Here is a 115,343-nt window from a genome sequence, read left to right as displayed (position 1 = left end):
ATAATTCCTCTTGAGATTCAAATTGACTAACGATAGAGAAAAACACGTTTTGATGATCTGTCGGAAAGAAGATTAAACTAGAAATAGCTAAATAATGATCTTCTTTCGATGTTCCATCCGGCAAGATGAAACAATACATATGTACACCTACGGGCACCGGCTTTTCACCTTCGCGTCTTAATCGAATCGTTTCTTTCGTCAAAATATGTGTTACAGTCATATAATGATCGTCCACATCTATTACTTCACCAACAAACACACGTGGTTCATTCCACTGTTTGATGGCGTTCAACGTAGAGGGTCTTACGATCTTCTTCCGTTGTTTTTCTAAATAGCCTGCCCAAATCTCCGGTTTATGATGGAAGAAAAATTCATCAAGTACAATTGCTTCGATCATTTCTTCGTCCAAGTATTGTTTTAGTGGTTCGTTCCACGTTTTCACAAGTTCCGCAAAAGCTGGTACATCTTTTCTTTCTGGATATTCATCATAAAATGTTTGTAAAATACGCTCTATTTCTTCTGTTTGTACTTCTTCTATTGTAATGGTCTCTTTTGACTCACAACATTTTTTATATTTTTTCCCGCTGCCGCATGGGCATGGATCATTACGTCCTACCATAAAAACACGTCCTTCAATATAATCAATTACGCCTCGGTGTAATTGCTTCCAGATTTTGATTTGCGTCTATTAACTCCCTTCAAAATCTGTGACATCCGCCAGAGGCTTAAATTGAATCAGCAGAAAGCTTGGTACTGCTGATTCAATTTAATAATTGCCGAAGTATTAGTTTATCATGTTTTGCCTAAAATATTAAGGTATGAACGACTTGGGACATACTTCCAAGGAAGGTGCTCCTGCTTAAGTTAATTTCTATTTTACGGATATTACAACTAAACTCATATTTCTTACAACTAAAACAATCATATTTACAACTAAATGCTCCAAAATCCCAACTAAACCACTCATTATTCCAACTAACGAAAAAAAGTGCTCTTGAGTCAATGACTTTAAGAGCACTTTTCAAAGATTATTGCGCAATATACCCATCAGATTAAATGGAAGTCCATCCACCATCTACTTTTAAAGTTTCGCCTGTTACAAAGTTAGCTAGATTGGAAGCTAGATATAGAACTGCTCCAGAAACATCTTGCGGTTTGGAAAGTCCTTCTAATAGAATACGACTTTCCACGTCCTTTTTAAAAGCTTCGTCTTCAAACATTTTTTCCGTAAACTCAGTTTCCACAAATGTCGGAGCCACAGCGTTCACTTTAATACCTAACTTCGCCCATTCAACAGCTAAAGCTTTCGTCATTTGCACGAGCCCACCTTTACTTGAACAATATGCCGCTCGTTTATAGTAGCCAACAAACGCCATTTGGGAAGCTATATTAATAATTTTCCCACTTTTTTGTTCAAGCATATATTTTGCGGCTGCTTGACTAGCAAAAAATGCCGATTTTAAATTTAAATCGAGCACTGTATCCCAATCTGTCTCCGTTACTTCCATTGCGGGCTTTGCAATATTCACTCCGGCGTTATTCACTAGTACATCTACCGTTCCAAATTTGGTAGCCGCTTGATCGATTAAATCCTTCACAACCGCAATATCACTCATATCTCCTTGCACAGCAATACATTTGTCATTAAATGCATGCAACTCACTGAGTGTCTCCTGCAAAGCTATGTCACTTCGTCCGGAAATTACAACATTAGCGTTCAGTTTAGCAAAAGTAATTGCAATATCTTTTCCTATTCCTTTACTTCCACCGGTAACAATTACTGTTTTATTTGCTAGTTCTGAGAAAAAAGGCTGCATTATTTCCCCTCGTTTCTTTTCAAATCATTTTTTAAGAAATGAATAAGCGTTTGCTCACGCTCTGCATTTTTCTGCTCCGAGAAATCGGCATCCCACGTATAAAAACCTTCTCCGTTTTTATCCCCAAACTTATTCTCTTCTACGAGTTTAGTAAGTACAGAACCTGATTTCTGATCCGTACTTAAATCTTCAAATAAATAATTCGAAATCGCTGAAAATACATCTAACCCGCCCATATCGGCAGTCATCAATGGTCCAGTTACTGGTAACCGGCGTCCTATGCTGTATGTTACTGCCGCGTCAATATCTTCTTTCGTTGCCACGCCTGCATCAAGTAACGATTGTGCTTCCCGGAACAATGCATATTGTAAGCGGTTACCAATGAATCCTGGAATCTCTTTGTTTAGTAATATTGGTTGTTTATTCATATCTTTCATTACTTGCATTGCACGTTCTACCGTTTGATTATCCGTTTGTTCCCCTTTTACAATTTCTACTAAAGGGATTAAATGTCCTGGATTCCAAAAATGGGTTACGACAAATCGATTTGGATATTGCATTTCTTCTGCCAGTAAGCTAGGTTTAAAACCTGATGTATTACTAGCAATGACAACTTCTTCGCTTACCAAACTTTCAATTTTTCTATACATTTCTTTTTTCATGTCTAACACTTCTGGAATTACTTCAATAATAAAGGTAGATTGTGCGATTGTTTCTTCTAACGATGTGGACAACTCAATTTTCTCTCGAATTTGTTTAGCAGTTTCTTCATCGAATACATCATTATCTGTCATTACTGTTAACTTACTTCGTAAACCTCTGTCCGCGTTTTCCAAATCTTTTTCATTAATACCATACACTTTTACAGATATCCCTGCCCAAGCTGCGGATAATGCTATCGAATGCCCCATAGTTCCACAACCAATAATTGATACGTTTTCCATATAATCCACGTCCCCTTCATGTTTTTATGTCTAACGATATATAACCCAACAAACTTATGATTGAACAGTTTGTTGGGCATATTTGTACTTCTAATTTTTAAATTCCCAAACCAAGTGAGAATAATATAATAGCTAAAACAACACCTAATCCCGCTACGACTACCGTTACTGCACCTAACGCAGGATATGCATCTTTGTGCGTTTCACCACAAATCGAACGAATGGTAGTTACAACATATCCACCTTGCGGCAAGTGATCTAGTGATCCTGACGAAATTGCCACTGTTCGGTGCAACGCTTCCGCATTAACACCTAAGTCTAAATAATGTGGTGCTAAAAGTGGTAATGCAATTGCTTGTCCACCTGAAGATGATCCAGTTATACCTGCAATAGCTCCTACTGCCACTGCTCCACCAATTAGCGGACTTCCAGGAATTCCAGTCACGAAGTCAACAGCCGTTGTAAATGCAGGTGTTGCTTTTACTACTCCACCAAATCCAACAACCGCAGCCGTATTTGTAATAGCAACAACCGCTCCCATTGCCCCTTCTCCAAATGCTTTTCCAATGTCCTGGAAGTACTTTCTGTTAATCAGATAAGTTGCGATAACACCGCCAGTCAAAGCGATGATTAAAGCAGAAGTTCCAAGTGAGTTATGGAAGAAAAATGAAATTGCTAAAACGACTAATAGTGGAACCATACTTAACAGTGGATCAGGTAGTTCAGTACGAGCTTCTGTAGTAGGATCTGTATCTCTGCCTACAAATCTCTCTCCTTTTGAAACTGCTTTTAAAATCATTTTTTTCAGCCACCAATAACCAAAGACCATCATAAATACTGCAACGATAATACTTACTTCCCATCCAGCATATGGAGTAGTCCCTAAAAATTCAATCGGAATCCAGTTTTGTATTTCTGGTGACCCCGCTGAAGTCATTGTGAAAGTTGTAGAACCGAAAGCAAGCGCCGCTGGTATAAAGCGTCTCGGTAGATCTGCTTGTCTAAACAAACTTATAGCCATTGGATAAACAGAGAATGCTACAACGAACAAGCTTACCCCACCGTAAGTTAATACAGCACAGGCAATAACAACCGCTAATACCGCACGTTTCATACCAATTTTACTAACAATCCATCTAGAAACACTGTCAGCTGCTCCGCTATCTTCCATTACTTTACCGAAAATCGCACCAGCTATGAACATTAGATACCATGAGCCTATAAAACCAGTAAACCCTGACATATAATTCGTTAAAAAGTTTGCTGCACCCTCTTCCGCAAGCTGCGGAAAAATTGGCAAGCCATTTAATATCGCTACTAACAATGCCATTAGCGGGGCTGCAATAAGAAGGTTCATGCCCTTCATCGTCAAATAAATCAGTAGCGCTAAGCCACCAAATAAACCAATCATCCCTAACATAATTTTCCCCCCAACAACCCTCTATTTTAATTATTTATTTCCGTATCTTCTTACGCGAAGTAATGCTTGTTCAGCATGTCCAGCGAAATTTTCTAATTGGCAAAGTCGAGCTGCATACTCCCCAATATAAGCACTAGCTTCAGGAGTTACTTTTTGATATGTAACTGTTTTGATGAATTTACCAACCCATAGTCCACCAGTGTAACGAGCTGCACCTTTTGTTGGTAATGTGTGGTTCGTTCCAATTACTTTATCACCGTAAGCTACATTTGTTTCAGGTCCTAAGAATAGGCAACCATAGTTCGTCATATTTTCAAGGAAGTAATTTGGATCTTCCGTTAAAATTTCTACGTGTTCAAAAGCAAGACGATCTGCTTCAATTCGTGCTTCTTCTATAGAATCTACTAATAGAATCTGACCGTAATCTTCCCAAGAAACGCGAGCAACATCTGCAGTTGGTAGTGTTTTTAGTTGACGTTCAATTTCTTTCACTGTTTCTTCTGCTAGTTTCTCAGATGTTGTAATAAGTGCGCCAGGTGAAGTTGGTCCATGTTCTCCTTGACCAAGAATATCCGTTGCAACCATTTCTGCATCTGCAGTATGATCTGCTACAACTAATGTTTCTGTAGGACCAGCAAATAAATCAATACCAACACGACCGTATAACTGACGCTTCGCTTCTGCAACAAATGCATTCCCAGGTCCAACGATCATATCTACTGATTGAATTGTTTCAGTACCAATCGCCATAGCAGCCATCGCTTGAATTCCGCCTAATAGATAAATTTCATCTGCTCCGGCTAAAGACATAGCAGCGATAGTTGCGTGTGGAATTTCTCCGTTAATCGGAGGAGTACAAGCGATTACACGCTTAACACCTGCAACTTTAGCAGTTAGAACACTCATATGTGCAGAAGCTACCATTGGATAACGACCGCCCGGAATATAACAACCGACACTGTTTACTGGAATATTTTTATGTCCTAAAATAACACCCGGAATATTTTCAACTTCCACGTCATGCATAGAAGCAAGTTGAGCTTCTGCAAATTCACGAATATTTTTTTGAGCAAATTTAATATCTGCAATTACTTCCGCAGGAACATTAGAGACAATTTCACTAATTTGAGATTCAGTTAATCTGAACGATTCAGGTGACCATTTGTCGAATTTATCAGATAATTCACGAACTGCTTGGTCTCCTCTTTCTTCTACATCTTTCAATGCTTCGGATACTATTTGAGAAACTTTTAAATCGTTTGCACTTACTTCTTCCTGAGATTTACCGGCTTTTAATATTTTCACCATTTTATATTCCTCCCTTTATATGTAAACGTATACATTAATATCTTTGCATACGTATGCAAAATATTCCCCTCACGAGTAGATTATTCTAAAAATAAGCGCAAGTCAATAAGAATTATGTAGTTTTTCGCACAATTAGTGCTCCATTAACTTCGACATTTTCCGTGTATCCAGAGAATTCAACAATTTCAGCCATTAAGTAATTTACTGTTTGTCCGACCATTTTTGTAATTGGTTGCTCCCAGGTAGTGAGATTATATGTTGGCCATGAAGCCATATCGATATTATCGAACCCTACCACTTTCGTTTCGGTTGGGATAACAATAGAATTTTCTCGTAATGCATCTACTACACCTAGTGCCATAATATCATTTGCAACAAAAAATCCAGCAGGTATTTTCCTTTGTGCAATAATTTTTTGCGCCATTTTATAGCCCCCTTCATATGTGTAATCAGAAGTATACTTTTTATATGGAACATTATTTTTTTCAAGTATAGAGGTGAACCCTATTTCTCTCTCTTTACTTGTCGATGTATTTTCATTTCCCGAAATATATACTAAATCGGAGCAACCTTGTTCTATTAAATACTCCGCGATTTTCCCACTAGCATTCAAGTTATTACAACAAACAGAGTAAAATTGCTCATTGTCAATTTTACGATTAAAAAGAACAAGTGGAATTCGATTCTTCTTAAAATCTTCCGTAACATTCAACGACAACGATGCATCCGTAATTATTACTCCAGCTACATTATAGTTCAGCAAAATTTCGATATCTTCTTTTTGTATTTCATCATTGTTTGTATATACAAACAAAATGCTATAACCTAACTCTTTAAAGGAAGTTGTAAATTGTTTTAATACTTGTGGATAGAAAGGGTTTTGAATTCCTTTCATCACCAATCCTATAATTTTTGTGCGGTTCGTAATGAGGCTTCGTGCAAATTCATTCGGTCTATACCCCAATTCCTTCGCTGCGGCTAATACTTTTTCACGGGTTTTCTTAGAAACCGATGCCCCTTTAAAATAAACCCTCGATACAGACGATTGTGAAACGCCCGCAAGCTTCGCAACATCTTTTGCTGTAACATAATACTTCAAAACGCCCACTACCTTTTCCAAATATAATAATGTTTAGACTATACTATGTATCCTTGATTCTGAAAACACATTATTTTTAAAATTTTCAGAATGAAAAAAGTTTTACTAAAACATGTAATATATGTTCTATCTACTGTATTTATCTAGCACATTGCAATACTATTTAAGATAGCAATATTTCCCGTTAGTAATCAATTTTCTATACAAGTAATAGATTTAAATACCTAAAATCAATAATGTTGGACAGATTCAAAGTTACTAATAAATGGAGAGGATTGAAGAAATGGAACGCAATTATAATGCTAACTTTTTACACCAATCTTTATTTGAATATAATCCCGATATTGTATATTTTAGTAATACGTCGGGGACTTTAGAAAAAATGAATGAAGTATTTTTTCAAAAACTTGGATTTACTTATAGTTACGAAATAAACACAATTGATTCCTTACTTCCTTCAAATTTCATCCAGATGTACAAAGAAGCATTCTATAAAGTACTCTCCGGTACTCCACAAAATTTTAATATAAAATTTATACATAAAATGGGGCATATAATGGACATCAATTTAACTATGATGCCTGCTTATTTAGATGGGCTTATACACGGTGCCTTCGGAATTGCAAAAGATATAACGGATCATATGGAAGCAGTAAAGTTGAATACCTATTTAGCAAATTATGATTCATTAACTGGATTACCAAATAGGCGGCTATTTCAAGAAAAGCTCGAACAAGCAATAATCGTCGGGAATACATTAAATCAAAAAGTAGCCGTTATGTATTTAGACTTAGATCGGTTCAAATATATTAACGACACACTTGGTCATACGCTCGGGGATCAATTACTTATTCAAATTGCAAATAGACTAAACTATTGTCTAGTTGAGAACGCTGTTATAGCTCGACTTGGAGGAGACGAATTCGGTGTTCTATTAACGAATTTTTATACCCAACAAGCAAAAGAGCGTTCGAAAAGTATAATTGAATCTTTGGATGAACCATTTCTTGTAGAAAATTATAATCTTTTCGTTACAACGAGTATTGGAATTAGTATATATCCACATGACGGAGAAGACTCACTTACATTAATGAAAAATGCCGATTCAGCTTTATATAAAGCCAAAGAATTAGGAAAAAACAATTTTCAAGTATTTTCATCTTCTTTAAATGCCCAAACGTATAAGATTTTTTCTTTAGAGTCCAGTCTTCGTAAAGCAATTGAACTGGGCCAATTTGAATTGTACTATCAGCCAAAAATTTGCCCAAGCACCTATGAAATTGTTGGTGCAGAGGCACTCATTCGTTGGAATCATCCAGAATGGGGACTTGTGTCTCCAGATGAATTTATTCCATTAGCTGAGGAAACGGGACTTCATATTGAAATTGGAGCCTGGGTTAAACGGACTGCCTGTACTCAAAATAAATCATGGCAAGAAGCTGGCTTACCAAAAGTTCCAGTTTCTATTAATCTATCAGCAAATCGTTTTTTAGAAAAAAGTTTAATTACTAATGTAATTGAAATATTAGAAGAGACAAAATTAGAATCCCAATACTTAGAAATAGAGATTACCGAATCATCTCTATTAGAAAATGAAAAAGTTGTTTTTTCTGTTCTAGAAGAACTGAAGAGTTTAGGTATCAAAGTTTCATTAGATGATTTTGGTACAGGTTACTCTTCTCTTTCCTCCCTAAAACGCTTCAAAGGACTAATTGAAGTTCTGAAAATTGACCGGACATTTATTAATGATTTAACTCCAAAGGATACAGCTGATTCAAACTTTATCACAAAGATGATCATTCAATTATCACAGCAATTAAATATGAAAGTCGTTGCAGAAGGTGTAGAAACTGTAGAACAACTTAAAGTCTTAAGCAATTATAACTGCGATCTTATTCAAGGTTATTTATTTTCTAAACCGGTATCGGCAACAGAATTTGAAAAACTATTGCGTAAAGGTATATTGATGCCTGAAGAAATGAATAGCATAGAACATAAATTTACAGATTACGACAAAAATCTCCGAATTATATTAGAGAATCCTTTAAAAACGACGATGACTTTAACGCAAATTCGCGGTAATAAAGTGGAGCTAGGTACAATGGATGTTCTAATAGAAGAAATTCAAACGAAAAGATTGCAATTTTTATCGAATATAAAATTAGCAGTCAATAATGAGATTATTTTAGAGTTAAAAACAGAGATTCTAAGTCAATTAGTAAATTTTGTTGGGACAATTATTTCTATAAAAGAACCTAAACCTAACGTGTTTCAATATGTTTTGGAATATAAGATGGAGAAAAGTGAGTTAGCAAACATCACTACTGCTCTAGATAAATTTGGTGCTGCTCTTCATGAACCATCACTCGTATCGAAATCTAGTTTTATTCAAGCGGATCGATATGCATTTTTTAATAAAGTTTGAATTAATGAAGCCATCCTTTTAGGATGGCTTTGGCTATTATTCATTTGAAGTAAACCATTCAATTACTCTTTATTGTTTCTAAAAATTATTACTCTCTCTGTTCCTAAACTATTCTTCATGCTTTCTAAAAAACAAGGAACCCCCTACTAAAAACACACCACTAAATAGAAAAATTCCTATCATTCCTACAGAACCACCAATCACCCCAAAAAAAGTTGGAGCAATTAACTGAGAAAAACGATTTGTAGCAATTCGAAGTCCTAATACCTCCCCTGTTCGATTAGGAGGAGACGCATTATATGTAGTCGTCATGGAAATAGGTTGTCCACAGCCTAATCCAAGCCCCATCACAATTGCAAATACAGCAATCAGATACGCTGAATGACTGAATGGCAATAAGAGAAATGCTATTCCAGCGACTAAAATTGACATGAACAATACGGTATCCCGCTTGTAAGTTTCTAATAGTTTTGGCAATATAAAGCGGACAAACATGGTAGCAAGTCCTTGTAATGCGATAATCCAGCCTATTGTAGAAGTCGATAAATGCATCTGCTTTCCTAGCAATGGGAAATATGCGACAAAAATATCTTTCGAGTATAGTACAAGTGCACTTGAAAACAATGCTTTCCTTACAAGCTTATTTTCAAATAGCTTGAACGAATCAACTAATTTAGTCGGTGGTCTACTAACTTTCTCTGCTGCCTTCGGAATTCGGAATGAAAAAACTATAGAAATAACGCCAATAACTATACAAAAAACGTAAACTACTTGAAACGATACATGTTCGGATAAATAACCGCCAACTAAAGGACCAATAACAGCCCCTAAAGCTACACACAGACTAAACATACTAAAGAAATAGTCTCGATTTTTAGGGTTAGATTGGTGACCTAACTGGTTTTGCAAAGCAATAGGTATACATATATTGGCAAGACCTAATAGCAATTGACTTGCAAATAATGCCCATATCGCCGAGTAAAGAGTAGGAATAATCATTCCAGCAATGGAAACTACAAAACCAAAAATGATTGGCATTCTATTTCCAAATTTATCAATTACTTTCCCTGCATGAATAGAAAAGATCAGTGGTAAAAATGCGAACGATGATGTTAAGATACCAATCATAAAAATAGACGCTCCAAATTCATCGGCTGATAGCGTAATAACTGGTCTTGTTGCATTAATGATTGTCTGAAATAAAAAAATTAGTAAAAGAATTCCCCTTAAGTTCATATGTACCCCTACCCGTGTTCTTTTTTAACATATCACACTCGTAACAAATCATATTATACCAATATATGAATTAGAAGTTGTTATATTTTTGAAATCTTCTGTTTCGTCTACTGATCACTTATATTTGTAAATTATTCAATTAATACTGTTTTTTCAGTCTATTCAGTTGATTGTTATCCTCATTATGTTCTATCATATAAAGAACAAAGATTTAATGAAAAGAGGATATCTAAAGATGACAATCCTAATGGTAGACGATAATTCAGTAAATTTATTTGTAATTGAAAGCATCCTAAAAAAAGCAGGTTATGAGAATTGTCATCCATTAAATTCTGCTGAAGAACTATTCCAGTACTTACGAATGGATGAAATAGAAGCACCGGTCCCAATGGTTGACCTTATCTTATTAGACATTATGATGCCAAAAATCGATGGAATTGAAGCTTGTCGACGTATTCAGCAAGATGATAGATTAAAAGAGATACCTATTATTTTTTTGACTGCTTTAAATGACTCTAAAAATCTAGTAGAAGCATTTGATGTTGGAGGAACTGATTATGTTACTAAACCAATTGACAAATTAGAGTTTTTGGCAAGAATTCGACTTGCTTTAAGATTGAAATATGAAAAAGATAGAAATAAAGAGCAGGAAACGAAGATGCAGGATGATTTATTACTTGCCATGCAAGTGCAAGGCAGTTTATTAAATGACTCCATTATTGATAAGCATTTAAGTATTCAAGTATCTCATCGTCCTTCTGATAACCTTTCGGGAGATATGTACCACTGGCATAAATTCAGTGATCATCGATATGGTATTATCCTCTTTGACATGATGGGACACGGTATTAGTGCTTCACTTGTGAGCATGTTCATTTCCTCCGTTTTAAGGGATGTAATAAAGAACTTAGAAGATCCAATACTCGTTATTAAAGAACTAAATCGTTACATGACCTCTTTGCATGATAAAAATAATTTAAATTATTATTTCACTGCAATCTACCTAATCATTGATACGGAGAAACAAGAAATAGAATATGTAAATGCGGGACATCCCCCAGGGTTCTTACGAATTGATGGAACACTTCTTACACTGGAAAGAGGGGCTTGTGCAGTCGGAATGTTTGATGATATACACGTAAAGAAATCGAACATTTCATATAAACAGGATATCCAACTTTTACTCTACACAGACGGAATACTGGAGTCAGAGGCCGTTGATGAAATGGAGACTATTGATAAATTACAATTGGTTACTATGCAAGAATGGAAAGAAACAGATTGTCTATTCCAGACGATTCTCAGCGATATTAACCAGTCCAAACAAAAAGATGATATATGCTTGTTGATGATAAAAACGAAATGAGAAAAGTGCAAGTATCCTCTAAGTACAAACTGTTTTGTATCGTTTTCAGAGGTCTTTGGACAGACTAATTACTATATCATTACTGATTAGTTTTTAAAAGAGGCCAGTAATCTTATTGCGTTTGTTTTTCTGTCCGTCGCCCTACTTCGACAATACGAATAAGGTTATAATCTTTTTCGATAATAAGTAAGTAGATGCTTTCCAACCTTTTAAAAAGAGGACAGTCTAGGAACGCGACATGGTCATGGTGCTTCTCCGCAAAATAAAAGAACATTTTGCAACAACACCCGTTGCAGGCCACCGAAGACGTATTTCGTCGGTTGCTCTACTGCTCCTCTATACAATAGCTGCTAATGATTTTTGGGTCTTATTCTCTTTTACAAGCAGAAGTAAATTATAGAAATGCTCTTATTAAAGATTCTCGCTAACAACAGGTCCATCCCCTCTAACTTACCTTGTGTACAATCCACTCCATTTTCCTATCGTTGAAAGTACCAGTGACTTTATGCACTTAAACAAGAATGCTTCATTATTTTTTATTTGTCTTTTCTCTTATGATCGATTTGAAATCATTTTATTGATTGCAGTGGAAGGCGGCGACTCCTGCGGGATGAGTGAGACAGATGAGACATCACATCGTACGCGAAAGCGGCGGTGATGGCTCATCGCTCACCCCGCGGAAAGCGTCCGCCTGTAACGGAAATCAGCGGTACCCTTTAATAGAACCTACTCTTCAAATACCAGAAACACTATTTTTTACTTACTTGTCATTTATTTTATGATTGATTTGAAATCATTTAATTGATAGCAGAGGAAGGAGGCGACTCTGGTGGGATGAGTGAAGATGAGACCTTACAATTTCTTATTCTTTGAAAAAGCAGCTTCTCCCAAAAACAAATTGGGTAGAAGCTGCTCTTATTTTTTTCGATATATCGGCTCATCTGTCGAAATCTCCTCATAAGCAGCTGCATATTGGCTGATTCTCAACGATTCCTTATTCCCTAGACCAAGAAAACCGTCTTGAGATAAACTTTGGATAAATAACTCATGCACTTTGTTTTGAAGCGATGGATTGAAATATATTAATACATTCCTGCAGAAAATCACATGAAATTCATTAAACGATTGATCCGTCACTAAGTTATGCTGTGCAAAGATAACATTCTTCAAAAGTTGCTCAGAAAAAAACACATTTTGAGAATTTGTTTTATAATACATAGAAAACTCTTTCGTCCCACCTGCTTTAAGATAATTCTTTGTATAGCTTTGCATTTTATTCAACGGGACAATTCCTCGCCTTGCCTGTTCGATAGCTATTTTACTCATATCAGTTGCGTAAATCGTTGTTTTGTCCAGCAATCCCTCTTCTTCCAGTAGAATTGCCATCGAAAGTACTTCTTCCCCGGTTGCACAGCCGGCATGCCAAATTCTAATATCTTTATATTTACGGAGGATAGGAATGATATTCATTCTAAATTCTTTAAAAAAGGAAGGATCTCGGAACATTTCTGTTACAGGTACGGAAAACCCTTCGATAATTTTTTCTAGAAAACCGGGTTCATGAATCGCCCTTTCTATGAGAGAAGTTATATTTGGAGCATTCTCTATAGAACGTCTATTTTCAATCCTCCGTATAATCGAAGCACGTACATACTGTTTAAAATCATAGCCTGTTATACGGTGTATCGTTTCCAATAGCAAGTCCACTTCAAGTTCTTTTTTATAATTTTCATCGTGACTATACATTATAAATCATCCATTTCTGTTAATTAGAAACCCATACACGCAGGACCGATAAGAGTTGTTCTAAATCCAGGGGTTTACTTACATAATCAGAAGCCCCTTTCTCTAAACATTTCTTGCGATCCCGCTCCATTGCTTTTGCAGTAAGGGCAATGATAGGTAAATCCGCTAGCTCGTCATTTGAACGGATTTTTTGCATTGTTTCATATCCATCCATATTCGGCATCATAATATCCATAAGAATAATATCAAACAACAAAGGCTGTACTTCTAAAATATCCAGACATTCTAGCCCATTGTTTACGGAAGTGACAATCATTCCTTCTTGCTTCAAAGCAGCTTCTAAAGCAAAAATATTACGCAAATCATCATCTACGATTAATACATTCTTTCCCTGTAGAACATTTTGCTTTTCTACTTGAATTAAATTCATTTTTGCTGCTTCTAAAGGCAAACCTCCATCATCTATTGCAGATGCTGCAACTTCCTCTAGTGAAGTTATAACTGTATTCTCTACGTTCATCTTTTCTGAAAAACTTGGAAGGTACAATGTAAAAGTACTGCCGACTCCCTCTTCGCTCCCTAGAGTAATATAACCACCTAAAAGTTTTGCATATTCTTGGCAAATTGAAAGACCAAGACCAGTTCCTCCATATTTCCTCATTGTCGCACCATCCGCTTGTTGGAATGCTTTAAAAATCAATTGATGCTTCTCAGGCGGAATACCAATTCCTGTATCCTTTATGGAAAATGAAATCCAATAGTCTTCCTCTTTGTCAGCAAATATAGGCTCCAAGTTCTTATTTTGAACTTTTTTAATCTCTATTAGAACACTACCTTTTTCGGTGTACTTGAATGCATTAGAAAGTAGATTCTTTAAGATTTGAAGCATTCTTTTTTCATCTGTACAAAATAGATTTTGGATATTTGGATCTTTTACAATATTAAACAAAAGACCTTTTTGTTCTGCAACATGATTAAAGTTCATTTCTAAATAATTCGGCAGGTCATCGATATTCATTTCGCTATATTCAATTTCCATTTTTCCTGCCTCTACTTTTGACAAATCAAGAATATCATCGATTAATGATAAGAGGTCTTTTCCAGATGTATGGATAACTTTAGCGAATTTCTCTTCCTCTTCTCGCGATTGCTCTTGTGCATTTTCAGCAATCAGTTCGGAAAGGATTAATATACTATTCAAAGGAGTTCGAAGCTCATGTGACACATTTGCGAGGAATTCGGATTTATATTTAGAACTTAAAATTAGCTGTTCGGCTTGTTGTTCCAATTCCACTTTCGCCTGATTCAAAGCCACTGATTTTTGTTCTGCCTCTTTTGAACGTTCTTCTAGCTTTTCATTAATTGTTTGCAATTCTTCCGATTGCATTTGCAGCTCTTCTGATTGTGTTTGTAAATCATCTGACTGAACACGTAATTCCTCTGTCATAGCCTGAGATTCAGTAAGTAAACGCTCTATTTCCTCTCGATCCTTTGCACTATTTAATGTAATACCAAAGTTTTCTATAACATCTACTATGAATTGTTGATCGGATTTAGAAAAATTCGTCAGACTAAGTATTTCAATTACAGCAATTACTTCACCATCGTAAAGAACCGGTGCAATAATCATTCCTTTTGGACGAATCGTCCCTAATGCAGAAGGAATTAGTTGGAATTCGTCCAAATCATGCAGAATATGCATACGTTTTTTTAGTGCATACTCTCCGATTAAGCCTTGTCCTAATTCGAAATGATTTCTTCCTACTGTATCAAATCCATCTGCGAATGTTGCACTTTTCACAAAACGTTGCCTATTACTTCGAAAATCTCTTACATAAATAGCCCCATATGATGTATTTGCCTCTTCCGAAATTGTGGAGATAAGTACTTTACATAAGTCAGCTATAGACGTAATACCTTGGTAGGAATTAAATGTATTGCTAATGCGTCTTTGATGCATTTCTCTTTGCTCTAAATTTGTCAGCAACTCATTTGTGGCGTTGCCTAGTTCTCTAATCTCATCTTGTGTTCTTAGTTTAATTCTCCTCGACAAGTCCAGACCATTTGTGTTTGTGAAAGTAGCAATATCTTTTATCGACTCTATTACTTCGTTAATAGTTTTGACAATTGAACGAGATACCATCGTAGACATAGCTAAAGCCACTATAAACACGATTATGCCTAACGTGATTAAACCTTGAATTAACGAGTCAATATTTTGGTTTAATGCATCCGATCTTTTCTGTCTTAACTCATGTTCAACTTCTCGAAAGTTATCAAACTGGCTACGAACCAAATCTACCGTTGCCCCACCCTGATCACCTGCTAAATAATTTGACGTGTTCCCATTACTTTCTTGTTTCTTTTGGTTAATCATCGGTTCTCCCACAGTGTCAATCCATTTGTTGATATTATCTTTAATAACCAATAGTTTTGCTTGTTGCACTGGGTCATTCACTAAACTATATAATTTATCAAACTTATTTCGCCATTCTGTATTTCCTTTGTTATACGGCTGTAGATAACTTTCCTCTCCCGTAATTATATAACCTCTTTGTCCCCTCACCATATCAAGAACATATTTTTCAACTTGATGGGACAAATTCGTTACTTCAAAATCATGGATTATTATATAATCTTTATCAGCTTGTACGGAAGAAAATTGATTATTTACGAGGAAGAATGCAAAAATAACCATTATTAAAACCAATAAGTAGCCGGACATGATTTTTGCTCGAATACCGATTTTCATATTTTTTCTCATGGAATAAAGAGCCTACTTTCTATTAATAATGTATAGATATACCGCTACTAAAGTACATTATACAATAATATCAACGTATATTTTCAATAATTCGAAATCATTCGACACACCTCGACATTAGTAATCCATTTTCGCCCTCACATTTTTCCTTTTATATGGTCATTCGCCCATAATATAACACTAGAAGAAATATTTAAAATAGCATATTCTTAATAAGGCTTATATAAAGAATCTTTATTTGAGACTAATTATTTTGCAGGAGAATAGAAATGAAAAAATTATTATCTATTGTATTAGCAACTGGTATGGCAGGAGCTAGTGTATTCACCCCTTATACAAACGCGGAGGCGGCATCCATCACTAAAGCTGAATCTTTAGTAAAAGCAGCAGAACAACATGCTGGAGCTTTAAAATGGCAAATATCTGTTGAACTTACGAAAGAAATTAAGTATCCAGATATGAATATTTTCAACTTAACAAAAAACGCTTACTTAAATGCGAAAAAAGAGCTTGCAAGTGTAAGAGCGAAAGATAAAGTTAAGTTGGAAAAACGTTTAGAAGATAACGCTGGTATTCACTATACTCGCGCAATGGGATACATTGATGCCATCACTTCTGGAAAGAAGATTGTAGATAAAGCAGAAGCATTTAATAAACTATATGCGGCTAATCCAACATCTGACGTAACAGAAAAAAGTTACCATGAATTATCAAGCGAAATTCGTAAACAAGCAATCTTACTTTACCGTGTTTACGGAAAATCGACTCGTGATGCAATCTTAACTAAATACAAAACTCCTGGTGAAAAAGCACTTGAATCTTCTAAATATGTAGTTACTGCAAAAATGGAGCTAGATAAATTAGATGATTTGATTACTAAAAAAGCTGATCAAAAAACAGTAGAAGCACAAGTTTCTACATTCCTTGATGCGTTAGATGCAATTGAGGAAGAGTCAATCATTGTTGACCTTTATGATGCTTACTATGACAGCATTAGAGAAGATGAAAACTTCGTAGCGCAAGAAAAAGAAATTATGGAGTTCTTTGAGAAATCAGTTGAATATGCAAATGCAGAAGATATTGATAAAACACTTGCTTTATACAGTAAAGAATACCCTGGCTATGCAGATCTGAAAGAAACATTAAGTGCAATTTTTGAAGAACATGACATAAAACACGAAACTTTAGGATTAGAAGTTATTTCTATTTTAGATGGTACTGCGTTAGTTACGCATGATCAAACGCTAACTTTTAATGAAAATGATTCGATTGAACATTCTATTACTTACGTTTTAGCGAAAGATGAAGCTGGCGACTGGAAATACCTTGAAGAACTAGCTGAATTAGACGTAGAAGACGTGGAATAATAGATTAATAACTGTAGTTACATGTAGAAATACAAGTGGCTACAGTTTTTATATTAAAAAGAAATAATCATTCCACCTTTTCCTGCATAAGTTCCCATTGTTGCACCCATGTAACGAACTATGACATCTTTTGGCTGAAACTGTTGAATAAGTTCTGCTTTGAGTGCTTCCGCTTCTTCTACGTTTCCAGTGTGAGTAATTCCAAAAAAAGTGTTAGAAAAATCTTCTTTTCTATGACGAATAACTTCGAGTGTCTTTTTTTGAAATCTCTTCTTCCCTTGAACTTTTTCTAGAATCTCCACTTTGCCATTAACCCCTTCTAAAATCACTTTTATATTGAGGATTTTGGCTAGTGATCCTTGAAATTTACTAAGTCGTCCACCTTTTACAATGTTTTCTAACGTATCTAAGAGGATGAGAATATTCATTTTTTCTCTTTCTCGCTCCAGTTCTGTAACAATTTCTCCTATTGAATATCCATTTTGAGCAAGTTCAGCTGCACGGATAATTTGGAAACCATGAGCAAGGGAACCTGCCAACGTGTCAAACACTGTAACATTAGCACCCGAAAGTTCTTTCCCCATACATGCCGATTGATAAGTACCGCTTAATCCGGAAGAAATAGTAAGACATAACAATTCATCATCCTCCCTAAATTTAGAGAAAGTTTCCGCAAATGCTGTTGGTGACGGTTGGGATGTTTTGGGTAGGTTTTCCGAAGAAAATAGCTTCACAAAGAACTCTGGTGGCGTTAGATCAATACCTTCTAAATAGTCGTTACCTTCCATATTAACTTTCAACGGTATGACCGTAATATCATATTTCTTTAATATTTCTTTCGATAAATCTGAAGAACTATCTGTCAAAATTTTTATCATTTTGTTACCGCCTTTATGTTAAAGATTCACATCTGTTATAATAATAATTATAGCAGATACTCGTTTTTTTCATTGTTTAGTCGCTCAGAAATTGGGATATAAAGAACTTTTTTTTGTAATAATATCTTATTACTAAATGCACATGCGAAACTTTTTACTCGCTAATTCGTAAGGTGAATATACAAAGAAAGAGGCGAACACTAACAGTGAATGATTCTAAAGAGTGGCTAATAGAGGAATTAAAACAGGTAGAAAATTGGGAGAAAGATCAAAATGATTTATGGTTTTGGGAAAGACTTGGTCGCCTTCCTTTTAAAATAATCGATAAATGGACCCCATCATTCATTCAAAACAAGATCGGTGTCCTTGTAGATGAGCTTGGCCAATACGTTCAGACGGGTGGTAGTTATTTAAGTTCTCCCTCTAAAATCCCTTCCTATTTTCCCGATACGGAAGTACAAACATTAGAAGAAGTAAACAAATTACCTGTTTCCAAAATGGATGGCGCTGCAGAAAAGCTCACCGGAAACAGAAAGAAGATAGCAACGATACAAGGAGCTAGTACAGGTATCGGAGGTATTTTCACATTATCTATCGATATTCCCCTCCTTTTAGGTTTACAGTTAAAAACATTACAAGATATTGCGATTTGCTACGGCTACGATCCAAATGACAAAAAAGAACGATTATTTATCATAAAATGTCTTCAATTTGTCTCAGCTGATATAGTTGGAAAGCAATCAATTCTTGCTCAACTATCTATGTTTGATCAACAAAATGAACAGGCAAAACGAGAAGTGTTATCGGAATTACAAGGATGGCGTGAAGTAATGTTTTCTTACCGTGATCAATTCGGATGGAAAAAACTATTTCAAATGATTCCAATAGCTGGTCTCGTGTTTGGTGCGTTCATTAACCGGTCTGCTATAAACGATATAGGAGAAGCAGGTCAAATGCTATTCCGGAAAAGAAGAATTATCGAGAGACTGGAGAATCATACAAACTACGACATTTTTCCCGAAAAATAATTAATCTCTCCTACTTTTCATTCATTTCTTCAATTTACTTAAGAAGATATTCCCTAAAATGAATTTATTATGTGTCAAATAGGATATACTATTACTATAGACCGTAAATAAAAGAAGAAGAGGAGGTATGAATGTGTCAGTTGCTAGTGAAGCATCTCAAGTAAACCTAGATTTTTTAATTAATGATTTGGGCCTTCGACAAGTATCAAATACCGCCCTGTTTCGAAAGGGAAATATACTAGTTATTTCGCCATCTGTACAAAACAAATCAAACACATTTGAACTCGGAGAATCACTTATGAAAAAATTTGATCCCGACACAGATGAAGGATATTTACTCATCCGTATAAAAGACAAGTTCTTAATGGCAAAGCTTCATCCTTTTCAAAGAAAAATGATGACTGCCGACACGGAAAAGAGTACAAAAAGTAAGCCTTCTTTTTGGAAATTTAATGTCATTGAATCCATTATTCCACGTATTGAAAATAATGGGGATCGTGAGCTAACCTACAAAATCCAAGCTCCAACAACAAAACAATTAATTACTTTTTTTAACAAAGAATAGTAATTTGGCACTGAGAATATATATTCTCAGTGTTTTTATTTTGCATGATTAAAATAACTGTTTCATGCCATATTAGGATAGAACGAAAAATAGAAAGGAGAATTAACATCGGCAGAGACAATAAGCAAGGTAAAAGTAAAAACAAAGACACGCTTCCACAAACACCTAAAAACCAGAAAATAAAACCAAATAATATGCAAGAAGAAATTGCTGCGGAGTTTGCAGAGCTTCGAGAAAACACTTCGAAGAAAAAAAGAAAGTAAAAAAAGCCTCTTAAAGGGGCTTTTTTTACTTTTTGATTTAACACTATTTTCGTACGTATTTTTAATTCCCTTATACTTTAGCCTCTATAAAATGGTATTAGTCCCCTTTTATACAGGTAAGCAACGGTATTTAGTAAAGTAGCTGAAATTTTCTTTGGAAAATAAGCTTTAACATAATGCATTTGATACGCTTTTTTTAGATTATGCCACTGCATACAATTTTTCGCTTGTCTAAAGCGTGCGACATCGATTATTCTTATTTCTCTATTGGATGTGATAAAAATATTTCGCAAGTGAATATCAGAAGGATTTAGTCCTCGGGCAGAGGCTAATGATAATGCAAAATCAATTTCTTTTATATGTGCTATCTTTATTTCTTCACCATAGGTCATACATTCAAAAAGAGTATGCCCATCAATAAAGTCTATAACTATATAATTTGCTCCTACGTGATAAATGGATGGGTAATAAGAGATCCCTTGCAGTATTTTATAAATCTCAGCCTCTTCTTTCGCAAGATGCATAAAATTTGGAAAGAATATTTTCATTGCTTTATCCGTAGATTTTATTTTAAAAACAAATGCACTTCTTCCCGTACCAACAAGCTGTAAGGAATCATCATAGCTAATCAGATGATTTTCCTTGTTAATAATGACTGTACTTGCAAGTGCTTCAAAAGTATTCACAATTTGACCTCCAATATGTGTATAGAAAATAACAAAAGCGCAAGCACCTGTCTTTGCCCCCGAGGGGTAAGGTGCTGGAGTCTAGATGTAGAAGTTCTTGTAGAAAGTTATCCATATGTCTAGAAGTTAATAATTTCCTAAATAAAAAAAAGACGATATAACCAAGATCTGGTCCATCGTCTTTTAAAAGAACAAGAGACCTCACCAAATAATTGGTAAGGTCTCGCAAACAACAATCGTTGCCAACAAAGCCGAGGAGATAAATCCTGTATTGACGACTTCGCTGTATAGCTACTCCCCTTAACGGAAGTTGAGTATTCATTTAGTAGGCTTATTATAAGCTGTGCAAGCTTGTGAGTCAATTATTTGGATTGACCATTTATCTCCTTATTGCGTATAATGTATATGAGCATATGTTCATATACATTATACGGGGTGATTCGAGTGATATTCGATGTAATAGTGATAGGTGCAGGTCAAGCTGGGTTATCAATGGGGTACTACTTACAGAAATCATCCTTATCGTTCCTTATTCTTGATAAAAATGAACGCATCGGGGAAGTTTGGAGAAATCGGTATGACTCTCTTGTTTTATTTACACCACGTTCTTATAGTTCGCTACACGGTCTACCTCTGGAAGGAGATCTAAATGGTTTTCCGACCAAAAATGAGATAGGAGATTACTTAGAACGTTATGCTAATGCGTTTGATTTACCAATACAAAACAATACGGAAGTACAACAAATAACTAAATTAGATGGAATTTTTCATATAACAATTCAGAATTCATCTCTGCAATGCAAGAACGTGATTATCGCTTCGGGTCCTTTTCAACATCCAAATATCCCTAGTTTTTCTAGAGAGCTATCAAAAGAAATAGTACAGCTACATTCTTCACAATTCAAAAATCCTTCACAACTTCAGAAAGGAACTGCTTTAGTAGTCGGAGGTGGAAATTCTGGAGCTCAAATTGCGGTAGCACTATCGGAATCCCATTACACCTATCTATCTGTTGGGAAGAAAATTCGTTTTCTCCCCTTAAGCTTCGGGAAGAAAAGTACTTTTGAGTGGTTGGACAAATTGGGAATTCTTAAATCGAGAAATACTTCTTTGATTGGTAAGAGAATTCAAAATATGGGTGATCCAGTATTCGGATATGAACTACTGGATAAAATAAAAGATGGTAAAGTTAACATAAAAAGCAGAACAGTTAGTGTCAAAAAAGACAGCATTACATTTAATGACGGCACTTCGTTACATGTCGATAATATCATTTGGGCTACCGGCTTTATACCAGACTACTCATGGTTAGATTTTCCGAACATCCTTTCACCAAACGGAAGTGTGAAACATAATAGAGGAATTACTGAAGTAGAAGGACTTTTCTTCCTTGGTCTACCGTGGCAACATAGAAGAGGATCTGCTGCGCTATTTGGAGTAGGAGACGACGCACAGTATCTATTTCAAGTTTTAAATGAAAGGAAGGATCTCTAAATGAAGCAACAAGAGCATGCATTTTTATCTCCAAATACGGTCGATGATGCTTCCCGTATTTTTAAGGCATTAGCTGACCCAACTCGAATTAAAATATTATATTTGCTATCTCAAGAAGAATGTTCAGTAAGTCATATTACGAAAATATTGAATATGACACAGTCAGCAGTATCACACCAACTAAGCTTACTAAGAAATTTACGTCTTGTTAAATACAGACGAGATGGGAACACTTTTTATTACACTTACGACGATGAACATGTAATTACTATTTTAAATCAAGTCATTTCACATATTGAATGTAAATAAGGAGGAAAATTTATGGGTCATCACCATCATCATGGTCACGACCATCACGGACATTCACACAGCCATTTTGAGGAGTCTCGGGAAGGAAATAAAAAAGGATTACTAATTGCTCTACTTATTACGACCGGAATTATGTTTTTAGAGTTCTTTGGAGGGTTATTCACAAATAGCTTAGCTCTATTATCTGATTCAGGACATATGTTAAGTGATGCGAGCGCTTTGTTTTTAAGCCTAGTAGCTATTTGGTTTGCTTCAAAAGCACCTTCACCTCATAAGACATTTGGGGGTTATCGTTTTGAAATATTAGCTGCATTATTTAATGGTATAACGTTATTTATTATTGCTGGATTTATCGTTTGGGAAGCATTTGGTCGATTTTTCGAACCGCAAGCAGTTGCAAGCGGAACAATGATGCTGATTGCTGCAATCGGATTGTTTGCAAATTTATTGAGTGCTTGGGCTTTAATGCGAAAAGGTGATGTAAAAAACAATGTAAATTTAAGAGGGGCATATTTACATGTGCTTGGAGACGCTTTAGGATCTATCGGTGCAATAGTAGCTGGAATTCTCATGCTATTATTTGATTGGTTCATCGCTGATCCGATCATTTCAGTCCTCGTCGCTTTATTAATCTTGAGAAGTGCCTGGGGGCTTATTAAGCATTCCGTTCATATCTTAATGGAAGGAACACCAATTTCCATCGATCAAACCGAAGTTAAGGCTGAATTAGAAAAAATTGAGGGTGTCAACAATGTCCACGACCTTCATATATGGACGATTACTTCTGGATTAGACTCATTAAGCTGCCATCTTGTTATTCATGATGAGAGGAATAGCCAACGTATTCTTCAACAAGCCATTGATAAATTACAAGAGTCATTCCACATAGAGCATGCAACTATTCAAATAGAAACCGTTGAGATCAAACACGGTGAATTGAAATGTCATTTGAAGTAAAAATTCTTACCTGTATTTCACAAAATATATAACATCAATCTGTGGGGCTGTCTCTGTGAGATGTCGCTTTCCAAAGTAGTGATTTCTTCCGCAAAAGAACAAAAAACATAAATGACCTTTCTGTGTATCTTGTTTTTCGAAGCAGCCTGGTGTGCAGTATAGGGATGCTGCGTCGTATGAAGTGTCCGCAAGGATTTCCGCTGCAGGGCGGGCGCTTTCCGCGGGGTGAGCGATGAGCCTTCACCGCCCCTACGCGTACGTTGTGAAGTCTCATCTGTCTCACTTAATCCCGCTGGAGTCGCCGCCCTTCCGCTCCAATCCAAAGATATTTGCTTGCTTATCAGCGGCACTGCTCTAAATTATCTTATGTAATATTTGCCTAAAGTAAATTCCAAAAAATAGTTGAACAAGACATAGCATGCTGTGAACACGACAAAACTTGTCTCGAAAGCGACATAAGGTCCACTGAACATGAGAAAACCAATCGAGCGAAGGCTTGGGTCACTATACAATTAATGATTGCACAGTATATCGACACGGAGTGGTGTTTTTATGTGCCAGTATCCAATAAATAGCAAAGTGCAACAAGCCAGTCACTGTAAGCAACCAGTATTCGGAAAACACAAATTGCGGGTGTTAGCACCCATTTTTTTAAAACAAGTTCTCATCGAGTGAGACGAAGGTGTATAAGAGATATTATTCCAATAAATAGTTGAATAAAACAATATTATACCTAGTAAATGCTCCACTTATTTGGAGACAGTATTTTCTAATTAGGTCTAATAAATATTTGCATAGTGGACCCGATGAATTTTAATCTCTGATAACTGCAGACGCCAAATTAGCAAGAAATTCCTATTGATTGAAGTGGAAGGTGGCGACTCCAGCCGGATGAGTGAGTAGATGAGACATCACACCGTACGCGTAAGCGGCGGTGATGGCTCAACACTCACCCGGCGGAAAGCGTCCACCTGTAGCGGAAATCATAGCGGTCACCTAATAAACTTTTTACGAAGCATTATCTCTAACTAGTTCCATACCTTCTACTTTATAATTGTTTCCTAAAGCATAAAAAAACAGGTGTAGAATAATGCTCATTTTACACCTGCTTCAGTTATGAACTTATTGGGCAGTCCCTTATATTACATGGTTTGGTGGCCTTTTAGAATTCTACAATTTGAGGTTCTTCCCCTTTTGTGTTCATAACTCGGATTTGCGTAGGGGTAATTTTCAATATGATTAGATTGGGATCTTCCGGTCCATCAAACCAACCTTTTAATGCATTGTTCCATACTTTTTCCTTCATACTTTCATCATCATGTTCTTCCACAGTTCCTTCAATTTCTAAGAATGAATCACCAAATCCTTTTCCTTCGTACCCTAAAAGAATATGTGTATTTGGATTCTTTTGAATCTCTTCCACTTTGTGCGTCTTTTTACTTGTCGCTGAGTACAGAATGAAATCATCGTTAAAGAATGTCATATAGCGGGAATGTGGTTTGTTTTGTTCAATCGTTGCCATTGTACCAATCAAGCTGTCCTTCAAGATTTTTTGTGCGAGCTCTTTTGCGGTTTTTGCCATGAGTAAATCTCTCCTTTTAATGACTTTCACTCTTATTGTTCCTTTTAAGACGCAAATTACTCATCTACTTGAGCAAAGTCAATTCACCACATTATCAAAAATCGTTTCGCTCGATCTCTACCCTTTTCCAGTAAATTAGACTTCATTTCCCTATTCAAATCAAACTGCGTAGCGCTATATTCATCAACAGGAATAAAAATAACATTCTTCTCCAGTTTACGAGAAATATACCTTTCATCATGTGCATTTTTCATCGTGGAAAAAAGTGCTTCAAATAATTGTAAACCATTTTTGATTTTATGAGGCTGCATTTCCTCCGAGCTACTGCTTAGCTTCAAGCCCAGAATAGGACGCTCTTTGTTTCCATTATCAAAAATCCACATTGGGAAATTACTTAATACTCCTCCATCCACAACAATCGTGTCTCCGGAACCAACTCTCAACCTAACTGGTTCAAAAAAAAATGGAATACCACAACTCATACGCAGAGCCCTAGCAACAGGAAAGCTTTCTGGAGATATCCCGTACTTCTCTAAATCATCAGGAAGAACCATCATTTTCCCATTTGTTAAATCCGATGCTACCAGTTTCAAAGACCCTGGTGGTAAATCAGAAAATGAATAAACTCCTTTCACCGCCAACTTTTCCAAAAACCAGTTTTCTAATGCCTTCCCTTGGTATAACCCTAACCCCCAATATAAATTCAGCCACTTCATAAATGGGATTGGAAGTACAGTTTTACGTGGGTCCAGTAAAGATACAAAGTTTTGTTCTACCATTATTTCTTCAATTTCCTTCCCAGTGTATCCTGCTGCTATAAAACAAGCTAAAATGGCCCCGGCACTCGTTCCTGCAACTCGTTTAAATTTGTATCCTTTTTCCTCCAATATTTGAAAAGCTCCTACTAACGCAATACCTTTCATTCCCCCACCCGAAAATACCCCATCTATTAACATACATGACCTACTCCCTTTTTCATGTCGTTATAACAATGTAAGAGATAAAGAGAGGAATTAGAACAAGATGCGACAGTTACTTCGCATATTATTCTAATATGTCAGAATTTGATATTGCCATAATTATTATTACTAGTTATAATGAAACAACGTACAAAATACGTACTGTTGTACACTATACGTACAACAAGGGATGGGTGTACAAATTCAAAATAATAATGTAAGGGTTTACAATCATTGTACTTACATAGAACAAAGGGGATATAATATGACATTGGAAATTAATCAACAATTAATTCCACCACAAACATTTGGTGAAAAACTAAAAAGTATAGGTCCGGGAATCGTTGTTGCAGCAACTGGTGCAGGAACAGCGGATTTAGTCACTTCGCTCGTAATTGGGACACAATTTGGAATGACGTTCGTTTGGGCAATTATCGTTGGATCAGTTCTAAAGTATTTTCTAAATGAAGGGGTGGGAAGGTTTTACTTAGCAACCGGTCAAACAATTTTACAAGGCTGGCACCAACTCGGTAAGTGGGCTACCGGTTATTTCGGAGTATATTCAATTATTTGGGGATTTGTATATGGAGCTGCAGCCGCCTCCACATCTGGCATGGCGATGCATGCAATGTTCCCAATCATGCCGGTTTGGGCATGGGCTATACTTCATGGTGTTGTTGGATTTATCTTAATCTGGTTTGGCCGTTATCTATTATTTGAAAGAGTAATGACTGTTTTAATAGGCGTTATGTTTGTAACAATTATTGGTACTGCTGCTTTGTTCTTACCAAGTTTCGGTGAATTTTCATATGGTTTAGTACCGCGCGTACCTCAAGGCTCCTTCTTTCTCATGCTTGGATTAGTAGGTGGTGTTGGAGGAACTATTACCATGGCTTCCTACGGTTATTGGTTAAAAGAAAAAGGTTGGAGTGGAAAACAGTGGATTTCTGCAATGCGAACAGATGCAAAAATCGCTTATCTGCTCACTGGATTGTTTACATTTGCCGGACTAATTATTGGAGCCCAATTTTTAGCTGGTTCAGGTGTTAGTATTCGAGATGATGAAGGATTAATAAAGTTAGCGCATATGCTAGGGACGGAGTTTGGTACTCCGATGAAATGGATGTTCTTAGTTGCTTTCTGGTCTGCTGCCTATTCATCACTTATTGGTGTTTGGAATGGTGTTCCTTATCTTTTTGCTGACTTTGTTAAAACGGTACGTAAAAAGAAAGAAGCTGTTAACAAAGAAGTATCTACCAAAGATCCTGCCTACCGTTTTTACTTATGCTGGCTTACATTTCCACCGATGATTTTATTTTATTTTGGTAAACCAGTTGAACTTATTATTCTTTACGGAGCGTTAGGTTCCTTATTTATGCCGTTTTTAGCTGCTTCTTTACTTTTCCTATTGAATTCTAAGAGAGTTGTAAAAGAGTTTAGAAACAAGTGGGTTCCTAATGCTGTACTAATCTCTTGTCTAATTATGTTTGGTTTCCTTGGTATTCAGGAACTTATTAAACTTTTCAATTAATTTTAAAGTGCCCGTATACAGAACAATGGCTAATTGTTTTGAATACGGGCATTCTACATAGTAACGGTGAGAAGCATCGCTCCTTCACCGTTTGTTTTCTTAAATATTTAATCTAGAAGGGCTGTTTTTATTGGTAGGTTTGCCTTTGTTTTCGTTATCATTGTTTGTCTTTGCTTCTTTATTTTGACCTCTTACGTCTAAATCATCTGGGCTTACATCATATCCAAAGCCATATTCTTCACGATCTAAAGATTTTCTCGGATTTTTACCATTACCTTTTGTCATGAATTCTTCACCTCCATAACAAATAATTTGTGCATATACAGAAGTTTTATCCCTTTTGTTTTAAAGCAGCTTGTATGTATGCTTCGAATACACGTTTCGAGGCGTCGTCACCGTCTACTGCAAATTCCTCTGGGTGCCACTGGAAGCCAAAAACAAAATTATGTTTCGTACTTTCCACACATTCGATGATTCCATCAGTTGCTCTTGCAACCACTCGAAGGTTTTCCCCTACTGCATTCAAAGCTTGATGGTGGAATGAGTTCACTTTAAACTCATCTTCTTGCAGTAATTCATACAACCGACTTTCTTTATCTACTTTTACCGGGTGAGATCTATGCGTACGAATCGCTATTTGTAAATGTTGCATTACCGGTTCTTTGCGCTGAGAGTGGATAGATTGATAAAGTGTTCCTCCAGTAACCACATTTAACATATGTAGTCCTCTACAAACACCTATATATGGTTTATCCAATTCGAGCATTTTTTGTATAAGAGTGAACTCCAGCTGATCTAACTTCGGTGTGATTCTGCCTAGATGGATATGTGGTTCCGAATTGTAATAAGATGGGTCGATATCTTCCCCTCCTGTCACAAAAAGCCCATCTATTTGTTTCGCTAGTTCATCTATATCTTTTTCCGGTATAACTGGAATTAATACCGGAATTCCTCCAGCTTGTATAATTGCTTTTCCATATACAGGAGGCATGAAATAGTTGCCATCTTCTTTCACTTCAGCTGTTATTCCAATTATTGGTTTCATATAAGTCTCCGTCCTTCATTTTATGTATACTTGATTTAATATACCCTTATCTGTTATAAGAAAACTTTCGTAAGTTTGTTTTTTTCCTAGTAGGGAATAATAAAATCAACCACTTAAAAGGAGGATTTATATGACAACAGATAAATATACCAAAATTGATAATGAGGTTTCTGGACAAACACAAAACCAACAACCTGGCACGGAGACTGAGATGACTCCCCAACCAATTTATGATGATAAAAGTTATAAAGGCTCTGGAAAACTGAAAGGTAAAGTTGCACTTATTACAGGCGGTGACAGCGGAATTGGAAGAGCCGTTTCTGTAGCATTTGCCAAAGAAGGGGCGAATGTTGCCATTGTATATTTGGATGAAAATGAGCAAAAAGACGCCGAAAAAACAATTCAAGCAATAGAAGAATACGGGGTTAAAGCCATTAAAATTAAAACAGATTTAAGCGATGATGAAAATTGTCAAAATACGGTGGATGAAGTAATTCAACATTTTGGGCAACTAAATATATTAGTAAATAATGCCGGAAAGCAATTTCCTACTAATGACTTTTTGAAAATTACACCAGATCAGTTACAAGAAACGTTTTCAACAAATATCTATTCGATGTTTTATCTGACACAAGCAGCACTTCCTCATATGTCAAAGGGAGACACGATTGTAAATACTTCTTCCATAACGGCTTACAATGGATCACCAGAGCTTATAGATTATTCCGCAACAAAAGGAGCCATTACTTCGTTTACTCGTTCCCTCGCACTACATTTAATAGAGAAAGGAATACGCGTAAATGCTGTGGCACCTGGTCCAATCTGGACTCCGCTCATTCCTGCTACTTTCGACAAGAAGCAAGTGGAGCAACATGGTGCAGATACACCAATAGGAAGACGAGGTCAACCAGCAGAACTAGCACCTGCCTACGTACTTTTAGCTTCCGCTGATTCCAGTTATATGTCAGGACAAACTATTCATGTCGATGGTGGGAACTTTGTCGGATCATAAGAATAGCGCAAGCGCCTATGTATGCCCCGACAGGCAAATGGGTTGGTGTAGGTCTGCAAAGTGCGCGCCACATCCTGTGGCAAAGCAGACATGACCCACATCGTGCGGGCCCAGGAGGCAGCTTTCCAGCCACCACAAGTGATTTTGTTTGCGACGAGCTTGCGCAGGAGCAAGGCGCCGGAGCTGGATCGATGCTGTGTAAAAAAGTATGGACTTTCTTATCTTTTGAAAAAAGAAGCTTTTTGCGCTGGCAAAAAGCTTCTTTTTTCTATTATTGTCGCGTCTACTCAACTATTTTTTTGAAAGCAAGTACAGCGTTATGTCCACCGAAACCAAAACCATTTGAAAGAGCATAGTTTATTTCTGTTTCCACGGCTTCGTTTGGAACATAATTCAAGTCACATTCTTCGTCGGGTGTTTCGTAATTGATAGTAGCTGGTGCAATGTTTTCCAATAGACTTTTAAGTGTAATAATTGCCTCAATTCCACCCGCCGCACCAAATAAATGGCCAGTCATTGATTTGGTTGAACTCACTTTCAAATTATACGCATGATCTCCAAACACAGCTTTAATAGCATTTGTTTCTGATTTATCACCTTCAGGAGTACTAGTCCCATGTGCATTAATATAATCAATTTGCGTAGGAGCAATTTGCGCCATTTCTATAGCTAACTTCATAGCTCTTGCTGCGCCATCGAAATCAGGTGATGTAATATGGAATGCATCAGTTGTTGAACCGTATCCTACAATTTCACCTAAAATGGTCGCCCCACGTTTTTTAGCATGTTCATACTCTTCCAGTACTAAGATGCCTGACCCTTCGGACATAACAAATCCATCGCGATTTTTATCAAAAGGACGACTAGCTTTTTCAGGAGCATCATTTAAAGTAGACATCGCTCGCATTCTGGAAAATGCAGCAAAAGATAACGGATTTATAGATGCCTCTGCTCCCCCTGCAACGATTGCATCCGAATAACCATGTAATATATTTAAATAGGCTTCACCAATTGCATGATTTGCCGTTGCACAAGCAGAAACTGGTGAGAAACTCGGACCTTTAAAACCGTATTTAATCGCAATAATACCAGTTGCCATATTACTAATCATCATCGGTACCATAAACGGCGATACTCTTCTTGGTCCTTTATCTAGCAGTAATTTATGATTTTCAAGGGTTGTGTTAATACCCCCAATTCCCGAACCGATATAAACACCTATACGTTCTTTATTTACCGAATCCAAGTCTAGTTGCGAACGATCCAGTGCTTGTTTTGTTGCTGCATAAGCGTATTGAGTATACAAATCGTATTTTCCTAGCTCTTTCTTATCTAAATATTCTTCCGCTGGGAAATCATTAATAATGCCAGCTATTTGTGTATTAATTTCTTTAAAATCATCTGATTCAATTTTTTTGATGCCAGATTTACCTTCTTTAATATTTTTCCACAATGTATCTACATCATTTCCTAACGGAGAAACGACTCCATATCCTGTTACAACCACTCGACGTTTCATGTATATCCTCCTTGTCATCTTTTTTACCGATCCATTTTACTTGAAGGCTAGCTTCTTCTAAAAATCTTATCACATAATTTCTAGAATTAATAAAAAACTACCCTTAAAAACATAGTGTTTGCATAAAATATAAATAGTGCAACAATAAGTTACCGCTAGGATTTCCGCTTCAGGCGGACGCTTTCCGCGGGCATGGCTTCAATCTCCTCGTCGCTACGCTCCTGCGGGGCTTTCAGCTCATGCTATTCCCGCAGGAGTCGCCGCCTTCCGCTTCAACCAGAGGAAATTGCTTATTTATCAGTAACGACTCGTTAAAACAAATATTAAATAAATTTTCAAATGTGTTAATCCAGAAAATGGATTAGATCAACAAGCCGGTCATTGAAAACAATCAATTCTATTCGGAAAGCAAACAAATCAGCATGAGAGCAACCAAATTGCTGGTGAATGCACCCATTTCTTATAATAACAAGTTTAATTGTAGTGATACGAAGATAGATAAGAGATGTTACTCCAATAAATGGTTGAATGAAACAAACTTTATTCTAGTAAATACTTCATTTATTTGGAGACAGCGTTTTCTAATTTGGATTAATAAATATTGTGAAGTTGACCTGATTAATTTAAACCTCTGATAACTGCAGACGCTAAATTAGCAAGAAATTCTCATTGATTGGAGCGGTAGGGCGACGACTCCTGCGGGATGAGTGAGACAGATGAGACATCGCAAGCGTACGCGTAGCGTCGGCGATGGCTCATCGCTCACCCCGCGGAAAGCGTCCGCCCTGCAGCGGAAATCCTAGTGTAAACTAATTGTTACGCGTATTCCTATATTGCGCTTAATAAACAAACATAAACATATGATCCATTACAATAATTGCAATGGATCATATGTTTAATCAACTAAAGTTCGTCTTATTTAAAAATCAAAGCTATCTGGGTCTGGACCTACTCGGTGATTCTCATTCAAACTATCGATATGCTCCACATCTTCTTTTGTTAACTCGAAATCAAACACGTCTGCGTTTTCTACAATTCGATGCGCTTTCGTCGATTTCGGAATTGTGATAACACCACTTTGTAAATGCCATCGTAAAATGATTTGAGCTATGAATTTTCCATATTTGTTTGCAATTTCTTGAAGTGCTTCATTGTCGAGCAATTGTCCTTGCATAAGCGGAGCCCAAGCTTCTACTTGAATATTATGTTCCTTACAAAATCTCTTAAGCTCTTTTTGAGTTAAACGTGGATGAGACTCCACTTGATTTATCATTGGTTTAATTTCCGCATCTTTCATTAAATCTTCTAGGTGATGCGTTTGGAAATTACTTACACCTATTGCTTTCACTCGCCCTTCTTTATACAGCGTTTCTAATGCCCGCCATGCCTCTTTGTATTTACCTGCGACCGGCCAATGAATGAGATATAAATCTAAATAATCTAATCCTAATTTGCTTAGGCTTTCTTCATAAGCGGCGATTGTTGATTCATATCCTAGATCTGAATTCCAAACTTTTGAAGTAATAAAAAGATCCTCCCTCGCAATGCCTGTTGTTTCTATGGCTTCACGTATACCTTGCCCTACCCCAACTTCATTGGCGTAAATAGCTGCTGTATCTATACTTCGATAACCATGTAATATCGCCGTTTTTACAGCATCTATAAGTTCTTGTCCCTCTTCCACTTGAAATACACCCAACCCTAACAAAGGCATTTCTACATTATTATTTAATGTTGTTGTAGATTGTAAATTTTTCATTATTTATCTTTCCTCCAAGTTTAGTTTTTGCTTATCTTTTCTTTCCAACATTCTACTGATTCCCGCTAATAGTACCGCAAGCATAACCATTACTGCCCCAATCCAAGTAGTATGAATAAGCCCAATCGATTGTGCCACCATTCCACCCAAATAGGCACCAATTGCAATTCCAGCATTAAATGCTGCGATGTTCATGGCAGATGCAACATCTACTGCATTTGGAACAAAACGCTCCGCTAACATGACTACATAAACTTGAAGACCAGGGACGTTCATAAATGCAAACAAGCCCATGAGAATAATTGTTATGAATCCAGCAACTTTAAATGGTGCTGTAAATGCTAAAATAAATAACACAATTGCTTGTGCGATAAACATATAGAACAGTGAACCAATTGGATTTTTATTCGATAGCTTTCCACCTAACATATTGCCGATTGCTATCGCAACTCCATAAGCAAGTAAAATGATAGCAATTGAACCTTGCTTAAATCCAGTTATCGACTGCAGTAATGGGGATAAGTAAGTGAATACGACAAATGTTCCGCCGTAACCAAGTGCTGTAATACTTAAGACTAATAGTATCCGACTATTCGTCACCAGTTTCACTTGGTCCCGAATTGTGGTTGGATTTCCTTTTCTTAAATCCGATGGCACAAGTATACAATTAGCGATAAATCCAATAATTCCAATTAAAACAATTGCCACAAAAGCGAATCGCCAACCAAACTGCTGACCTATAAATGTACCAAAAGGAACGCCTGTAATTGTAGCAACAGTTAGTCCCGTAAACATAATGGAAATTGCGCTTGCTCTGCGATTTTCAGGAACTAAGTCTGCAGCAATCGTAGATCCAATCGACATGAATACTCCATGTGAAAATGCAGATATCACACGAGCAACTAGTAAAACTGTCACACTTGTTGCACTAGCAGCAATGCCGTTTCCTACTATAAAAACGACCATTATCCATAACAATAATGTTTTACGTGGCATTTTGGACGTAAGCGATGTTAAAACAGGTGCCCCAACCATCACTCCCAATGCATATAGAGAAACCGTAAGACCTGCTGTCGTAAGCGATATATCTAAATCGCGAGAAATTAACGGTAAAAGTCCCACGCTAACAAACTCTGTCGTTCCAATTGCAAATGCACTTACAGCTAATGCAAGTAGTGCAAACATACTTCGCTTTTTATCTAGCGTCATTTTTTCTCTTCCTTTCTTTTAGTGCTGTGTGCGCTGTTATTTTTCTAAAAAAAAATCGTGTAAATCTACCAGCAAATGTTATTATGAGTTATTAGGATTCAAAAGAAAAGTACGCACTTTTAAGTTATATAGGAACCTAAAAGTTATATAGGTACTTTTTAGTTCCTATAGAAAAGGAGAAGAAAAATGACAAAAAAGAAATATAATATTTCGGTTGAAGCAACATTAGAAGTAATCGGTGGCAAGTGGAAATGTGTCATTCTATGTCATTTAACTCATGGAAAAAAACGCACAAGTGAATTGAAGCGTCTCATGCCTGATATTACACAAAAAATGCTGACTCAGCAGTTAAGAGAATTAGAAGCTGATGGGGTTATTAACCGAATTTCCTACAACCAAGTACCACCAAAAGTAGAATACGAATTGAGTGAGTATGGTTTAAGTTTAGGAAGCATATTGGATGCGTTATGCGCATGGGGAGAAGTCCATATAACGAAAGTATATGGGGATAAGTTTTCTGTCTTAGAGGATAGTATTTTAAACGACAAGTTAAAAAGCTAGTGATTTGGTACAAGTGCCTTAGAAAATCAAATGTACCGAGAAAGAAGCGAACTAAAAATCACTCTGTCGTCAGTGTCCATTTATGCGTTATATATAAAAGCTAATTAGAAAATACCATCTCAACAAGTGTAGGCTTTACTCTGAGAATTTTGTCGTGTTCGAGAGAGTGTTTGTCGCTTTCGGGATGGTCTTTGTCGTGTTCGAAAGGGTGTTTGTCGCGTTCACATTATATTATGTCTCGCTTAGCCATTTATTGGATTTCGCGACGGCGTGAGACGACGATGAATACGAGTTGTTATTCTATTCCAATAAATGATCCAATGAAACGAACTTTATCCTAGTAAATGCTCTACTTATTTTTGATTCGGCATTTCCTAAAAATATTGCGTAGTGGACCTGATAAAATTAAATCTTTGATAACTGCAGAGACCAAATTAGCAAGAGATTCCTATTGATTGAAGCGGAAGGCGGCGACTCCAGCGGAGGCCAACAGGATGTTGGTCACGAAGGCGTTGCCACACGATGTGGCGCACTTAGCCTTCGTTCCTCTGGTGAGACAGATGAGCAATCACAACGGATGCGTTAACTACGGCGATGGCTCATCGCTCACCCCGCGGAAAGCGTCCGCCTGAAGCGGAAATCATAGCCGATACTTAACAGTACTTTTTATGACGCATCAACAATATGTAAAAAAAAAACGAAATCCCAATAAATTGGAATCTCGTCTTTTATACATATTCAGTTAGACAGCTTTTCGGGATACTTTTTTTCCATCGTATACGTAGACAGTTGACTTATCATCCACTACTGTTTCCATATACACATTTCTTCCCCATAGTTGATAAATATAAGGAAGTACATTTTCTAAATAATGAGGATCGAGTTCCGTTCCTTCATATCCATGCTTTAAATATAGCTCCCCATTTCTACCGTAGTCACCATCTTCCACTACAATATATGGAAAACTTCCATTGGTTCGCATCGAAACTAATTGATCTCTGACATTTTCATAGTCTTTATCGGTAATTTCATAATTCCCTTTCTTTTTTTCAAATAAATAAAGATCTTCTTGCTTTACCAGTTCTTTTGTTAAATAGTTTCGGATAAACGAAATGTCTGATTCAATTTCTCTAACCTCAAATATTTTATCTCTTCCAGAGTTAGGCTTTATCCCTAAACGTTTCATTTCTTCTGTCGGGTTATTATACCTATTTTCAATATCTTCAAAGATTTTTAATCCTAAATAGTATGGATTAATACTCGTTGGAGAAGGCTGGACAACATTTGCATTTAGTTTTGCAAACTCGATTGTCTCATCTGTCGTTAGATCCATTTCTCTTAAAATCCGTTGATGCCAATAGGATGCCCAACCTTCGTTCATAATTTTTGTCTCCAGTTGTGGCCAAAAGTAAAGCATTTCTTCCCGCATCATTGTTAAAATATCTCGTTGCCAGTCTTCTAATTCACGGCTAAATTCTTGTATGAATAGCAGTAAATCCTTTTCGGGATTTGGAGGGAACTTTTTTCTTTTTGGAATAGTTAGATGCTTAGCATTCGTCTTTTGATCCATATTCCATAAATCATCATAAGGCGTTTTTCTAACAATCTCTTCCTCTTCCTCATCCAAGTTATAATCAGGCAGTTTAGGTCGGATGATGGAAGGGTCGATATGTTCTTGAATCGCCAGTATGGCATCTAAAAAGGTTTCTACTTCTTCTTTGCCATATGTCATTTCATAATCAGCTATACGTTCCGCTGTTGCGGTCATGCTTTCTACCATATCTCTTCTTGTATTGGAAAAACGAACATTGTTTTTAAAGAAATCGCAATGTGCAAGTACATGAGCAATGATTAGCTTGTTTTGGATAAGGCTATTTGTGTCGAGTAAAAATGCGTAACAAGGATTTGAGTTAATAACGAGCTCGTATATTTGGCTCAATCCAAAGTCATATTGTATTTTCATTTTGTGAAATTGCTTTCCAAAACTCCAATGCGTAAAACGAGTCGGCATTCCATATGCGCCGAACGTATAAATAATATCGGCTGGGCAAATTTCATATCGCATCGGAAAATAATCTAGTCCAAAACCGGATGCTATTTCTGTTATTTCCGCGATTGCATGGTGAAGCTTTGTGTCCACTTAATGACCCCCTTCCGGTTCAAACTGACGCTTCGTATTTACGAAATAAACTCTTAAGCGCTTGATAAACATCACGATTTTCCTTTAGGACATAATGACGGAATTTTGGATTTTCGATTTTTTTATACGTATTCATAAGCGTTGAGTACCTACTATGTGCATTTACTTCACCGTAGCCGAACATGCTAGAAATATCCATTAATTCATTGACCAGTTTAAGGCATTTTTCGTTATCACTTGTCATATTTTCACCATCGGAAAAATGAACCGGGTAAATGTTAAAACGAGCAGGATTATACTTTTCGTTTACAAGCTCTAATGCTTTTAGATACGCAGATGAACAAATAGTTCCTCCACTTTCCCCTTTGGAGAAGAATGCTTCTTCTGGCACTACTTTCGCTTCCGTATGATGAGCAATAAACTCAATCTCTACTGTTTCATATTTCGTGCGTAAAAATCTTGCCATCCAGAAAAAGAAACTTCTAGCACAGTATTTTTCAAAAGTCCCCATAGAACCACTCGTATCCATCATCGCAAGTACCACTGCCTTGGATTCCGGTTTAACCACTTCATCCCAAGTTTTGAAACGCAAATCATCATTGTGAATTGGTGAGATTTCCGCTTTTCCTTTCATCGCATTCCGTTTAATAGCGGTAATGATCGTCCGTTTCTTATCGATATTCCCCATGAGTCCTTTTTTCCGAATATCATTAAATTCCACTTTGTCAGTGACGATATCCATTTGTTCTTTTTGTTGTAAATTAGGCAGCTCCATCTCTTTAAATAGAGCACTTTCTAATTCTTCAATCGTCACCTCTGCTTCATAATAATCTTTTCCTGCTTGATCTCCAGCTTGTTTTCCTTTCCCTTGACCGTCTTCCCCTTCACCCGATCCTTTGGCAATTACATCCCCTACTTTGCTGTCCCCGTCCCCTTGACCAACATGCTTTGTTTTGTCATAGTTGTAACGAATTTTATATTCGTCCAAAGATCGGATGGGTATTTTAATTACATCTCGTCCATTTGACATAATAATACTTTCTTCACTTATTAAATCTGGCAAATTATCTCTAATAGCGTCTTTTACTTTATCCATGTGTCTTTGCTGATCTTGGAACCCTTTTCGATGGAGAGACCAGTTTTCCTGGGAGATAATAAATTGTTTTTCTTCTTTTTCACTCACTCTCATCAACACCTACCTATTTTTTATCTTATGCCAGAGTGCCAAAGTTATTGCCAATGTGTATAAAAAAACAAGACTAATAGCTTCCATCAGTCTTGTTTTTTAAGATTTATCTATTTAACAGACTACCAACGTAACGTAGTAATTCATTTGCTGATGTAGTATTATACCCATGTTCATCCACAAGTCTTGCGATGACTTCATTTACTTTCTTCAGATGCGTTTCATCCGGAGTTTGAGAAGATGTAGTAATTTTTACGACATCTTTTAAATCGGCAAACAGTTTCTTTTGAATTGCTTCACGTAAACGCTCATGGGAGTTGTATTCAAATCGTTTTCCTTTTCGTGCGTAAGCAGAAAGTCGGATTAAAATTTCTTCCCTAAATGCTTTTTTCGCATTTTCAGAAATACCAATTTGCTCTTCTATTGAACGCATTAGCTTTTCATCTGGGTTCATTTCTTCTCCCGTTAACGGATCTCTCATTTTGTTTTTATTACAAAATGCTTCTACGTTGTCGAGATAATTATTCATTAATGTAATAGCTGACTCTTCATACGAATAGACAAATGCTTTTTGCACTTCTTTTTTCGCGATTTCATCGTACTCTTTTCGAGCAACTGCAATGTAGTTCATGTATTTTTCTCGGTCTTCTTGTGAAATAGAGGCATGCTGATCTAGACCTTCTTTTAATGCACGCAATACATCTAATGCATTGATGGACGGGATTTCTTTACGAATGATGGCCGAAGAAATTCGATTGATCACGTAACGAGGATCGATCCCGTTCATACCTTCGTTTAATGATTCTTTCTTTAGTTCCTCTAGATCGATTTCGTTAAATCCTTCTACACTTTCTCCGTCATACAGTCGCATCTTCTTGACGATATCGACGCCTTGCTTTTTAGGAACTTCCAATCTTGTTAAAATCGAGAAAATGGCTGCTGCTCTTAATGCATGTGGTGCAATATGGACGTGGGTCATATCACTTTCTTTAATCATTTTTTCATAAATTCGTTCTTCCTGGCTAACTTTCAAGTTATATGGAATTGGCATCACGATAATTCTAGAGTGCAGTGCCTCATTCTTTTTATTGGAAATAAATGAACGGTACTCCGTCTCATTTGTATGTGCTACGATTAACTCATCCGCACTTATTAATGCGAATCTTCCTGCTTTGAAATTACCTTCTTGCGTCAAAGATAATAAATGCCACAGAAACTTTTCATCCAGTTTTAGCATTTCTTGAAATTCCATGATACCGCGGTTTGCTTTATTCAATTCCCCATCAAAACGATACGCTCTTGGATCTGATTCCGAGCCAAATTCAGCAATCGTCGAGAAATCAATACTTCCAGTCAAATCTGCAATATCTTGTGATTTTGGATCAGAAGGTGTAAAAGTTCCGATTCCAACTCGCTTATCTTCTGAGAAAAAGATTCGTTCAACTAATACTTTTTCGATACGTCCACCGTATTCCTTCTCTAGTCGCATTGTATTGAGTGGAGATAGGCTACCTTCAATCCGGATTCCAAATTCTTCTGCAAAATCCCCGCGTAAATGTTGTGGAATTAAATGCAGGGGATCTTCATGCATCGGGCAACCTTTAATCGCATAGACAGCGCCTTCATCTGTTCTTGAATATTGTTCAAGTCCACGTTTTAACAATGTCACAATGGAAGATTTCCCTCCACTAACAGGTCCCATAAGTAACAGAATTCGCTTACGAACATCTAGTCTCTTGGCAGCAGGATGAAAATATTCTTCAACAAGTCGTTCAAGCGCCGTTTCAAGCCCAAAGATTTCTTTACCAAAAAAATGATACATTCTTTGCCCTTCTCTTTCTGTTAAACCTGAGCTTTTAATCATGCTATAAACGCGTGAATGAGCAGTTTGGGCAATTTCTGGTCTTTCTTTCACCATATCTAAAAATTCCTCGAAGGTGCCTTCCCACTTCAATTGATTTTCTTCTTCGCGGTAGCTCTTCACCTTACTTAAAATATCCATCTTTTCCCTCCATTCAGGGCTCTATTTTATACATAGTATGAAAAAATAAAGTTTATGATACATAATACTTTTAGAAATAGCTCATTTTGTATAAGCTATTCAGGCTAGTTCAACGTTCCTTGGCCCGAGTGAAAAGTTGAACTAATCCCTTTATACGATATATGCATCGTCATTCCAACTGAACTGTGTACCAAGTTATGACAGTGGTCGATTCACAAGCCCGAGTTATTTACGAGAAGAGCTACTTCGTATGCTTATCGGAGTTATTAAATTTAAAGAATTTGTTCACCACGGACTTCTTGCTGTTACGATGTATTTTATCCAAAAAGAAAACATCCCTCGACATTTTCGAGAGATGTTCCTTTTACTTTATTATTCGACGAAAGATTAAACTGAACAAACAGTTATTAATTCTTTGCAGCAAGTTCCTCAGGATTCGATGTTACTTTTTGATTGTATAATGGCATGATGAACAACATTCCTATAAAGAATAACAGTGCTGCACCTTCAAAAATTACCGTTAGAGAGAATTGCTCTTTCAAAATTCCCGCTAGACTCATTGTTAATACCATAGACCCCGTAAACAATGGCATTAAGATACCATTCACTCGGCCAATAAAAGTACTTTCCGTTCTTTGTAAAATCATTGTATTAATACCAATTTGTATAAATGGTAGCATAAGTCCATTAAAAAACTCTGCGATAAGTGTAAGCCATAAATTGGTGGATAACCCCATAACAGCAAGTCCAATGCTATTTACAAGCATACCAAAAACGAGCAACCTTTGGGGAGCTACCCCCTTAAAAAGCGTCATCACGACCGCTCCTCCTAAAATCATCCCTATCCCGTTCGTCGTAAGTAACCATTGGAGATTTTCCTTTGGTAATTCTAACTGTTCAGTTACAAGAAAAATAGATAGTGGTTGGATAAATCCTAGACCAAGTCCAGCTGCTAAAAAAGCAAGACCAAGTAACTTCAACTCTGTCTTCGCTAAAACAAAGCTAACTCCGCTTTTCATTTCTTCCCAAATAGAAGTTGTTTGACTTTCCTCTTCCATTTTTCCATCAGGAGGTAGAAAAGCAAGTGCTACTGCCGATAATAGAAAAGCTGCTCCTGTAATCGCAATAGAAACATGGATTCCAAATGATTGAAATGCAAATGTACCCAAAATTGGTCCAAGTACCATAAATACTGCAAAAACTGTTTGATAGACAGACATACCTGCTTGAATTTGATCCATAGGCATATGCATTTTAAACAACTTCATACCTGAAGGCTGGGAAAATTGTGATAAAATCGCAGATATCAATGTGGCAAAAAATACGATTTGCCAAGTGCCTACAAAGAGCGTTACGAGTACTGCAAATACCGAAATTGCACTTAAAATATCACACCAAACCATTGTTCTTTTTGGTCGCCAACGATCCGCGAACGTCCCTCCTATAAACGAAAAAATAAATATAGGAGCAAATTCTGCTACGGAGATCATGGAAACTGCAAATGGGTCTCCGTTTGTCTGTTCCATCACAAATAGTAAAACTGCAAAATTTCGTACCCATATACCAATTTGTAAAAACATTCCCGATACAATTATTGCTTGAAAAAATCGATTGCGAAACAAGCTACTAGATGACGTTTCCTCCAAAATGGATTCCCCTCTCTGGGTATAAAAAATGCAAGCTCTTTTAACCTATTTAATATTATAAGAGGTTCTCTTCTTTCTCAATGGAATTTAAGTTTATACATATGAAATATACAAAAGCTTAATGTTCCTTTTACAAACTCCTGAAAAATAGCATTAATTTGATGTCATTTCCACTAAAACAAGCCATTCTCTATGTAAAGAGAATGGCTTGTTGATATTAACTAATTTTTTCATGTTGATATAAGCTTAATATGGATATTGAATTATATATCCATTTTTACTTACATTTACAAGTACCAGCTCCTGTTTTATTACATTTTTTACAATTCGATTTTGCCATTCATTCACTCCTTTAGTTGATTAATAAAAATATATGGCGATAGCAGATTGTCCAATACATACATCTGGGACTTTTTTTTACTTCGGACATTGGACCAGTTTTGTTACACACCTCTAATAACTGTCACGACCACCTATCCTCTCATATATATATTGTAAGTCGTTTTTCAGGAGAGGATTTCATGACCCTTTGGATTGATGTATCAGTTCGCAAACGAAAATTAAAGTTGTATAATGCTAGCGTATTATTAAAGACTTATCCAATTGCAGTTGGTAAAATATTGACTCCTACGCCAACAGGAAATTATATCATCATTAATAAGGAGCTTAACCCGGAGCGACCTTTTGGTGCATTATGGATGGGTTTATCCAAGCCGCATTATGGCATTCATGGCACTAATGATCCATCATCCATCGGAAAGGAAGTTTCGCACGGCTGCATTCGGATGCATAATGCCGACGTCCTAGAACTTTCTTCTATAGTTCCAACGAGTACCAATGTTTTTATTCATAAATAGGATTCAAAGATGAAATGAGGAATAAAATGTGAAGGAAAATACTATGAACGCGTTCGTCTTATTTTCACCTGAACATTTAGTTGCGATTACTATGCTTTTCATTTGTTTATTGGTCTTATTTCTTTTGAAAAAGGTATTAGTTCCTTCTTTTAACAATTCGCATCTTTTCGAACGTATTTTTGCTGTTTCTTTATTTGCTATGGAAATTTCCTACCATCTTGTATTAGTACAGGAGAGGAAATGGAGTTTAAGCGAGTCTTTACCACTTCACCTATGCAGTTTTACGTTATTTTGTTCCATAATCCTCTTATGGACTGGAAGCAAACGTTTCTATGACTTTGTGTTTTTTGCCGGAATGGGAGAAGCTCTTCAAGCTGTACTCACCCCTTCTATCATAGTAAACTTTCCTGATTTCAAGTTCTTTCAATTTTTTTATGTGCACATCGGTATTATTTTAACAGCCTTTTATATTCTATGGGTAAAGGAGTATCGACCGACTTTTAAAGGGATCATCCAGACGATGATCACCTTAAATGTGTTATTTCCTTTCATTTTCGCTGTTAATATTCTTGTTCAGGGAAACTATATGTTTTTAAGGATGAAACCTATTAATGGTAGTCTCCTAGATTTATTAGGTCCGTATCCTTGGTATATATTATCAATGGAAGTAGTCGCATTTCTTCTCTTCCTTATTGTTTGGTTGATTTTCAGAAAACGTATAATCCAAAAATGAGCATGAATTAATGAAAAAATCTTTATAGAAATAGACAGGTCTTTTCATGTAGTAAAGTTATCTATACAGAAAAAATCACTCTACGAAATTAGCTTATTTCTATAAAGTTAGATTGGATTATCTATTCATAATCTCCCTTTCCTCCTAGTATGATTAGAAGTAGGAAAAACCTAGTGTTCAGTTTGTAATCACCGCCACGGAACTCCTCGGACGTAGATATAATCGGTTCAACCATTATGTCAATTGCCAAATCGAGTAAAGCTAAGACAAAGGAATTACTACAGCAAATGAAAAGCCAACTTCGCTGCTAAAGTTGGCTTTTACATATTTCTACTATCTTTTTTCAAGTCTCCTTCTCTTGATAATCCAAAACACTGCAAACGCAATTACACCTAATATTAGAAAGACCGGTAGATTACCAATGAAAAATACTACTATAGCAGAGCCAGCAGCAAGTAAAGCATTCGTACTTGTAACTAACTGTTTCTTCGTCTTTTCCCAAGTGTTTAAATCATTATTTTCTATGCCGGGAATAATCACTCGATTTTCAATCATCACCAGTTCTATTGTTGAAAAGGAAGACTGATTTTCAAGATATTTCATCTTACCGACAATCACTTCAATCTCTTCCTGTACTGAAGCTAAATCAGAAGAAATTTTCAATAAATCCTCTGTTTTCTCCGCTCCTTTCATAAAAGTGAGTAAACGTTCTTCCACCACTCTTTTTGATTTTAACCGGGACGTTAAATCCACATATTGCTCTGTAACGTCTTGACCAGTAACATTGCGCTCTAATACTTTTGACGCTTCGCCTTCTGCATCGTACAAAAAGGTATCGAAATACTTTTCTGGTATTCGTACAATCATATGACCATTACTCGTCTGATCATCTTCCTTGTATACATTCGATTCGACAATGTAGCCACCATATTCCTTCACCTTATGCTCGATATTACTTTGCGCTTTTGCAAGTTCTTTTACATTCGTTCGGATGATAGCATTATGAATAATCATACGTCCATCAATCGCCTCAGAAGGTTGCTCTTCACTTTTATCTTCTACTTCCGCCTTTGCACTTTCTTCTTTCTCTACATAGCTGACGGAATCACTTGCTCTGTCCATTTCAGATACACTCAATTTTTCTTCATCCGCACTACAAGCTACGAGGAAACCCAAAAGTATGAGGAATAGAAAATAGAAAAACATTTTTTTCATTTTTACTTACCCCCTTGTCTATATATAAACAGACGGTTTGTTAAATGAAGAGTTACAAGGAGTCTGAAAATTATATTTTTTAGCACTAACGAAACAGTCTATTAGCAATGGAGCTAGTTGGCAAGTATTAGACTATGTAAAAGAAAAACTAGAAATTGGGATGAATGCTGCAACAGATAATCCTTTAATAGTTGAGAATGGAGAAGCCGTTATTTCAGGCGGAAACTTCCACGGTCAACCGATTGCTTTTGTAATGGATTTCTTGAAAATTGGGATTGCAGAGCTTGCAAACGTTTCTAAAAGAAGAATTGAAAGACTGGTAAACCCTCAATTGAACGAAGGACTACCGCCTTTTTTAAGCCCGCAAACTGGGCTTCAATCAGGCGCAATGATTTTACAATACGCTGCAGCAAGCTAGTGTCGGAAAATAAAACACTTGCCCATCCTGCCTCTGTTGACTCTATCCCTTCCTCTGCAAACCAAGAAGACCACGTCAGCATGGGGACAATCGGTGCTAGACATGCCGCACAAATTATTTAAAACTCACGCAGGGTACTTGCGATTGAAGCTTTATGTGCAACGCAAGGAGCAGAATATCGAGGAGTTACCCTCATGTCACCTTCCCTCCTGAAAAAGTGGCAGGAAATAAGAGAATTTATCCCATCTATCACTGAAGATCGAATCTTTCATGCTGATATAGAAAAGCTAAACGTCTATCTAAAAGAAGAAACTGAAAAAAAATAAGAATACTTAAAAATAAAAAGGTTTACCTATATAGAAAGATGGGGTAGTTAATATTTAGAATCAAAAAGAAACTACAATTAGGAGGAAATTCATATGACAACGAAATCAATCGCAGAACGTAAATGGTGGAAAATCGGTGCAGCAACGTTTCTTTCAGTAGGTTTATTGGCAGCATGTGGTGACGGTGAAAATGAATCTGATGTTGATGACACTATCGATGAAGAAATAGAACAAGATATTGAAGAGGAAAATAAAGACGGAGAATAAACTGCAAAAACCACCAACGCAGGTGGTTTTTCTTTTTAACTTCAACTTTTATTTAAAAGGTTTAAAACATAATAAGTACGGGGAAGTACATAGGAAGAAGCATTTGTATATAGCACTAGGAAGAAATTATAATGACAATGAATTTTATACAAGTCATGAATGGCGGAAAATCGGTGTAGCAACTTTTCTTTCAGTCTGATTACTAGCCGCTTGCTGTGACAATCAGATGACAATTATATGCCCCTGTGGAAGAAGATGTAGATTTAAATGTAGATGTTGAAAAAAACCATAATGAACTAGGAGATACGAACGTGGATAAAGAAAATGTAGAAGACTCTGATTAGGAGGTAATAGATAAAGACCGAGAAAAACAAAGATATACACAGTAAGTACAATAAAGATATCAAGTTACTTGTGGATAAATCTCCCACATTAACATCAATTTTCATAAATATAAGTGAGACTTATGTAAATAAGATAATATCTGTACCGACATATACATTTTATGCACAATAACGTTAATTTAGAATCTAATATCTTGCCAGATCTATAAAAATGTTTCGACAAAATTCGAGTTATTTACTTTTGTGGATAAAGTTATTCACAATATTCCAACCGCTCTACAACTGTTTAGGCAAACTTATTAACAATTGCTAACAGGTTATCCACCTTTATCTGTGGATAAGAGAACGGTTGTTCTTGACCTAGCTTTTTGTTAGATTAAGATTATAGACATAAACCATTCATTTTTATTTTTCTCAATAGATTTTAGTGGATGAAATACAATCAGGAGGTGTTATTAGAATGAGTAAAATGTCAGATGAATTGTTATTAGAATCTTATAAACGAGCAAAAGAGATGAAGCTCTCTATTGACTTTATATCTCTCTTGGAAAATGAAATTTGCCGTCGCTCATTGATTCTTTATGCGTAATATTTCCAAGCAGTTTTAACCAATCTATTGAGAAAAATAACCCATAATATCTTTTCTACAAGACACCTAATGATTCATTTAATTTACAGGGTGTCTTTTTTTATGTTTTTTTAAATTAACATTCATTACTTCCCGTTTCTCTTCAAAAACTTTTCGACATTATTCTTTCCTTGTGTACTTGTGGATAAAGTTATACACATTAAAAAATCAATAAAATAGTTATTTATCATACATACTTATGAAGTTACTAACAAGTTATCCACATAATTGTGCATAACTTATATTTTCTACATACCTTAGTTAAATAAGCCACAAATAAAGTGTAACTTTCTTTTCATTGTTTCGTAAATAGTATAGAGTTAAACTGTATGATATATGGAACTGGGACATAGTTTTTATTAATGGAGGTTATCTAAATTGAAAAAATTGGTAATATTTTTATTGACAGCAACCCTTGTATTTTCATCTGTCGGAAACTTTGTATTTAACGATGATACAATTACAGCTGAAGCAAAAAAATATAAATCTGGTAAGAAAAGTTTCAACACAAATAACAATACAAGAAACAATAATTCAAATATCGAAAAGAAAAAAGAAGATTCTACAACCGCAACGAACAAATCCAATACAAATACAAACAATAAAGGCGGATTTACATCTGGAGGTCTCATGAAAGGCCTATTTGTTGGCGGACTTGCTGGATTGTTATTCGGTAGTATGTTCGCTAATATGGGCATGCTTGGATCTATTTTAGGCTTTGCTATTAACGCCGCAGCGATTATTCTAATCGTTGTAGTTATTCGTAAAATCTTCCGTATGTTCAAAGAAAAGAAAAATGAGGATGCTAACTCATGGAGAAGTTAATAATCCCAGAACAAAACATCATTAACGCCGTTTGTGTATATATTGCTCGCCAAAAGAATACAATACCCGAAGAAGTTGAAGTTGAGCTTATGTATGATGACGATTCAGGATTTACAGCGGAGGCGTATGTCAAAGGACAACAACAATTTTTAAGTACATTAAATTTAATTGAAGCACTGCGCATGACAATCAAAGAATTTTTAAATCTTGACCCTAACTCAACAGGAATCGAATTAATTCTAGATGACGAGGAAGGCATAATTGCTGCGGTGCATTAAGGAACAAAAATGCAAGCACCTATATTAGTGGAGTACAGTCTAATTTCGCGACATCGTGTCGCAACAGACTGTATACTCCCCAAGTGGCAGTTCTCAGGGCTACCGTGCGCAATATTAAGGTGTCTCGAGTCTTGACAATAATTACTTGTAGAAAGTTATCTACATGATATTCTCATCCTCTAAAGCGTAAAAAACCGGTGGCAATTTCGCCACCGGCCTAATTTGTTATTGTTGGTTGTTTGGTTGTCCACTCATTTGTGATTGGGCTTGAGCTACTAAACGCTTAGTAATTTCTCCGCCAACGGAACCGTTAGCACGCGCTGTAGAATCGCCACCAAGGTTTACACCGAATTCTTGTGCAATTTCATATTTCATTTGATCAAGTGCTTGTTGTACGCCTGGTACTAGAAGTTGATTCGAGTTGTTGTTAGCCATGTTGTTCACCTCCTTGTGAAGTTAGATTGTGCGAATATGAATCAATTATGCAAAAAAACATATAGGTGAATTTTGCTAATTAGTTATTTTCAAAATGAGAGCTAAGTAAAATAATTACTTAGCTCTCATTTTAATGTTTACTTTTCAAAAATTTGATGAACCACTTCGTTGGATTTACTGTTATTTAAGTTTTTGTGGATACAGCTAGCTGGCAAATCCCTTAGGCAATCTGTGAATGCTTTTGCCATTTCTGCTTCCCCCGCTACATGAAACTCTCGCCAACCGCGTTTTTTTCTTAATTGTTCGATGGTTGTATTCATTCCTTTGAAGAAGGTTGTTGCATTTACCTTGTATCCCGGCTCTAACACGGACTTCCTACTGTCCGCAATAGCCCGTCTTCCCTTGGCATCAGTTTTTTTCTTTTCTCTCCACTCTTCCGAAACTGGATCGAATTTAAAGGTCAAATCATCTCTAACGAATCCCATGGCAGTATCCAAAATACGGACTTCTCCAAAGCTTGGCATGATTATTCCCGCTTCTGGATATGCTTTATACATATACTCTAATTGTTCTGTCATTGCATGGTTTTCCCAGTAAAAATTTGTTTTCACGGGCACCTGCACATAATAAACAGACCATAAATCTTCATTTGCAGTAGCAAATATAACAATTCCTTTACGAAGATCATGAGCATTTTCTTCTATTTCATTTATTACCTTCTTCTTGATTTGTTCGAATGCTTTTATTTCCTGCTCATCATTTGATGCTTCTAAATATTCACCTATTCGTTTTAAGCCGCTTTTCAAATGAATTTTCCAAGCACCTTTAAGTGTATCCGGGTCTGCAGGATTTGTATTTAGATAAATACTTAACACACAACGATCTGTACAGCTATACGTTTTTAAAGCTTGAAGTTCTTTATTAATCGTCATTTATCCTAAAACCTCCTTTTTTCTTACACGCTTAGCATTTCCCTCGATCGATTAGAAAATCCGCAAGCGAAGTATTATGTTTTAGGTGTATTTTCATTTTTTTAGAAAAAAAAACTACCCTTATATAGGATAGTTTGCGCAACATCGGAATTGTCCATATTATTTTCGCTCCTAGCGGTAAATTGGGTAGAATAACCTTATGTACATTATAGATGTAATGCGTATTAAAAAGCTCTATGAGGTGACCGCTATGATTTTCGCTGCAGGTGGACGCTTTCCGCGGGCATGGCTTCAATCTCCTCGTCGCTATGCTCCTGCGGGGCTTTCAGCTCATGCACCTGACGCTTCGCTTTCGGTGCAAAAAAACATCTGCTATTCCCGCTGGAGTCGCCTCCTTCCGCTTCAATCAATGAGAATTTCTTGCTAAGATGGTGTCTGCAGTATTAGAGAGATAATTACGAGATCCACTACGCAATAATTATTAAAGCTAATTAGAAAATACTGTCTCCCAATTAGTGAAGCATTTATTAGGAAAGAGCTTTATCTTTCAACTATTTTCGAAATTACTCCTCGTATTTCATTGTCATCTCATCCAGTTACGCTGATTAGCTAGCAAATTTTATGGATTGGAGCGAAAGGGCGGCGACTCCAGCCGGATGAGTGAGACAGATGAAACATCGCAGGCGAACGCGCTAGCGTCGGCGATGGTTCATCGCTCACCCGGCGGAAAGCGTCCGCCCTGAAGCGGAAATCCTGGTGGTAACTTCCTTACGACGCAGTATCCCAATATTACGTTTAATACAAAAAATATTTTTTTTAATTTCATAGTGATTTGAGTAATTAGTCATTTAATTGTCGATCTATTACCATTCTGCCTTGATAATAAACTTTTTTTATTTTCTCTATTTCCGTGATTTCCAATCCTGGAATACCTTCTGCCACTAAAAAATTGGCGTCTAGGCCTTTTTCTAAACGACCAAATTGATGGTCCTTGCCTAATATAGTCGCTGGATTATTAGTAAGTAAAGCTAAAATTGCATTTTCATCATAATTGTTTTCCTTTAAAAGTTGCATGGAAGGATTGGCAATTAACATTAATTGGTCCGGTCCTTTTAAGGATTGGTCTTGATACGGTAGCCATGCCACTCCTGGATATGGCGGCAAATATGCATCTGTAGAAATCGAAACCGGAATTCTCTTATTTATAAGTTTTAGTATGTCTACTGGTGAATTTGGCGTTAAATGCGTTCCTCCCATGGGTGTTGCAACTATTTGCACACCCAGATTGGAAGCTCTTTCTATTTGCTCATCTGTAATGCCATGTGCATGATGCAAAACATCAACACTAGCTTCCAGTGCCATCTCTATTCCATCTTTACCAGCAACATGTGCACCAATCTTCTTCCCTAATTGATGGTAGATATCCACAATCTCTAGCATTTCCTCTGTTGTATAAATTATTTCTCCAGCTTTTGGTACTTCATTTATCGTGAAGTTTGCTGGTGTTGCATTGATAAATATATTTTCACCCGGATAATCACTTTCTTTCGCAATTTGCCTAACTAAGAATGGATGTACTAAATCCGTTTTATGAACCGCTTTTGACTGAGTAATAGAAGTAAAATGAGCTATTTTTTCAAAGCCGATGGATATACTAGTTGTTGCAAAGGAAACATTTAGTGGAATTCCATGAACTGCTTTTCGATAATCTTCTATAGAAAAATCACCAAGTGGATGACCGCAAATTTGTTCTCCTAGTGCTGTAATTCCAGCGGATAAAGCATGAAAAAGAATCACCTTTCCTACTAGAAAATGCGTGTGAGTAGTAACTGGGTAAAGCGAAGTTGGAGCAAATTCAAGTAAATGTGTATGGCAATCGACTAAAGAAGGGGTTATTACATCATTTGTATAATCGATAACTTGTATAGTTGAATATTGTTTACGAAGGCTTTCCCATGTTCCTACATCCAAAATTTTTTCATTTTCGATTACCATAGCGCCATCTTCAATCGTTCCAGTTTGGCTAACAGTTACGATTTTTTTTGCATGAATCATATAAATACTCATAATTTATCCTACCAAAAATGGCGTTAAATAATAAGCAAGTAAACATGCAGTCGCAATCCTAATAATCAGCCCGATAATCGATGCTACTAACGCTTCTCTTTCATTCAAGTTTGAAACTTCTGCCCAAGTTGCTGGAATTTGACCGAAAATTACGGATAATGGTAAACCTGAATTTGCTAAAACAAAGGAACCAACTATTAATCGAGGATCAACTGAGCTTGAAATTTCAGCAAGTTGGGCTACAGCAAGTGTTGGGGCAGCAAGAATAGATACAATACCTGTTGCGGGTTCAATGCTCAAAAATGTTAAAACACTGGATAAGCTTGATTCAATTACATCCCAAGCTCCGAAGAATCTAAGTGCTCCAATAAAGAAAAATACAGCTGCAACCGCAGGAATTATGATTAAAAAAAGCAGCTCTGCACCTTCTTTTGCAGAGGAAAAAATTGTTTCCAGAAACTTTGTTTTTGGTGTAAATCTCGGTAGGCTTTCTAAATCAACCTTTTTGGTATCACGGTAAATAGTGACGGATAATAACCACGGGACAACAACAATTGGAAGAAAAATAGAAAGAATTATAAGAGGAAATGCATTAATGTTGAATACTGAGAGTGCAATAAGACCTAGCACTAATGTTGCAAACGATTGGGGGGATTGTATCATTGTTGCAACTGCGATTTTTTGTTCTGCTTTCGTTGCTTTCGCCTTCACAAGAACTGGTCCTGCAATTTTTCCTGCTGCGTTAATGTCACCAAGAATATTGTAAACACTTGGCACAATAACAGATGGATTTATCTTCAGCCACTTCATAATAGGAACGAAAATCCGTATTAAACCGTCTGTAAACCCTAGGCGTTCAATAATTCGTCCAAAAATTACACTAATGATGATGGCAATTCCAATTTCACTCGTTAAAAAAACATCCACTACAATAGGCTTTACTTCAGCAATAACCGCATTAAAAAAGTCAGAGAGTGAATTAGGATTGAATAATAGGATTAATAACGAGGCAAATACTAACAGAAGCCCGATGACCTCAACCGGATGCCATTTCGAACGTGCGTCCTTTTCTTTATTTTTCTCCACCCGAACAACCTCCTCACACTTTCTATACATTATGTCCGATTAGAAATATGTGTGTTTGTCTCTATGCGATTGAATAAGCATCCTTTTTTATATTTAACTATGAAACTCCCAAACAATTAATAAATTCAAACGTAAAATATAGGAATAGGGTTTTATGGAGGTGTTAAATTGTGGAATATGGAGACGCCAAACAGTCAGAAATGAATTCCTTTGAACGAAAACCTAATTTTTTAATATTCCTAGTAGACGAGCAACGCTTTCCAACTGTTTATGAAAATGATGCACTTAAAAAATGGCGGAAAGAGAATTTAAAGACACAAGAATTATTGCGAAAGAACGGTTTGGAATTTCTTCATCACTATATCGGAAGTACTGCCTGCTCTCCGAGTAGAACAACTTTATACACAGGGCAGTACCCATCTCTTCATGGTGTAACTAAAACGACTGGGGGTGCTGCTAATGCATCTGAACCAGACATCTTTTGGCTAGATCCAAATACTGTGCCTACTATCGGCGATTATTTTCGCGCAGCTGGCTACGACACATTCTGGAAGGGAAAATGGCATGCTTCCCATCAAGATATATTAATACCTGGAACACAGAATGCGATGCCTAGTTATCATCCTGCAACCGGTGTCCCTAACACTAAAAGAGAAGAACTATATTTAGAAGCAAATCGCCTTGATGAATTTGGCTTTTCCGGTTGGTTGGGACCAGAACCACATGGGACAAATCCAAGGAATTCTGCTTCTTCTGCTCAAATTGGCACGAAAGGACGGGATGAAGTATACGCAAGAGAAGTAGTTAATCTCATCTCCTCACTTGAAAAAAACAGTACGAATGCAAACGCTAAACCATGGCTAATCGTCTCTTCCTTTATTAATCCGCATGATATTGCTTTATACGGAGAACTTACGGAGTTTTCTCCCTTATTTAACTTTGAAATAGACCCATCTATTCCGTTCATTCCACCTGCCCCTACTGCAAATGAGTCGCTACTTACAAAACCAACTGCGCAAGAAAGCTATAAAGAAACCTATCCAAAAACCTTTCAGCCTACTAGAGATACACTAGCTTATCGACAACTTTATTTTTCGTTGCACAAGCAAGTGGATTGTGAGATGTCTAAAGTTTTTAGTGCATTACAACAATCCAAGTTTTACGAAAATACAATCGTTATCTTCACTTCTGATCACGGCGATTTGTTAGGAGCACACGGAGGATTGTTCCAAAAATGGTATAACGCCTACGAAGAAACGATTCATGTACCCTTTATCATTCATAGTCCTAAGTTATTTTCAGAAAGCAGAAAAGCGAATATGTTAACAAGTCATGTGGATATTCTTCCTACACTACTTGGGCTTGCTAATATTAATGTGGATAAAATAGCAAATGAACTTCAACAAGATCATACCGAAGTACATCCACTTGTAGGACGCGATCTTACGCCCGTTGTATACAAGAAAGATAACTTTCACCGAATGCATGAACCTGTCTATTTTATGTCGGATGACGATGTTACAAAAGGCTTGAACCAAGTCAGCTTTTCAGGTCAGCCATACCAATCCGTGACACAGCCTAACCATCTTGAAACGGTTATTGCCCGTCTCATAACCGGGAATGATAATACGTATGAAATATGGAAATTCTCTCGTTACTTTGACAATCCACAATTTTGGAGCAACCCTGGAATAGAAGATCAAACAACCGAGATTAAGAGCCAAATACCTATCGATGAGACACAAAGCATATCCGTTTCTGAAATAACAACCAAAACCCAACCAATTCCAGAACAATATGAATTATATAATCTGATGAAAGATCCGCTAGAAATAAAAAATTTATCCGACCCTTCAAATGAAAGTAAGGAAACAAAACATATTCAAAAACTTATGACCATATTATTAGAGGAACAATGCCAGCAAAAGAGACTAAGACCTTCAAGCGGACTAGTACCAGGTCAGCCAAATTGCCAAAACAAATAAAAACAACATACCGCCAAACTAATTAGTAAGGCGGTATGTTGTTTTATGAAAAGAAAACTAAGATTCCTTCATCAATGGAGATTTTCTTCACCTCTTAATGAGATTGCACGCTGTTTTCTTCCATCCAGTACGCTTCCCGAATATTAATCTGCCTGCGAATTTTCCTCATAATATCCATGGAAACTTCACCTGTTTCGTATAGACTTTGAATCTCATCGCGCTCCGCTTGAAAGGCTTTGTCTCTTAACTCTCGCTGCTCTCGAATATATTCACTTGAGTCTGCACCTTTACGCACTAAATTAAACTTCTGGATCATTTCATTGTACTCTCCGATAATCGATTCGTTAATCCCTTCATTTTCAGGAATCATTGTTTCTCTTAAATATGAAATTGCCGCTTGTGCCATTTCCATTTTAAGCATTGCCACTTTTTTAGTTTTTTCAACACGAGCTTTTATGGAGTTATGTTTTGGTGACTTGAACAAGCTAGCTATATTCAATATTCCTCGTTTTACAATTGTCCCTACGAATAATCCTCTATATAGCAAGCGATTCGTAACCGCAACACGCATCCGGTGGATATGCTCCTCTAATAAGTATAGCGACTCCCGATCAATCTCTTCATTTGATTGCAACTTTTCAATATAAATAATTTCTACTTCTAATGCTTTCAAACGAGTTTCAGTTTCCACCGCTTTCTTTCGAGCGCTTTCTTCCTCACTTATATCAACGAGATGACTACGAACTTGATTGTAATGCGAGATAATAGAAACAGCTGCTCCTCTGTTTTCGTCGGTAGTTAGTTCTCGCATCGTTCTAATCGCAGCATCCATCGAGAGAAGTATCGCTTTTCTTTCCATCTCCTCTCTCATATTTTCTGTATTCCCTTTTTCTGTTTTTGCAATAATAGGTAGGAAAATACTTGCTAAAACAAGCGTCACCAAAATTACACCGGCTGCGATGAAAATGATTAATGAACGCTCGGGAAACACATCGCCATTGGCTAAAAAGTAAGGAATCGTAAAAGCTCCAGCAAGTGTTACAGCGCCGCGGACACCGGAAATGGTCGTAATGCTAATATATCGCAGCGATGGTTTTGGCAATTGTTCTGCTTTAAGCAGCCATCCTCCCCACCATCCTGCAAACACCCAAACAAAGCGTAATAGTAAAAGCGCAGCAGTAATGATCAAAATATACGTGATTACTTCAAAATTATTGAACAAAGGACTTTCAAAAATTTCTCGAGAAACACTAGGAATTTGTAGTCCTAGCAATAAAAATACAAGTCCATTCAAAATAAAAATAAGAATGGTCCAAGTACTTTTCGAAACAACTTGTAGTTGCACATTTGGTGATTGCTCACGGTCCCGATAAATCGCATGGACAATACCAGCTGCTACAACAGACAAAATTCCCGATAGATGAAAATGCTCTATGACATAAAAAATGGTAAACGGAGTTAATAATTGGATAAGCATATGAAGCGTTACATCTTCCATACCTAATCGACGGATGAATATTTTCAATCGAATAATGATGAAAGCAAGAACTGCTCCACCTACAAATCCTCCAATCGCGATTAATAAGAAACTCCAGCTTGCTTCTGCAAGTGAAAACACACCGGTTACCGTTGCAGCTACGGCAAACTTAAACGCAACTAATCCAGAGGCATCATTCATTAGCCCCTCGCCTTCTAGCACATGCATAATCGTCTTTGGCATCTTAACTCGACTCGAAATAGCTCCGACTGCCACCACATCGGTTGGAGATAAAATCGCAGCGAGTGCAAAAGACGCAGAAAGCGGAATCGAAGGTATTAACCAATGGATTAAATACCCAATAACAATAACCGTTAAAAATACGAGTCCAAGTGCTAGCAATAAAATAGGCTTCCTCAATTTCCAAAGGGCTTGCCTTGGCACATTTTTTCCATCGTAAAATAATAATGGAGCGATAAATAGAATAAAAAATAATTCTGGCTCCATCGGAACATGTATTCCTACCGGCAAGGCTGCAAGCAATACACCAAGCGCAATTTGAATTAGTGGGACTGGTATGTATGGCATAAAATGATTGATAAAATTAGAAAGCCCAATTATTGCTAGTAAGAGTAGGACAATCAATAAAAACTCCATCACGTATCTCCTTTCTAGATGTTCTATTTAATAAGTGTAAACCGATTTGTTAAATACTACAAATTACTTCCATTTTGTATGGAATAGTATAAAAAAATCCACTCTCCCATAAATACGACTTCCTAGAAATCGTACTTATTTGAAAGTAGATCTTTTATAAGAATTACTTGGAAAGGTAGTCCAACAATCCCATAGCACTAACTTCTATATCTAACTGTAAAATGCTATACACCTCATGATCATCTGGAATACCTAGCCCTCTTAGATGCTCCCTTACTAAACTTCCTAAACGCTCAGCAAGAACTTCGTACCCTTTTTGTTCTGCATAGACTGTTTTCGCTTCGTTTACATAAACTTTTAACCAGCTAGAAACTTGACGATATACTTCATCCGGTGCATTAGTCATACCAAAATGCCCAAAGTAGATGGAATCGAGCTCCATGTTTTGCATACGATCAACCGCTCTTTGCATCGCATCGGGGTCAAACTGATTTGGTGAAGTGGAAGGCAGAAATAAATGAACATCATCTGGAATCAACTGCTCATAACGTACACCAACTGTGTCTCCAGTGAACATGCCGTTACTAATCGGATCATAAATACTGAAATGGTGATTGGCATGACCAGGTGTATCTAAAAATTCCAATTGACAATTTGGTCCAATTTTCAATATATCCCCTTCACCTTTAACAATTAGCCGATCTTCTGCTATAGGAAGTATCGGTTCAAATAAACTAGAAAACTTTTCGCCATATACTGCCTTCGCACCCGCTATAAGTCTCGATGGATCCGCTAAATGCCTAGCACCTTTTGGATGTACGACTACTTTTGCATTCGGGCATTCTTGAATGAGTAATCCAGCTCCCCCAGCGTGATCAAGATGGATATGTGTGACAATTATATATTTGACTTCATCCAAAGATATTCCTAATGCCTTTAACCCTTCTTTTACATACTTTATAGACGGGCTTGCACTCGTTTCTACAATTGTTAGTTCCTCTTCTTGTATAACATATATGCCTGTCCGCTCTGTGATCCCTAAATCATGCCCATCAATTAGATGGATTCTTTCGTTTAATTGAATCGGTTTCGATTGTTGCACTACGTATTCCCCCTAAGTAATTTTTCTCTACTGAATTTTCTGTCATATATACTTACTATCTTATCATTTTCTTTTTGCAAAGTTAAAGAAGATAAAAACCAATACCCATTATTATATATGCTGCAAAAAGCAGAAGCCCTTCAAACCAATTTGATTCACCATCACTGGAAACATTAATAACTAAAAGTGCGGCTGTAACCATTGCGACAAGCTCTGGCCATGTAAAAACTAGTGCCATCGTTTGAGGCATGAACAGAGATACAAGCACAAGTACCGGTGCTACAAACATAGCAACTTGCAGCGTAGAACCAACCGCTATTTCAACAGATACTTCCATTTTGTTTTTAACGGCCATTGTAATAGCAGAAACATGCTCTGCTGCATTTCCAACAATCGCTACGATAATGACACCTATGAACAATTCGGTCCAACCAAACTTTGCCCCAAGCATTTCAAATGTATGAACTAATTGCTCCGACACAAAAGCGACTACTACTGTTGCCAATAGAAGAATTAAAATCGATTTACCTTTTGTCCATTCTGGTACTTCTGGTTCCGTTTCCGGTTCATCAGTAGATGAGAACACTCCCCGATGTGTGACGAGTTTGAAAAATAATCCTGCAAGATAAAGCGCGATTAAAATAATGGCAATACCAATACTTAAGTTTAATGTTTTTTCAGGATTCATTGTCATTGAGAAAACTTCCGGAATAACAAATGCCACAATTACAGCGAAAATAAGTAATCCCGAATTGTATCTTGCGCTATGCATACTAAATTTCTGACGTTTAAACTTAATACCGCCAGCAAAAAACGATAATCCAAGTACAAGCAACAAGTTACCGAGAACTGATCCGGTTAGCGATGCCAAAACAATCCCAACCATTCCAGCCTTTAATGTGAATATGGAAATGATAAGTTCGACCGCATTACCAAAAGTTGCGTTTAACAGGCCTCCAACTCTTGGGCCACTTACGATTGCTAAACTTTCTGTTGCTCGGCCTATATATCCCGAAAGCCCAATAATACCTACACAACACAGAAAGAACATAATCATCTTGGGCCAATTTAAAAAAGCTCCTATAAGAACGAATGGAACACCTACAAAGACAAAAACGGCAAATAATTTATTCACTAACAAACACCTCTTCAACTTAATGCATTTCTAACTTATCTTTCCCTAATATAAAAAGAAGAAACCCTTTTCCATTCACTTACATAACTTATAAGGAGATGAAAAGGAGTGATTAATTTTAATGATTAATATGGAACCTATCAATATTGATGGACATACATTTTTATCGATTTCTGTCGAGTTGCCAAAAACCAATTTACTTGTTGTATCGAATGATAAAGGGTATATCATGTGTGGTGCACTTGATGTTGCACTGTTGAACGAAAAACTAAAAGACAGAAAAGTAATTGCAGGAAGAGCTGTAGGAGTAAAAACAATTGGCCAACTGCTTGATGCACCTTTAGAATCCATCACTTTTGAAGCAGAAGAACTTGGCATCACAACAGGTATGATTGGTAGAGAAGCGCTATTGAAAATGATTTAATCTAAAACTAACGAGCTAGCCATTTTTATATGGCTAGCTCTTTTTTATGTCCAATAATTTCTTGAAAAACCCCTTTCCATTCTAGTTGACTCCCCTCGAAATAAAGAGTAAATTAATAAAATATAAAAGAACTGTTCACAAATGAACAATACAAAAAAGAACGGAGTGATAACAGTGAATTGTAACAATCACCCTGATAGTAGATCTACAAAATTCTTGCATACCTTTTGGCGTGTGAATAGAAACATGATGCGCTTTATACATAAGACCGCACTAGAAAATGATTTATCTATCCCACAATATTCAGTCCTAATGACCATTGCACCCAAAAAAGAAATGACGCAAAAGCAATTAGGTGAAGTATTGCAAATTCCAAAAAGTACATTAAGTACGGCAGTCGATGGACTTGTACAAACCGAATGGCTCCTTAGACAGCCTGTTCCTGACAATCGAAGAGAAATGCAATTAATACTCAGTGAAAAAGGAAACAGCTTGTTTGAAAAAATAAGTCAACAAAAAGGAAGCATTCATTGTACAATCGAATCCATTATGGACACACTTACTGAAAAACAGTTCAAGGAATTTCAAGCCACACTGCTTCATATCGCTGATTTTTTAGAAAACGAAACCATTTCAAAGGAGAACAACCAAAATGATTAAACTCATGAAAAACTTAACGGTGTATAAGTGGATTGTTCTCTCGGTGTTAGGATTAGTTTTTATCCAATCAATGGCTGACCTTTATTTACCAACTCTTATGGCAGATATTATCGATAAAGGAGTAGTAGTTGGCGATACAGCTTATATTTGGAAAATCGGAGGAATAATGCTTTTAGTTGCGGCGTTTGGAGCAGTCGCATCAATTATAGCAAGCTTCTACTCCTCTAAAGCAGCAATGGGGTTTGGTAGGGATATTCGCCGTAAAGTGTTCAAACATGTAGAGCAATTTTCCATTCAAGATTTCGATGAGTTTGGCACAGCATCGCTTATTACAAGAACGACCAATGATATAACACAAGTGCAACAAGTGGTCATCATGATGCTACGTATGGTCGTTAGCGCTCCTATCATGTTGGTTGGTGGGATTATTATGGCAGTATCAAAAGATGCTAAATTATCGCTTGTCATTGTACTTACAATGCCTGTGTTAGTTGGGGCTGTGTTATTAATCATGTATAAAGGTGTACCACTTTTCAAAACAGTACAAACAAAATTAGACCAGTTAAACCTTGTATTGCGTGAAAATTTAACCGGAATTCGCGTTATCCGTGCTTTTAATCGGGAAAAACAAGAGAAAGTTCGGCTTCAAAAAGCAAACAAAGATTTAACTGATATTTCTATTAAAGTAAACAAGGTAATGGCGTTTTTAATGCCCGTTATGATGTTGGTCATGAACATCACCGTAGTATTAATCATTTGGTTTGGTGGAATTCGCATTAACGGAGGATCTATGCAAATCGGGGATTTAATGGCATTTATCCAATACGTTATGCAAATTATGTTCGCGCTTGTAATGGCTTCTATGATGTTCATAATGGTACCCCGTGCGGCAGTCTCCGCAAACCGGATTAATGAAGTACTGAACACAAAACCAACATTTTTAAACGAAGGAACAAAATTAGCAAATAAAGAACGGGGAACACTTGAATTTGATCATGTATTTTTTAGCTACCCAGGAGCGGAAGAGTCCGCATTATCTAATATTACATTTCAAGCAAAGTCTGGGGAAATTACGGCAATTATCGGCGGAACAGGCGCTGGTAAATCAACACTTGTGAACTTGATTCCTCGTTTTTATGAGGTCACAAGTGGAACGATTCGTGTAAATGGCGTCGATATTCGTGAATCTTCTCAAGACGAGGTTCGCTCCAAAATCGGATTTGTCCCCCAAAAAGCTCTTCTCTTTTCTGGAACAATCAAAGAAAATATTCGTTTTGGAAAACAAGAAGCAACTGAAGAAGAAATAAAACATGCAGCGCACATTGCTCAAGCAGAAGATTTTATAAGCAAAATGGATGAAGGATATAATTCCGTTATTTTACAAGGTGGTTCGAATGTATCTGGAGGACAAAAACAACGTCTTTCGATTGCAAGGGCGCTCGTTCGAAAACCGGATATTTACATTTTCGATGATAGTTTTTCAGCACTCGATTTCAAAACAGACGCAAACTTACGTGAGGCACTAAAAGACGAAACACAAAATGCAACTACTATCATTGTTGCACAACGGGTTAGTACCGTAGCAGATGCACATCAAATTATTGTATTAGATAAAGGTCAAATTGCAGGAATTGGTACGCATAAAGAGCTCTTAGAAAATAATGATGTGTACCGTGAAATTGTTGAATCTCAGCTCTCAGAGGAGGAAATCGCATGAGTAAGCAAAAAAAGTCGCAGTCTCAAGGCGGACACCCAGTAGGAGCCGGTGGAGGAAACATGATGATGATGAGCGGACAAAAAGCAAAAAACTTTAAAGGTACTTTACGACGCCTTCTAACTTACTTGAAACCTCGCAGCAATCAATTAATCGCAGTATTTATCGCGGCTATTTTAAGTACCGTATTCGCTATTGTCGGTCCTAAAATTATGGGGAACGCAATTACAGAACTATTCGAAGGAGCATACGCTAAAATGACTGGTGTTCCGGGAGCAGCAATTGATTTTGATGCAATTGGGAAACTCCTCCTTCTACTAGCAGCTTTGTATGCAATCAGTAGCTTATTTGCCTATATTCAGCAATATATTATGTCGAGCGTCGCACAAAAAACCGTGTATGATTTACGAGAAGAAGTAAACGGCAAACTAGAAAAGCTTCCCCTTAAATATTATGATGGTCGACCAAACGGGGAAACGTTAAGCCGTGTTACAAATGATCTCGATACAATCGGAAATACACTTCAGCAAAGCTTAACCCAATTTATTACCTCGGTGGTAACAATCGTAGGTATTATCATTATGATGTTAACGATTAGCCCATTATTAACGTTAATTTCCATTGTAAGTTTACCGGTATCGATGTTCGTCATTCAACCAATTTTAAAAAGATCACAAAAGCATTTTGCAGATCAACAACGAACACTTGGGCAATTGAACGGGCACATCGAAGAAATGTATACTGGACACCAAGTAGTTAAAGTGTTCGGCCACGAGAAAAAAGCGGTGGCTGAGTTCGATGAAGTGAATGAACAACTATATGATGCTGGTCGTAGAGCACAATTTATATCCGGTATTATTATGCCGATGATGTCTTTTATCGGTAATTTAAGCTATGTTGTAATTAGCGTTGTCGGAGGAATATTAGTTACCCAACGTGCCATTTCTATCGGTGATATTCAGGCCTTTATTACTTATACTCGTCAGTTCACACAGCCAGTCATGCAAACAGCAAATATCGCCAACATCATCCAGTCAACAATTGCAGCAGCGGAACGGGTTTTTGAATTACTGGACGAAGAAGAGGAAGAAAAAGAAGTAACAATAGAAAGTTTATCTAAAGCAAAAGGTGCAGTTACATTTGAACGTGTGGACTTTGGTTACGGAGATGAACTATTAATTGAAAATATGAATATCGATGTATTTCCAGGTCAAACGGTAGCGATTGTTGGACCAACCGGGGCTGGCAAAACAACATTGATTAATTTATTGATGAGATTTTATGAATTAAACAATGGGAAAATCACCATTGATGGACACAATACTAGAAAAATGTCGCGAACGGATCTCCGTACAACATTCGGCATGGTACTTCAAGATACGTGGCTCTTTAATGGAACGATTAAGGACAATATTGCATTCGGAAAAGATGGTGCAACAGATGAAGAAATCTACGCGGCGGCTGAAACGGCACACGCAGACCATTTTATCCGTACTTTACCGGATGGATATGACACTGTTTTAAATGAGGAAGCATCGAATATTTCGCAAGGGCAAAAACAATTATTAACAATCGCTCGCGCTGTTCTTGCAAATCCACCTATTATGATTTTAGATGAAGCAACATCGAGTGTAGATACGCGAACGGAACTACTTATCCAACAAGCGATGAATCGCTTAATGGAAGGAAGAACGAGCTTTGTTATCGCCCATCGTCTTTCTACTATTAGAGATGCTGATTTAATATTGGTGATGAATCAAGGAAAGGTAATTGAACAAGGTTCACATGAGGAGCTTATCAATGAAAATGGCTTTTACGCAGATTTATATAATAGCCAGTTTTCTACTAAAAAGGCTATTTAAACATTAGATCTAAAAAAAGAGAGTCAGCCGAACGATTTCTTGCTGGCTCTCTTTTTCTAATATTATTTATGGTCCGTCATAATCTACCCTCTCTATTTATATACTAACTATATAGATTACTAAATTAGGAGCGGAGGGATTATGTTGACTAAAGTAGAATTCAAAAAAGCATTTGATATTGGTTATCAAGAAATGATATTTACTGCAAACAATGATGAGACTTTTATTCGTATAAAAAATAACTATTCCGTTCCATCCTCTAAAGTGTCTTCCACAATCATCCATATTAACGGAAAACTTTTTGAAGAAAACAGATATTGGATTTTCTTCACTGAGTTAGTAGAAGTAGATTCTGATATTAGTACAGATGTACAAATTGAATTAGACAAATTTGAAATAGACACAGAAAACTTTGAGGAAGAAGAATTTATCCAACATTTAATAGAAGAAATAACGGAGAAGTTAAAAGAAAATAACGTAAACACGGTTCTTAAAGAAATCGAAGTTCTTTAAGAACTTTTCAGCATTTCTGTTGCAATTAGTCTATAGGAATTAAACCGATCTTCCGGTGAATAGGTTACTGTATTCAACATAATTTCATCTGCTTTATAGTTAGTTTGCAATTCGATTAGCTTCTCTTTTATTTCAGAGGGATTACCGATTATTAGCTTCTTTTTCATACTTTCCAATGTTTCTTTTTCCATGTTATCTAATATGTATTGTTGCGCCTCTTTTATAGAAGGAACTCCTTGCTCTCCTTCCCCCTTAGCCCTTTGTAATGCCCAAATGAGCGTACTTTTAGCTACCTCCTTCGCCATTTCTGTCGTTTCTGCACAAATAACTGAAACCGTTACAATTACTTCAGGTTTTTGACCTTGTTTTCGCGGTATAAAATTATCTAAATACTGCTGTATTATAGCTATCCCATCCTCTTCACTCATAAAGTGACCGAATGCATAGGACAGTCCATTTTCCGCAGCAAGCAGAGCACTTTTTTTACTCGTCCCAAGAAGCCATGGTACTGGTGACACTTCTGGAACTGGTGAAGCAGAAATTTTCGAAAATTCATGGTCAGAAGGAAAATCACCATATAGAAAATGAAGAAACTCTTTCACTAAATTAGGCATTTTATATACATTTTGGAGGAAATTATCCGACAAAGCATTCGTAGCCTCCGCAGATCCGCCTGGTGCACGACCTAAACCAACATCAACTCGATTAGGAAATAAAGTAGCAAGCGTATTATATACTTCTGCTACTTTAAATGGCTTATAATGGGGCAACAAAACAGCCCCCGAGCCAATACGAATAGTATTTGTATTCGCTCCAATGTAACCTAACATCACTTCAGGAGCAGAACTTGCGAGCCCTGTTAAATCATGGTGTTCCGTAATCCAGTAACGAGTAAAACCTAACAATTCCCCAAGTTTCGCTAACTCCATCGATGCATTTAATGCCCCTTTCGCGGTTTGATTGGAGGAAATCGGGGATTGATCCAATATACTTAACTTCACTTCCTCACCTCTCCTTTCTTAGTTCAACACTTCCAGTAAGCTCAGTTTATACTCTCCAACTTGCCCTTTTTCGTATAAATTCGTAATCGAAGTTGAATACTGATGTATGCTTCCTCTAAAACGTAAATCTTGCTCTGGTACTTTCACATCGAATGTACCTCTGTATAATAACGTCGCAATATCATGATAATCTTCACTTGTTACATTAAAAACAACCGAAATTAGGTGTAAATCATTTACTTTTTCTTTTTTATAGCGATTAACTTTTATAAACATGTCATCCAGTATAATTTCTTTCACCATAGAACCTTCTAGTTTTTTGTCCATGCAAAACACCCCCAAATTTAATCCTTTTTATAAGTGTATCATCTACGTATGCATTTTCATTATTCTACACTTTTATTGAAAACCACTCTAAATATTTTTTAAAAATAAGGGAAGAATAAATTTATCATGATATAAAATGAATAGCCATTGAAAGGCGGTCTTACAAAACATGGATAAACAAAAAGTTAAACTATGGACAAGTCAATATTTAATTATTATCTTATTGTCTTTAGTTATGTTCACTTCTTTTTATATGATTACAGCAGGTTTCCCAATTTTCGTATCAACCATCAGTGATAATCCTGCGATTGCAGGAATAATGACCACGACCTTAATGACAGCATCACTAATTACGCGCTTCTTTGCAAGCGTCATTATCCAAAAAGTGAATATGAAATTGCTCCTTATTATTTCCCTCATTTATTTTTTAGGAACAATCGCTCTCACTTTTGTAAACGACTCCATCGGGTTTTTAATATTCATTCGAGCACTACAAGGTATTGGATTTAGTATGCTTACGATTTTAGTCTTTACGATCTCAAGTAATATTGTTCCTAAATCTCGGTTAGGTGAGGGCATTGTTTTTTTCGCAATGTCTACAAGCGTTGGGACTACAATTGGGCCACTTATTGCTATTTCTTATCTTGCAAATTATTCATTCAAATCGATGATGATGTTAACTCTGGTTCTTATGGCTTTTTCATTTGTGTGTAGTCTTTTCACAAAAAATACGGTTAAAAAAGAAAAGGAAAGTCCACAGGCTACAAATAAAGAACCTTTCTATAAGTACATGTTCGATAAGCGTGTTCTTCTTCCATGTATTTTAGTAGCGTTCAATTATATGGCAATTGCAGGAACAGTTAACTTTATAGGTGCTTTTGGAAAAGAGATCAATGTTGGTGGAAGAATTTCACAGTTTTTTATCGCACAAGGAATTGCAATGGTATTAGTTCGTGCTTTCTCCGGTAAAATTTTCGATCGATTTGGTCATAGAATCCTTATTATTCCTGGTGCCATTTCAGGAGCAGTAGGTTTGATCTTATTAGGCTTCTCTACTAGTATGTGGATGGTTCTCGTTTCAGGGGTATTATTTGGAATCGCTTTTGCTATAATTCATCCAATTATCCAAGCTTGGGCATTAACGCTTGTTCCACCCGAGAAAAAAGCAACAGCCAATTCGATGCTTCTTATTTTTATCGATTTTGGTTTGGCGGTTGGATCAGTAGGACTTGGATTCTTAGCAAAAAGTGTTGGATACGGCATGACTTTTAGTTATTCGGCTGCTTTTATGATTGTGATTTTGTTGTTATATTTAATTGGAAGCAAGAAAACAGCAACATTAGAAACTAAAAAGGAAAAATCATCCTAATCGAAAACATACTATCATATGAACAGGATAAAATGAAACTTCATTCAGTTGAGGTTTCCCTACCCTTTAACTGAATGTTAGTTAAACCAATCGGACCTTCACGGGCAGTTTATCTCCCTTTTATCTTTCCTTGGTTTCCTCGGAATCTTGAAGTGGGAGTATTACTGCCCGTTAACACGGGATAAACCATAACAAACTGGGGCTGTCCCAAACGTCAACATAGACTTTAGGACAGCCCCATAATAGGCGTTATTCATTTCCTTCTTAATGTATTGTATTAAATTTCTCTTTATCTTGGTTCAATTGTTCCTGAAGCATATTGATTGGCCCCAATTCTCCTCTACTTTCAAGAGCCATTGTAACCGAACGCTCTGCACGTTCAATCATATTTTGTGCGTTTTGAATAGACTGCTCCGAGGGATGGGTTAATGCTTGACCTACAGCTAGCGTGACATTATCGACAGAATTATGCAATTGGCCAATGACATTATCTTCTTTCCAACTCATTTGTGTGTGATCTTCCATTGCAAAGTCCTCCTTCACTTTTCCTAGAAATCAATACTTCTTTACTATGGCAAAATAGCAGCTTTTTATACGTTTGAAAGCTGATAGTTTGAAATTTAATCCTTCAATAATTTTGAATGTATTGGGAATACTAAACGATGAAAGATATAACCAATGAATAAAGGAGGAAGGAAAAATAATGACAATTCATGAACCTGAACCAAATGATTCAGCTAAGAACGTGGAAAGGTTAAAGAAAACTATCCGTAATAAGGAAGCGGCAGAAATGGCAATGGAGTTTGCAGATGGAGAAGAACTTGCAGCCATTAAGAAGAAAAATGAACGACGTGAAGAAAGTATTGATGGTTTACGAGCAGAGATACTTGCAGAGGCCAAGTCAAGAATCAACGGTTATATTTAACCTCATTCAAGCTAGCCTCGGCATAAATGATAAAATAGCCAAATAATCTTCGGATCATTTGGCTATCTTTTTTACAAATGAATATTCACACTTATAATAGAACAAACGTAAACTAAGGATAAAAGGAGTGTCCTTAGAATGCACTATCACTCAAATGAACTTTCTACTCCCACTCATAATCCCGTTTATAAAACCCCATATTCGCAATACACTGCACCCGTTCGATACATTTTAAACAATTCATCTAATTACCAACAAGGCTATTATATGAGTAAAGCAGCCGTTGACTTTGAAAGCATGAACCGGCTTCTTTGGCTAGAGCATGTCAATTGGACCAGAATGACCATTACAAGTATTGTATTTAATTTGCCTGACCTACCTACTGTGCAAGAACGACTATTACAAAATGCGACCGATTTAGGAAATTGTATTCGTCCTTTTTACGGTGATCAACTCGCAAACAGATATACCGAGCTCATAAAAGAACATCTAGTACTAGCGGCACAACTTGTAACAGCAGCTGTTAAAGGCGATTCTAAAAAAGCAGATGAAAAAGAAAAAGAGTGGTACCGTAATGCAGATGATATCGCAATCTTTCTAAGTAGTATTAATCCGTATTTAACAAAAACAGAAGTACAAAAGATGTTCTATACGCATTTGGCTTTAACAAAAAATGAAGCGGTATTAATGATTCAAAAGAAATATCAAGAGGATATTAAAGTATTTGACCAAATAGAAGCGCAAGCTTTGGAGATGTCCGATATGATTTCACATGCAATCATCATGCAATTCCCTCATAGGTTTTAAATACGAAAAGAGCCTGGAACAACTGTTTCCAAGCTCTTTTCGCATTTACATATTCATCCATACGCGTGACAACTTTTTGACGTTCGTTACAACTTTGTTAACAAATGTTGAATTAATATAGAAATCTAAATGAACGTTTTGTGAAGCCTACTTTTTGACGTTGTTTTTATACGAGTATGAAAATATGATAGAGGCAACGGAATACGGATCACTTCGTACACGTTTAATAAACTCAAATTCGAAAGGGGTACAACTATGAAAATAAAAGTGAAATGGGCTTTACTTACAATGATTTTCACTATAGCCACTGTGCTAACTGGTTGTGAACCATTATTAGTATTAGATCCTAAAGGCCCTCAGGCAAAAACGCAAGCTGACGATATTATGTTATCCATCTGGCTCATGTCAGGCATTGTAATTGTCGTACTTGCTATTTTAGTATTCGTGTTAATTAAATATCGCGCTTCCAAACAAAGTGACGATTACGAGCCTCCTCACATTGAAGGAAGTTTACTTGTGGAAGCAATCTGTATTGGTATTCCAGTTATTATCGTCATCTTCCTTTCTTTTGTATCAGTTAAAAGTAACTACGAGGTAGAGGCAACTCCAGCAGGATATGAGGATACAAAACCGTTAATTGTTTATGCTTCTTCTTCCAACTGGAAATGGCATTTCAGTTATCCTGAGGAGGATATCGAGACAGTTAATTACTTGTATATACCTGCAGGCCGTGCCATTGAATTTAAACTATATTCCTATGGACCTATTACTAGTTTTTGGATTCCACAACTAGGTGGACAAAAATATGCGATGGCTGACATGGTCACCACTTTACACTTAGCAGCAGACAATCCAGGTGAGTTACAGGGAAGAAATGCTAACTTCAGCGGTGCGGGATTTGCTAAAAATACATTTGAAGTTACAGCGATGTCTCCAACTGAGTTTGACGAATGGGTCGAAGAAGTTCACGAAACAGCGGAACCTCTTACAGAAGAAAAGTTCGATGAATTATTAGAACCAGGACATCTTGGACGTTCCACATACACTGGAACCCATTTAGAATTCTCACCAGCTCCTGAACATGACCATGGTTCGACTGAGTCTGATTCATCACATACAAAAGTAGAATCAGATCACGAAAATCATGAATCTAGCAATTCTGATGAAGAATCAGACCACGCTAATCATTGATACAAATTTTTAGTATCGTAACAAACAATAGCTTTTCGAAAGGAGTTATAAAAGTATGGATTTCTTTGATCGTTTTGCAGTACCACATCCAAGCTTTTTAATATACGCATCCATGGTTGGCATTGGTCTTACCATGTTAGCAATAGTCTTAGGTATTACTTATTTTAAAAAATGGGGATACCTCTGGCGCGAATGGATCACCACAGTAGATCATAAACGAATTGGTATTATGTATTTACTCGTTGCTCTACTTATGCTATTCCGCGGAGGAGTAGATGCAGTAATGATGCGTTATCAGCTTTCAATGCCTGATAACACATTTCTAGATTCTCAACATTATAATGAAGTTTTCACAACACACGGAATCGTTATGATTCTATTTATGGCTATGCCGTTCATCACGTTCTTCTTTAACTACCTTATTCCGTTACAAATCGGAGCTCGTGACGTGGCATTCCCTCGTTTAAATGCACTAAGTTTTTGGTTATTCTTTATGGGTATGGGGTTATTCAACATCTCATTCATAGTAGGTGGATCACCTGATGCAGGTTGGACTTCTTATTTTCCACTTGCAAACAATGAATTCAGTCCATCCGTAGGGACTAATTATTATATGATCGCTATTCAAATAGCTGGTCTGGGTACAATGATATCTGGTATTAACTTTATAACGACTATTCTTAAAATGAGAGCACCTGGTATGAAGTTAATGAAAATGCCAATGTTCACATGGTCTGCATTTATCGCCAACGTAATCGTTGTTTTTGCTTTCCCTGTATTAACAGTACTTCTTGCAATGGGAACAATGGATAGATTATTTGGAACAAACTTCTTTACAACCGATAATGGTGGTATGGATATGCTTTGGGCTAACTTGTTCTGGGTTTGGGGACATCCTGAAGTATATATCTTAATCTTACCGGCATTCGGTCTATATAGTGAAATAATCGCTACCTTTGCACGTCGTAATCTTTATGGCTATAAATCAATGGTTGCCTCTATGGTAGTCATTTCAGTATTTTCATTTTTAGTATGGACTCACCATTTCTTTACAATGGGTCAAGGTGCATTCACAAACAGTATTTTCTCTATCACAACAATGGCGATAGCTATTCCAACTGGGGTTAAAATATTTAACTGGCTATTCACGCTTTGGAAAGGGAAAATTGTATTTACAACTCCAATGTTATATTCCATGCTTTTCATTCCACTGTTTACTTTAGGTGGGGTTACTGGAGTTATGCTTGCGATGTCAGCTGCTGATTACCAATATCATAATACGATGTTCTTAGTTGCTCACTTCCATAACGTAATTATTCCAGGAGTAGTTTACGCTATGATTGCAGGTCTTACTTTCTATTGGCCAAAAATGTTTGGTTTCATGTTAAATGAGAGAATTGGAAAATGGACGGCATGGTTGATGTCAGTCGGGTTCGTCTTAGCCTTTATTCCAATGTATATTACTGGGTTAGATGGTCAAGCACGTCGTATGTACACATACTCTGAATCTACTGGTTTTAGTATGTTGAATATGGTTTCATTTATCGGTGCGGGAATTATGGCAATCAGTTTTGCTTTACTTGTTTACAATATCTACTATAGTATTCGTTATGCTTCAAGAGATATTGGTAATGACCCATGGGATGCACGTTCACTTGAATGGGCTACTCATACTCCAGTACCAGAATATAACTTTGCTATTACACCACAAGTTGCATCAACTCAAGCTTTTTGGGATGCGAAGAAAAATGGGCATGAATTATTTAAAGGTAAAATCGAAAAAATTCATATGCCAAATAATAGTGGTTGGCCATTTATCCTAGGTTGTATTTTCTTCGTCTTTGGATTTGCAATGGTATTTAGCATATGGCCACTTGCTATCGTCACATTAATCGGTATTTTAGGTTGTTTGGTTTACCGTTCGTTTGAAAAGGATCATGGTCGATATATTTCTGTTGAAGAAATTGAAGAAACTGAAGCAAAATTGCGAGGTGCAAAAAAATGAAAATAGATAACTCGCTTCCGCTTGAATATAGTACGGAAGAGAATAACTTGAAAATTTTAGGTTTTTGGATCTTCCTAGGCGCTGAAATAATGCTTTTCGCAACACTTTTCACTATGTATTTCACTTTAGAAAATCGTATTGGTAACGGACCTTCGGGTGCAGAAATCTTTGAAATTACACCAGTATTAGTTGAAACAATTTTACTATTAACAAGTAGTTTTGTTATCGGTCTTGGGATTCATGCTATGCGTTTAGGTAACAAAAAGGCAATGATGATTTTCTTTTCAATCACACTACTACTAGGTGCTGGATTCTTAGGCTTTGAAATATATGAATTCGTTCACTATATTCATGTAGGCGCAACACTACAAACTAGTGCATTTACTGCCGCTCTGTTAACTACATTAGGAACACATGGATTGCACGTAACATTTGGATTATTTTGGGGAATAGCTATCCTTATTCAAATTAAAAAGCGTGGGTTAACTCCTGAGACAACCAATAAATCTTTCATCTTTTCGCTTTATTGGCATTTCCTAGATGTCATTTGGATCTTCATCTTTAGCTTCATCTACTTGAAAGGAATGATGTAATATGAAAGAATTATTCCCTGTTAAACAAGTAATGGGCTTTGTCTTTTCGTTGATCCTTACCGCAGTGGCACTTATGGTTTACTTCACGGATATGTCATTTTCTATTGGGATGACGATTCTTCTAGTTACTGCATTTATACAAGCTGGTCTTCAGCTAGTCGTATTCATGCATGCTGGTGAGACCAATGATAAAAACTCTATATATTTAAACGTATATTACGGTTTAATCATTGCGCTTATCACCATTTTTGGTACACTATTAATACTAGTTTGGGATATGTAAATAGGAATTCACGGAGAGAGCGTCTTTTTAGGCGCTCTCTTTTTTACATTTTCTCGAGTTAATGATCATTTCTTCAGATGCTACTAAAAACATGCCTATTAAGAAGGTAAATACAGCCCCCATGACTGTTCCAATCCCAATGCCTATCATTGTACTGTATTCGCTTACAAAAACTCCGTATAAGAAAATGGCAATTCCAATAGTGAGCACTGTCGCTCCTACGTATCTTGTAGCATGAAACATTTTCATGTTTGATTCCATTTCACTCATCCTCTCTTTCTATATATTATTCACCTTGTTCACAAAATTGTCAAATATAATTTGATTTTCCTATACTTTATTCTTGACAAAGGAAAGAGAGTAATAAGCTTTACTTGTAATGTAGGAATAATGCGAAACAAACGGTCTATTAGGTATCAGCTATGATTTCCGCTGCAGGCGGACGCTTTCCGCGGGCATGGCTTCAATCAAAGGAACTTGCCGACTGATCAATAGTTTAATTCGATAGAGTACTAGAATTATCACCCTTTCCTAGCAATAACAGTTCAATATTTGAAGTCATGCACAAATACCGGCTTATATGATACCGCTTAAGATTAGAGCAGCTATGGCGCTACGGCAAAAGTAGAAGAAAGTTTGTCGTGTTCGGCAGTCAGTTTGTCGCTTTCGGGGTGGGCTTTGTCGTGTTCGAAGGCTAGTTTGTCGCGTTCACAGTGTATTTTGTCTCGTTCAACCATTTACTGGATTTTGTGCAGTGATATTAATTAGTCAGCAAGTTCTCCGGATTGTAGCGGAAGGGCGGCGACTCCAGCGGGGGCCAACAGGATGTTGGTCACGAAGGCGCCTGTGCCCACAGGATGTGGGTCATGCAATCGTTGCCGCAGAACGCGGCGAACTTAGATTGCCTTCCTTTTGATGTGGTGCACTTAGCCTTCGTTCCTCTGATGAGACAGATAAGACATCGCAGGCGAACGCGTTAGCGTCGGCGACGGCTTATCGCTCACCCGGCGGAAATCCTAGCGGAAACTTATTAATGCGCATTATTCCAATAGTGCGTACAAAAAAGAACTGCTTCTTAGCCAATGACTTCGTAGCAATTCTTTTCTTTCAACTTACATTGAATCTACCTTCTCTCCAAAGATTATGATGCTTTGTCGTTCTACTACAAATTCTCTCCCATTCCACTTCAAAATATTTTGCACATATCCTAGGGCTTCTCCATGATATCTACCCAAAATCTCTTGCAGCGCAACAAGTTCATACACATCGTCACCTGCAAAATCAATTGGATAAAGGCCACTAATCGGTTCTACCCAACCTTCTATCGGCTCTTTCAAAGTTCCATCTTCACCATAGATTTCCGTTAAATATTCCTTATTTTTATACATTAAATCCAGCGTATATTTCTTTTGGGGAACAGAGCTTACTATCGTTAATTTATATTGGTCTTGATAATCTATTTTATAATCATTACTCTCATTGAATTCTTCCGAATCGAAAACTTGTCGCATTTCCCCTTCTAAAAAGGTATACAAGTATGCTTTTATCGTATTACCTTCACTTTCACCAGTATCGATAACTACTAATATGTCATCTAGCCCGTTTCCAGTAAAATCGCCAAGAAATAATCTCGGGTTATAACCAACAGTTTCTTTTAAAGAAACCCCCTCATACAAATCTACTTTCTTATTTAAAATATTAAGCGTAATATCTTCCCAATATGAACTTCTCTCCGTCATGCTTCCTGTTAAGTAAACAGTTTCCCTAAAACTATCCCCTGTGATATCCCCTCTTTTTTTATCAATAACAGTCTGACCATTAGTCCTAGCATGTGTTAAACGACTCAATACTTGCTGTTTTTTATCTAATAACTGTTCTTTTGACGGGTATGGTGAACGAAACGATAGGGCTTTATCGATGGAAGTTAAGTTCTGTTCTAAATTACCAGCTTTCCTCTGTGCATCTGATAAATAATACCAGTAATATGAAAAGTCATTTGTTTGCAATAACTTTTCGTAGTAAGCCGCCACTTTTTTAAAGTAATATGGATAAACATCCTTTGCTCGTACTAGCTCCCCTTCACTGAAACGGTAAACGTCTACCTTATAAGCATCTCCTGTATCATGTATCCATATAGCAAGTTCATATTGGCCATCTTTCCCGTAATGATCAGGCATATCTTCTACTTCTAATCTGCTATAAACGATATTATTTGTAGGCAATCTTAAAATACCACCGTTTGTCCATTGTAATAAGTCTAGCTGTGAACGCATGCTGTCTACTTGCCACCCGATAATTAATGTATTGACCCAATTTTCCGTAACTGGTGCTACTCTTAAATCAGAAATACCGTATCCTTTTCCGTTCATATGTTTTAAAGGCAGCCACTGATTATCATGTTTTTTTAATATTACAATATAATTTTGCTCTTCATGCCTATATGCGCCTATTAGTTCATCCACTTGATCCCCGTCAATATCAGCAAGCATGATTGCCGCTCTCTTTTGGGGTTGTTGCAATTCTAGAACAGTAGCCCCTAGCGGCAAAAAATTCTGCAACGTATTTACATAATCGCCCATTGTACCCCCCATTTAAGTTCATTATTAACTATCATATGCGGGTTTATATAAGGTTTAATCATGTATTACAAAGTTTATGTTAAAAGTTTCATCTATAAAATTCTAATTTAACCCCGAAAGCTACGAAAATACTATTCGAATACCATAAAAAAACTGTCTCAAAAGAACTTTGAGACAGTCTTTGAAATTATTCTTTTATGGTTTTTCTACGTTCAATTCTACCGGTGCTTCTACTAATTCATCTATAGGTTGCTCTACAGATGGTTGTGCAGATGGTGCGGGTACGTTGATATACAATTTACCATCAGCTTTTTGGCGCGTTTCATTGTTAAAGCTGTCTACAACTTTCACTTCGAGAACTGCTCCGTTTGCTACAGTTTCAGCTGGTACTGTCCAATATCCAACGTAATGACCGTTTCCTTGTTCCATCATCGGTAATTCAGTCGCATTTTGAACTTGACCACCCACATTCGTTAGTGGCATATGGATAACAAATGTTGCTTTTAATCCAGGTGCACTATCAAATTCAATTTTAACGCTTTTACCTGTAGCTAAATATAAATCTTCAGCTGGAATTAGATTTTCAATGGCAGGTGCATCGTATTGTGCCATTACCGTAATTTTTTTGGATACACTATTATTTGCTTTGTCTTTAGCAACAACCTTAATTTCGTTTGCGCCATTCTCTAGAAGAACTCGTTTAGAGTACTTGCCATCAACTACTGTTGCATTTTGACCATTAACTTTTACAGTGTCAAGGTTTGCATCTTCAATAGTTCCTTCTACAGTTACTGATTCACGATTTGTTTTTTCTCCATCTTTAGGACTATCGATTGTAAGTTCAGGTTTCAATGTGTCTAGAATGACTGCAACAGATTCAGATTCACCTGTTACACGCCCATCAAGACTAGAAACTGCTGTAAACTCATTTATTCCTTCTGTTAATTCAGTTGGAATTGTAAATTTCCCATCTGCACCTACCACAATAGATCCTGCGTCTTCACCATTTTGTTTCAATGTAATAGTAGTAGTTGGTGATGCAGTCCCTTCTACTGAAATGGTTGCTTCATTAGTGACTAAGTCAGCTGTTGGTGCAGTGATAACTGGACCATGTACTTCATAGCTCACACGAGCCCGGATCATATAGTTTCCTTCAGCTGCCGGTGATGGTGACCAAGCGCCGGATACCCCTTGGTAACTTCTACCTGCATTTGTACCATTCTCATCTGTTGCAAGGCCAGGTGTGTTTGGATTTGCAAACGTTTGTCTATATACCATGAAGAAATCGCCATTCACCACGATATTGTGTTCCGTCAAATCTACAACAGTCCATTGACCATTACGTAGAGCTGTTGCATCGATAGGACCAGCAAGCTTTTTACCTGGTGTCCCATCAGCTGTTGCATCCCATACTTCGACTGCGAATGCGGTTCCACCAGGTACAGGCCATTCCGTATCCCAGAATCGGAATACACCATCTGTTACGATTCCATTTTCTTTACCTTCTGGTAGAGACATTTTCACTGCCCAAGCATTGCCCGCCGCGTTGAAAGCACGCGCATTTTCAGCAGTACCATCGTCATAACCAATTTCTCCACCAGGGTATGTGTAGAATGGCTCAAGCGCAATGTTTTGTGAGATTGCTTCAGAACCAATTGAAATACTTACTTCTTGGCTATGATAGCCACGCGCAATTACTTTTAATGTGTAATCACCTTCATACGCTGTAATTGAATAATTACCTGTTGCATCCGTTTCAACAGGTGCGATATTTGCATCTTCTACGAGTAAGAGAGTTGCCCCAGACACTCCTTCACCTGTAGATTGATCAGTGATTGTTCCACTCACTGTATTCTGTGCAACTTCATCTAATGTGAAATTCGCATTTGTTGTTCCATCTGCTTCAATAGAAACGGATTGCTTTTCAGAAGTGAATCCATAAGCTTCCGCTTTCACTGTGAATGTTCCTGCACCATGAGTTAGTGAATAAGAACCATCAGCAGGGTTTGTATAAACTGAACGTCCTGATTCTAGTACACTCACTTGAGCACCTAATGGTAAAAGTGTTGGATTCGCAACTTTTTCTACTACTGGTGGTGCTTCTTTAACTGGCAATACAGGACGGATTTTCGTTGGATCAATATCCTCTTTTTTAGCAATTTTATCCTGACCATTTCCGATATTCTCTTTGTTATTTCCGTTATTATTGTTTACGCTATTTGTTTTATTTCCGTTGTTATCTTTTCCTTTAGCCACTTTGCCAGTCTGCGAAACTCCAGCAAGTCCTACATCATCGATATACCAACCTTCTCTTACTACGCTTCCATCAGAAAACGCATTGAATCCGATATAAATTCGTTGTCCAGCATAAGCTGACAAGTCAACTTCCGCATCAATCCAACCGTTTGATGCTCCTTGAATCATTCGTAATTGCGTCCAATCTACTTGATCTGTCGATACAAATACATGACCATAATCCCAAGCTCTCCCAGATGAAGATTGCTCAAAGTTATGCCATTGTTTGAACTGCAAATAAGAGTTCCCTTCCGGCAAATCGATCGGAGGCATTACTAATGTAGCGTTCATTCTATTATCGTAATTACCTTCTAAGTTTGTTGCATACACTTTCTCACCAGAAGCAGCATTTCCTGGACCTGATGTTGGTACACCCCATTCCCAGCTATTTGCTTCTCCAAAAGAAGTCCAGCCAACAGGTGTCGATTCAAAATCTTCTGAGTAACCTACCGTTATGCCAGGCTTTACCTGTACAACGTATTCTTCACTGTTCACTTCATTATTTCCAAAATCATTAATAGACCATTTATAAGTAAAGGAGTTTCCTGTGATAATTTCTCCAGGGATCACTACACCATACTCACCGGATTTGTAGTCACCAGATTTACGTCCAGCTTCGATTGATTGCCATACACCATTTGCATCTTTGTAGTTTAGAGCGACAGCCGCAACGCTAATGTTATCGCTTACCGCAATTGTCAATTCTAAATCCATTCCTGCATATGTTTCTTGAGGTGCTGCATGTTCGAATACTGGAGCCTCATTATCGTCTCCTTGTTGTGTCACTTGACCTTTTAGTGTTCCAAGTCCAGTAACGATGGAAGATACTGCCTCATAAGCATCAACTAATCCATATCCATATGCATGGTTAGGAGTTGTTGGATATTGAGTGTCAGTCAATGGATTTGCTGTATTAAGAAGAATTTCTTCAATTTCATCGACTGTCAGGTTTGCGTTAACTTGGCGAAGAAGTGCTGCTACGCCTGATACAGCAGGTCCTGACATAGATGTCCCGTTCCAGCCACCTTCATAATTTCCACCCGGTACAGATGAACGGATGTTCACACCAGGTGCCGATATATCTGGTTTGGTTTCAGCATATGGTGAAGGTCCACGAAGCGAGAAACTTCCCACTTTGTTATTGATGTCAGTTGCACCAGTTGCAAATGACTCAGGATAATTTGCAGGTGCTGCTACAGACCCCGCTCCACCCGGGTTTGTAAGCGTTGTGTTTCCTGCAGAAAATTCAGGGAAAATTTCTGCTGCACGCCAGTTTATTACAACTTCACGGTACCATTCATCAAGACCAGGACCGCCACCCCAAGAGTTATTAACAACGTCTGGAGCCATATCCACACGAGCATTTCCACTTGCGTCAGTTGGCGCTAAAATCCATTGCGCAGCTTCTAGTAGGTCAGCGTCTGTCCCACCGGCTGCTGAAAAGGCTTTAACCGCAATATATTTTGCGCCTGGTGCTACACCAATTTGGTTTGCACCATTTGGTTCACTTCCAACCATTGTTCCTGTTACGTGCGTACCATGTTCGATATCATCGTATGGTGTAGCCCGTCCAGCAGTCGTTGCATCGAACCAGTTATAGTTATGAGAAACTTGTCCGGTTGCTTTATTGTAGCCACGGTATTTTTCTTTTAAGGCTGGGTGATCCCATTGAACACCAGTATCAATACTTGCTACTACTGTTCCTGCCCCATCGATACCCATAGCCCAAACGTCTGGAGCTTTGACACGCTCAATGTTCCACTCAATATTTGCAACTTCTGCTTTAGGGGCAACAGCGTTTTCTGTTTTCGTTGTAAATAATTGACGTGTTTCATTTGGTAAAACTTTTTCAACTTCAGGGAATGTCGCAATTTTTTCAGCAACCTCTTTTGTTGCTGTTACAGCCATTCCATTTACAATGTAATACGATGTAATATCTGCAGCATTCCCCTTAGCTACTTCCTGTTCAAGGTATTGTTTTACTGATTGTTGCGATTCAAGAGAGGTTGCCTTTAGTTCAGATACAACAGCAGAGCGCTGAATAAGCTTCGTATTATGTGCTGATAAATTTGCTGCTTCTGCACTTTTTCGAGCTTCAGCCGCCACTGCTTCTGAATCGGTTTTTTCTTTGAATTTGATCAGGAATGTTACTTTTTCATCTTCTTTGAAATTTTCTAGTAATCGAGTGCTCAGCTTATCTGTCACGGAAATTGTATTCGAGCTTGAATCTCTGAAAGATTGATGAAGCTTACTCGTTGTTTCAGCACTAACAACATTCGGTGCTACTAATGAAAACGTCATTAGTAAAGATGCAGCAATACTAAGTGCTTTGACTGAACTACTTTTCCTCCCCATTTTCTTTCCTCCTTTGAATTTTCCAACGATTTTAGTACCTAGCGAAAAGCTAATAGTCTTTTTGATCAACTAAAAAAGACCATACAAAAACACCTTCTCCCCCTTTCCCAAACAGTCATTTAGGTAAACAGAATCAATGGTGTCATTCGTGAATCTCTTGTTGTTAATAACACTATAGCGGAATCGAACTGCAAGTTTTGTCTATCCCAGTCGGAATTTATCCCAATTTTCAAAATCAATAGTTATTTACTATTTTACATCTTTTAATAAGTAGGTAAGAAGTCACTTAATTTAATAAAGTGGAACAAGTATAAAGCGCATATAAATATTGATATTACTAGTTTCATAAAGAAATACTCTTTTACGTTAGGCAGCTTCAATTTTATTACTTTTTTGAAAAATAATTAATTAATCCTATTAAACGAGATGAGGGTAATTTGGCTTTTCAAATTTATTTAGTTTAATTAATCATTTAGAATTATATAATAGGTTTATTTTTCACTCTATGTAAAACTTAATGCTAAACACTGCATTTTTTTATATGTAAATTTGACTACCTTTATTAAAAGCAGTTTTATTAACAGAAGTAAGAAATCTATCTATATATTGATAACTTAGGTATTTTGGACAGAGTTCTAAATAGTCCCAAACTTGTACCATATATTATAAATAGGCTTAAACCTAGAACCCTTTCAGTTGTGTATAATACAAGTAACGAGGGAGTGTGAGTGAATGAATTCAACTAAACAAGATTTAGAAGAAGAAGTAGATGAAGAGTTCCTCGAATTTGTGTTAGAGGCACAAAGAGAAGCACTTCTTAAAGAAGCACAAGAAAAGACAAATCGTAAAACGAAGCGTCCATTTCCCAGATGGATATTTTGGATAATGGCATCTGTTTTATTCGTCAATACGTTTGCAGTTATCTTTCAAATATATTCGATTCCAGCAATTGAGTTTTTAAAAGCGTCTGCCAAATTATCTGCACAAGAAGATATAGCACTTTATAAAGAGTCTGTCGTTATTGTATTAACAGATGACGGAAAAGGAACAGGCTTTTCTATATCCAGTGATGGAACTATTTTAACAAACTATCACGTCGTTGAAGGTAACGATACTGTAACTGTTGGTTTTCCAGAGGACGGACGTTTTAAAGCGAGTGTTGTGCATACGTATCCATCAGTGGATCTTGCTGTATTAGAAATAGATGGAGAAAACTTGCCATATCTAGAGCTTGCCAAACAAGCAACCGTTGTAGAAGGCGATTACATTTCCTTTATTGGAAATCCGCTAAGCTTTACCGGTATTGCAAATGAAGGAACTATTATTGATTACTATCAGCTTAGTGATTGGGATGTGCCTGTTGTGATGATGGAAGCACCGGTTTATCGAGGAAATAGCGGCAGCCCAGTTTTAGATAATAATGGGCAAGTAATTGGCATAGTGTTTGCTACAATGGATCATGATGAGTATGGCAGAGTTGGACTGTTTGTGCCGATTGATGAGTATTATAAGAATCAATCACTTCAAGAAAAGATCACCCATTAACAACCGAGTATTATAACTAAAAGAAAGATGCAGGAAGAAAATGAACTACTTTCTTCCTGCATCTTATTTTACTTGGACAAATACTTCTCTCTCCAAGTCAAACGCTCTTTTTCATTCAGCGCATTCTCCAGGTTTTCATCCCATCTTTCGAGTAATGTATTCCAAACACGAGCATAGAAAATATCCTCCTCTTTATTATGGAGAATAAATTCAAAGCACGGAATATCATCGATGTACAGTTCTGTCGTCGACTGGATTTCAGATATAACTACTTGTACATCCCCCTCCCCCATTTCCACCCCTTTGGCTTGAAGTGCATCGATGACTTGCTCATTCTCAAAAGAAAGCTCTGCATCCAAATAGTCTTCTTTCACATATCGATAGGTTGGAAGCTCATCCTCACCATCTAAAGCTGGTTTAACGTCACCATTCAAAAAGGTTTCGTGACTAGTACTATATAGAACAACCTGTGATTCCATTTCTTGTTCTTCTTCAAAAATTCCATTTTCAAGTTGTTGATATCCTTTATCTGTTAGAGTAAATAAATCATCTCTTTTTTCAATTAAGCCAGTTCTTTTCATAATATTAATCAAATCTTCAACGAAAAGTTGCTCGACAAGTAAGAGTTCACTCAATTGCTTAGCTTCTATAATTTTCGCTTTTTGAAATGCAATAAGCATCATTTTCATCAGCACATCCATTTTCTTCCGTTTTACGGGCTTGTACTCGACTTCAATAGAATGAATTGGCAAACTCCAACTAGATGAATTCAATATTTTTACTTTATTGTTTTGTTGTAACTCATTTTTTAAGCGTCTCTCTAAATTTTGCATATCATTTATACCTCTATGTTACTATTTCTCCTGACCATGCTGATCTCGGTAACCATTCTGTTTTTTAATGGTACTAAGTAATCGACTATACATTTCCCTAGAATCTTTTTGCTTTGCACGTGTTGTGAACATATTTGCACTTCCAACTAAAATAAGTAATTCTCTTGCACGAGATAACGCAACATTCAATCGTCTATAATCATTAGCGAATCCAATATCCCCGCTCTTATCTTGATTGTTACGAACCATACTTAAAATAATTACGTCCATTTCCATTCCCTGGAACTTATCGACCGTTCCTGTTCGGAAATTCAAATGTTTGAAGCTCGTTTCTTGTTGTATTAGTCTGTCTATACGTTTAACTTGTTCTCCGTAAAAACTTATAACTCCGATACTTTTTCTTTCCTCTTCCGCAAGTCTTCCTTCGTTTTTAGCTATCTCAGTAGCTCTATCCAAATCCATTAATACTTTCCTGATTGTATCAAGCTCTGACTGATTAAAACGGCTTTTTCCGTTTTTCATTCGTTCTTCAAAATACTGCTTTTCATTTGGCATATCTAGCCACAACAGATGGTCTCTCCGTTTTACATAATGTGAATCGAGTAAATGATCACGCAAAGCATCAGAGTCAGCTAACCCGCACTGTAAGCGATAATTTTCTTCCTCGTAAAAGGGCGTGATCGTTTGCATTATGTTTGCATGCATTCGATACTGAATAGCTAGCATCGTTTTATTTGTCTTCGGTAAGTTTTTAAATAGTCGTTCGAACAAGGACTCTTTCAAGAGCTTCTTCAACTCGTCCTTTTCTTCAAAGCTGTCACTTTCTTCTAAAATGGCTTTAAGTGTTTCATCTAGCGTATCTTCCCCAACAAGCGGTGGCAGTTGATGGTGGTCTCCAACCAAAATAATTTTCTTCCCTTTTAACATTGGTAGTAAAAGCTCGGGTGGCGTTGCTTTCGATACTTCATCGATAATAACAACATCGAAAATAGGATAGTTGTCCATAAACTCTTTTCGAGCAGATGCTACACAAGTTGTTCCAATAACATTTGCATGTCGTACATACAATTTACGTATTTCATCTAAATCATGGTCATTTGCTTCCTTCAGCATCGTAAACCACTCATTTTGCAGAGACTGGGTTATTGGTAAACGGTCTTTCACTTGTTGTGTAACTACTATTTTTTCTTCCAACTTGGCAATTTCCATTAAGGTTTTTTCACGCTCTTCTTCGGGATTCTGTTTCAACAACTCTTCCAAAGCTTTTAGTTGTTTTTCTTGCTCCAATCCTTCCGAATTCACACTTTTCGTTTCTTGCTTGTTTTTTTCTAGTTTCTCTAAGATTTCATCCATCTGCACGCTCGAAGTTTTGAATTCGTTCTTTTTCAATTCAAGTTGAGCTGTATATTGTGCAAGTGTGTCTTTTACTTTATTCCATTCAAGCATCGTACTTTCTTTTTCCCGCAATTGGACTTGTAACTGTTGCAATGAAGGAATATTTTCTAGGGTATCTATTCGACTGTGTAATTCTGCTACTTTACCTTGCAGCTGTTGTAGCTCATCACTTTGGATAATTCCTTTATTTTTCCATTCATTAGTGGATTGTTCTCTCATTAATTTTTCTTGCGTTACTTGTCCAGTAAGCTCTGCTTTAATCGACATAAACATGTTAGCGGAATCAGATTTCGCTTTTTGTAAAATGGCTCCTTGTTTCCAGACGAATTTCTTTCTTACATTTAAACCTTCCAAATATACTTCTAACCTCTCGATATTAGCTGATCCGGAAGTTAAAAGACGCTTCATACTGTCGATGAATTGATGAATTTCTTTTACTGAATATGTCGAGTCAAATACTACTCCGCTACTACTTACATGGCTTTTTACATTCTCCAGCGAAATATGATTCTTTTTCAATAAACCTTCTATGTATCCAATTGCAGATAGTAGTCGTTTATTTAATTCTCCCCAGTCAGCAAAAGATATAATCGTTTCAATTAGCTTGTCCAAGTTAGTTATTTGCTGCTCTAACATATAGGAAGGAGTTATTTCATATTCATACATAAGTGTTTTGAGCAAGTCAAATTTAGTAATGGAATGTAGTTCACTTGAAAATTGCTCCAAACGATTGACTTTAGATTGGGCAACTTGATATGCATGTCTTGTTTCGATCAATAATCCTTCCACATTTCTGCTTTCTTGTACTGCCTGTTGGTAGATTATCTGAAGATTGGTTTGTTCGATTTCTACTCGGAGACGTTCTATATTTTTTAAAAGCTCTTCGCTTGTAGGATTCGTGTCGATGAAATGCTCCATCTGTTTGATTTCGTTCGAGCATTCGTCGGCTATTTGCTGCAAATCATCATGAGCCTTATCTAGTTCTTCCCGTTCTTTTTTCAGTTGGATTATACATTTTTTAAGCTCTTTAATCTCCTTCATTCTTTCCTCGAATTCAATTTTGGCTAATTTTTTTCTCTCCATTTTTTCTTCTAATATAGCAACTTTCTGCTGAAGTGATTCCGACTGTTCTTTAGAATGGGCGATTTCATCTATCAATTGTTTATCTTTTAGTGGATGTGCACTAATTTCTTCTTGTAAAGCATTTAATGTTTGGTCTTTCCAATACTGACCAACATTTTCTTCGATGAACCTTTTACCTTCTTCTTCAATGCTTTCCGTTCGGCCAAACCGTAATATTCGAATGTCCTTATTGGAAAGTAGTCGACTGAGTGCATTATCTACAGCTAGGTTTGATTGGGAAGCGACTAACGTTCTGAGTCCAGCTTTTGCATTTTGCTGGCAAATTTCAGAAATTACGGTAGTTTTCCCTGTTCCCGGTGGTCCTTGAATGACATATAAATCCTCCGCGGACATCGCTCCAATAACTGCTTCTTGTTGAAACTCATTTAGCCGATTATGAAATTCTAATCCCTTTTGCCTATTTGCTATTTGTATAGTTGGACGTTTTTCAAATAAAATATTTTCTAAATTAGCATTCGCAGCAAGACCGTTTTGTAAATCTTCAAATCCTTTTCGAAGTCTTCGGATCTGGCTCAGTGTGGAAAAATTGCTAAACACTGCTTCTTTCAATTTTGGGTGCCATTGATTTCGTCTTGCCATTTCTTGAAGTTTTGGCTTCATCTCAATCTCAATTGTTTTCTTTGCCCGATCAACTTTTAACACTTCACCAATATCGTTTTGGAAACCTTTAATAGAAATACTGAGTCCTTTTAATTTATTCCATTCATTTTCTTTTACATTACTCCCTGTAAGCGTCAGTCTATTGAAGTCTTCATTGAAAATGAATTTTGAAAAAGCTGCCGTTATATCCGCAATATCAGCATTTCGTTCCTGTATCTTTAAATATCCTTCCCAACTAGAAATTCGTTTTTTTACATACTCCGATCTTTCTTCTGCAACGGGTAATTCACGAATGCTTGTATGTAATTGGATCGGCATACCCGCTCCATTATTACGAGCGGTAACAAAATTCAAATCGACCGAAAGACGTCTATTTGTTTTTACTGGAACCTTTGTGCCTCGTACATAAAAGCCAGTTGCGAGGAATCCGTCTGTTTGAAGAACGCACTCCATCACTCCAACTCGACCTTCTAGTTTTCCTGTTAAAGCCTCGTTCTTAACATTATCAAAATACAGTGAAACAGGCGTATTTCCATGGGTGTTCACTGGACGTTTTTCTATATGCACTTTATAAGAGTCTTGCATTCTAAAAAAGGCATGTTCATCAGCAGCCCATTCCTGGATTCCGCTGCGTGCTTTATTCGTCATTATTAGATTACAGCGCATTGTTTTTACTGGAACTGACACTTGTCTCATGCCCATGCCTCCTTTATCAAATATATGAACGGTCAACAAAACAAAAGAGTACCCATCTCGATTTTTAAAAAATCGGGTACTCTGCAATAGTTTTATTATAACCCTAAATGGACAAATATAGAACTTACAATATCATGAAAACGAAAGGCTACTGAAGACTCCGAATAAGTAGGTTAAGTTGAATAATTTAAATTTGAACATTTTGTGAAATTTTGTTTGCTATATTACAAATCTTTTAATATGATAAACCTACATCTTAGAACTGAAAATTCAAAATATACTAAAATAATAGGAGGAACGACAAATGGCGAAAAAAATAGAAAGTGTTATCACTCCGGGAAATACCCGAGATAAAAAGACTCTTTCAAAGGATGAGAAAGGACAAGTCCATACAGGAGTATCTAGAACGCCTAATTACGAGAGAATCGCAGAAAGTCCAGAATTTCAATCATTAAAATCTAAAAAAAGGAAATTCATTTTACCTGTCGCAATCTTTTTCCTAATCTGCTATATTACGCTACCTATTTTAACTTCTTACACAACTATATTAAATACAAATGCATTTGGAGATGTAGCGTGGGTATGGGTGTACTCTATTTTACTTTTCATTATGACATGGACATTGTGTATGATTTATGTGCGAAGAGCAAACGGATACGACCGAGAAGCGGATGAAATTTTTCAAAAGGAAAAGGCTGGTGGCTATGAATGAGTATAAGTATAGTAGGTTTATCGTTTTTTGTAGGAATTGTCGGATTAACATTATTCGTAACGTATATCGCTTCCAAACGTACAAACTCAGCTAGTGAGTTTTATACAGCTGGTGGTGGGTTATCCGGCTGGCAAAATGGAATAGCTATTGCCGGAGACTATCTATCTGCAGCATCATTCCTTGGAATTGCCGGTGCAATTGCACTCTTCGGTTTCGATGGTTTCTTCTATAGTATTGGGTATTTAGTAGCTTACTTAGTTGTGTTATATATTGTCGCAGAGCCATTACGAAACTTAGGTCGCTATACATTAGCAGATATGATTATGGCTCGTTTCGATCAAAAGAAAATTCGTGCTGCCGCAGCTGTTAGTACGATAACTATTGTTTTGTTTTATATGATTGCACAGCTTGTTGGTGCAGGTGCACTTATTCAATTATTATTAGGTATTGATTATTGGATTGCCGTTTTACTTGTTGGGATTATGATGACCATTTACGTACTATGGGGCGGAATGGCTGCCACAAGTTGGGTACAAATTATTAAAGCTGTGCTATTAATGATCGGAACTGTTATTATTTCTTTCCTTGTATTATGGAAATTTAATTTTAATATTTTTGGTATGTTCACAGAAATGAAATCCGTAACAGCCCATGGCGAAGCATATTTACACCCTGGTGTAAAATATACAAATGGTTTAGACACACTATCAATGATGATTGCATTAGTATTAGGGACAGCTGGATTACCACATATATTAATGCGTTTCTTTACGGTAAAAGATGCAAAGACTGCTCGTAGCTCAGTTGTCTATGCAACATGGATTGTTGGTATTTTTTACGTCCTAACGATTTTCCTAGGATTTGGTGCCGCTGCATTCGTAGGTTCTGAAACAATTATTGCAGCAAATCCTGCTGGTAATATGGCTGCTCCGTTACTTGCACAAGCTTTAGGTGGAGACTTGCTTATGTCCTTCGTATCGGCTGTAGCATTTGCAACTATTTTGGCTGTTGTAGCAGGACTTGTATTATCTGGTGCTTCCGCATTTGCACATGATTTATATGGACAAATTATCAAAAAAGGGAAAGTAACTGAAAAAGAACAAATGATTGCTGCACGTCTTGCTTCGGTTGGTGTTTCTGTATTCTCCATCATTTTAGCTTTAGGTGCACAATCGATGAACGTCGCGTTCCTAGTTTCACTTGCTTTCTGTATTGCAGCAAGCGCTAATTTACCAGTAATTATTTATACGATTTATTGGAAAAACTTCAATACAACTGGAGCATTGACTGCTATTGTTACTGGTCTCGTTTCAGCATTAGTACTCGTGTTATTAAGTCCTAACGTTTGGGCTGCAGATGGCTCACTATTCTTCACAGGAGAAGCATTATTTCCTCTAACGAACCCAGCAATAATTTCAGTTCCTGCTGGGTTTATCGGTGGATGGATAGGAACGCTTGTCGGAGCACGTGCGGACCAGAAGAAATATACGGAAGTTGATGTTAAAGCGAATATTGGGTTGAAATAAACAAAAAAGGATATCCCATTCAGTTGGGGATATCCTCTTTTAAATTATTTCCATCTAAAAGAGGGGAGTCAATATCAATTAAAAGTTTTTTTGTGATGGGGAAATAGAGGGTGGGAATTGGCAAATCGGATAATGAGACATAACAACCGGATAATCAAGAATCTATATTCCAGTTTAAGTCAAAATCCTGACACTCCTTTTAATTTTAATTTATACAAAAAAACCGGTTTCCACTGGAAACCGGTTTAACATTTAAAATTAGATAAGCCGCCTTTGCCGTACTTTAATAAGAAAGTTTTAAACCACCACTCCTCAAAGTGGGTGTTCGCAAAAGCTATCTTGCATGTCCTTATTGTCAAAAGAGAATAAGGCCTGTCATTCCAGCTTCTATATAAAACTCCCTGTTACAGCATAAAGGTTAAAACTTAATATCCATACGTACAATGCAGCTCGTATTTATATAATAAACCTATTTTACGCTAAAATCAACGGAAATGATTACCACAGTTTATTTAATTAATGCGCATCTGGGAATACTCTTTTTACCGTATCAGAAAACTCCTTAAAGAATCCTTCTACCGGTTCATTTGCTCTGATTTTCTCGCCGTATTCATTAAATTGCTTAGTGAAGTCCGGATTTGTTGTCACGTACACATTGTTAAAGTTTGCGTTTGTTGCTCTAGCTTCATCCGCAATTTTATTTTCCAATTCTTCGCTCGCGTCTACCCCTTCTTTCAGGTCAACAGCAACATATGCATTGTTATCTGTTACGAATACATTTGCACCTTTTACTTCTTCCATTCCTTTGATTTTGTCAGCAATATCATCGGCTAGTTCTACTTTATGACCTTCATTATTTGCGTGATCAGTGCCCGTTTTAACTGTATTAGTGTCCGTATTGATGTTTGTATCAGTTACCTTATCCGTTGTAGTTGCATTATTGTCAGCTACATCATCTTTGTTATTTGTTCCACACGCTGCTAATGACCCAACAAGAAGCATAGTCATAGAAATTTGTAGCAATTTATTCATCTTGAATCCTCCTTTTAATCTTACTGAGGATAGTTTGTGTTGTTTTTCATTATTTATTCATTTAATTCCTCTAGTATCGGTGGGTAAAATCGAACCCTTTTTATCCTGGAATAATGAGCAATGGGACGGCTCATTCTAATTTTATTCTTTAAAAAAAGAGCCATAGTATTCTCACAAACAAGACCATTTACATTTTGCAACCTCCAAGGAGAATGGCTAATATCAACACGGAAAAGCCGTCCTTTCGTTTTCGTCCACAAGCAATATCGTTCCGTCAACCAAGTATTAAGCTGAGTACTTTCCATATGTTTCGCTATCGGTTCGAATGTAGTAAGGAGAGTTTCATTTTGGTGTTCGCATTTGCTATAGATTGAAAATTTGTTTTTATGATTTTTTAAATTTATTATTGCACTTCGATATGGTAAAAAGTTACCAAAAGTCGTTAATTTTACAATGAATGGATGATTTGCATCTAAACTAAAGAAATGTACGCCTGCTTTTCCTTTGTAAGTAACATATGTACGAACATTTAGTTCTAAATAAGATTGTAATCCAGGTAAAGGTGGAATAAATCTGGGACGATTTCCTTTCACTTGGAAAAATACTAGCCCTATCCAAGCTTGATTATCATATAAATCCAGTTCTAGTTCTTCGGGGATATATTTACGTACTTCCTCAGGAGAAATAGGCCAATGAAGAAACAATACATGATGCCATTTCTGCGTCATAATCCACGTTTTTTTCCACATGAAGTTCTTCCTTTCATTTGAGGTAATATGCATATCGTTCCCCATTGTCGCTCCGAAAAATCCCCTTTCAACCGAGAAAAGGGGCCAAAACTTATTCAACTAAACACTTAAATCCTTACCAAAAATAGACACAGTTTGCCGATTTACTACAAATTCCTGTCCATTCCATTGCCATTCATTTTGCACAAACCCTAATCCATCCGCGTGATACCTACCCGCAATTTCTTGATATGAAAGAAGCTCATACATACCGTCTCTCGCATAGTCAATCGGATACAAACCACTAATTGGATCTACCCATCCTTCTATCGGTTCTTTTAGCGTACCATCTGCATTATAGATTTCCGATAAATAGTCTTTCCCCTTATACGTTAAATCTAATGTATATTCCTTTTTTGGATTCGAGCTTGTAACTATTACTTTATAATGATTTTGGTAATTAACTTCATATTTCGAATGCTCATTATATGCATCAGTATCGAAAATTTGTTTTATGCTTCCATTCAAAAATGCAAACACATACGCATAAACCGTACCACCACTTCCGCCGGTATCGATCACTATTTGTATGTCCTCTATATGATTTCCTGTAAAATCACCGAGAAAAATCGTTGGATTATATCCCATATTTTCTTTTAAAGGGATTGTTTCATACATGTTTGTCTTACCATTCAAAATAACGAGCGTAATATTTTTCCAAAACGGACTTCCCTCTGTCTTTTCTCCAGTTAGATAGACAGTATCCTGAGTACCATCACCAGTTACGTCCCCTATTTTCCAGTCTATTACAACTCGGTTATCCTGATTCGTTGTTCCTTGATGATTTAAAATTTCTTGTCTTTTTTCTGCAAGCACTTCTTTTGATGGATAAGGGGAAGAAAAAGAAAGAGCTTTATCAATAGAAACTAAAGCTTGATCCATATCTCCCGCTTTCATTTGAGCATCGGCCAAGTAGTACCAGTAGAAAGAAAAATCATTTGTTTGTAATAACTTTTCATAATAGGCTGCTACTTTTTTAAAATAGTAAGGATAAACATCTTTTGCCTGCACAAGACCGGTTTTATCGAAACGATAAACTTCTACTTTATAAGCTTCTCCGGTATCATGTGTCCAAATTGCAAGTTCATATCTGCCGTCTTTGTTCATATCTTCTGCTTCTAACTTACTGTATACGATATCATTTGTAGGTAACCAGACAAATCCGTTATTTGTCCATTGCAATAAATTTAATTGCGACCACATACTACCTTGTTGCCAGCCAATTATTATCGTGTTTACGCCTGTTTCTGTTAGTGGTGCAGCCAATAAATTCGATATCCCGTATCCGCTACCACTTATCATTATTAGCGGCTGCCACTGATTGTTTCTGTTCTTTAGGATCAAAATATAATTTTTCTCTTGATAACGAAATGCCCCGATTAACTCATCCACATGATCCCCATCGATATCCGCTACTATCACTGCTGGTTTCTTTTCAGGTTGTTGCAATTCCAAAACAGTTGCAGTTTGCGGTAAAAATTGCTTAAACATATTTATATAATCGTTCATCATACACCCCTTCCACACACTATATGCGGAAAAATGGGTAGATGTGGCATGCTAGTTTAAAAATGAAATTATTGCTTCATTGACTAAATAAGCACCTAATTTTACTGTTCGATTATTTTCATCCAAAAGCGGATTCACTTCTGAAATATCGAAGGATTTCGTCTTTTCACTAGAAGTTACGGTGCGAATAATCGTACGTACGATATATGGACTTAACCCAAAAGGCGAAGAAGCACTTACACCCGGAGCAAATGCAGCATTGAGTACATCTGGGCATAGCGTTAGCATGATAAAATCGTTATTTTGGATAAATTGCTCTATCGCTACATTCACTTGTACTTGCTGTTCACCATGCATATCTTCTTCGCAAATATACGTCACCCCGAGCTCATCTGCCTTGTCGAAAAGTGCTTGTGTAATACCGTATCGCTGAATTCCAATGACTAAATAGCTACTGTTTTCATCTTGCACAAGTATTTCTCTGAACATGGTACCGGATGAAGACTGTTCATCGTAAGGGCGCAAATCAAAGTGGGCATCGATATTGATAATACCTAGCTTTGCGGCTTTTCCAATGTTGTTTCGAACACCGAGATAATGTCCGTATGCAGTTTCATGCCCTCCGCCCAGAATTATTGGAGTCATTTTTTTGGTTAGAACTTGATTTACTACATCCCCAAGTTGTTGTTGGGCTTTTTCAAGATCATTTCCTGTGCAATCGATTGTTCCTACATCTACAAGATATTTTTGAGATGACAAATTCCATGGGAGCTTTGCCAATTCCGAACGGAGCTCATTTGGTGCTTTTGCTGCTCCAATTTGTCCTTTATTTCTCCGGACTCCTTCATCGCTTTCAAAACCTATGATTACACATGCTTTACCCTTCGTATCAAGCGTATCAAGCCGTGCTAATTCCACGATTTGGTGATACCTGAGACTCTCTTTATTGTTTTCTAAAGAATCTGTCCGCCCTGACCAAACTCCTTCTATCACTTTTTTAACCAAGTTGTCCATCCTTTCTGATGTTAAGAAATCGATAAGTTTCTCAGACTATACGCATACTTCTCTTGCTAATTACGTTACTCGTTTGAAACATTTGTAACCAAACTGTAATCATCTTTGGAGAACCTTCTAGTAGCAAGGGTTTAAGACATCTGTTAGTAACTTGTGGGATAAATTCCCTTAAAATACCCATCCTTTTGCATGCTAAAATCGGAGCAGGTCAAAAAAAAACTTTGGAGGTATCTGATGAATAAACGTTTTATCTCAACTACTCTATCAGTCGTAATCGGTTTTAGTGCTCTGGGTATTGTCCCTGACACTATTCATCCTATAAAAGTATCAGCTGCAACTACTAACACGCAGAACAACCAACAAGCAGTAGAAGCAAAGGCTGATCAATTAATTCAAACAGCTAAGAGTTTAATCGGGAAAGCTACTTACAGCAATACAGAGTACAAGCCCACTTTTCCTTACATTTTTTCATGTGCAACTTTCCTTATGTACATTTTCGAGCAAAATGATGTAGACCTTGCAACTTATAATGAAGATTTTATGATGCAACAAGGAACTCCTGTTGCAAAAAACCAACTACAAAAAGGTGATTTACTATTTTTCGATAGTAAAGGTGGGAATATTCCCAACCATGTTGGGATGTACATTGGCGACAATAAGATTATTCAAATGGCAGATCCAAAACAAAAGATTGTCATTACAGACTTAGACAGTAAGCCTTATTATGAAGAAAGCTATATAACAGCACGAAGAGTTCTACCAACAATCATGTCATCCAATCCAGCCACTAAAGGCGATAAGATTGTTGAAAAAGCCTATAGTTTAAAAGATAAAGCAAAAATGGGTAGCGTTAATAATGAATCATCATTACGTTTTACTGCCACTGGATTCATCGACTATGTGTATAAAACAAATGATGTTAAATTAGGTACGACAAATTTACAAGATTTGATGAATAAAGGCACAACAGTTTCCAAAGCTAACCTAAAAAAAGGTGATTTAGTTTTCTTTAACAGTACCAAAGGATCCAAAACACCATCTATGGTAGCAATATACGCAGGGGATCATCGAATCATTATTCCAAATTCAAATGGCGTTTTAACGAGAGTTTTACTTGTAGATTATTATGAACAGCATTATATTACTGCAAAGCGTGTATTTACAGGAAGTGCAAGTGCATCTCCTTCACCTTCAGTAGAAGTGCCAAAAACAAGTGCATCTCCTTCAGTAGAACCGCCAAAAACAAGTGCATCTCCTTCAGTAGAAACGCCAAAAACAAGTGCTTTACCAGCGGATAAGATTATCAATCTTGCTTCTAGCTTAATAGGAAAAGCAAAGTTTGGATACGGATACGATGAAAAATCTTTAACATTTACTAGTGCTGGATTTACTTACTATGTTTTTAATCAACATGGAATTGATCTAAAAAGCAAAGTGGCTAGTCAACAGGCTAAAGTAGGAAATGCAGTCCAAAAGAATAATTTGCAAAAAGGTGATCTTATTTTCTTTAGTAATGGGGGAACTAAAATTACTGAATCTGCAATTTATATTGGCGCTAATCAATATATTCGTCTGAAAACAGACGGTAGTACTGTGAAAGAAAGCTTAAACTCTACTTGGGCCAATAAAAACTACAAAATGGCTCGTCGAGTTCTTTAAGATAAGACTTTTCCAAAAAGAAGCATTCAACGCATAGGGCGTGAATGCTTCTTTTTTTATCAATCAATTATTTTGTTTCAAACTATTGGCAAAATCAATCATTGATCGGCTCGACATTGGACCTTTTATCAACAAGATAGAATTTTTGTCAAGCATGGGCTTTAATACATCGATGACACCTGTGACATCTTTAAAGATATGGACTTTTGCCTCTGTCCCGTCTTCCTTTGCTTGATTCGCTATATCTTCTGCTTTACTCCCTATTGTAATAAGCGTATGAATGTTTCTTTTCGCAACCATACTTCCAATCTCACGATGATATTTCTTTTCAAAATTCCCTAATCGCTTAATATCTCCGAGAACAAGGATGACATTTTTCCCCTGTCCAATAGAATCTAGCACCTTTAATGCAGCTTCGACAGATGTAGGATTATTTGTCCAAGTATCATCTATAATAGTACTTCCACCTATTCCATCTGAAAACTCTAGGTGTCTTGTCATATTTTTATAGGTCGCTAAACGTGAAATGGCTTCATTCATATCCATCCCCATTTCGTTTACAGCTGCGATTGCAGCAAGCGCGTTATATACTTGATGTTCACCATAGCCCGGTATAAAAGCATTATATTTTTTGTTTGAAAAATGAATTTGAAAATTCATTCCACTTTTTGCAAATCTAATATTGGAAGCTCTAAAGTGAGACTTCTCACTTACTCCAAAATAAATTATCTTTCCTTTAAATGATTGCAAAGGAACTTTATTAGTATTGGAATCATCCGCATTTAAAATTAACGTGCCATTTTTCTTTATACCATCCACTATTTCTGACTTCGCTTTTATATATCCTTCCAAATTTCCGCAACCATCTAAATGATGAACGCCAATATTTGTAATAATTCCGATTGTAGGCTGATAAATCATGCACTGATGTTTTATATTACCTGTATTCCCTAACCCAAGCTCAAAAACCGCAGCCTTTGTATTTTCAGTAATGCCCATCAAATACGGAAAAGATTGACGCGGTTCATTTTTACTACTAAAGGATGCTTGGACATGCCAGTCTTTACTTAAAATATGTTTGATCATTTCCTTCGTAGTTGTTTTACCACATGTTCCTGTTAGTGCAACTACTGGTATTTGAAAAAGGTTTCTATAATAATCCATAAATTTCCAATATGATTGTACAAGACTTTTTACCCTTATGACCGTTGTTTCCGATAGAGCATTTTTCAATTCTGAGGAAGGCTTATCTGAAATCACAAGAGAAGGTCCTATATTATTAATTTCATGCCAGTTAATAGAATCACTTCTGCTTACAAACATTAGCGAATTTCGTTTTGTCAGCTCATGCCGATTATAATAAATAGCATTACTTACATTCCAAAGATCGGAACCACTTATTAGTTCCCCTTGCAGTAAATTTAGGATTTCTTTCACGCGTAAAGGTTTCAATAGTACTTCTCCTCCCCTCTTTATAATATGAATGCAATTTCTTGATGATTAGGTATGGAATGTGCACAGTGTTTGTCCATCTTTTCAAAATAATTTATCACCGATAATTCGGTTTAGCATTACCTATTAAACAATTAGTTTGGTTCGATGATAAATTATTTCTTCTTCCGCAATTTTGCAGCTAATTCAATTACAGGTAGGCTGTACATATCTCCCTTTATCAGAACAATTGTATTGGAGTCTACAATTTTGTTTAACAGATTTAAAACTAGAACTTCATTTCTAAATGTATAGACCGGTGAGGTTAAACCCCTTTTTACTGCATGGTCTGCTATTATGCTCGCATGCTCTCCTATCGTAATGAGCACATCCACTCCTGACTTATAAATTAAATCTCCTGCCTGTTCATGAATAATATAGCCCCATGAACCTAAATCAGTAATTGTACCTATGATTGCCACCTTTTTTTTCTCTTTTCCAATTTCATTTAATACTTTTAATGCTGCTTCCAATGAAGTTGTTGTAATACTCCATGTATCATCTATAATCATAGAGTCGTTTATACCATCCACCACTTGAAGTTGCTTATTGAACTTCCTAAATGTTTTCAAGCGAAAAGCAGCCTCCGGAATAGTCACTCCCATTTCATACACAGCAGCTATTGTTGCAAGCGCATTATAGACCTGATGAACTCCTAAGCCTGGTACAAACACTTGATAACTTTTCCTCTTATGCTTCAAACTAAATTCCATGCCTTCTTGACTGTAACGAATATTTAGTGCTCGAAAATGGCAAGTCCTATGAGTTCCGACTTTTATGATTTTCCCTTGAAAGTTTTTCATATCAATCTTACTTGTATTGCTATCCTCCGCATTAATAATTAGTATACCTGTCGGATTAACGATTTTTACCATTTCTCCTTTTGCCGCAATATAGCCTTCTAGCGTTTTGCAATAATCGAGGTGATGTGCTCCGATGTTTGTAATGATTCCTATTGTAGGTTTGAAATATTCACCTGCTTTTAATACATCCCCTGGTGAACCAACAGCCGTTTCAAAAATAGCTGCTTCGGTTTCCTCATCTATGTTCAAAAGATACTGCAAATTTGCCGTTCTAGAATTACTAGTAAGATTTGTAGCTGTAACTATTCTATCCGCTGAAAGAATATGCTTGATCATTTCTTTTGTAGTCGTTTTCCCTGAAGTTCCTGTAACGGCTACTACAGGGATTTGAAATAGGCTGCGGTAGTAGCGAACAAATTTCCAATATGCTTCATCGGCATTAGTTACTTGGATGAGAGTTACATTCTCAGGAATTTCATCTTTACTATATTTCCACTCTGTTGCAAGCACTAATGGGAAAAATTTCTTTAGACTCCGCCAGTCAATAATTCTCATATTTGTAAAAAGAATTGTATTTTTATTTTTTATTTGTTTTAAACGGTATGCTCCGTATTGGACTAACACTTCATCTGACCCTTGCACCAACTCACCAGAAATAATAGTTCTTATACTGCTGACTGTATGGGGTTTCATTATTTTTTTCACACTCCTTTCATATATATAATATGTTTTTAAAATGAAGTTGACTGGATAAATGGAACTTAATTGCGTGATACATAACTATGCAAAAGCTAGAACATGTCATAAATATAGAAAGAAACGTATTAGTCGAAATTTATAGGAGGGAGTGAACCGTTTGAAAGCAATTATTTTTATTAGTACAAACAAATCCGGATCCAGCAGGGAAGCGATTAAAGCAGCTGGGGATTTAGGATACTTTACTATTCTTTTCACAAATAACGAGAAGCAAATTCAACAAAGACAGGAATATACAGATGTCCATAAAATGGTTTCTGTGAACACATACAGCCTAGAAAATATGAGAGAAGAAATCTTCAAGTTACAAACAATCGGTGTCGATATAAAAACCATCGTTAGTTTTGTTGATCCTTTTGTCCATACTGCATCCATCCTTTGTGATGAATTCTGTCACAATTATGCTCTTTCTAAAGCCATAGAAATAATGGAAAATAAAGAGGAAACAAGGTCAGCTTTAAAGGATCAACCTTATACCCCTAAATTTTTCTTGATCAACCCAGGTGATTCGATTCCGTTAGAAACAATATGTGAACAGTTTGATTTTCCTATTATTATAAAATCCCCCATATCAACAGGATCTAAAGACGTACTGTTAGCCGAAGGAAAAGAACAATTAAAACGACATATTGAAAATCTTCGGAACAAGAATCCAGATACCACAATTATGGTTGAAGAATATATAGATGGTGATCAATATTTGGTGGAAGTACTCGTACACAAACATAAAGCACGTATAGTAGGAATTCTCGAACAAGAAATCACAAAGAACAAGAGATTTATCATCACAGGTTATGGTGTGCTTGCTAATGTTCCATTAACGATTAGAACAGGAGTTGAAGAGGTTCTTCAATCCATTATTAAAGAACTCAATATTGAAAATGGAGCTTTACATTTGGAAATCCGTTTAACTAAGAATGGTTGGAAACTCATCGAGATTAATCCAAGAATTTCCGGAGGTGCTATGAACAAAATGATTCAAGCAGCATTCGGAATTAATTTAGTAGAAGAGACTCTTAAATTATATTTAGGAAAAAGTCCTGCACTAATACCGAAATATAAGAAGTATGTTTTTACCAAATATGTTATCGCCACAAAAAAAGGAATATTAGAAAAAGTAACAGGGAAAGCGAGGGCACAAAAATCACCTGGAGTCATAGAGGTTTATGTGAAGCCCAAAAAAGGAACTCTTTTAACGCCACCATTATCCATGGGTCATAGATATGCTTATGTAATTGCTGTTGGGAGTAGTTTAGAAGAAGCAAAAAACCTCGCAAATACTGCAGCAAAAGAGATTACTTTCCATCTAGAAGAGCAGGAGCAGGAGCAGGAGCAGGAGCCGCAACACTAAGAACACCTTTTAGGTGCTCTTTTTTTAATTTTTTTATAAGAACGAACAAAAGCGGAAGCGCCTATGTCTGCCCCGACATAGCAAAGAGGAACAATGAATGGAATGACGCACATAATAGGGATACTGTGTCGTAAAAAGCTCGATTAAGTGTCCGCAATGATTTTCGCTGCAGGCGGACGCTTTCCGCTTCAATCAATAGATATTTCTTGCTAATTTGGCGTCTGCTGATATCAGCGATTTATATCTATTAGGGACACTATCCGAATATTTATTAACCTAATTAGAAAATGCTGTCTTCAAATAAGTGGAGCATTTAGGATGAAGTACGCCTCATTCAACCATTTATTAGAACAACACCTCGTATTCAACGCCGTCTCTCTCCAAGTGGACTTGATATTTTGAATTTGGTTACTTTCCGAATAGAACTGGTTGTTTTCTATAATTGATTGATTGCTCTTTGTCATTTACTGGGGTACCTGGAAATAGAAATATAAGACCGTATAGGGATAAGCACATCAAAACATCAGTTAGATTGGTTTAGTCGTGTTCAGCAGTCAATTTGTCGCTTTTGAGATGGGCTTTGCGTTTACAGCATGTTTTCTTTCTCATTCGACCATTTATTGGGGGTTATTTTCAAGAAGAATGAATTTAGAATAGCGATGCTGATTAGTTAGCAAATTTTATGGATTGGAGTGAAAGGGCGGCGACTCCAGCCGGATGAGTGAGTCAGATGAAACATCGCAGGCGAACGCGCCAGCGTCGGCGATGGTTCATCGCTCACCCGGCGGAAAGCGTCCGCCCTGCAGCGGAAATCCTGGCTTAACTTCCTTACGACACAGTATCCCTATAATACGTACAATATAAAAAATGCCATACTTCATGTTACTTGAAAAAATTTATCCACATGCCGTAGATTTTGTAATTTCCTAAAGCAATAGGAAAAAACCTGAATAACTCCCCTTTAGTAAGGGTGCGTTATTCAGGAATCCTGTAGAATTATTCTTTAAATGTTTGATCTAAAAACTTGACTGTATCAAACATATTCGTCTTACTTGCTCCTTTGATTAAGATCGTGTCGTCTTTCTCCACGATCTCTGTCAATAACTCATGTAAGTGTTCCTTGTTTGTAAAATGATATATATTTGTAGGAGAAAATCCTTTTACTTTCGCTTGAGTACCAATTTCTTCGGTTCTAAATCCATAGGTAATTAATATATCAATGCCTTTTTCATGGACGTAATCCCCGACTTTACGATATTCCTCTTCTCTTAACTCACCTAACTCCCTCATTTGTCCAATAATCGCTATCTTCCTGTGTTCCCCTATATTAGATAGGACATCCAATGCAGCGCGTACTCCTTGTGGATGGGAGTGTACAGTGTCATCAATTACTGTAATGTTGTCGCGACAGTTATAGACAGTTAATCTTCTTGGTGGTTTTCTAAAAATCAACCCGGCTTTAATTTCCATTGGGGTGAATCCTAAATAATCAGCGACAGCAATAGCATTTAAGGCATTATATACATGATGCTCCCCTAAAATAGGGATGAATAGTTCAATTTCTTGTCGTTGTAGCTTCATTTTGAAACTCATGCCGTTCTCTTTATATTGAATCTTATATGCTCTATAGTTAGCTGGTGACTTTGTACTGACTGTTATAATTTCCCCTTTGAATTGATCAGTCTCCAAATACTTTGAGTTTTCGTCGTCTTTGTTTACGACGAGGATACCTTCTTGATCCATCCCGTGGATTAGTTCGGATTTCGCGTGAGCAACTCCTTTAATATCGCTATCAAAGTTTCCAACATGTGCAAGTCCGATATTGGTCACGATGCTAATGTTTGGCTTAATAATGCTACAATGTTCCGTAATTACCCCTGGATATGCCATACCGTACTCTAATACAACAGCCTCGTGAGCGTCATTAATTTCTGCTGCATGTTTTTTGGTATGCTCTGTTGTATTCCAATAATCTTTGGATTCAAAAATGTTCCACCTTTTGGACAATATCGATGCAAGGAATGCCTTGGAGGTTGTTTTACCAGCACTTCCCGTTATCGCAATGATTGGTATTTCTCCTTTTTCCTCAATCTTTTTTTTCTTTATATTGTTAATTTCAGTTTTAATTTTCATTTGATTTTCTGCTATAAACTTTGCATATTGAATGGAATGGATTACTACATCTAATTCCAAATAAAAAGCAGGGGGACAGCCTGGACGCCAGTTTACTTCATAAATCCAAATTTTTAAATTTTCATCCAGTCCAACGTCAATCCCTATTTCATCAATAACCTCTCCATATTTAGCCATTTGTATTTGGTCTAAATGATTAGCTAATGACAAAGAAAAGTGTTCAAGCATCCTTCTAATATCAAAAGCTTCTCCCTTAAATTCCTGTTGTAAAAATGGATCTAAATAATTTGTGAAACCCCCATTATTAATATTTGGAATGATAGATCCGTTTGGAGCAACTCGTGGATAAATAGTAGTAATCACCCACTTTCCTTCCCCATTTTTTTGGACATGAAGCCTAAAATCATACACTTGGCCGGATTTATTGATGGATTGTATATATGGTTGAACTATAAAAGTGCCTGATGATAGCTTATCCTCCAAAAAGACGTTCAACTGTTCCTTTGTATAAAATTCATTTTCTGAATTCTTCCTTACTTCATACCCCTTTGCTATTTCAGAAATAAAAAAGATTCCTTTTCCCTTTCTCCCATCAATCGGTTTAAGGACAACTTTATGAAAAGAAGCAATGAATTTGTAAAAAGTCTCTACCTTCTTTACTACTTCAGAGGGGATTAAGTAACTTGAAAATTCTTTTGCTTCCATTAGCCTTTCATTTATGTTCCATTTATTCCCTATTGAGTTTGTAGTAAATGGAATTTCATTTTTCAATTTATCAACAATTTCTTTTGACTTAGCTAATTTTTCGGGACTTCCTGCGTTATAAATAACATCTGGAAAAGGCATGATTTTCTCTTTCCAGCTTCCATTTTCATAAACTTGACCTCGAATAGATCGATTCACAAAATTCACTACACCTGGTGAAAAGTAAAAAAAATTAACTCCCTCCGCCTTAGCGACTGCAGCATATGCATAAGACTTTATGACGGTTTTTGGATCTTTTCGATGGTGTAGCATTCCTATTATTGTCATTTCATATTCTCCTTTTATATTTGTGTGATTATATTTGTATTAAATTCATCCATACTGCATTGGATACGGACAAACGTTCAGTTTTTTTAGTAAAAATAAAAAACACCCCAAGAATTGTAGGGTGAAGAGGTGTCATTACCATTTCGGCTCAATAATTATTTTTCTTGTTAACAATTCGGTCTCCAATAGTTGTATGGCACATATACGTGACAAATCAACATTCTTACATATAGACGTTTTTTCTAATCTAACCAAATTACAAAAAGAATTAGAGTAATTGCCTTCAATATCAAGAGGACGTAGTAACGAAATTGTTGTACAGCATGCTTCTTTATCTATGGACTCAATTCGAAAAAAACTTGTTTCAAAATGCTCCTCCGTACTACTAAAACTTAAAGGGTCCCCTTTTTTAGTTATCAAGAGTAAGGGAATCGTATCGGTACCTGCTATTTTGGCTAGTAGTCGACCGAAAAACTTGGTTTGGGAATTAGTTAATAGATCCTGAAGCAATTTCAATTCACAAAGTGCATCACATATACATTGGTTAGTTTTCACTTCGGTGCTCAATTGACTTTTCAACTCCCTTCCTACTCTTAGTACTTATAATATTACGGCTTGATAAGGTTACACGGGTAAACAGACTACCATATTGAACCGGTGTGGCTTTTAAAAAGGTTCCAGATAAAACTTTATCTCCTTTGCAGCTTCTAATGCAATTGCTTCTGCTTGTTCCGCTGTTTCTGAAACAGCAATGACGCATGCATACCGATTTCCCATTGAATATGGGGTCGTGATAATTCTACCTTCAAGCGGTTTAATATGAACATATTTCACTCCATCATGCATTAAAGCCAGTTCTTTCCCAGTGATTTTGAGTAACTTCCCCCGGGAACCTATTGTTAAATATTTGGCGTACACATGCTTTTTCCTTTTTTCGAGTAAAATAGGTTCCTCTCCTAAATGTACTTTTAATATTTCTTTTATTAGATTAATCCCGGTTCCTTCTTTTATAATTCTGTTCATCGCTCCTCCAGCCATTCTCGGATTTATCTCTATCAATTTCCATTTCCCTTGAACAAGTTTCATCTCCATATGACAAGAGCCATTCGATAGATCTATTTGTTTTAGAATGCTTGAAATGCAAGCATATAGACTACGATATTCCTCCATTTCGACTTTTCCAGGAAACTTATATCCAGTCACAATAAATCTGCCATTGTATAGTACTTTTTGCTCAACTAACCCTAGGAATTTAATTTCATTGTTATAAACCAAAATTTCAACGAGATACTGTGGTCCTTGTAAAAATTCTTCTATTAATAATGGATTATTTGGATGATTCATTTGTAGTAACCTTAAAGCATCAGCAAGCATTTTCTTTGTTTCAACAAATAATACATCCTTTGAACCATTTGAGATTGGGGGTTTTATAATAAAAGGAAAGAGGGATTTATAATCTTTTTCAAACTTTTCAAGGGAATCATCTGGGTGAAAAATTATATAAAAGGGGGTTATCGGAAGGTTCTTTAGTTTTTCTCTTATCGCTATTTTGTTTTCCATTAACTCTAAAGAATCTACAGAAGTTTTTGCAAGCCCAAAATGCTTAGAAAGCCTAGCTGCATAAGAAACATATGGATCAATTAAACTAATGCATGCGCAAATTTGTTTCCCTTTTTTCATCAGCCTGGTTATTTCTTCTACCATTTGCTGTTCATCTAATAAATCTTCTATATACACAAACTGATCAACTTCCGAGAAATCAGGATTGTTTGTCATGTACTTAGTCTTGTCCGTGCATAAAACCACACAATATCCCATTTCTTTTGCTATCATCAAGGCTTCCTTACTTGTTCCAGACTTGTAACATCCAATAAATACAATTGTTTTCATAGGAATAGCCACCCATTCATTTAGACACTATTGTCTCTTTAAAATATGTTTGGAAAACCATTTAGTCACTACATTTGCCTATGTAAGAGTCAAATATAATACCATATTCCTTTTAAAGTATGTTGTTTTAAAGTGGGTTTTATTGTACTATTAGTTGTTTGCTTTTACTATGTAATATAAGTAATAGAAAGACGTTTTTTAATCTATCTACGAGTAGAAAGTTTGGTGGAGCCAAATGAAAAAGAAAGCTCTTGTTTTGGCAGCGATTACTGTTTTTATTTGGGGATCGAGTTTTGCATCTATAAGCGCTAGTTTACATGGTGGTTATTCAGCAGGTCATTTGATTTTATTCCGTTTTATCATTGCGTCTGGGATTTTCGCGGTAATCGCATTTTGGCCAGGGATTAGTTTTCAATTACCCAAGAAAGAGGATTTGTTCAAAATTGCACTTCTTGGATGGATCGGGATTAGCGTTTATCATATATGTGTGACGTTTGGACAATTAACGATTACAGCTGGAACAGCAGGAATGTTAATAGGTTCAGCACCTATCTTCACAACGGTTATCGCTGTAATCGTGTTAAAGGAACGACTTGGAACAGTTGGATGGTTTGGTTTGGTATTTGGGTTTGTTGGTATTTTGTTAATCGGCATAGGTACTGGAGATTCTATATTCAACATCTCACCCGGGGTATTTTTAGTCATTATAGCCGCAATTGCGACTTCTATATTTTTCGTTTACCAAAAATCCCTACTGTTAAAATACAATCCGATAGAGTTAACTGCTTATTTTACTTGGGCCGGTACCATTCCTTTCCTGGTGTTTGCTCCGGGATTGCTAGATGATATTCAACATGCAACACTAGAAGCAAACTTGTCCGCAATTTACATAGGGGTATTCCCGACAGCCATTGCCTATTTAACTTGGGCGATTGCTTTATCTATGAGCAAAGCCAGTTCAATATCTAGCCTCCTTTATGCAGAACCAGTTATTGCAATAGTAGTCGCTTGGTTATGGTTAGGAGAACTGCCTGCAGTTATTTCCATTATTGGAGGATTCATTGCAATTTTGGGTGTACTGATTGTACATTTATATGGAAAAAGACGGAATACTGCTTGAACACCTAAAAACCCTCTACGAAAGAGACAAAACCTTTCAGTCGAGGGTTTCCTTATGTCTAGATACTTTTATCTTTTTATCGGTGCGATGATATTCCGATAATTGAATAACTCGAACATCTTTCGTATTTAATTCATGGTAAATCCCTCTACTGTCCGTAAATGAAATATAGCTGTCTCGTTCCCTTTGAATTAGCTCTTCTGCTTTTTCTTGGGATTCTATATGGATAAATCTGCGAATATAATGCACTTCATCAAAAAAGTAAGTTATTTTAAACTCTTTCACATTTTCATCTCCTAACATTGTAAATGATTAATTCGAAAGCTTTACTCATTTTTATATTAGGATGTCCAATGTTTAATGTTTTAAGCTATTTTTTGAAATGCTTCATCATTAATGCACGTTGAAAATAGAATACCAATTAAATATCACACTCATTATCACAGAGAAAACTAGTAAAGAAATTAAAAATGCACGGTACATTTTCCCCGACAATACAAATACAATAATCGTTAATCCAACTGTTGATCCAATTAGAGCTAGCCATGGAAATTGATCGTTAGTTGCACGTAAAAAGTAACTAAAACCAAAAACTAAAAACAAACCCGATAAAACTTGGAATAACAATCGCATTTCTTCCCTAACGTATTGCTGCATTTCCATCCCCCATTCACTATTTACTTATCATTCTATTCTACGAATCTACTACCATATATATACGAAAGAATTAAGCACTTATGTTAAGATAGATATACTTAAGCTTGAAGGGAAGAAAAAGAAATGAAAACTCCTTTTACATTTAACTATTCAGCACCGAAAACTACCGGAGAAAAAATGCCTGCACTTTTTTTATTGCATGGAATGGGAAGTAATGAAGAGGACTTACCACAGCTCGTCAAAAGTTTTGAGGAAACCCACCATATTTTTAGTTTGCGTGGTCCGATTGTTCACAAACCAGGATATGCGTTTTTTACTATAGCAGAAGTAGGTAAACCTGATCGTGAAGTCTTTGATAAAGTAGTAACATTTATACAATCATTTATTTATGAAGCAATCGAAGAATATGACCTTGATCCAAAGAATATTACGTTATTAGGCTTTAGCCAAGGTGCGATTCTTTCCCAAACTTTGGCATTAACGATGGGCAATGTCATTAATAGAGTTGTTGCATTAAGTGGCTACATACCGAGTTTTGTAAAAGAAGAATATAGTAAGCGTCCCGTCGATCATTTGAACATCTTTATTTCACACGGTGATTATGATTACGTTATTCCATCTCAGTGGGGTGCGGAAAGTAAAGATTACTTTGAATCTCTCGGGGCAAATGTAAGGTTTAAAACTTATGGTGATGGGCACGGAGTAACACCGGAAAATCATCAAGATTTAATAGCATTTTTGAAAGAGCATTAACACATGCGTTTGGGACTCACTTATGAGTCCCATTTTTAAAGTTAGTAGTATCCAAGTTTATTGCAGCTATCGCTACGATAATAGAATGAGTTTAAGTTAAGGTATTGTTAATACCATCATATAATCTTTATTAATTTGCCCAACCTCTCTAAAAAATCAAACGGTAATAATACAACAAGTCTATCCAAAACCCACCGGAAACGATAGAAATAGGTTATGACCTTAAAAGGTTCTTGCGCTTCTCTTATCGATGGTTTCCAGCAAACACTTGATTCTTTCCATTTTGTTTTGCATTATAGAGTCGCATATCTGCAAGATGAAAAAGCTCGTCGAAGGAATTAATGGACTCATCTTCCGTTGAAGAAATTCCAAAACTAGCAGCTAATTGTATGGACTTTTCATTTTTCACTAATTTCATGCCTGCTATAGTTTCTTTCAATACATTCGCAAGCCTCAACGTCTCTTCTAATGAGTTTCTACCGATTATTACAAACTCATCTCCACCATAGCGACCAATGATGAACTCTGGACTTAAAGCATTTTTACATAGAATTCCTACTTCACGAATAACTTCGTCACCCATTAAATGCCCATATACATCATTAATTGCCTTGAACCCGTCTAAATCAAATGCAATACAACTAATTGGAGTATATGTATCGGATGCTTCACCAAACCAGCTCGTAACAAGTTCTATTAAGTAACTTCGATTGTATAAACCTGTCAAATAATCTAACTCAGCCTTTTTCTGTATTTTGGATAATTGGTGTTTCACATTTAGTTTTATAGCCTTAAATGCGAGTTCTCGTTCATTAATAGTTTGTAAAAGCTGAATATACTCTTTTTGCACTTGATAGGATAAATGGATATCCTCCATTATTTCACTTATTTTTAAACGCTTTTCTTGAATGGTCTTTAATAAATAAACATCCTGATAAGTATCCACAATTTCCTTTGCAGATGAATATGCTTCAAAGGATTCTCTATATGCTTTTTTCTGATTTAGCCAGTCCCCTGTTAACATTTGGAACTGTGCACGTTCACGTATATATGAGTCAAATACATCCTTCTTTTCCATTTCATCCATCACTAATTTTGCGTCTTCTAATAGATTCAAACAAATATACGCATGGGCTATATTAAACATTACCCGCACTTCTAAAACAGCAGAATTAGGCTCATGTTGCTTTGCGGCAGCAAGCCCTTTTTTTGCCTCTTCTAATGCTTCTTCATAGTCACCGAGTTGGATACATACATGACTATAATTACTATAGGCATTGCTCAAAATGTTATATCTTTTTAATTGCTTCGCAAGTTGCATACTTTTGTTTAACGTTTCCTTCGCATAATCATATTGTTTGTTAAATTCATATAACAAGAACATGACATTATATAATTGCAGATAGTCTGCATCATCCCCATGCGCCAGAGTGATCTCCTCATAGCGTTCCATACTTACAAAGGCTTCCTCAATATCCCCTATGGAATAATAAGAAGCAGCCTGATTGATATGTGCAATAAGTATCGACTTGTAATCATTACATATTATCCCGATATCTAACAATTCATTTGCTCGTTCAATTGTTACTTGATATTCCCCTTCTGCACGTAATTGTGTAACCTCCGCTTGCAAACTACTTAATACTTCTTTCACGATCACTTTACTCCAATCTTTTCGGGCATCTGGATTAAAATAATATGAATGATACTTAATACCCTATTTTCTCAAAGGTATTGAATATCCATTTTCCCTATATATTCTTTTTTTCACAATCACTTTTTACTCAATTCATTATAACTTGGAAGTAACTAATTATCTAACCATTGTTTATATTCATAAGTGTTAAATAATTTGTAAATAGATTGCAATTTATCATTACTTTTAACACCTGGTACTTCTGATTATTAATAACTATGATGTTTTGCCGATACATATTAAGTAGAAATATTAAATAGTTAGGAATGATTTTATGAAGAAACGCATTATTTTAATTACGTTTGTCTTTGTTACCCTCATGCTCACCGCATGTTCCAACAACGAAGCAATCACAAAAGCGGATGAACGAGTGAAAATTGGAGTTATGTTTTCAGATGCAGGGTTAGGAGATCAATCATTCTCTGACTTGGGACTAATAGGTTTAGAACAAGCTCGAGACGAGTTAAATATTTCTTTTGATTACCGAGAAATAAAAGACACTGGTACATATGAAGAAGGCCTGGAAGAGCTGGTTGCACAAGGAAATGATTTAATAATCGGATTAGGCTTTTCCTTACAAGAAGCACTTGAAACGATTGCACCAAAATACCCCGATACTAGTTTTGTGCTTATGGACTCCGTATCAGACGTTCCTAATATATATAACGTTACCTTTAAAGAAGACGAAGGTTCTTACTTACTAGGTGCTTTGGCTGCAATGAAAACGAAAAGTAATGTCGTAGGATTTATCGGTGGTATGGATACCCCACTTATTCAAAAGTTTGAGAAAGGTTTTACAGAAGGAGTAAAATCTCAAAATCCAGAAGCCCAAGTGCTTTCTACTTACGCAAATGGTTTTGGTGACGATAAGCTTGGCGCAAGTATTGCAAAAGACATGATTGCCGCTGGAGCTGATTTTATTTACCCTGCAGCGGGGTTTACAGGAGTTGGTGCAATTCTAGAAGCGCAAAAAGCTGGTATTTATTCATTCGGAGTAGATAGTGATCAGTATTATTTGGCTGAAAATAGTATTGTTACCTCTATGTTAAAACAAGTCGATATCGCTGTTTTCAACACAATAAAAGAGTTTGTCGATACTGGAAAACTTGATGAAAAAAATAAAGTATTAGGTATAAAAGAAAATGGTGTAAATTTAGCTCCTATTCGTGTCATTAATCTTTCGCCCGCTGAACAGAGTAAGCTCGAGAAGCTACGAGAAGATATTTCAAACGGATCGATTACGATACAATAATTAGGAAGTAAGGTGTAAATAGATGAAGTTCAAACAAAAAATATTAATGATTTCCCTTATCCCATTACTGCTGTCTGCTTGCATTATTGGATATAACATCATTCAATTAACAGCATTAAAGTCCTCTACAGAAGAAATTGTCGATGCTTTAGTGAAAGTAGAAGAACTGAATAGCGCAGCAAAAAGCCTTCAAAAATCTTTGAGTGCTTACTCATTAAATATTTCCGAAAGCAATAAAAACGATATTGATAGCGACTTATCCAATATGAAATCTCTGCATGATTCGCTAAGTCCTTCCGTAACAAATAAGGAACAGCAAGTAATTTCGCAACAACTCTTTCATAAATATGAGGAAATTTTTACAGAAACAAATAAAGCTTTAAGCGCGCAAAACATTGCAGAAATAAAGCGTCAATCTCTACGAACAAAAGGGATGCAAAATGACGTAATTGAATTGAAACGAAGTATTACATCTGAATATCTAATGATGCAAGAAGACTTGCAAACAAAGATTAATGGAATTATATCTATTTCGATTATTTTAGTCGCATTCCTTTTAATCGGAAGTATTTTAGCTACTTTCTTCTTTACTAACCGGATAGTTCACCCAATTAAACAAATTACTAAAAATGCAGAAGAAATTGCAAAAGGAAATTTAGCGGTTAGATTAGCGAGTGTTACGACTCGAGATGAAATAGCTGCCTTACAAAATTCATTTGAACAAATGACGGTGAACTTAAGAGATGTTATTACACATGTCTCCGATAGCTCCAATCAAGTTGCTGCCTCTGCGGAAGAATTAATGGCAAGTGCAGATGAAACAATGAAAGGTACCGAACTAATCTCTTCTTCCATTCAACTCGTTTCAGATGGAGCGGATCAACAAACGTTCATGTCTGATGAATCTGCACGTTCAGCAGAAGAAAGTTCAAACGCTGTTACCCAAATAGCTAAGCAAGCAAATGCTGTCATGGAACTTTCTGTTTCGACAAACGAAAAAACTAAACAAGGTGCTGAGTTCGTTCAAGAAACAGTTTCACAGATGCAATCGATCAGTACATCTGTAGACGAAACAGACAAAGCACTTATCATATTAAACGATCGTTCCAAAGAAATCGTTCATGTATTAAAACTAATTACCGATATCGCTGAACAAACAAATTTACTTGCATTAAACGCAGCGATCGAAGCAGCAAGAGCTGGAGAAGCAGGAAAAGGATTTGCAGTCGTAGCAGATGAGGTTAGAAAACTTTCTGAGCAAACAAGAAATTCTGTTTCTAGTATTTCTGGGATTGCTTCAGAAATTGAACTGGATACAGAGAAAACAGTTGCATCGATTAATGATGTGAAAGAAAGAGTTAATGCAGGGCTTGAAATTGCCCGTCATACAGAAGAAACTTTCCATGATATCCTTGTTTCTGTGGAGCTCGTAAAAGAACAAGTAAGCAATATTACGAAAGTTTCTAATGATATTAACGATCAAATGGTACAAGTATCTACCCATGCACAAGAAATGTCTAATGTTGCAAAAATAACTGCAGATAGTTCTAATTCAGTTGCAGCTGCATCCGAGGAACAATTAGCATCTATGGAAGAAGTTACAGCAGCGGCCGTTTCTTTAGCAAATCTTGCGGAAGAGCTACAACAAAGAATATCCAAGTTTACGGTATAAGTACTGTTATAAAAAAACAGAAGTGGTTAACCTCCTGCTGAACGCGATCAACTGCAATGTTTCGCATAATAGGGATACTGCGCACTAATGGAGATTTACAAAGCGACCACTATGATTTCCGCTGCAGGCGGACGCTTTCCGCGGGCATGGCTTCAATCTCCTCAGGCCAACAGGATGTTTGTCACGAAGGCGTTGCCACACTAGGTGGCGTTCTTAGCCTCTGTTCCTTTGTGCGCTCCTGCGGGGCTTTCAGCTCATGCACCTGTCGCTTCGCTTTCGGTGCAGAAAACATCTGCTATTCCCGCTGGAGTCGCCGCCTTCCACTACAATCAATAGGAATTGCTTGCTAATTTGGTGTCTGCAGCTATCATAGATTTAATTGATCAGGTTTACTTCGCAATATTTATTAAATGAAAGGCTATGTTAAAGGCAAAGGTTGATTTAAAATGAACATGAAAAGTGAGCTGGAAAATGTATCTCCCAGCTCATTTTACTTTGATGTCCTTTTTACTAAAGCATCCGTTAGTTGAATAAGATTATCGATTTATTTTGAAGAGGAATACTTTCAAAGTTTCTCCTTCTACGCCTTCCTCCATTTGCTCGTCATCTTCTCTAACCTCTTCAAATGGAAAGCCATCGTGATACGGAAATCTTAGAAACTCTTCAATAATAGGCTCAAGTTTATTTGTAATTTCTATTTCACATCCGAATGGTAGGGCAGTGTCATAATCCGATATTAAATTAAACTTTATTTGTGCCGATTGCCAATCGAACCAAATATAGAAGAGCATTCCATCTCGGTTATTTGAACTGCTTATTTGCTCGCGTCTGTTCGTCATCACTCTTTGAAAAAAATCTATGAAATCTTCCAATAATATCTCAGTTGCTAATTCCTTGCTAATAGAAATTGACCATGTGTTGTTTGTTGTTTCTTCGGCTAAGTCTTGTAGACTCTCACCAATAAACAGAGGGCCAACAACTATTTCTTCAAGGGAATGAAAAAACTCGTTTTTATCCATAATTTCTCCTTCTTCAAACAGCATTTTATCAAACTTATTTTACCACTACTTGTTCAACTAAACTGCCCCTTTAGTTGAACAAGCACTTTACTAAAGCACCCGTTAGTTGAAGAAGTTCAAGCGAAGTATAATGTCATGCGAGATCTTTCATAGTTATTTCTAGTGTATCACCATCAAGTTCTAACTCGACGTGATTATCCCAGTTTAAAAATTCATCACATGTTATTGATAGCCTATTATTCGACCATCCACTAAAATTAATAGTGTCCATTTGTATAGGACTTTCCAAAGGTTTCTTGTCATTTATTGTTGACTCAATTTTTTCAATATGATAATGATCAGCTATTATGAAAACTCCTGACGGTGTCACTGTTAAACTTTGATATTGAGGTTGCGTTTCATATTTGGTTAATTCTCCACTCTGGCAATCAATTTGAAATAAATAATCAGAAGTAAGAACTAGGACAATGTTAAATTTCTTTGATAATGCCACAGCCCGTGGAAATCCTCTGAATTCACCACACCATTCATTAAAATCACCATCCTCAAATTTTACCCAAGTCCAACTTTGGGAATTCAATGAATCTGAAACGTCATAAATTATCTCCTTGTATTGACCTGAATAAGGTTGATTTATTATCTCTGCTTTTGTTATCACTTGGTTGTCCTCCCAAAAAAGGTTCTATCATTAAATATTCGATACAATAATGCTCTATTCTACTTAAACTAAATTTAAAGAAGAATAAATTAGTTCCCTAACAGCTAGTATTAACTCTCAAACAACTCTTGTTTTTCTTCCTTTGTTAATTCAGAAAAGAATATTTTATGTACACGAAGTACTTTTTCCTTTTTAGGAAAAACTCTTTCGAGCCAAGTTACAGCCATAGGTGTATTTTCAGGTTGAGAATTAACTTTATCGAGGAACCATTCATACTCCTTCACCACATCAGCAGTTAATAGTGACGTATCCTTTTTTCTACTGACATAATCAAGTTCTGCTAACTCCATTGCAGAGATAGGTACATCTAGTTTCTTTACTACTCCAAATTCAGAGGGCAATCGTTGATTGTCTATGGAAACAAAGTAATAAAGATCATTGCGTAATCTAAAAAGTCCTTTTTTAGTATCTTTCTTGTTTGCGATATACAACCAACTCCCTTTTAAAGCAAAGCAATTAAACTCTTCGTCATTAAATGCAATTAACATTTTTTCATACTTTTTCAAACTAAAACCTACTTTATTGCCGTTAAGCAAATATTTTTTGTTTCATATCTGGAAGTAAAGCACCCGTTAGTTCCATAAGGAATTTTTGTTATTCCTCTTCAGTATCAAGTAAATAATCAACAAATTCTTCGTGTAAAGCAACTTCTTTTTGTAGTGATTCATTTGTCTCCCTATCCACTAAATCAATTAAATAATTATCAGCAAGTTCATCGCCACCATCAATCATAACTAAAATCGAGTGAATTACACCTTGAATAACTTCACTTTGAACTTTATGAAAAGCATTTAATTCTTCTTGTGATGTGAGTTTTGTTTGAAGAATATTATACTCGTCTTCATAATGAGACCAGATTAAATCTGTATTAGAATTTAAGCCCTCAACGGCTGTTTTTGTCCAGTAATCCTTAATATTTATTAAGTTTTGTAAAAGTAATTTTTGTTTTTCATTCATATGTAATTTTCTCCCCCTGAAAATTGGTTAAACTCATTATTACAAAAAGAAAAAGCTACCCTTACTGGCAGCCACTTGCTTAACTAAAGCACCCGTTAGTTGAATAAGGAAAAACGTTATTAAGATATATTCCCAAATTCATCACAGTGGAATTCTATTGTATATGCTTTCTCAACTGATATACCAAGATAGCTAAAGATACCTTCAATGCGAACCCTATAAGTACGACCATCATTCATTAACGAAGCCTCGTAAGACGTTTGTTCCCATTTGCCATTATGATTTCCTATACTTGTTGTAATATTTTTTACTTTTTTAAACATTTGACGGTTGTCAACAGGGTTATATTGCGTTTCAAAGCTACCTGTAACATCAATCGGAAGTATGAAATCGATAACATAAATATGTGTTTTTATTGTCGTGCTTCCATCTATATTCGTAACCATTTGATTCGTAGTTGATGATATAGCATTTAAGGCTTTCCGCTCTTCTGCCAAATATAAATCTACTGCATCTTGAATCATTTCTTCATATGCTTTCGGTTCTTTCCAATCCTCTTCTTTAAAATTCTCTATTGGTGGAACCCCAATACCAAGACCAAATTTCTTTTGATTCACTTCGTTCACTATCTTCACATACTGCATGTGATATTCTTCTTTTTGTTCTTGAGTTAATTTTAAAGGAGTTGCAGAAACAACTATATTATTATCAGTATTAGATATAGTGTCAACTTCTATTGTTTGTCCATCAGTCAATCCTTTCGTCATTTCTTTATTTACCTGTCCTTCTGTTTCCTCATTTGAACTACACCCTGCTAAAATGATAGTTCCAAGTAAAATCCCCGTATATAAGTATTTTTTCAACATCCTCACCTCACTAATTTTATTAAATATATAATTGTAAGAATATTTTAACAATAAAGGAAGCAAACATCTATTCTTTTTCATAAGACCATATCGCTGAATTTTAAATAAACTTATCGAACTAACCTGCTGCGTTAGTTTAAGAAGATTTTTCGTCTTCTTTCTTCCGTTTCCTCCTGTAAAAAAAACGCCATATATAAAAGGTAGCCAAAAATGCCCAAAAAAGAATCCAATGATAATTTCCTTCACCATAATATATAATGATGGTTCCTATAATAAACGTTGGTACAGCCAAATAAACCCACATTCTGTCTTCCTTGTTTTTAAACATATACTTCCACCCCTCGTTTATAAACTTTCTTCAACTAACCTGCTGCGTTAGTTCAATAAGAAAGAGCTACCCTTACAGGCAGCCCCTTGTATCACTAAAGCACCCGTTAGTTGATTATCTAACTCCCTTAAGACTCCTTCCTAACGAAAAACGTCAACAAATTCTCCCAAAGGAGAATCAAATACTGTTCTTTTTTGGACTATAAATTCAATGGGTTCCCCTTTATTACTTTCATTGCTGGGATTGGATGGAGTTGTTCCTTCATACCAACTGTGCTTTCCATCAAAAGTTTTTTTAATCTCTTCGTCCCCCTTAAAGTAAATTTCAAAACCTTTTAAGGATTCATTGTTGTCCATTTCATAGTAGTCCAACAACTCTTTTTCGCTGAGTTCAGAAGATAACTTCATATAAGCAACCGCAGTAGGTTGACCTCCACTCCCCCAAGGTCCACCACCATATGAAACTCCATAGTCGTACCCTTTTTCAATAATCTTTGTCTTGGTTGGAAGTGTGTAGGAGAAAAACTCATTTGCAAATTCCTCAACCGTTTGTTTATCTTCACTTAGTAAGTCATAAAAAAAGAATGCTACTATCGAAAACACTAATGCACCAATCCACCATCTATATCTTTTTAACATTAAACCACTCCAAACTATCCATCCTAACTTGCTATCTCTATGCAGAGTGTAGCAAATTATCGTCAATCATTCTTTAGAGATAATTGAGATTCTCTTTTTCAACTATCCTGCTGCTTTAGTTCAATAAGAAAAAAGGCTTTACTCCTTCTTGAAGTAAAGCACCCGTTAGTCGAAGAAGAAAGTATAGAAGTAGTGGATACTTCAGTTATTTTTTATAGAAAAAGTCGGTGCAGAATCTACATTTACTAACCATCGAAATTCTTGAG

The 115,343-nt window shown here is 36.5% G+C and carries 97 protein-coding genes, 1 other RNA gene and 1 pseudogene (1 of these 99 running past the window's edge); 42 read left to right on the top strand and 57 right to left on the bottom strand.

Annotated elements, in window-relative coordinates:
- The 6 genes from BMZ04_RS07470 to BMZ04_RS07445 form a co-directional block, all read right to left on the bottom strand.
- Positions 1-619: the 5' portion of a YecA family protein gene (locus tag BMZ04_RS07470; RefSeq protein ID WP_093267401.1), read on the bottom strand. Its footprint begins 380 nt before the window's first position; 619 of the gene's 999 nt are visible here — the first part of the coding sequence; its start codon is at positions 617-619; its stop codon lies beyond the left edge, outside the window.
- Positions 620-1,052: 433 nt separating this feature from the next.
- Positions 1,053-1,817: an SDR family NAD(P)-dependent oxidoreductase gene (locus BMZ04_RS07465; RefSeq protein ID WP_093267399.1), complete on the bottom strand. Its 765-nt coding sequence runs from the start codon at positions 1,815-1,817 to the stop codon at positions 1,053-1,055.
- Positions 1,817-2,761, bottom strand: a complete 945-nt coding sequence (locus tag BMZ04_RS07460; RefSeq protein ID WP_093267396.1) for a 3-hydroxyacyl-CoA dehydrogenase family protein — start codon at positions 2,759-2,761, stop codon at positions 1,817-1,819. Before BMZ04_RS07460 ends, BMZ04_RS07465 begins: the two co-directional genes overlap by 1 nt.
- Positions 2,762-2,858: 97 nt before the next feature.
- Positions 2,859-4,181 carry a GntP family permease gene (locus BMZ04_RS07455; RefSeq protein WP_093267394.1) on the bottom strand — a complete coding sequence of 441 codons (1,323 nt, stop codon included), beginning with the start codon at positions 4,179-4,181 and terminating at the stop codon, positions 2,859-2,861.
- A 30-nt stretch (positions 4,182-4,211) separates the two neighbouring features.
- On the bottom strand, positions 4,212-5,489 hold the full coding sequence (gene hisD, locus BMZ04_RS07450) for a histidinol dehydrogenase (protein ID WP_093267391.1): 1,278 nt from the start codon (positions 5,487-5,489) through the stop codon (positions 4,212-4,214).
- A 112-nt stretch (positions 5,490-5,601) separates the two neighbouring features.
- On the bottom strand, positions 5,602-6,588 hold the full coding sequence (locus tag BMZ04_RS07445) for a LacI family DNA-binding transcriptional regulator (protein WP_177184369.1): 987 nt from the start codon (positions 6,586-6,588) through the stop codon (positions 5,602-5,604).
- A 283-nt stretch (positions 6,589-6,871) separates the two neighbouring features.
- On the opposite strand from BMZ04_RS07445, the gene BMZ04_RS07440 reads away from it, so the two are divergent.
- The gene (locus BMZ04_RS07440) at positions 6,872-9,013 is read left to right on the top strand and encodes a sensor domain-containing protein (RefSeq protein WP_218145518.1); all 2,142 of its coding nucleotides are present in this window, start codon (positions 6,872-6,874) and stop codon (positions 9,011-9,013) included.
- Positions 9,014-9,121: 108 nt separating this feature from the next.
- On the opposite strand, the gene BMZ04_RS07435 is transcribed toward BMZ04_RS07440, so the two are convergent.
- A complete protein-coding gene (locus BMZ04_RS07435; protein WP_093267383.1) occupies positions 9,122-10,249 on the bottom strand; it encodes an MFS transporter in 1,128 nt (375 codons plus the stop codon).
- Between the two features lie 235 nt (positions 10,250-10,484).
- Between BMZ04_RS07435 and BMZ04_RS07430 the strand changes: the two genes are divergently transcribed.
- Positions 10,485-11,615 (top strand): SpoIIE family protein phosphatase, encoded by a 1,131-nt coding sequence (locus tag BMZ04_RS07430; RefSeq protein WP_093267380.1) that lies wholly within the window; start codon positions 10,485-10,487, stop codon positions 11,613-11,615.
- 915 nt (positions 11,616-12,530) lie between these two features.
- On the opposite strand, the gene BMZ04_RS07425 is transcribed toward BMZ04_RS07430, so the two are convergent.
- Complete coding sequence (locus BMZ04_RS07425) at positions 12,531-13,361, bottom strand: CheR family methyltransferase (protein ID WP_093267377.1); 831 nt, start codon at positions 13,359-13,361, stop codon at positions 12,531-12,533.
- 19 nt (positions 13,362-13,380) lie between these two features.
- The gene (locus BMZ04_RS07420; protein ID WP_093267374.1) at positions 13,381-16,125 is read right to left on the bottom strand and encodes a CHASE3 domain-containing protein; all 2,745 of its coding nucleotides are present in this window, start codon (positions 16,123-16,125) and stop codon (positions 13,381-13,383) included.
- Positions 16,126-16,394: 269 nt separating this feature from the next.
- Between BMZ04_RS07420 and BMZ04_RS07415 the strand changes: the two genes are divergently transcribed.
- Positions 16,395-17,492, top strand: a complete 1,098-nt coding sequence (locus tag BMZ04_RS07415) for a hypothetical protein (protein ID WP_093267371.1) — start codon at positions 16,395-16,397, stop codon at positions 17,490-17,492.
- Between the two features lie 53 nt (positions 17,493-17,545).
- Here BMZ04_RS07415 and BMZ04_RS07410 read toward each other — a convergent pair whose 3' ends face one another.
- Positions 17,546-18,370: a DegV family protein gene (locus BMZ04_RS07410; protein WP_093267368.1), complete on the bottom strand. Its 825-nt coding sequence runs from the start codon at positions 18,368-18,370 to the stop codon at positions 17,546-17,548.
- Positions 18,371-18,576: 206 nt separating this feature from the next.
- Here BMZ04_RS07410 and BMZ04_RS07405 point away from each other — a divergent pair, with 206 nt between their 5' ends.
- From BMZ04_RS07405 to BMZ04_RS07395, 3 genes are all read left to right on the top strand, one after another.
- The gene (locus tag BMZ04_RS07405; RefSeq protein ID WP_093267365.1) at positions 18,577-19,398 is read left to right on the top strand and encodes an EcsC family protein; all 822 of its coding nucleotides are present in this window, start codon (positions 18,577-18,579) and stop codon (positions 19,396-19,398) included.
- A gap of 127 nt (positions 19,399-19,525) precedes the next feature.
- On the top strand, positions 19,526-19,963 hold the full coding sequence (locus BMZ04_RS07400; RefSeq protein ID WP_255367842.1) for a hypothetical protein: 438 nt from the start codon (positions 19,526-19,528) through the stop codon (positions 19,961-19,963).
- Positions 19,964-20,007: 44 nt separating this feature from the next.
- Positions 20,008-20,226, top strand: a complete 219-nt coding sequence (locus BMZ04_RS07395; RefSeq protein ID WP_093267359.1) for a YfhD family protein — start codon at positions 20,008-20,010, stop codon at positions 20,224-20,226.
- 77 nt (positions 20,227-20,303) lie between these two features.
- On the opposite strand, the gene BMZ04_RS07390 is transcribed toward BMZ04_RS07395, so the two are convergent.
- Positions 20,304-20,912, bottom strand: coding sequence for a serine/threonine protein kinase (locus BMZ04_RS07390; RefSeq protein WP_093267356.1), 609 nt, complete (start codon positions 20,910-20,912; stop codon positions 20,304-20,306).
- A gap of 438 nt (positions 20,913-21,350) precedes the next feature.
- On the opposite strand from BMZ04_RS07390, the gene BMZ04_RS07385 reads away from it, so the two are divergent.
- From BMZ04_RS07385 to BMZ04_RS07375, 3 genes are read left to right on the top strand one after another with little or no spacing between them, the layout of a single operon-like run.
- Positions 21,351-22,406: a flavin-containing monooxygenase gene (locus BMZ04_RS07385; RefSeq protein WP_255367859.1), complete on the top strand. Its 1,056-nt coding sequence runs from the start codon at positions 21,351-21,353 to the stop codon at positions 22,404-22,406.
- The gene (locus tag BMZ04_RS07380) at positions 22,407-22,715 is read left to right on the top strand and encodes an ArsR/SmtB family transcription factor (RefSeq protein WP_093267353.1); all 309 of its coding nucleotides are present in this window, start codon (positions 22,407-22,409) and stop codon (positions 22,713-22,715) included.
- A 12-nt stretch (positions 22,716-22,727) separates the two neighbouring features.
- Positions 22,728-23,672 (top strand): cation diffusion facilitator family transporter, encoded by a 945-nt coding sequence (locus BMZ04_RS07375; protein WP_093267350.1) that lies wholly within the window; start codon positions 22,728-22,730, stop codon positions 23,670-23,672.
- A gap of 1,162 nt (positions 23,673-24,834) precedes the next feature.
- On the opposite strand, the gene BMZ04_RS07370 is transcribed toward BMZ04_RS07375, so the two are convergent.
- On the bottom strand, positions 24,835-25,254 hold the full coding sequence (locus tag BMZ04_RS07370) for a pyridoxamine 5'-phosphate oxidase family protein (RefSeq protein WP_093267347.1): 420 nt from the start codon (positions 25,252-25,254) through the stop codon (positions 24,835-24,837).
- An 83-nt stretch (positions 25,255-25,337) separates the two neighbouring features.
- The gene (locus tag BMZ04_RS07365; protein ID WP_093267344.1) at positions 25,338-26,210 is read right to left on the bottom strand and encodes a patatin-like phospholipase family protein; all 873 of its coding nucleotides are present in this window, start codon (positions 26,208-26,210) and stop codon (positions 25,338-25,340) included.
- Positions 26,211-26,478: 268 nt separating this feature from the next.
- Between BMZ04_RS07365 and BMZ04_RS07360 the strand changes: the two genes are divergently transcribed.
- On the top strand, positions 26,479-27,744 hold the full coding sequence (locus BMZ04_RS07360; RefSeq protein WP_093267341.1) for an Nramp family divalent metal transporter: 1,266 nt from the start codon (positions 26,479-26,481) through the stop codon (positions 27,742-27,744).
- Between the two features lie 99 nt (positions 27,745-27,843).
- Here the strand turns inward: BMZ04_RS07360 and BMZ04_RS07355 are convergent, their stop codons facing one another.
- Both BMZ04_RS07355 and BMZ04_RS07350 read right to left on the bottom strand, forming a co-directional pair.
- Positions 27,844-28,029, bottom strand: coding sequence for a hypothetical protein (locus BMZ04_RS07355; protein ID WP_093267338.1), 186 nt, complete (start codon positions 28,027-28,029; stop codon positions 27,844-27,846).
- A 46-nt stretch (positions 28,030-28,075) separates the two neighbouring features.
- A complete protein-coding gene (locus BMZ04_RS07350; RefSeq protein WP_093267335.1) occupies positions 28,076-28,789 on the bottom strand; it encodes a gamma-glutamyl-gamma-aminobutyrate hydrolase family protein in 714 nt (237 codons plus the stop codon).
- A gap of 130 nt (positions 28,790-28,919) precedes the next feature.
- On the opposite strand from BMZ04_RS07350, the gene BMZ04_RS07345 reads away from it, so the two are divergent.
- On the top strand, positions 28,920-29,801 hold the full coding sequence (locus BMZ04_RS07345) for an SDR family oxidoreductase (RefSeq protein WP_093267332.1): 882 nt from the start codon (positions 28,920-28,922) through the stop codon (positions 29,799-29,801).
- A 283-nt stretch (positions 29,802-30,084) separates the two neighbouring features.
- On the opposite strand, the gene fabF is transcribed toward BMZ04_RS07345, so the two are convergent.
- From fabF to BMZ04_RS07330, 3 genes are all read right to left on the bottom strand, one after another.
- Positions 30,085-31,320: a beta-ketoacyl-ACP synthase II gene (gene fabF, locus BMZ04_RS07340; protein WP_093267329.1), complete on the bottom strand. Its 1,236-nt coding sequence runs from the start codon at positions 31,318-31,320 to the stop codon at positions 30,085-30,087.
- 919 nt (positions 31,321-32,239) lie between these two features.
- Positions 32,240-33,079, bottom strand: a complete 840-nt coding sequence (locus BMZ04_RS07335; RefSeq protein ID WP_093267326.1) for an aldo/keto reductase — start codon at positions 33,077-33,079, stop codon at positions 32,240-32,242.
- A gap of 3 nt (positions 33,080-33,082) precedes the next feature.
- Entirely contained in the window at positions 33,083-34,288 is a 1,206-nt protein-coding gene (locus tag BMZ04_RS07330) for an MFS transporter (RefSeq protein ID WP_093267323.1), read from the bottom strand.
- A gap of 186 nt (positions 34,289-34,474) precedes the next feature.
- Here BMZ04_RS07330 and BMZ04_RS07325 point away from each other — a divergent pair, with 186 nt between their 5' ends.
- On the top strand, positions 34,475-34,849 hold the full coding sequence (locus BMZ04_RS07325) for a winged helix-turn-helix transcriptional regulator (protein WP_093267320.1): 375 nt from the start codon (positions 34,475-34,477) through the stop codon (positions 34,847-34,849).
- A 742-nt stretch (positions 34,850-35,591) separates the two neighbouring features.
- Here the strand turns inward: BMZ04_RS07325 and BMZ04_RS07320 are convergent.
- The 3 genes from BMZ04_RS07320 to BMZ04_RS07310 form a co-directional block, all read right to left on the bottom strand.
- Positions 35,592-36,989, bottom strand: coding sequence for a SpoVR family protein (locus tag BMZ04_RS07320; RefSeq protein WP_093267317.1), 1,398 nt, complete (start codon positions 36,987-36,989; stop codon positions 35,592-35,594).
- 19 nt (positions 36,990-37,008) lie between these two features.
- Positions 37,009-38,172, bottom strand: a complete 1,164-nt coding sequence (gene yhbH / locus BMZ04_RS07315) for a sporulation protein YhbH (RefSeq protein ID WP_093267314.1) — start codon at positions 38,170-38,172, stop codon at positions 37,009-37,011.
- A 109-nt stretch (positions 38,173-38,281) separates the two neighbouring features.
- On the bottom strand, positions 38,282-40,177 hold the full coding sequence (locus BMZ04_RS07310) for a PrkA family serine protein kinase (RefSeq protein WP_093267311.1): 1,896 nt from the start codon (positions 40,175-40,177) through the stop codon (positions 38,282-38,284).
- 250 nt (positions 40,178-40,427) lie between these two features.
- Here BMZ04_RS07310 and BMZ04_RS22300 point away from each other — a divergent pair, with 250 nt between their 5' ends.
- The gene (locus BMZ04_RS22300) at positions 40,428-40,568 is read left to right on the top strand and encodes a hypothetical protein (protein WP_177184368.1); all 141 of its coding nucleotides are present in this window, start codon (positions 40,428-40,430) and stop codon (positions 40,566-40,568) included.
- A 16-nt stretch (positions 40,569-40,584) separates the two neighbouring features.
- On the opposite strand, the gene BMZ04_RS07305 is transcribed toward BMZ04_RS22300, so the two are convergent.
- Positions 40,585-41,757, bottom strand: a complete 1,173-nt coding sequence (locus BMZ04_RS07305; RefSeq protein ID WP_369802645.1) for an MFS transporter — start codon at positions 41,755-41,757, stop codon at positions 40,585-40,587.
- A gap of 587 nt (positions 41,758-42,344) precedes the next feature.
- Between BMZ04_RS07305 and BMZ04_RS07300 the strand changes: the two genes are divergently transcribed.
- Together BMZ04_RS07300 and BMZ04_RS07295 are read left to right on the top strand one after the other, a co-directional pair.
- Positions 42,345-42,680: a L,D-transpeptidase gene (locus tag BMZ04_RS07300; protein WP_093267303.1), complete on the top strand. Its 336-nt coding sequence runs from the start codon at positions 42,345-42,347 to the stop codon at positions 42,678-42,680.
- A 28-nt stretch (positions 42,681-42,708) separates the two neighbouring features.
- On the top strand, positions 42,709-43,413 hold the full coding sequence (locus BMZ04_RS07295) for a YwaF family protein (RefSeq protein ID WP_255367841.1): 705 nt from the start codon (positions 42,709-42,711) through the stop codon (positions 43,411-43,413).
- A 333-nt stretch (positions 43,414-43,746) separates the two neighbouring features.
- On the opposite strand, the gene BMZ04_RS07290 is transcribed toward BMZ04_RS07295, so the two are convergent.
- Positions 43,747-44,628 carry a DUF4349 domain-containing protein gene (locus BMZ04_RS07290; RefSeq protein ID WP_093267300.1) on the bottom strand — a complete coding sequence of 294 codons (882 nt, stop codon included), beginning with the start codon at positions 44,626-44,628 and terminating at the stop codon, positions 43,747-43,749.
- A 106-nt stretch (positions 44,629-44,734) separates the two neighbouring features.
- On the opposite strand from BMZ04_RS07290, the pseudogene BMZ04_RS07285 reads away from it, so the two are divergent.
- From BMZ04_RS07285 to BMZ04_RS07270, 5 genes and pseudogenes are all read left to right on the top strand, one after another.
- Positions 44,735-45,372, top strand: a pseudogene (locus BMZ04_RS07285) (aromatic amino acid lyase); the annotation flags it as partial.
- Positions 45,373-45,465: 93 nt separating this feature from the next.
- The gene (locus BMZ04_RS22295) at positions 45,466-45,639 is read left to right on the top strand and encodes a hypothetical protein (protein ID WP_177184367.1); all 174 of its coding nucleotides are present in this window, start codon (positions 45,466-45,468) and stop codon (positions 45,637-45,639) included.
- Positions 45,640-46,443: 804 nt separating this feature from the next.
- Complete coding sequence (locus BMZ04_RS07280; protein WP_093267297.1) at positions 46,444-46,572, top strand: sporulation histidine kinase inhibitor Sda; 129 nt, start codon at positions 46,444-46,446, stop codon at positions 46,570-46,572.
- Positions 46,573-46,989: 417 nt separating this feature from the next.
- Positions 46,990-47,436 carry a hypothetical protein gene (locus BMZ04_RS07275; protein ID WP_093267294.1) on the top strand — a complete coding sequence of 149 codons (447 nt, stop codon included), beginning with the start codon at positions 46,990-46,992 and terminating at the stop codon, positions 47,434-47,436.
- On the top strand, positions 47,424-47,714 hold the full coding sequence (locus BMZ04_RS07270) for a YxcD family protein (RefSeq protein WP_093267291.1): 291 nt from the start codon (positions 47,424-47,426) through the stop codon (positions 47,712-47,714). The genes BMZ04_RS07275 and BMZ04_RS07270 overlap by 13 nt, the downstream gene beginning before the upstream one ends.
- A gap of 225 nt (positions 47,715-47,939) precedes the next feature.
- Here the strand turns inward: BMZ04_RS07270 and BMZ04_RS07265 are convergent, their stop codons facing one another.
- The 4 genes from BMZ04_RS07265 to BMZ04_RS07250 all read right to left on the bottom strand — a co-directional run bounded on the left by BMZ04_RS07265 (position 47,940) and on the right by BMZ04_RS07250 (position 52,234).
- Positions 47,940-48,149, bottom strand: coding sequence for an alpha/beta-type small acid-soluble spore protein (locus BMZ04_RS07265; RefSeq protein ID WP_093267288.1), 210 nt, complete (start codon positions 48,147-48,149; stop codon positions 47,940-47,942).
- Positions 48,150-48,286: 137 nt separating this feature from the next.
- Entirely contained in the window at positions 48,287-49,081 is a 795-nt protein-coding gene (locus tag BMZ04_RS07260; RefSeq protein WP_093267285.1) for a VLRF1 family aeRF1-type release factor, read from the bottom strand.
- An 840-nt stretch (positions 49,082-49,921) separates the two neighbouring features.
- Positions 49,922-51,148 carry an amidohydrolase family protein gene (locus BMZ04_RS07255; RefSeq protein WP_093267282.1) on the bottom strand — a complete coding sequence of 409 codons (1,227 nt, stop codon included), beginning with the start codon at positions 51,146-51,148 and terminating at the stop codon, positions 49,922-49,924.
- Positions 51,149-51,151: 3 nt separating this feature from the next.
- Entirely contained in the window at positions 51,152-52,234 is a 1,083-nt protein-coding gene (locus BMZ04_RS07250) for a hypothetical protein (protein WP_093267279.1), read from the bottom strand.
- A 170-nt stretch (positions 52,235-52,404) separates the two neighbouring features.
- Between BMZ04_RS07250 and BMZ04_RS07245 the strand changes: the two genes are divergently transcribed.
- Positions 52,405-54,219 carry a sulfatase-like hydrolase/transferase gene (locus tag BMZ04_RS07245; protein WP_369802636.1) on the top strand — a complete coding sequence of 605 codons (1,815 nt, stop codon included), beginning with the start codon at positions 52,405-52,407 and terminating at the stop codon, positions 54,217-54,219.
- A 94-nt stretch (positions 54,220-54,313) separates the two neighbouring features.
- Here BMZ04_RS07245 and BMZ04_RS07240 read toward each other — a convergent pair whose 3' ends face one another.
- The 3 genes from BMZ04_RS07240 to cax all read right to left on the bottom strand — a co-directional run bounded on the left by BMZ04_RS07240 (position 54,314) and on the right by cax (position 58,596).
- Complete coding sequence (locus BMZ04_RS07240; RefSeq protein WP_093267276.1) at positions 54,314-56,353, bottom strand: Na+/H+ antiporter; 2,040 nt, start codon at positions 56,351-56,353, stop codon at positions 54,314-54,316.
- Between the two features lie 163 nt (positions 56,354-56,516).
- Positions 56,517-57,455, bottom strand: coding sequence for an MBL fold metallo-hydrolase (locus tag BMZ04_RS07235; protein ID WP_093267273.1), 939 nt, complete (start codon positions 57,453-57,455; stop codon positions 56,517-56,519).
- 82 nt (positions 57,456-57,537) lie between these two features.
- Positions 57,538-58,596: a calcium/proton exchanger gene (gene cax / locus BMZ04_RS07230; RefSeq protein ID WP_093267271.1), complete on the bottom strand. Its 1,059-nt coding sequence runs from the start codon at positions 58,594-58,596 to the stop codon at positions 57,538-57,540.
- Positions 58,597-58,711: 115 nt separating this feature from the next.
- Here cax and BMZ04_RS07225 point away from each other — a divergent pair, with 115 nt between their 5' ends.
- The 5 genes from BMZ04_RS07225 to BMZ04_RS07205 all read left to right on the top strand — a co-directional run bounded on the left by BMZ04_RS07225 (position 58,712) and on the right by BMZ04_RS07205 (position 63,763).
- Positions 58,712-59,014 (top strand): YunC family protein, encoded by a 303-nt coding sequence (locus BMZ04_RS07225; protein WP_093267269.1) that lies wholly within the window; start codon positions 58,712-58,714, stop codon positions 59,012-59,014.
- A gap of 246 nt (positions 59,015-59,260) precedes the next feature.
- Positions 59,261-59,674 carry a MarR family winged helix-turn-helix transcriptional regulator gene (locus tag BMZ04_RS07220; protein ID WP_255367839.1) on the top strand — a complete coding sequence of 138 codons (414 nt, stop codon included), beginning with the start codon at positions 59,261-59,263 and terminating at the stop codon, positions 59,672-59,674.
- On the top strand, positions 59,667-61,391 hold the full coding sequence (locus tag BMZ04_RS07215; protein ID WP_093267267.1) for an ABC transporter ATP-binding protein: 1,725 nt from the start codon (positions 59,667-59,669) through the stop codon (positions 61,389-61,391). The genes BMZ04_RS07220 and BMZ04_RS07215 overlap by 8 nt, the downstream gene beginning before the upstream one ends.
- The gene (locus BMZ04_RS07210) at positions 61,388-63,250 is read left to right on the top strand and encodes an ABC transporter ATP-binding protein (RefSeq protein ID WP_093267266.1); all 1,863 of its coding nucleotides are present in this window, start codon (positions 61,388-61,390) and stop codon (positions 63,248-63,250) included. Before BMZ04_RS07215 ends, BMZ04_RS07210 begins: the two co-directional genes overlap by 4 nt.
- Before the next feature lie 144 nt (positions 63,251-63,394).
- Positions 63,395-63,763: a hypothetical protein gene (locus BMZ04_RS07205; protein ID WP_093268061.1), complete on the top strand. Its 369-nt coding sequence runs from the start codon at positions 63,395-63,397 to the stop codon at positions 63,761-63,763.
- On the opposite strand, the gene BMZ04_RS07200 is transcribed toward BMZ04_RS07205, so the two are convergent.
- Together BMZ04_RS07200 and BMZ04_RS07195 are read right to left on the bottom strand one after the other, a co-directional pair.
- Positions 63,760-64,764, bottom strand: coding sequence for an LLM class flavin-dependent oxidoreductase (locus BMZ04_RS07200; RefSeq protein ID WP_093267265.1), 1,005 nt, complete (start codon positions 64,762-64,764; stop codon positions 63,760-63,762). The two genes, BMZ04_RS07205 and BMZ04_RS07200, sit on opposite strands and share 4 nt — an antisense overlap.
- Before the next feature lie 18 nt (positions 64,765-64,782).
- On the bottom strand, positions 64,783-65,067 hold the full coding sequence (locus BMZ04_RS07195; protein ID WP_093268058.1) for a DUF3219 family protein: 285 nt from the start codon (positions 65,065-65,067) through the stop codon (positions 64,783-64,785).
- A 193-nt stretch (positions 65,068-65,260) separates the two neighbouring features.
- On the opposite strand from BMZ04_RS07195, the gene BMZ04_RS07190 reads away from it, so the two are divergent.
- A complete protein-coding gene (locus BMZ04_RS07190; RefSeq protein WP_093267264.1) occupies positions 65,261-66,460 on the top strand; it encodes an MFS transporter in 1,200 nt (399 codons plus the stop codon).
- A 264-nt stretch (positions 66,461-66,724) separates the two neighbouring features.
- Here the strand turns inward: BMZ04_RS07190 and BMZ04_RS07185 are convergent, their stop codons facing one another.
- The gene (locus BMZ04_RS07185) at positions 66,725-66,985 is read right to left on the bottom strand and encodes a hypothetical protein (protein ID WP_093267263.1); all 261 of its coding nucleotides are present in this window, start codon (positions 66,983-66,985) and stop codon (positions 66,725-66,727) included.
- Between the two features lie 178 nt (positions 66,986-67,163).
- Between BMZ04_RS07185 and BMZ04_RS07180 the strand changes: the two genes are divergently transcribed.
- The 6 genes from BMZ04_RS07180 (at position 67,164) to qoxD (ending at position 72,264) form a co-directional block, all read left to right on the top strand.
- A complete protein-coding gene (locus BMZ04_RS07180; RefSeq protein ID WP_093267262.1) occupies positions 67,164-67,385 on the top strand; it encodes a small acid-soluble spore protein Tlp in 222 nt (73 codons plus the stop codon).
- A 138-nt stretch (positions 67,386-67,523) separates the two neighbouring features.
- Entirely contained in the window at positions 67,524-68,192 is a 669-nt protein-coding gene (locus tag BMZ04_RS07175; RefSeq protein WP_093267261.1) for a hypothetical protein, read from the top strand.
- A 261-nt stretch (positions 68,193-68,453) separates the two neighbouring features.
- On the top strand, positions 68,454-69,383 hold the full coding sequence (gene qoxA / locus BMZ04_RS07170; protein ID WP_369802644.1) for a cytochrome aa3 quinol oxidase subunit II: 930 nt from the start codon (positions 68,454-68,456) through the stop codon (positions 69,381-69,383).
- A 55-nt stretch (positions 69,384-69,438) separates the two neighbouring features.
- Positions 69,439-71,388: a cytochrome aa3 quinol oxidase subunit I gene (gene qoxB / locus BMZ04_RS07165; protein WP_093267259.1), complete on the top strand. Its 1,950-nt coding sequence runs from the start codon at positions 69,439-69,441 to the stop codon at positions 71,386-71,388.
- Complete coding sequence (qoxC, locus tag BMZ04_RS07160) at positions 71,385-71,981, top strand: cytochrome aa3 quinol oxidase subunit III (protein WP_093267257.1); 597 nt, start codon at positions 71,385-71,387, stop codon at positions 71,979-71,981. The genes qoxB and qoxC overlap by 4 nt, the downstream gene beginning before the upstream one ends.
- Before the next feature lies 1 nt (position 71,982).
- Positions 71,983-72,264 carry a cytochrome aa3 quinol oxidase subunit IV gene (gene qoxD, locus BMZ04_RS07155; RefSeq protein ID WP_093267254.1) on the top strand — a complete coding sequence of 94 codons (282 nt, stop codon included), beginning with the start codon at positions 71,983-71,985 and terminating at the stop codon, positions 72,262-72,264.
- A gap of 27 nt (positions 72,265-72,291) precedes the next feature.
- On the opposite strand, the gene BMZ04_RS07150 is transcribed toward qoxD, so the two are convergent.
- The 3 genes from BMZ04_RS07150 to BMZ04_RS07140 all read right to left on the bottom strand — a co-directional run bounded on the left by BMZ04_RS07150 (position 72,292) and on the right by BMZ04_RS07140 (position 79,493).
- Entirely contained in the window at positions 72,292-72,525 is a 234-nt protein-coding gene (locus tag BMZ04_RS07150; RefSeq protein ID WP_093267252.1) for a hypothetical protein, read from the bottom strand.
- A gap of 851 nt (positions 72,526-73,376) precedes the next feature.
- Positions 73,377-74,843, bottom strand: a complete 1,467-nt coding sequence (locus BMZ04_RS22740; protein WP_255367838.1) for a hypothetical protein — start codon at positions 74,841-74,843, stop codon at positions 73,377-73,379.
- Positions 74,844-75,038: 195 nt separating this feature from the next.
- Positions 75,039-79,493, bottom strand: coding sequence for a S8 family peptidase (locus BMZ04_RS07140; protein WP_093267250.1), 4,455 nt, complete (start codon positions 79,491-79,493; stop codon positions 75,039-75,041).
- Positions 79,494-80,225: 732 nt separating this feature from the next.
- On the opposite strand from BMZ04_RS07140, the gene BMZ04_RS07135 reads away from it, so the two are divergent.
- Complete coding sequence (locus BMZ04_RS07135; protein ID WP_093267247.1) at positions 80,226-81,038, top strand: S1C family serine protease; 813 nt, start codon at positions 80,226-80,228, stop codon at positions 81,036-81,038.
- Positions 81,039-81,106: 68 nt separating this feature from the next.
- Here the strand turns inward: BMZ04_RS07135 and BMZ04_RS07130 are convergent, their stop codons facing one another.
- Both BMZ04_RS07130 and BMZ04_RS07125 read right to left on the bottom strand, forming a co-directional pair.
- Positions 81,107-81,871, bottom strand: a complete 765-nt coding sequence (locus BMZ04_RS07130; protein WP_093267245.1) for a hypothetical protein — start codon at positions 81,869-81,871, stop codon at positions 81,107-81,109.
- A 21-nt stretch (positions 81,872-81,892) separates the two neighbouring features.
- On the bottom strand, positions 81,893-85,705 hold the full coding sequence (locus BMZ04_RS07125) for an AAA domain-containing protein (protein ID WP_177184365.1): 3,813 nt from the start codon (positions 85,703-85,705) through the stop codon (positions 81,893-81,895).
- 304 nt (positions 85,706-86,009) lie between these two features.
- Here BMZ04_RS07125 and BMZ04_RS07120 point away from each other — a divergent pair, with 304 nt between their 5' ends.
- The gene (locus BMZ04_RS07120; protein ID WP_093267239.1) at positions 86,010-86,417 is read left to right on the top strand and encodes a DUF485 domain-containing protein; all 408 of its coding nucleotides are present in this window, start codon (positions 86,010-86,012) and stop codon (positions 86,415-86,417) included.
- Positions 86,414-87,943: a solute symporter family protein gene (locus BMZ04_RS07115; RefSeq protein ID WP_369802635.1), complete on the top strand. Its 1,530-nt coding sequence runs from the start codon at positions 86,414-86,416 to the stop codon at positions 87,941-87,943. The genes BMZ04_RS07120 and BMZ04_RS07115 overlap by 4 nt, the downstream gene beginning before the upstream one ends.
- A gap of 260 nt (positions 87,944-88,203) precedes the next feature.
- Here BMZ04_RS07115 and ssrS read toward each other — a convergent pair.
- The 5 genes from ssrS to hutG form a co-directional block, all read right to left on the bottom strand.
- A non-coding RNA gene (ssrS, locus tag BMZ04_RS07110) (6S RNA) lies at positions 88,204-88,398 on the bottom strand.
- Positions 88,399-88,459: 61 nt separating this feature from the next.
- Positions 88,460-88,975 carry a YhcN/YlaJ family sporulation lipoprotein gene (locus tag BMZ04_RS07105; protein ID WP_093267236.1) on the bottom strand — a complete coding sequence of 172 codons (516 nt, stop codon included), beginning with the start codon at positions 88,973-88,975 and terminating at the stop codon, positions 88,460-88,462.
- Positions 88,976-89,028: 53 nt separating this feature from the next.
- Entirely contained in the window at positions 89,029-89,724 is a 696-nt protein-coding gene (locus tag BMZ04_RS07100) for a YqjF family protein (RefSeq protein WP_177184364.1), read from the bottom strand.
- A gap of 99 nt (positions 89,725-89,823) precedes the next feature.
- Entirely contained in the window at positions 89,824-90,645 is an 822-nt protein-coding gene (locus BMZ04_RS07095) for a hypothetical protein (protein ID WP_369802643.1), read from the bottom strand.
- Positions 90,646-91,323: 678 nt separating this feature from the next.
- A complete protein-coding gene (gene hutG / locus BMZ04_RS07090) occupies positions 91,324-92,286 on the bottom strand; it encodes a formimidoylglutamase (RefSeq protein ID WP_093267231.1) in 963 nt (320 codons plus the stop codon).
- 234 nt (positions 92,287-92,520) lie between these two features.
- Between hutG and BMZ04_RS07085 the strand changes: the two genes are divergently transcribed.
- Positions 92,521-93,945, top strand: a complete 1,425-nt coding sequence (locus BMZ04_RS07085) for a C40 family peptidase (protein WP_093267229.1) — start codon at positions 92,521-92,523, stop codon at positions 93,943-93,945.
- 63 nt (positions 93,946-94,008) lie between these two features.
- Here BMZ04_RS07085 and murF read toward each other — a convergent pair whose 3' ends face one another.
- The gene (gene murF / locus BMZ04_RS07080; RefSeq protein WP_093267227.1) at positions 94,009-95,397 is read right to left on the bottom strand and encodes a UDP-N-acetylmuramoyl-tripeptide--D-alanyl-D-alanine ligase; all 1,389 of its coding nucleotides are present in this window, start codon (positions 95,395-95,397) and stop codon (positions 94,009-94,011) included.
- A 155-nt stretch (positions 95,398-95,552) separates the two neighbouring features.
- Positions 95,553-96,932: a Mur ligase family protein gene (locus BMZ04_RS07075; RefSeq protein WP_093267225.1), complete on the bottom strand. Its 1,380-nt coding sequence runs from the start codon at positions 96,930-96,932 to the stop codon at positions 95,553-95,555.
- Between the two features lie 163 nt (positions 96,933-97,095).
- On the opposite strand from BMZ04_RS07075, the gene BMZ04_RS07070 reads away from it, so the two are divergent.
- Positions 97,096-98,346: an ATP-grasp domain-containing protein gene (locus BMZ04_RS07070; protein WP_177184363.1), complete on the top strand. Its 1,251-nt coding sequence runs from the start codon at positions 97,096-97,098 to the stop codon at positions 98,344-98,346.
- A gap of 996 nt (positions 98,347-99,342) precedes the next feature.
- Here the strand turns inward: BMZ04_RS07070 and BMZ04_RS07065 are convergent.
- From BMZ04_RS07065 to BMZ04_RS07055, 3 genes are all read right to left on the bottom strand, one after another.
- On the bottom strand, positions 99,343-101,511 hold the full coding sequence (locus tag BMZ04_RS07065; RefSeq protein WP_093267219.1) for a YheC/YheD family protein: 2,169 nt from the start codon (positions 101,509-101,511) through the stop codon (positions 99,343-99,345).
- A gap of 135 nt (positions 101,512-101,646) precedes the next feature.
- Positions 101,647-102,090: a CotY/CotZ family spore coat protein gene (locus BMZ04_RS07060; protein WP_255367837.1), complete on the bottom strand. Its 444-nt coding sequence runs from the start codon at positions 102,088-102,090 to the stop codon at positions 101,647-101,649.
- An 87-nt stretch (positions 102,091-102,177) separates the two neighbouring features.
- Positions 102,178-103,401 carry an ATP-grasp domain-containing protein gene (locus BMZ04_RS07055; protein ID WP_093267216.1) on the bottom strand — a complete coding sequence of 408 codons (1,224 nt, stop codon included), beginning with the start codon at positions 103,399-103,401 and terminating at the stop codon, positions 102,178-102,180.
- Between the two features lie 235 nt (positions 103,402-103,636).
- On the opposite strand from BMZ04_RS07055, the gene BMZ04_RS07050 reads away from it, so the two are divergent.
- Positions 103,637-104,521: a DMT family transporter gene (locus tag BMZ04_RS07050; RefSeq protein WP_093267212.1), complete on the top strand. Its 885-nt coding sequence runs from the start codon at positions 103,637-103,639 to the stop codon at positions 104,519-104,521.
- Positions 104,522-104,557: 36 nt separating this feature from the next.
- Here the strand turns inward: BMZ04_RS07050 and BMZ04_RS07045 are convergent, their stop codons facing one another.
- Together BMZ04_RS07045 and BMZ04_RS07040 are read right to left on the bottom strand one after the other, a co-directional pair.
- Complete coding sequence (locus BMZ04_RS07045) at positions 104,558-104,806, bottom strand: hypothetical protein (protein ID WP_093267210.1); 249 nt, start codon at positions 104,804-104,806, stop codon at positions 104,558-104,560.
- A gap of 108 nt (positions 104,807-104,914) precedes the next feature.
- Complete coding sequence (locus BMZ04_RS07040) at positions 104,915-105,178, bottom strand: hypothetical protein (protein WP_093267208.1); 264 nt, start codon at positions 105,176-105,178, stop codon at positions 104,915-104,917.
- Between the two features lie 123 nt (positions 105,179-105,301).
- On the opposite strand from BMZ04_RS07040, the gene BMZ04_RS07035 reads away from it, so the two are divergent.
- Positions 105,302-105,931 carry an alpha/beta hydrolase gene (locus BMZ04_RS07035; RefSeq protein ID WP_093267206.1) on the top strand — a complete coding sequence of 210 codons (630 nt, stop codon included), beginning with the start codon at positions 105,302-105,304 and terminating at the stop codon, positions 105,929-105,931.
- A 244-nt stretch (positions 105,932-106,175) separates the two neighbouring features.
- On the opposite strand, the gene BMZ04_RS07030 is transcribed toward BMZ04_RS07035, so the two are convergent.
- Positions 106,176-107,585: a tetratricopeptide repeat-containing diguanylate cyclase gene (locus BMZ04_RS07030; protein WP_093267204.1), complete on the bottom strand. Its 1,410-nt coding sequence runs from the start codon at positions 107,583-107,585 to the stop codon at positions 106,176-106,178.
- A 316-nt stretch (positions 107,586-107,901) separates the two neighbouring features.
- On the opposite strand from BMZ04_RS07030, the gene BMZ04_RS07025 reads away from it, so the two are divergent.
- Together BMZ04_RS07025 and BMZ04_RS07020 are read left to right on the top strand one after the other, a co-directional pair.
- Entirely contained in the window at positions 107,902-108,879 is a 978-nt protein-coding gene (locus BMZ04_RS07025; RefSeq protein WP_093267202.1) for a BMP family lipoprotein, read from the top strand.
- 22 nt (positions 108,880-108,901) lie between these two features.
- On the top strand, positions 108,902-110,551 hold the full coding sequence (locus BMZ04_RS07020; protein WP_093267200.1) for a methyl-accepting chemotaxis protein: 1,650 nt from the start codon (positions 108,902-108,904) through the stop codon (positions 110,549-110,551).
- 536 nt (positions 110,552-111,087) lie between these two features.
- Here BMZ04_RS07020 and BMZ04_RS07015 read toward each other — a convergent pair.
- The 6 genes from BMZ04_RS07015 to BMZ04_RS06985 all read right to left on the bottom strand — a co-directional run bounded on the left by BMZ04_RS07015 (position 111,088) and on the right by BMZ04_RS06985 (position 115,077).
- Complete coding sequence (locus tag BMZ04_RS07015; protein ID WP_177184362.1) at positions 111,088-111,570, bottom strand: hypothetical protein; 483 nt, start codon at positions 111,568-111,570, stop codon at positions 111,088-111,090.
- A 133-nt stretch (positions 111,571-111,703) separates the two neighbouring features.
- On the bottom strand, positions 111,704-112,228 hold the full coding sequence (locus tag BMZ04_RS07010; RefSeq protein ID WP_093267198.1) for a hypothetical protein: 525 nt from the start codon (positions 112,226-112,228) through the stop codon (positions 111,704-111,706).
- A gap of 110 nt (positions 112,229-112,338) precedes the next feature.
- Complete coding sequence (locus BMZ04_RS07005) at positions 112,339-112,794, bottom strand: hypothetical protein (protein ID WP_093267196.1); 456 nt, start codon at positions 112,792-112,794, stop codon at positions 112,339-112,341.
- An 88-nt stretch (positions 112,795-112,882) separates the two neighbouring features.
- Complete coding sequence (locus BMZ04_RS07000; protein WP_093267194.1) at positions 112,883-113,245, bottom strand: histidine kinase; 363 nt, start codon at positions 113,243-113,245, stop codon at positions 112,883-112,885.
- Positions 113,246-113,364: 119 nt separating this feature from the next.
- Positions 113,365-114,360 carry a hypothetical protein gene (locus BMZ04_RS06995; RefSeq protein WP_143128282.1) on the bottom strand — a complete coding sequence of 332 codons (996 nt, stop codon included), beginning with the start codon at positions 114,358-114,360 and terminating at the stop codon, positions 113,365-113,367.
- 219 nt (positions 114,361-114,579) lie between these two features.
- Positions 114,580-115,077, bottom strand: coding sequence for a hypothetical protein (locus BMZ04_RS06985; RefSeq protein WP_093267187.1), 498 nt, complete (start codon positions 115,075-115,077; stop codon positions 114,580-114,582).
- Between the last annotated feature and the right edge of the window lie 266 nt (positions 115,078-115,343).

The organism is Psychrobacillus sp. OK032, assembly GCF_900111345.1.
GTDB lineage: Bacteria > Bacillota > Bacilli > Bacillales_A > Planococcaceae > Psychrobacillus.
This window is presented reverse-complemented; position numbering and strand designations above follow the sequence as displayed.

Coding starts and splice junctions, on each gene's coding strand:
- BMZ04_RS22295 (WP_177184367.1), top strand. CDS start 45,466: ATGACAACGAAATCAATCGCAGAACGTAAATGGTGGAAAATCGGTGCA.
- BMZ04_RS07425 (WP_093267377.1), bottom strand. CDS start 13,361: ATGTATAGTCACGATGAAAATTATAAAAAAGAACTTGAAGTGGACTTG.
- BMZ04_RS07355 (WP_093267338.1), bottom strand. CDS start 28,029: ATGACAAAAGGTAATGGTAAAAATCCGAGAAAATCTTTAGATCGTGAA.
- hutG (WP_093267231.1), bottom strand. CDS start 92,286: ATGGACAACTTGGTTAAAAAAGTGATAGAAGGAGTTTGGTCAGGGCGG.
- BMZ04_RS07310 (WP_093267311.1), bottom strand. CDS start 40,177: ATGGATATTTTAAGTAAGGTGAAGAGCTACCGCGAAGAAGAAAATCAA.
- BMZ04_RS07265 (WP_093267288.1), bottom strand. CDS start 48,149: ATGGCTAACAACAACTCGAATCAACTTCTAGTACCAGGCGTACAACAA.
- BMZ04_RS07465 (WP_093267399.1), bottom strand. CDS start 1,817: ATGCAGCCTTTTTTCTCAGAACTAGCAAATAAAACAGTAATTGTTACC.
- BMZ04_RS07055 (WP_093267216.1), bottom strand. CDS start 103,401: ATGAAAACAATTGTATTTATTGGATGTTACAAGTCTGGAACAAGTAAG.
- BMZ04_RS07220 (WP_255367839.1), top strand. CDS start 59,261: ATGATGCGCTTTATACATAAGACCGCACTAGAAAATGATTTATCTATC.
- BMZ04_RS07440 (WP_218145518.1), top strand. CDS start 6,872: ATGGAACGCAATTATAATGCTAACTTTTTACACCAATCTTTATTTGAA.
- BMZ04_RS07395 (WP_093267359.1), top strand. CDS start 20,008: ATGATTAAAATAACTGTTTCATGCCATATTAGGATAGAACGAAAAATA.
- BMZ04_RS07075 (WP_093267225.1), bottom strand. CDS start 96,932: ATGAAACCCCATACAGTCAGCAGTATAAGAACTATTATTTCTGGTGAG.
- BMZ04_RS07255 (WP_093267282.1), bottom strand. CDS start 51,148: ATGAGTATTTATATGATTCATGCAAAAAAAATCGTAACTGTTAGCCAA.
- BMZ04_RS22740 (WP_255367838.1), bottom strand. CDS start 74,843: ATGGGCGATTATGTAAATACGTTGCAGAATTTTTTGCCGCTAGGGGCT.
- qoxB (WP_093267259.1), top strand. CDS start 69,439: ATGGATTTCTTTGATCGTTTTGCAGTACCACATCCAAGCTTTTTAATA.
- BMZ04_RS06995 (WP_143128282.1), bottom strand. CDS start 114,360: ATGGTGAAGGAAATTATCATTGGATTCTTTTTTGGGCATTTTTGGCTA.
- BMZ04_RS07300 (WP_093267303.1), top strand. CDS start 42,345: ATGACCCTTTGGATTGATGTATCAGTTCGCAAACGAAAATTAAAGTTG.
- BMZ04_RS07190 (WP_093267264.1), top strand. CDS start 65,261: ATGGATAAACAAAAAGTTAAACTATGGACAAGTCAATATTTAATTATT.
- BMZ04_RS07085 (WP_093267229.1), top strand. CDS start 92,521: ATGAATAAACGTTTTATCTCAACTACTCTATCAGTCGTAATCGGTTTT.
- BMZ04_RS22300 (WP_177184368.1), top strand. CDS start 40,428: ATGCTTATCGGAGTTATTAAATTTAAAGAATTTGTTCACCACGGACTT.
- BMZ04_RS07415 (WP_093267371.1), top strand. CDS start 16,395: ATGAAAAAATTATTATCTATTGTATTAGCAACTGGTATGGCAGGAGCT.
- BMZ04_RS07360 (WP_093267341.1), top strand. CDS start 26,479: ATGACATTGGAAATTAATCAACAATTAATTCCACCACAAACATTTGGT.
- BMZ04_RS07370 (WP_093267347.1), bottom strand. CDS start 25,254: ATGGCAAAAACCGCAAAAGAGCTCGCACAAAAAATCTTGAAGGACAGC.
- BMZ04_RS07350 (WP_093267335.1), bottom strand. CDS start 28,789: ATGAAACCAATAATTGGAATAACAGCTGAAGTGAAAGAAGATGGCAAC.
- BMZ04_RS07180 (WP_093267262.1), top strand. CDS start 67,164: ATGACAATTCATGAACCTGAACCAAATGATTCAGCTAAGAACGTGGAA.
- BMZ04_RS07185 (WP_093267263.1), bottom strand. CDS start 66,985: ATGGAAGATCACACACAAATGAGTTGGAAAGAAGATAATGTCATTGGC.
- BMZ04_RS07000 (WP_093267194.1), bottom strand. CDS start 113,245: ATGAATGAAAAACAAAAATTACTTTTACAAAACTTAATAAATATTAAG.
- BMZ04_RS07270 (WP_093267291.1), top strand. CDS start 47,424: ATGGAGAAGTTAATAATCCCAGAACAAAACATCATTAACGCCGTTTGT.
- BMZ04_RS07290 (WP_093267300.1), bottom strand. CDS start 44,628: ATGAAAAAAATGTTTTTCTATTTTCTATTCCTCATACTTTTGGGTTTC.
- BMZ04_RS07125 (WP_177184365.1), bottom strand. CDS start 85,705: ATGAGACAAGTGTCAGTTCCAGTAAAAACAATGCGCTGTAATCTAATA.
- BMZ04_RS07020 (WP_093267200.1), top strand. CDS start 108,902: ATGAAGTTCAAACAAAAAATATTAATGATTTCCCTTATCCCATTACTG.
- BMZ04_RS07240 (WP_093267276.1), bottom strand. CDS start 56,353: ATGGAGTTTTTATTGATTGTCCTACTCTTACTAGCAATAATTGGGCTT.
- BMZ04_RS07095 (WP_369802643.1), bottom strand. CDS start 90,645: ATGGATCAAGCTTTAGTTTCTATTGATAAAGCTCTTTCTTTTTCTTCC.
- BMZ04_RS07420 (WP_093267374.1), bottom strand. CDS start 16,125: ATGAGAAAAAATATGAAAATCGGTATTCGAGCAAAAATCATGTCCGGC.
- BMZ04_RS07215 (WP_093267267.1), top strand. CDS start 59,667: ATGATTAAACTCATGAAAAACTTAACGGTGTATAAGTGGATTGTTCTC.
- BMZ04_RS07280 (WP_093267297.1), top strand. CDS start 46,444: ATGAGTAAAATGTCAGATGAATTGTTATTAGAATCTTATAAACGAGCA.
- BMZ04_RS07150 (WP_093267252.1), bottom strand. CDS start 72,525: ATGGAATCAAACATGAAAATGTTTCATGCTACAAGATACGTAGGAGCG.
- BMZ04_RS07345 (WP_093267332.1), top strand. CDS start 28,920: ATGACAACAGATAAATATACCAAAATTGATAATGAGGTTTCTGGACAA.
- BMZ04_RS07065 (WP_093267219.1), bottom strand. CDS start 101,511: ATGACAATAATAGGAATGCTACACCATCGAAAAGATCCAAAAACCGTC.
- BMZ04_RS07460 (WP_093267396.1), bottom strand. CDS start 2,761: ATGGAAAACGTATCAATTATTGGTTGTGGAACTATGGGGCATTCGATA.
- BMZ04_RS07380 (WP_093267353.1), top strand. CDS start 22,407: ATGAAGCAACAAGAGCATGCATTTTTATCTCCAAATACGGTCGATGAT.
- BMZ04_RS07455 (WP_093267394.1), bottom strand. CDS start 4,181: ATGTTAGGGATGATTGGTTTATTTGGTGGCTTAGCGCTACTGATTTAT.
- BMZ04_RS07325 (WP_093267320.1), top strand. CDS start 34,475: ATGACAAAAAAGAAATATAATATTTCGGTTGAAGCAACATTAGAAGTA.
- BMZ04_RS07015 (WP_177184362.1), bottom strand. CDS start 111,570: ATGGATAAAAACGAGTTTTTTCATTCCCTTGAAGAAATAGTTGTTGGC.
- BMZ04_RS07050 (WP_093267212.1), top strand. CDS start 103,637: ATGAAAAAGAAAGCTCTTGTTTTGGCAGCGATTACTGTTTTTATTTGG.
- BMZ04_RS07035 (WP_093267206.1), top strand. CDS start 105,302: ATGAAAACTCCTTTTACATTTAACTATTCAGCACCGAAAACTACCGGA.
- BMZ04_RS07400 (WP_255367842.1), top strand. CDS start 19,526: ATGAATGTGTCAGTTGCTAGTGAAGCATCTCAAGTAAACCTAGATTTT.
- BMZ04_RS07195 (WP_093268058.1), bottom strand. CDS start 65,067: ATGGTGAAAGAAATTATACTGGATGACATGTTTATAAAAGTTAATCGC.
- BMZ04_RS07130 (WP_093267245.1), bottom strand. CDS start 81,871: ATGCAAAATTTAGAGAGACGCTTAAAAAATGAGTTACAACAAAACAAT.
- BMZ04_RS07260 (WP_093267285.1), bottom strand. CDS start 49,081: ATGACGATTAATAAAGAACTTCAAGCTTTAAAAACGTATAGCTGTACA.
- BMZ04_RS07375 (WP_093267350.1), top strand. CDS start 22,728: ATGGGTCATCACCATCATCATGGTCACGACCATCACGGACATTCACAC.
- BMZ04_RS07365 (WP_093267344.1), bottom strand. CDS start 26,210: ATGTTAATAGATGGGGTATTTTCGGGTGGGGGAATGAAAGGTATTGCG.
- BMZ04_RS07210 (WP_093267266.1), top strand. CDS start 61,388: ATGAGTAAGCAAAAAAAGTCGCAGTCTCAAGGCGGACACCCAGTAGGA.
- BMZ04_RS07025 (WP_093267202.1), top strand. CDS start 107,902: ATGAAGAAACGCATTATTTTAATTACGTTTGTCTTTGTTACCCTCATG.
- BMZ04_RS07105 (WP_093267236.1), bottom strand. CDS start 88,975: ATGAATAAATTGCTACAAATTTCTATGACTATGCTTCTTGTTGGGTCA.
- BMZ04_RS07330 (WP_093267323.1), bottom strand. CDS start 34,288: ATGACGCTAGATAAAAAGCGAAGTATGTTTGCACTACTTGCATTAGCT.
- BMZ04_RS07305 (WP_369802645.1), bottom strand. CDS start 41,757: ATGTTTTTACAAATTGGTATATGGGTACGAAATTTTGCAGTTTTACTA.
- fabF (WP_093267329.1), bottom strand. CDS start 31,320: ATGAAACGTCGAGTGGTTGTAACAGGATATGGAGTCGTTTCTCCGTTA.
- BMZ04_RS07435 (WP_093267383.1), bottom strand. CDS start 10,249: ATGAACTTAAGGGGAATTCTTTTACTAATTTTTTTATTTCAGACAATC.
- BMZ04_RS07175 (WP_093267261.1), top strand. CDS start 67,524: ATGCACTATCACTCAAATGAACTTTCTACTCCCACTCATAATCCCGTT.
- BMZ04_RS07135 (WP_093267247.1), top strand. CDS start 80,226: ATGAATTCAACTAAACAAGATTTAGAAGAAGAAGTAGATGAAGAGTTC.
- BMZ04_RS07410 (WP_093267368.1), bottom strand. CDS start 18,370: ATGATAAAAATTTTGACAGATAGTTCTTCAGATTTATCGAAAGAAATA.
- hisD (WP_093267391.1), bottom strand. CDS start 5,489: ATGGTGAAAATATTAAAAGCCGGTAAATCTCAGGAAGAAGTAAGTGCA.
- qoxD (WP_093267254.1), top strand. CDS start 71,983: ATGAAAGAATTATTCCCTGTTAAACAAGTAATGGGCTTTGTCTTTTCG.
- BMZ04_RS07430 (WP_093267380.1), top strand. CDS start 10,485: ATGACAATCCTAATGGTAGACGATAATTCAGTAAATTTATTTGTAATT.
- BMZ04_RS07140 (WP_093267250.1), bottom strand. CDS start 79,493: ATGGGGAGGAAAAGTAGTTCAGTCAAAGCACTTAGTATTGCTGCATCT.
- BMZ04_RS07225 (WP_093267269.1), top strand. CDS start 58,712: ATGATTAATATGGAACCTATCAATATTGATGGACATACATTTTTATCG.
- BMZ04_RS07120 (WP_093267239.1), top strand. CDS start 86,010: ATGGCGAAAAAAATAGAAAGTGTTATCACTCCGGGAAATACCCGAGAT.
- qoxC (WP_093267257.1), top strand. CDS start 71,385: ATGAAAATAGATAACTCGCTTCCGCTTGAATATAGTACGGAAGAGAAT.
- BMZ04_RS07040 (WP_093267208.1), bottom strand. CDS start 105,178: ATGCAGCAATACGTTAGGGAAGAAATGCGATTGTTATTCCAAGTTTTA.
- BMZ04_RS07115 (WP_369802635.1), top strand. CDS start 86,414: ATGAGTATAAGTATAGTAGGTTTATCGTTTTTTGTAGGAATTGTCGGA.
- BMZ04_RS07100 (WP_177184364.1), bottom strand. CDS start 89,724: ATGTGGAAAAAAACGTGGATTATGACGCAGAAATGGCATCATGTATTG.
- BMZ04_RS06985 (WP_093267187.1), bottom strand. CDS start 115,077: ATGTTAAAAAGATATAGATGGTGGATTGGTGCATTAGTGTTTTCGATA.
- BMZ04_RS07335 (WP_093267326.1), bottom strand. CDS start 33,079: ATGAAAAATTTACAATCTACAACAACATTAAATAATAATGTAGAAATG.